Below are 115343 nucleotides of genomic sequence, written 5' to 3' on the forward strand. Positions count from 1 at the left end.
GACCGTATTGCTTGTGATAAGCAGCTTTCGTATAAGCCATCTCTGTATTATGACGTTCGTGCTGTACTCGAAGGAGCATGACGACATCACTCGTTTCAATTACTTCATCCCAGTTGTCGACACTGTCAAATTCTCCTGCCCATTCAGGTGGGCAAAGGAACGTGACCTCAGCTCCCAGCTTCCGCAAAGCTTCTGCATTTGAGCGAGCGACCCGACTGTGGGCGATATCTCCCGCAATCAATACTTTCAGTCCTTCAAATTGACCAAATTCCTCTTGAATCGTGAAGATATCGAGCAAGGATTGTGTCGGATGCTGACCCGATCCATCTCCTGCATTAATGATTGCCACATTTGTTCGTTTTACTAATTCCTCATAGAATCCATCAGCTGGATGGCGGATGATTAGGGCATCCAAACCTATTGCTTCCAACGTCCTAATCGTATCATACAAAGATTCTCCTTTTAAGGTACTCGAGAAACTCGTCTCAAAGGGGATAATTTGCGCGCCTACTTTACGTTCTGCCATCTCAAAACTTGTTTTCGTTCTCGTACTAGGTTCAAAAAACAAGTTGCTGACGGTATATGTTCCAGGCAGTTCTCTGAAGCCCAGTCGCTTAAAAATCGCTGCCCGATCGAGTATGAGCATGATTTCATCCACTGTCAGGTCTTTCATTGAAACTAAATGTTCCATCAGATATTCCTCCTTCACGAAATGCAAGTACGTCATGCACGAAATGCTTGTTGTTTTCTATTCTTCCTTATCCATCAAAGTATCATCTGTTTTACCTGGCAATACTAGGTTCAACAGAACACCGACAATTGCAGCCAGAGCCATACCACCGATTTGGAATGTTTCACTTATGTTGATCGTTGCCCCACCGATTCCGATTACTAGGATGATGGATGCGATCACTAGATTTCGTTGATTATCAAAGTCGATCTTGTGGTCGATGAGCATGCGCATTCCTGATGAAGCGATGATACCAAACAGCAGAATAGATATTCCGCCAAGTACTGCCGTAGGAATCGTAGCAATCAACGCCATAATTTTACCTATGAAGGAGAAGAATATCGCAAATACTGCAGCCCCCATGATCACATACACACTGTAGACTCGCGTAATAGCAAGTACGCCAATGTTTTCTCCGTATGTAGTTTTGGGTGGTCCTCCGACTAGTCCACTCATAAGTGTTCCCAGTCCATCACCAAGCAACGATCTGTGTAATCCAGGACTTTCAATATAATTCCTGTCTACTACTTTGCCTAGTACAAGCTGGTGTCCAATGTGCTCAGAGATAGTGACTATCGCGATTGGCACCATAATGATTAGCAGTGTCGGTGTTACGACGAATTCGTAATCAACACCCGGGATCAGCATTTCCGGTACTGCAAACCACTTGGCTTCTACTACTTTGCTGAAATCTAGAATACCGATGAAAGCAGAGTAGATATACCCAACTACGATGCCAATAAGTACCGGCATCAAGCTGATAATTCCTTTAAAGAACATTAAGCAGAATACTGCAGAAGCAAGTGTTACTAGAGCCGCGGAAAAGTGTAAGCCACTGTAAACATCCGCTCCATCCACATTAATCGTGCTCGCCATATTAATAGCTGTAGGTGCAATTGCCAATCCAATTACCATAATAACGGGTCCCACTACGATAGGTGGTAATAACTTCATAATCCAGTTATAGCCGGTTTTATAAATTAGTAACGATATGATTGCATAGACCAATGCTACGAACATACTACCTATCATTGCGCTACCGATACCGCCCGATTGTGTCGCCATCTGAATCGGTACAATAAAAGCGAATGAAGAGCCTAGATAGGCTGGAACTTGAAACTTCGTCACGATAATAAATACGATCGTTGCGATCCCACTCGTTAAGAGCGCGATAGCTGGGCTTAAGCCTACTAGTTGTGGTACTAAAATTGTTGCGCCAAACATGGCGAACATATGCTGTAAGCTTAGTGCAAGCCAGCGAATAGGTTGCGGCTTTTCATGTACATCCAATACTTTTACGCTCATCTATCATTTCTCCCAGCTGCTTATAATGTACGTGTGTGAATGGTGACTCCATCCGTTCCGTCTTTTTCAATCATACTAACTACTACTCGTTCTTCATTTGAAGTCGGGATGTTCTTTCCGACAAAGTCCGGACGAATCGGTAGTTCTCGATGACCTCGATCTACTAATACAGCCAGCTGTATAGAAGAAGGTCTTCCTAAGTCCATAATGGCATCTAATGCAGCCCGAACCGTCCTACCTGTATAAAGAACATCATCTACTAGGATGACTTTTTGATTCGCTACATCGTGTTCGATATCGACCTGTTGTACGTATGCTTCTCCTTGTTCATTCTTTAATTGAAGGTCATCTCGGTACAATGTGATATCCAATTCACCTGTTTTGATTGGCTTACCTTCAATTATTTCAATCTTATCTGCTAAGCGTTTCGCCAATATAGCACCTCTTGTCTTGATACCAACTAAGATGCATTGATCAATTCCTCGGTTCTTTTCGATAATTTCATGGGCAATACGTGTGACCGCCCGCGTGATAGCTTGTTCATCTAGTATTGCTGCTTTTTCGGCCATATCAATGGTCCCCTTTCTATTTCACCTTTTGTCTATAAAAAAAGCCCTCCAGTCAGAGAAGACTGGAGGGCAGACGTGCAGAAAAAAGCATACATCGATGCTTACCGCAGTAAGCTGTCATGTAATTCCGTGCAACCTTCCCAGCCTCACAGGACTGACGTTAAAGGTATCGCTATTCAATTTCTTAATAGAGTATACATCTCATTACAAGCATTTGTCAACGCTTATTAAGAGCGTAATTCATTTAGTAACTGTTGGAAATTTTCAGGCAACGGAGCAGTGAACTCCATATATTCATCCGTCGTCGGGTGATCAAAACCAATAGTTCCTGCATGCAGTACTTGACCGCCAAAATCGATTGTTTTTCTCTGACCGTATTTTGGGTCTCCTACAAGTGGATACCCGATGTATTTCATATGCACACGAATCTGGTGAGTTCTTCCTGTTTCCAGTCGGCATTCAACCAATGTATATGCGCCAAAACGTTCAAGAACCTTAAAGTGTGTAACAGCATTTTTCCCCTCATCCACAACCGCCATCCGTTGACGATCGCGCTTGTCACGCCCAATTGGTGCATCTATTGTGCCGTTATCATGTGGAATATGTCCGTGAACTAATGCCGTATACACACGATTAACTGACTTAGCGACGAGCTGATTAACTAATGAAACATGTGCTTTATCATTTTTGGCTACCATCAATAACCCGGAAGTATCTTTATCAATACGGTGTACGATACCAGGTCGCATAATACCATTGATGCCTGATAAATCCGTCACTTGATACATTAATCCATTGACTAAAGTTCCACTCACATGACCAGCTGATGGATGAACAACCATCCCCACTGGTTTGTTGACAACCAACACGTCTTGGTCTTCATAAACAATTTCAAGGTTTAGATTTTCAGCTTCTACATCATATTCTTCCATTGCCGGCTGCTCGACAGTGACCTGATCATCCGTCTTAACTTTATAGTTCTGCTTAACTACACTGTTATTTACTTTAATATGTTCCTCTTTTACCCATTGCTGGATTTGCGTGCGTGACCAGTCCGGTTGAAGAGTAGCCAATGCTTTGTCTATTCGACTTCCTGTAAGTTCTTCTGTTATTTCATATTCTAATCTTTCCATTACGACACCTTTTTCTTTTTCTTTTTTTCATCAAACACTACGTGTAGCAAAATCAGTATGACAGCAATTGTCAATGCGGCATCCGCCACATTAAATATCGGAAAATCATAATGTATAACAGGTATCAAGACGCTGATGAAATCGACTACTTCTCCTCTTAGTAGTCGATCGATGAAGTTCCCAATCGCACCGCCTAGCAATAGCATTAGACTCACACCTAGTAGTTGATCCTTTTTACCTTCTGTATGGAAGAAGTAAATAATAGCTACTACGACTACAATGGTCACAATAAAAAATAGCCACATCTTTCCTTCAAGCATTCCCCATGCAGCTCCACGGTTACGATGAGATAGCAATGCAATATAAGGATCCAGGATAGCAATATGTTCACCTAGCTCCATATTTTTTACGATTAGCCATTTCGTCAACTGATCCAAGCCAATGACCAGTGCAGCGATTGCATAATAAAATATCACTTCATTACCCTCCGTCCAGCTAATTTCTTCTTTAGTTTACCATAAAAACACGTCTTCTATTACGTTTGTTAGTTCCGCTATGCAAAAAAGCCATCATCATCCACGAATGAATGATGATGGCTGTGACATCAAAATTGCTTACGCATAGTTTTCTTTCACAACAGTCGCGCATCGTGTACATAGTGTCGAATGTTCTGCGTCTTCTCCAACTGTTTTGGAGATTGTCCAGCATCGTTCGCATTTTTCACCTTCAGCTGGTTCTACCAAAACCGTTGCATGATCTAATTTCAATGCATTCGATAACTTTTCATCTGTACTCTCTTCAAATTCCGAGACAATGAAGAATTGTGCAAAATCAATATCCTCTGCTTGCAAAATACCACGTTGATCTTCTGGCAACACAACAGTAACTTTTGCCTCCAAAGATTTTCCGATTACTTTCGCGTTTCTTGCTTCTTCAAGAGCTTTCAAAATATCATCGCGGATATCCATCAAGTTATCGAAGCGCTCACGAAGTTTGTCCGCTCCTTCGCCTTTATGATCTGCTTCAGGCATATCCGTCAATTGGACACTATCTTCTTCAACGTACTGAATATTTTTCCACATTTCATCTGCAGTGTGTGGCAAGATTGGCGTGATGAGCTTGACCAGTGTGATCAATGTATCATGCATCACCGACTGCATTGCACGACGATCTGGATGATTCGCAGCTTCGATATAGACTACATCTTTCGCAATATCCAAGTACAGCGAGCTCAATACACCTGTACAGAAATTATTGATTGCGTGGTAGACGGTAGGGAACGCATACTGCTCATAAGCTGTAAGGACTTCCTCAATCAAATCCTGCAACTTCACATAGACGTACTGATCAACTGCACGCATATCATCAAATGCTACACGATCTGTAGCTGGATTAAAGTCAGCTACGTTACCATGCAAGAAACGAATCGTATTACGGATCTTACGATAGACTTCCGAGACTTGCTTAAAGTTTGAATCAGATACACGAACATCGGCTGTATAATCTACAGACGATACCCATAGACGCACGATGTCTGCACCAAGTTGATTGATGACTTTCGAAGGGACGATAACATTCCCTAAAGACTTACTCATCTTACGGCCATTTTTGTCCAATGTGAAACCATGGCTCAAAATGCCTTTGTAAGGTGCAATCCCGTTGATAGCTACGCTAGTTGTCAATGAAGAGTTGAACCAACCGCGATATTGATCGGAACCTTCAAGATACAAGTCTGCCGGGTAACGAAGATCATCACGTTCTTCAAGTACACCTTGATGTGTTGTACCAGAGTCAAACCAGACATCCATAATGTCCGTTTCTTTCGTGAATTCACCATTCGGACTTCCTTCATGAGTGAAGCCCTCTGGCAATAATTCTTTCGCAGAACGTTCGAACCAGATATTTGATCCATTCTCACGGAATAAATCGGCTACATGACTGACCGTTTCATCTGTAAGAATTACTTCTCCATTTTCAGCATAGAATACCGGAATCGGAACGCCCCATACGCGCTGACGGGAAATACACCAGTCGCCACGGTCACGGACCATATTGAATAAACGTGTCTCACCCCAAGATGGCGTGAATGTAGTAGTACGGATTGCGTCGAGTAAATCATTTCTAAATGATTCAATAGAAGCAAACCATTGTGCAGTCGCACGGTAGATGACTGGCTTCTTCGTGCGCCAATCATGCGGGTACGAGTGAGTAAAGAATGACAACTTTTGAAGGGCTCCGACTTCTTTTAGCTTTTCAGTTACCGCTTTATTCGCATCTTCGTAGAACAAGCCTGAGAAAAACGGTGCTTCTTCTGTCATGACACCACGGTCATCAATTGGAGATAATGCATCGATTCCATATTGCTTACTCACATAGAAGTCATCTTCACCGTGACCTGGTGCTGTATGAACACAGCCTGTACCGGCATCTGCTGTAACATGCTCGCCTAGCATAACTAATGAATCACGATCATAAATTGGATGGCTCGCAACGATCCGATCAAGGTCTACACCTTGAATTTCTTTTTCGATTGAGTACTCTTCCCATTCCAGTTCATTCGCCAAGTACTCCACTAAGTCTTTCGCTACTACAAATTTCTCATCCTGTACTTTTACTACTGCGTACGTAAATTTAGGATGAACAGAAATCCCCAAGTTTGCTGGAATTGTCCAAGGTGTTGTTGTCCAGATCAGGAACTTCACATCATGATCCAGTACACCTTTCCCATCTTTGATAGGGAAACTTACATATATGGATGGTGATTTTTTATCTTGATACTCGATTTCCGCTTCTGCCAATGCAGTTTCACTCGAAGGAGACCAGTAGACAGGCTTCAACCCTTTATAGATATATCCTTTTTTCGCCATCTCGCCGAACACTTGAATTTGACGTGATTCGAATTCAGGCTTTAGCGTGATATATGGGTTGTCCCAATCTCCGCGAACACCGAGACGCTTGAATTGCGTACGCTGATTATCAATTTGTTGTAGTGCATACTCTTCACACATTTTACGGAATTCAGCCGTGCTCATTTTCTTGCGATCGACTTTTTTATTTACAAGTGCTTGCTCAATTGGCAAACCGTGTGTATCCCAACCCGGTACATAAGGAGCATGGAATCCAGACATCGATTTATAACGAACGATAAAGTCTTTTAGTACTTTGTTAAGTGCGTGCCCCATGTGTAAATCACCGTTCGCATAGGGTGGTCCATCATGCAATATGAACCACGGGCGATTTGCAGTACGTTCCTGAACTTGCTGATAGATATTCTTCTCATTCCACTCTTCTTGCATTTTCGGCTCATTATTTGGTAGATTACCGCGCATAGGGAAATCAGTTTTTGGCATAAGCAATGTATCTTTATATTCCATTATAATTCCTCCTTAAAATATATGTAACTCATTTTTTCTTTAGAAATGAAATCATCTAGCTTCAAGCGCTCTTTCGTTTAAGAAATCAGAAAAACCCCATCCCAAAAAGGGACGAGGCTTATTCTCGCGGTACCACCCTACTTGCAATTGCCATAGAGCAATTGCCGCTTAGACACTAATAACGGCAGTGTGAGACCGAGAACCAAAATCAACATAAAGGTTCTAGCTCAGGAGTGATTTTCGTTTCTGATTTACCACCGGGCTTACACCGCCCCCGGCTCGCTATAGGTAAAATTAGAAAGTACTCTTTCCGTCAACGCTTCTTCGTTTCATTTTACTTTTCATTATAAAAATGTGTTCGAGTGTTGTCAAGCTTCTTACGGCTTCTTAACTAGTTCTTCATCTAAACTATCTACATTTGGAATATCCAATTCCTTCTCAGCTACATTTTCTACGCTGGATGTATCCAACTCATACTTCAACAGGTCGTCCCAGTCTTCAGTATTGATCATGTCTAGCTGTGCTTCTACCATCATCTTGAAGCGGCTTTTGAATACTTTTGACTGTTTCTTCAACACTTCAACTTCTAGTGCGATCTTTCTAGCCTGCGCGAGTGCATCATTCACAAGACGGTCTGCATTCTTTTCTGCTTCGGAAATGATTAACTTAGATTCTTGAACAGCATTTTTACGAACATCTTCTGCGGCTTCTTGCGCGATTAGAATAGATTTTTGCATCGTTTCTTCTATTAAATTAAAGTGAGTAATCTTTGCTTCATTATCAGAAACCGTTTTTTCAAGCTTTTCATTTTTCTTCAGGACGTTTTCATAGTCTTTCATCAGCTGTTCTAAAAATCCATTTACTTCATCTTCATCATAGCCACGAAATTTCGTATTAAACGTTTTGTTATGTATATCCGTAGGGGTTAAAGCCATAATACGCTTTCTCCTTTCAGTATGCTTACGTAGTTTACAGTGTGATTGTGTTTACTACTTGATTAAACACTACTTTTCTTAATTTATCAAGGATTCAATTTAGACAAGTGCACCAATCATTACTCGAATCTTATCTTTCTTTGTGCGCCCTTCGATGCTCATGATTCTAAAGCGACCATAACCTCTAATTGATAGAACATCATATTCTTCTACTTCAAATGCTTGTTGATCAATCATTGCCCAGTTCACTTTTACTTTCTCCGCCTTAATAAGAGAAGAAGCTTTGGCTCTCGAACTGTGCGTTAATGCTGCAATAACTACATCCAGACGCAATGAACTAACAATATGTAATGCTTCCGTCCACTCTTCTTTCACATCGATGAAATCTTCCGTATTCAGAACTGGCTCTACAGAAACTTTCACTTTTCCGACTTGCGTAAAATGGACGTGGATATATTCAGACACTTCTTGAGCAACTGCAAATTGTACTGCTTCTTCAGTTAGTTGAATATCTCCAAATCGTGAACGCTCAATTCCAACAGACAGTAGAGACCCAAGTAATTGTGAATGTTTCATTGTAACGAATTTTTGTGGGTAGTTCACCTTATAAATCCTAATTTGAAAATCCTCTTTAGTCGGGGTGTAGTAATCAGGATAGATTAGCACACGCTGGCGTTCTGCATCGTGAAAGCCTCCTTCAGCTGTCAATGTAAGGTCTGAATTCCTCACGATGGATTCTGTTATGAAGCGCTGACGTGGATCCATAAACTCTGTTAGCTTGGGTGCATACGTATCTTCCACGTCTTTCACCCAACTATTCACTTTTTCAATAAATGGTTGTTCTTCTTTTCGAAAATGTTGAAATATCGAATCCATTCTATTCCTTCTCCTTATATAAAAAAATCCTCACCTTGTGAGGATTTCCAATTTCAGTTAAGGTTATACTTAATTTACTAATGCTTGGAAAATCATCAAATAAATCTGACCTATTCCTCTGCTGATTAATTGTAATGACAGCAATGCAACAATCGGGGAAAAATCAATCATACCAAATGGCGGTATGAACTTACGGAAAAATCCTAAATATGGCTCTGCTATTTTTGCAATAAGTTGACCAAATTTTGTTTCTCTAGTAGAAGGAACCCATGACATTAAAATATAAATGACTAACAGAATAGAATATAATTGTAAGGCTCCAGAGATCAATAAATATGAATTGTTTAATAATGCGATCATAATAACATGTACACCTCATTCAAATTGTTCGACTTTCATTAGGCGAAAGTTCTAAGTTGTGTAGCCTATCGTTCTTGTTGTTCAGATAGAAATTCCGTAATTTTACCGGCTACTTCCACGTTGTCGGGTGCACATAGAAATATATCTGCGCCAATTCGTTGAATGTCACCACCGAGGGCATAAACTGTACCACTTAGAAAATCAATAATACGAAATCCCTGATCTCGTTCTATCTGCTGTAAGTTCACTACGACAGAACGGCGATTCTTTAAATGTTCTGCAATGTCCTCTACTTCTGCATAAGAACGCGGCTCGAGTAGAATGACTTTTGACGATTTTTGAAGACTTTGTAAGCTAATCACTGGAGCTTGTGTGGAGGAAGCTTGTTGCTGAGAGGCTTGAAGACGACTATTAACAGCTCGTTTCTTACCTCCTAGCTTCTTCATCTCTTTACGGGCCATTGCTTGTTCACCTTTAGTTGGTTTACTTTGAGGTTTTGGTTGTTGAACTAAGTCTTCTTCCTGTACCCAAAACATTTTTTCCAATCGTTTTTTGAGGCTCATTCAGTTTCCTCGCTTTCTGATCCGGCCAATGCAGTGCCGATGCGTATATGAGTTGCACCTTCTTCTATTGCGATTGTAAAGTCATTAGACATACCCATGGACAGTTTTGTACACGGTGCATAGGATAATCCTTTCGCTGCGATTTTGTCCCGTAGTTTACGTAAGGAACTGAATGTGTTGCGAACTATAGATTCATCATCTGTATTTGGCGCCATCGTCATGAGTCCTATTACATGAATGTTTTCGTAAGCTGCCAATTGATCAAAAAATACATCTACTTCATCGGGAGTAATGCCCGATTTGGATTCTTCGCCTGAAACATTGACTTGTACAAAACAATCAAGCGGCTTACTTGCCCGCTTATGCACTTCTTTCGCAAGGCTCATACGGTCAAGCGAATGAAGGCAGTTAATAGTGTCGACTAATTCTTTTACTTTGCGTGTCTGCAAGTTACCAATGAAGTGCCAATTCACCGGATCTTCAATCGTTTCTTGCTTTTCTAGCAATCCTTCAAGTCGATTTTCCCCTAAGTCCTTAATCCCAACATCTAGTAAGGATTGCGCTCTAGCGGAAGACACTTGCTTCGTGACAGCTATTAACGTGATATCATCCGAGCTACGATTTACCTTTTCACATGCATCATGTATTTGTTTTTGTATAGTTACTAGTCGTTGTTCTACTTGTTCCATATTATCACTACTTTTCATCATCTTTATTTCATTGTATCAATTAGGGCACTATATATCAACGATAAGTCATTTATTGAGCCGTTTATTCTCGATCAAGATAATATCTTTTCCAATCGTCATGACGTCTTTGTACTGGATTTTTTGGACTCCTTTTGACTTGCTGTCTGAGAAGAAGGAGCGCTCAATTTCACCTATATGAAGTTGCGCAATTTCACCTTTTTCGATGTCGATTGTAGCGTCTTGAACAAAACCTATGAACGACCCTTTTTTCAGTTCAATCACTTCTTTTTTCTGCAAGCTGGAAAAACGCATAGTTTCCCCTCCTTCTTTCATACTATGCATAGTGAGTTTTAATGAGAACGTGGGAAATTGCTTTACCATTCAGGAAATATATAGAAGGAGGAAGCATTAGATAAGGTTTTTGATTTGCGTTAGGATGAAATTGCTTTTAGCTTTTATTGTAATTAACACGCTTTTTCACTTTTCTAATTTCAAATACGGTAAAGAGAAATGCTTAATGAGCGGTTATGGAGCAAGTTTGATCGCTTAATGGCTTTTATGAGCGTTCATCCACTGATTATGATCGCTTATGGAGATTAATGAGCGGTTGTGTAGAAACTATGATCACTTAGGCAAATTATTGAGCGCTTGCGTGATAGTTTTGGCATTTAGGTGCGACTAGAACTCACCACATGAATTTCCGAAACAACACAAGAGTGGAGCGCACAGATACGATTCTATCTCGTTGCCCACTCATTCGCTAAAAAAAGAAAAACCGCCCTTCACAAATTAATGTGTGAAGGACAGTCTTATATACATTCAGTCGATATCTAGTATTTCTTCTGTTCAATCCCAAGCCGAATCTGTTCCATCGCATGCTTCTCAATTCTCGATATTTGCGCCTGTGAAATCCCGAGCTCCTTAGCGATTTCGGTTTGCGTCTGCCCGAGGTAAAATCGTTTGGAGACGATGAGCTGTTGACGTTCGTCCAGTTCGCCCATCTTATCTTTAATGGACACATAGTTCATCCAGCGGTCCTCTGATACTCTTTGGTCATGTAGCTGATCCATCATATAAATCGGATCACCGCCATCGCTGTTCATTGGCTCATGCAACGACATAGGGTCCTGTATGGCATCTAAGGCGAATAGGATATCTTCTTCCGGTATGCCCGTTATCTTTTCTAGATCTGATATTTTTGGTTCGTGTTGATGTTCGTTGACATATTGTTCTTTTGCTCTGATGGCTTTATACGCGATATCACGTAACGATCGTGATACACGAACAGCATGATGATCACGAAGATGTCGCTTAATTTCTCCAATGATCATCGGCACAGCATAGGTAGAAAACCGGACATTATGTTTTAAATCGAAATTGTCTATGGCTTTCAACAGCCCAATACAACCAACTTGGAATAAATCATCAGCCTGCTCTCCACGATAGTTAAAGCGTTGAACAAGGCTAAGTACGAGACGCAAATTCGCAAATACCAATTCATCTCTGGCAAATTCGTCACCGCTTTGCAAACGGATGAATGTCTCTTTCATCACATCTGCAGTTAATAAAGGCAGCTCGGACGTATTGATCCCACAAATTTCTACTCTTGTACGTACCATTGGCTCTTCCTCCGCATTCTATAGGTGAGTGTACAGAGTAGTCTGTCCTCAACTCTTTAGAATATGCGAATTCACGAATCGCCAATTTCTGCCGATAAGTCCAGTTATGAAATGGGCTGATTTAGTCGATCACGTAGCTCAGAGATTATTTTCTTTTCCAATCTAGATATATAAGATTGTGAAATACCCAGAAGATCCGCTACTTCTTTTTGTGTCATTTCATTTGTTCCCATCAGTCCGAATCGTTGTTCCATAATATAACGTTCTCTTTCATCCAAAATGGAAATGGCATCGATCATATATTGTCGCTCCAACTTTTTCTCTACGTCGTCTGTAATAATATCTTCATCTGTACCTAGAATATCCGATAGAAGCAACTCATTACCATCGGCATCTGAATTCAACGGTTCATCGAATGAAATCTCTGAACGAATTCGATTCGTTTTACGCAAGTGCATTAAAATTTCATTTTCAATACAACGAGAAGCGTATGTCGCAAGCTTAATATTTTTATCTGCTTTAAAAGTTTCAATTGCTTTGATCAATCCAATAGTTCCAATACTAATGAGATCTTCAATATTTGTGTTCGTATTATCGAAGCGTCTTGCGATATAGACGACGAGACGTAAATTCTTTTCGATCAATGTATCACGTGCAGCAGGATCTCCCTTCATTAATGCTGCAATCATTTTGGCTTCCTGCTCCTTATCGAGAGGCTTAGGAAGAGATTCATGTCCTCCGATATAAAATATGCCGCCTTTTCGTCTGAAGAATCCTGCAATATATGAAACCCATTTTTTTACTTCTGTCAACATATAGCCGTTCTCCCTTCTTCTTTTAGTACATCCATCGCGCTCATTTGCAAAATAGCTGCTGCACCTTGAGGGTATTGACGCTGTTCTCTCGTCAAGACGATATATCCCACAGGCAATAACTCTCCTTCGAGCGACCAACAATCATACTTGATTCCGACAGCCCATGAAGCTCCCTGAACAGTCTGCAATCGTATTAACCGAAGACTTCTTTGATAAGTAGCAGGGAAACTAGCCAAGTCTGGTGATTGGTCAGGATTCCAGGACTCTAATGCTGAAGCGAAGTCGACTGGCAGCTGTTCTTTAACTGCTTGATAGCCAATAAAATGTACAGGATCTCCTGATAAAGGTTCTACACAATGATTACCCGTATCGATGAATACTTTAAGTGGTATCGATTTTCCCCATAAACTTAATTCTGAATCGAGCGTAAAACTCATTAACTTATTCATCATGCGTGTATCAATCCATTTATGTTTCACAATGTATAACGATAGATAGGTTAGACCAATCGCTACGAATAAAAAGCTCTGATTTACGCTAATACTAATCTGTGCATAGACCAAGGTCAACATTCCCCCCGCGAAGAAAGACGCGATCAGTACAGCGAGGATAGAATTCTTCCAACTACCGAACGTTTGTCCAAATGCAATATACGTCATTCCTAAGAAAGTGAATATCATCGCTGGCACAGAATACGGGAACAACGTAATAAAGAAGGCTCCGAGAAATGCTGCACTCCATAACCTCCTCCTGCTCGTTTGATGATTTCCAACTTTATTAGTGAATGATAGGATGGCGTAGTTAAAGAGCATGTTGATTCCTATCATCAGTTCTCCATACATATGCCGGCCTCCTTACAAACAGATTATCACGGCTATAATGAAAATACTGTCGGGCTTTGGATGGTTTCAGAAAAAAACTTCGACATATTTTTAAGTGCGTAGAGTAATCGCTAATATGAAAACACAAAAAAGCTTCCCGTATGAAAAACTCATCTCATGCGGGAAGCTTGTTCTATTTATTATTTACGACGCGTACGATTACGTAAGAACGTTGGGATGTCCAATTGTTCTTCGTGCTGATGCTGATTAACCTGTGGTTGTCTCGGCTCAGATTGTTGCTCGTAACGTGGTTGCTCTTCATATCTGCTTTGTGTCGGTGGTTGCTGTTGAGTAGGTCGTTGTGGACGAGCGCCACCCGTTACACCAGCACCTCTTTGTCTTGACGGAGCTAATTGTTCTTCGTTAAATCCTGTCGCGATAACTGTAACGATGATTTCATCTTTCAAGTCGTCGTTGATGACTGAACCGAAAATCATGTTGACGTTTTCGTCTGATGCAGTGGCAACAATGTCAGCTGCTTCTTGCACTTCAAACAAGCTCAAGTTCGAGCCGCCTGTAATATTCATTAGTACACCTTTTGCTCCATCGATGGATGTTTCAAGCAACGGACTGGAAATCGCTTTTTTTGCTGCTTCCGCGGCACGATTTTCACCAGTAGACATACCGATCCCCATCAACGCAGAACCTTTGTTGTACATGATTGTTTTCACGTCAGCAAAGTCGAGGTTGATTAATCCAGGCACTGCGATTAAATCAGAGATACCTTGTACACCTTGACGCAATACATTGTCAGCTTCTCTGAACGCTTCAAGCATCGGAGTGTTCTTATCTACAATTTCAAGCAATTTGTCATTAGGAATAACAATTAGCGTATCGATTGCTTCTTTCATGCTTGCGATACCGCCAGCTGCTGAAGTAGATCTCTTTCTTCCTTCAAAAGTGAACGGACGTGTAACCACACCTACAGTCAATGCCCCAATATCTTTAGCGATTTGAGCAATAACTGGTGCTGCACCCGTACCAGTTCCGCCTCCCATACCAGCTGTAACGAAGACCATATCCGCTCCACGTAGAGCTTCTTCGATCTGCTCTTTACTTTCCTCAGCTGCTTTTTTACCTACTTCAGGGTTAGCACCTGCGCCTAGTCCTCTAGTAAGCTTCTCACCGATTTGTAGTTTGATTTCAGCCGATGATAATTTCAATGCTTGAGCATCTGTGTTTACCGCGATAAACTCTACGCCTTGCACTCCATGTTCAATCATACGGTTGACCGCATTGTTTCCGCCGCCGCCTACTCCAATAACTTTAATTACCGCTAATGCATCTATGTTCGTCTCAAATTCAAGCATTGATTTTCCTCCTCTAAATTATCTGCAATTCCCCATCCAACACAATGTTTTACTCAAAGAAATTGTCGAATACTTTTTTAGCGCGTTTCATGAATCCTTGACCTTTTTCTTTTTTCGGTTTAACTGGTCTAGCTGAAGCTTCCGCGACTTCATAAATGGATTCTGTTGATTGAGGTGAACCAACCGGCTCTTCTTCATAGCCAAAGAACACATCTTCCATATACGCATAGCGAATCAAGCCAACCGCAGTAGAATACATCGGCTCACGGACACCAATATATTCTGGTGTGTATAATCTAGCTCTTGTTTTAAAGACATCACGAGCTAACTGTAATATTCCATCTAGTTTAGCTGTACCGCCTGTGATCACGATACCGCCAGGCAAGTCACGGATACCTGTTGCATACAAATCTTCGAGAATCAATTCGAACAATTCTTCAAGGCGTGAACCGATAACATCAGAGATATAACGCTGGCTGTATTGATCTTTTGCATCTGACCCTACTACCGGCACTTCAAATAATTCCTCATCTGAAGCATCATCATAATAGGCATGGCCATACTGATGTTTAATCATTCTTGCTTGTTCTGTAGGTGTCTTTAAGACGATTGATAAGTCTTTTGTAATATGATCTCCACCAACAGGTAATACAGACGTGCTGATTAAACGATTTTCGGCAAATACCGATACCGTAGTTGACCCTCCGCCAATATCGATAAAGGCAGTTCCATGATACATTTCATCTTCAGATAATGCGAAAGTACCTGCCGCTAATGGTTGCAAATAAATTTCACGAATTTGTAAACCAGCTTTTTCTACACAGCGTAAAATGTTATGTAGTTGAGTTTTGGACGTCGTAATTAACGTGGCGTCCATTTCCAATCTTACTCCCATCATACCACGGGGATCTGTGATTTCATCATAATCATCGACAATAAATTGCTTTGGCACTAAATTGACGAATTCTCTTTCGGGTGGAACATTCATTACTTGTGATGATTTCATAACTCTTTCAAGATCATCATCGGTGATTTCACGATTTTCAGAGTTCACTGCCACAACGCCTTTGACGTTTTGGAATTGGACACCATTTGCCGGGATGCCAAGAACTACTTCTTCAATTTTCAAACCTGTCATTCTTTCAGCCTGTTCAATCGCTTTACGGATTGACTGTACAGTGGCATCAATATCAATAATTGTTCCTTTGCGAATTCCAGCAGATTGTACATTTCCTACACCAATTACATGCAGGGCATTTTGATCCATCTCCCCAATTAAGACTTTAATTGTGGATGATCCTATATCAAGTGATACGTAATGATTTGATTTACTCAATTATTGACACCTCCTTAATGTAACTAGTAACTTCCATTCTATTGTATTATGACTGCTTTGTCTAAATATTTTCAACACCCTCTTCTAAAAACATTTAATATTACGCATTTGTATCGGAATTTTTGTTTCTACTCGTCCATTTTGCAAGCAGGATTCTCCTCATGACCGCGATGTTTTGGAATAATCTTACGCCAAACGCGAAAACTGCTGCCAAGTATAAATCTACACCAAGGTGTACACCGATAAACGCGAGTGCTGCTGCTAATAGTATATTGAAGAAAAATCCGCTGACGAATATTCGATCGTCATACACTTGCTGAAGATAGGCTCTGATTCCACCAAATAGTGTATCAAATGCAGCGAGAATCGCAATAGTTAAATAGTTATCATATACTTGCGGGATTTGTATATCCGAGAGCAAACCTAGTGAAACGCCAAGGAGGAGCCCAAGTAAGGGTAGCCACATATTGTCATTACTCCTTTGTTTGTTCTTTTAAAAATCGATTTTCAAAACCACCCGTCCAGCCTTGTAACGTAATACGTTCCTCTGGTTCACTAATTGTCAAAACGAAGTCGTCCAAATAAAATTCATCTTGGATGGCAGTAGTTAATAATTGATTATACAATTTTTCACTTGCTTCCTTTGAAGGAGAAACGACTTTAATATTGAACGGTGGTGTGGAAACCACTTCCCCACTGACTGTTAGATTGCCATTAATATCCCGAATCCAACTCAACGTAGTGAAGCGCTTGCCGTCAATCTCCAACTCATTTCCTTGTTGTTGATTCACCACATTAATAAACCAAGCCAGCAGTTCAGATGATACTGGCTTTATTTCATAACCGAACGCAATACTTTCTGGGGATGGAGCAACCTCTATTACAAATCCTGGACCAGTGGTCGGCATGAACCCCGCTTGTTTATACAACTTATCCAACGTATCTTGCAACACACTTGCTGCATTTGCTTCGGGTGATGCATTATACGCTACAAGTGTCTGGTCAATCTCTCTGATTTCTTCTAAGAGTTCAGAATGAATTTTCTTTTCACTCGATAATTCTTTACGAATAGCCCATAAATCCCGTGTGTCTCGTGGAGATGCTGTATTCATCGAGTTATATTGTAAAGCCAATACAAATCCCACTATACCGAGAATCAACGTGAATTTCCAGTGTGTTTTTCGCTTCACTCTACCCCCCCCACAATCCATCATACTTCGTCACGAATCGCAGGCAGTTGAACTTCCTTCATTTCTTCTAGTGTGACGACGATATTATCTCGCAACAAGCCATCTATGACACTGCCTTTTAAATGTAATGCCGGAGATAGCACTTTCGGATCTCCTACTGCTTCTATAATAAAAGGTGCTGGAAACGTTCTACCATCAACCATAATAACAGGGCCTGTACATTTTATATACGAATTTGAATTAATCCGTTGCCCGTTGATCGTCATTCCTTGCGCACCTGCGATTTTCAATTCATTGATTACACGTAAAACATGACTTTCATGGACGATATAATCATTCGGATTCTGTACTGAAGGATCATATTCCGCATCTTCCAGTGTTACTTTGACCCCCGCACCTTTTGACGGAATATCTCCAAGCAATAACCTTAAATCTCGTGCTTTTTCTACAAGAATCGCATGATTTTTTTCTTTATCGGAGAAGACTTGTTCAAACGACCGCACATCTTTTTGTTTCTCGAGTAATTCATTTGTCAACTCTTTATTTCTTTCTTGCTGATCGATTAGCTCTGCACGATACTGTTCTTCTTGCTGAAATAAATCGGATTGCTCTGGATCTAGCACTTTTTCCTTACTGCCAATTGTTCTATAGGAAAACGCAAGCATGAAGCCCAATACTAGAAATACGATGGACAGCACTAATTGCTTGCCGCGCTTTTCTCTAGTTTTATTCAGTTTCTTGCTCACTCTTTTCCTCCTTATTAATTTCTACTTCTGCCGGTTTGCCTTTTGTTACGTTTGACTCTTCAACAGGCTGCGGGATCTTCACATCTACCGGTACTGGTTCTTTGTAGAAATCTGTATATGTTTTAAAGTACACACCAATTTCGATATCCAACACACCTTTTTCTTCTTTAGGCAATTGCGCAATAATATCGGGATAGTAGGACATTTTATCAGCAAAACCTAAAATCAACGCATGTACTTCATATCCATCACTCATGAATACGTCAATTTTATCTTCTCCTTCATAACGAAGCTCGGAGAGGAGTTCAAAAACTGTACTATCCATCTTTTGTAGTTGTTTGATCATTCGTTCCGTCACATCTGGCTCGGTAAAACCAGATAAGATGGGTGCATGTGAAAGGATATCAGGATCGGTTGCTTCTAAGCGATCACCATTTTCCAACAATAGGTCATATTGAGTTTGATTCTCTATATAAGCAACCGGTTCCCATTCCGTAACATTGATGGAAACATCATTATAAAAATCACGTTTCACTTTAGCTTCTTTCACACCAGGAATTTTTTCAAGATTATTTTCTATATCTTTTGCACGGAACCCCCACAGTGATTGCCCCTTATACAATCCACTCTGACCCTTATAGTACTCACTTTCTTGTAGTACAGTCTCATTAATGGATATCTTCGAAACATCGCTTAATGACGATTGGAAATACAACAAGGCAAGAAGAACAAGGACGAATATCACGACGAGCAGAAGAAAACTCATGTTGGCCCTTCTTCTGCGTTTTTTACGCATGGATGGAATCCGATCTTCAATATCTATTACTTTTTCCACATCCTGTTCTCCCTTCAACCTGCCCTTTTATTCGCAGAGTAGTGTAGAATCGTTCCGACAGCTAGCCACGTAGTCAACAGCGAGGATCCTCCATAACTAATGAAAGGTAACGTCACCCCTGTCACAGGCAGCAAACCTGAGACGACTCCCATATTTAAAAACGTTTGGAAAGTGATCATAGACACCATACCGGTGACAATTAAAAACGAATTCCAGTTGTTCAGCCGTATCGCTATACCGAATGCAGATGCGAATAACAAGATAAACAGCAGCACGATAGATGCGGCACCTATAAACCCAATTTCTTCTGCAATGATCGAAAAGATAAAATCATTTTGAGGTTCAGGCAAGTACAAAAACTTTTGACGACTGTTCCCGAAACCATGACCAAATAATCCACCTGGGGCAATTGCGAATAAAGATTGTATACTTTGAAACCCCGTACCGAGAGGATCGTTCCACGGATCAACGTAGGATTTAATTCGATCTAAACGATACGGTGCAGCTAGAATGAGCGCAATAAAAGCACCGAGACCTGAGACGAAAAGAAAAATAAAGAATGACAATGGATAGCCTGCTAAGAAAAGAATAACAAAGGCAGACACTATCATGATGACGGCAGAGCCGAGGTCAGGTTGCAACATGATTAACGTTGCGGGTAATAAAATCCATGCGAAGTGCTGCCATTGCCAGGACTTCTCTTTATGTTTCTTCATACCGCTTGCTAATTTCCCTAGTAATGCAACCTTCACGAATTCAGCCGGTTGCAAACTGATGGGACCGAGAGCGATCCAGCTTTGAGAACCGTTTCGCACCGCTCCAACACCTGGTATCAATACCGCTACCAACATCAAAGTCGAAGCGATATAGCAGTAGGTCCAGAATTTAGGATGAGATGTTAGTGGGCTCTTAACCAGTACATACGCAACAGCTAAGGAAATAACCATGTAAATACCTTGCTTGACGATAAATGGAGAAGAATCTTGATAATGTACTTCTCCCCAATAAGATCCTGCCGATTGCACAAATACTAATCCAATCAGCGACAATAGTAAGGCGGTTGTCAAAAAGATTATTCGGTAGGTTCTTTCCAGCGTTCGCATCCTTCCTCAAGTTATTCAGTCACTTCTTCAGTTTACTTTCCAACTATTGCAATGAATTTACAACTTCATTACGGCCTCGACAAATTGGTCACCACGATTTTCAAAACTCTCATATTGATCCCAACTTGCACAGCTTGGCGACAATAAAATCACATCGTCTTCACAGCTACATGCGTATGCCTTTTCAACAGCCTCATGCATAGTAGATGCCAGGGTCGCCTCTGTCACACCACAAGACTTCGCAAATTCTGCAAAACGCTCTGCTGTCTCCCCTATCGTCACGACAGCACGGACATTTTTCATATGAGGTCGTAATTCTTCAAATGAATGACCTCTGTCAAGTCCGCCTGCAATCAAGACGATTGGCATCTTAAATGAGGAAAGTGCACTTTTTGTTGCTAATGTATTGGTCGCTTTTGAATCATTGTATATTGTACGGCTATTCGCTTCGCGAACAAATTGCATGCGGTGGCGAACACCAGTGAAAGAACTTAAGACATTTTCTATCGCCGTTTTTTCACACCCTGACAATATGGCTGCAGCTGTTGCTGATAAGATATTTTCTAAATTGTGACGGCCCGGTAATTTGATATGCTTAATTTCTATGAAAGGTTCACCTTGCCAATAAATCCATTCGCCATCCGCTGAAATACCTTCTCTAGCTTTTCCAAGTACAGAGAATGGAATTTTTTCAGATTTGAATGATTCTATTGCTTCTTTGATTAACCTTTGATCCGCATTAAAAATCAAGTACTCTTCCGAAGTTTGATTGCGAGCCACTTGCAACTTCGCATCTAAGTATTCTTGCATCGATCCATGATAATCCAAATGCGCTTCATATAAATTCGTGAAAATCGCTATACGCGGAGTAAAGCTTTCTGTTCCAGCTAACTGAAATGAAGAGGCTTCAAGTACAATCACTTCATTCGCCTGAGCTTTTTCCGCCACTGTACAAGCAACAGTTCCAATATTGCCGGCAATCAACGGATTTTTCTTTGCCATATTGAGCATATGATAAAGCAATGTGGTGGTTGTCGTTTTACCGTTCGAACCCGTAATAGCAATGATCGGTGCTTCACTTAGAATACCTGCTAATTCCACTTCGGTCCAAATCGGGATTTTTCGTTCAACAGCACTAGCAATTAACGAATTGCTATAAGGAATCCCCGGATTTTTCACAATAAAGTCAAAGTTTCGTTCTAGTAAATCACTTGGATGCCCCCCACCAATGACTTCAATTCCTTGAGTTTGTAGCTCTATTGCCTCTTCATTGCCTTCTAGCGACTTAGAGTCATTGACTAACACTTCCGCACCTAGACGATGAAGCAAACCTGCTGCTGCCACTCCACTCTTCGCAAGGCCGACTACAAGTACTTTTTTCCCTATGAATTGTTCTGTATTCTTCATCTACATGACCTCCAAGAAGACTGGAACGAGGGCAGCAAGCAATGCCACACCCCAGAACACAATCACTACTTTCCATTCAGACCAGCCTGATAATTCAAAGTGATGATGAATGGGACTCATTTTAAAGACGCGTTTTCCTGTCATTTTAAAACTAATGACTTGAATAATAACGGAAAGTGTTTCTACTACAAATACAATTCCAATGATCAACAACAATAATTCTTGTTTAATTAATACTGAAATCATAGCGAGCGCGCCGCCTAATGCCAATGAACCTGTGTCTCCCATGAATACTTTCGCTGGTTTGATATTGAATAATAAAAATCCAAGCATCGCACCCGCTACTACGAATGCGAATAACGCGATATCGTTTTGCTCATACACTAACGCCAATACACCGAATGCAGTGAATGCTATAGTCGATGTACCACCAACGAGACCATCCAATCCATCCGTTAAGTTAACTGCGTTAGAAAAACCTACGAGCCAAAAGACCAAAAAGGCCACATAAAACACACCAAGATCTATTCCAAGTTCCGTGAAAGGAATCTTTACCGCAGTTTCGAATGGTCCGAGTTTCAGTAAGAAAAAGGCAACAATCGCAATGATGATCTGTCCAATTAATTTCTGAAGTGATGTCAATCCTAAGTTGCGCTTCGCCACTATGATGATAAAGTCATCTAGGAAGCCGATGATTCCGAAACCGGTCAGCACGATCAATAACACAATCGTATGAGTAGTTAATGTGTCGTTTATGTAAGATAAAGCGAGTGTTGAAATCGATATGGAAAGAAGGAAGATGAGCCCGCCCATTGTGGGCGTGCCCGCTTTCTTCAAATGCGCTTTCGGACCCTCTTCCCGTATGCTTTGACCAAATTTCAACCTTCTAAGTAATGGGATGATGATCACCCCGATAATCGCTGATACAAAAAATGCGACAGTGATTATCGTAACTGTGGTGCCGAGTGTCATGTTAAGTTCTCCTTCTACTATCAATTGCCTGTCAGTGAAGCATTGCTTATTCCGTGTACAAATGAATCGTGTCTTCCACGGTCATCAAAGTATGGGGAGCGGGTAACTGTCGAATCACTTTCTTACCTTTTCCATGCCATTTAACTTTGAACGTGTAATTTTGAGACAGCAATTCTTTTTCATTCATTCCAAGTAAATCGGGTGAACGGAATGTGATCGCGTCTCCCCATCGGTATTCTTTCTCTAACTGCTCTTTTCTTCTTTCAATATTAGCAATCGGAGCAATTTCTTCAATGATACGTCCTACGATTGGTGCAGCGATAACTCCTCCGAATTGAATGGAGTTCTTTGGACTATCGATAGCTAGATAAACGAGTAATTCGGGGTCGTCTGCAGGCGCGAAACCAATGAAGGAGACGATATAATCGCCATCTTTATAACGACCATTCTCTACTTTCTGTGCCGTCCCCGTTTTACCACCTATTCGAAGACCATCTGCAAACGCATTACGACCCGATCCGTTAGCTACAACAGATTCAAGCGCATGCCGCACTTTAGCTGATGTTTCTTCACTGATTACTTGTCTTTTTAATTCTGGTTCAAATTCTTTTAACGTCTTACCTTCAGAGTCTTTTATTGATTTCACAATATATGGCTTATAGAGTTTGCCGCCATTAATAGCTGCAGCGACTGCTTGCACTTGTTGGATTGGGGTGACAGAGATTCCTTGCCCGAACGAAGTAGTTGCTTGTTCCACCGGTCCAAATGCTTCTTTGGAAAACAGAATACCTTTCGATTCACCAGCAATGCCTGATTCTGTTGAGCTACCGAAGCCGAATTCACGAATATAACGATCTAATCTTTCACTTCCAAGTCGCTGTCCCATCGTAATGAATCCAGGGTTACATGAATTTTCTACAACTTCCAAAAATGTTTGATCTTTATGACCTTCTCGCTTCCAGCACCGTAACCTAGCGTTTGCAACGACTTTATAACCAGGATCATAAAAATTTTCATTCTCCAAATCGATGACGTCTTCTTCCAAACTAGCTGCCAATGTAAGAATTTTGAATGTGGAACCTGGCTCGTACGTCATCCATACAGGCAAATTCCGATTATAGATAGTGGAATCGGCTGATTGATATTCTCGTGGATCAAAACCTGGTACAGAAGCCAGTGACAATAATTCTCCTGTTTTTGGATTCATGATGATAGCCAGTGCCTGTGTTGCATCATATTTTTCCATTGCTTGGATCAGTTCGCGTTCCACAATTTGATGCATTTTCAGATCGATAGTCAACTCCAAGTTCAAACCATCTTTCCCATGTTCGAAACTATCTTCTACGTGTGGCAATGCAATCCCTTTAGCATCAGTGAACAGTCGTACTTTGTCTCCTGTTCCGTTTAGAATTTCATCATATGCATACTCAATACCTGCCAACCCATCACCATCATAGCCGGTAAAGCCAATCAAACGCGCTAACAGATCATCATATGGATAATGTCGGACGAAATCTACTCCTACATACAAGCCGGCTACTTGTAGTTTAGTAATTTCATCCCCTTGCTCCTTCGTAATATTTTTTCCTTCTGGAGCTAATTTCACCATATATGTTTTTTTGTTCAGCTTTTCTTCCAAAGTTTCTGGTGGCATTTTAAGGATTTTTGCAATTGCAGGTATGTCGCTGGAAATGTCGGGATTTTGAGCCGGCATGAAATACAGTGTAGGTGCTAGTTTATTACCGACAATCAACTTACCACTTCGATCCGTAATATTTCCACGCATAGCACCAAAAGGAATTTCAATGTCCCAATTTTCTTCTGCTTTTTCTTTCAACCATTCATGCTTGATGATTTGGACATGAAATAGTTTTCCTATTACGAGTAGTAGACAGATAAGAAAGCATAAGAAGGCTGCACGTAAACGTTTTTTGGACTGCATATCAATAAATGAACGCAATGACTCACTACCTTTTTTCTATTAAGGTATGCTGGGAAATCGCGCGCTATACATTAGCCACCCATGATTTGCTCCTCTTCGTTTTCTTCTTTATCTTCATTACTCTTCTTTTTATTATACTGCTGCCTTGGCGTCCGAAGTTCAACGACAACTGGATCATTCTTGTTTACTGACGTTCCTTCCGTTACGCTTTGTCCAACAACATAACCTTCACCGTTGATTCGAATATCCAGCTTTGAAAGGTTCATAAAAGAAAGTACCATCTTTTTAGACCAACCTGTCATGTCTGGGAATGTTGTATCTCCTTTTGTTTCCAACAAAATCATTGAGTCCTCCGTTAATTTCGTGTCAGCTTTTGGTATTTGTTTAGTTACCTTGCCACCTTCTCCGATTAATACGGTTTGGAAGCCATCCTCGGCTGCCAATGAAGCTGCTGTTTCCGAATCTACCCCTTCATAATCACCAACTTTTTTCACAGGTATCAGTTGTTCATCGTCAGGAGCAATGTTCAAATATTTCAAGCTGTTTTCCATAATCGGATTAAAGACTCTTGATACAGGATCGGACCCTTGTTCTCCTGCTTTTAATTTAGGTTGCTGAACGGTTACATAGATTAGAAGCTGCGGGTCATCAATCGGCGCCATTCCAAGGAACGAGTATAGGTAGTTACCGTAGCCAGACATATACCCTTTTCCATCTGTTTTGGGAAGTTCTGCTGTACCGGTTTTACCACCTACTGCGTAATTTTCCAGATGATACTTTTGTGCAGTACCTTTTTCTGAAGTTACTGTTGTTGCAAGAATTTCACGCACTTCTTTAGCAGTTGCTGCGGAAATTGGTGTTCCGCTTTCTTCAGGTTCGTGATTCTCCAGCACTTCATTCGTATTCGGGTCTATGATTTGGTCGATTACATATGGTTTCATCATGACACCGTTATTGGCGATAGCAGAAGCAGCCTGTATCATTTGTAGTGGTGTAACTGTAGAACCTTGCCCATAAGAAGTCGTCAATCGTTCAGCAGGATAATTATCTAGTACAACGCCCGACGCTTCATTCGGCAAATCAATCCCAGTTTTTTTACCAAAGCCAAATTTGTGAACGTACTCAATGAATTTCTGATCACCGATTCTTTCCAGTAAGTATGCCATTCCCACGTTAGAGGAACGTTGTAAACCTTCCATAAAAGTAATCGTTCCCCAACCTTTCACGTTCACATCACGTATCACTCTGTCGTAGATCCGGTAAGATCCAGATCTGAAGTAATCATCTGGCTCCCATTTATCTTCTTCCACCGCCGCTGCCAATGTGAACATCTTCATTGGAGAACCTGGTTCAATAGTCTGCTCGACTGCATCATTCAACCAGTTTTCTGTTAAACCTTCTCGTGTCATCGGATTAAACGTCGGTCGCTGACTCATTGCTAGGATTTCACCCGTTTTAGGATTCGACACAAGAACAAGCATTTTCTTCGGAGAATACTCTTCTTCTACTTGATCCATCGCTTCTTCAACGAAATTACTAATCGTCTTATCCAATGTAAGTTTAATCGTCTGACCGTCCTGTGGTTCTTCAATTTGTTTGCTTGCAGTGGGCAATAAATATCCCCAACCATCAGATTGATAATTCACTTTTCCATCTACACCTGTTAGTTGCTTGTTATACGTTTTTTCAAGCCCCATTTTCCCTTTGGTGATGGTTAGATTGTTTTCCATTTCTTCTTTTTGGGCAAAGCCCACTAAGTAAGAAGCGAAGCGACCGTTAGGATAGAATCGTTTTTTACCTTCTACAAACAAAACACCCGATAATTTTTTTCTATCGAGTTCTTCCTTCATCTTCATCATCGTTTCGCGGTTCAGATCTTTTCCCGCACGACCAAACTCAATTTGCCATGTGCCTTCTCTAGCATTTTTCATTTTATCGTAAATTTCACGTTCTTTTAAAGGTAAATACTTGGCCAGTACTTTAGCCGTCCCCTTATAATCCACCACATGATATTTTCTTTTGCTGTTTTTACTAGCAGCTTCATTAAGGACAGCAACTACATTATAACTTAATGTATCCGATGCAATCGGCTCATCGTTTCGATCTACAATTGCCCCACGGTTTGCTTGTAAAACTGCATGTTTTTCATATTGGTTAGAAGCGATCTTCGCTAATTCCTTACCATCTACTTGGCCCGTCATCTGAATAAAAAGAATTCTGCCGAATAATATGAAAAAGAGCCCTCCGAATACTACAAACATTAGAAAGGCTCCCCATTGAAAGCGAAACTTCTTCATCGTCCAGGTACGACCTTTACGTTACCTTCGTTAAGGTTCAAACCATTCTCTTGTGCTTTTTTCCAAATACGTTCGTAAGTGGATTTGTCACTCACTTGAATGGACAATTCATTATTCTGTTTTGCAGTATTTTCAATTTCAGTATTCATCAACTGCACTTCTTTATTTACAGTGTTTATATCAGAATGTGTCTGTAAAAGCATGGAAGATGATCCGATTGTAAATGCTGCAAATAAAGTGAACAATATCTTTTCACCCTTAGAAAAACGCTTTTTTACACGGCGGACAACCTGCGGCTGATTTTGGTCAGTATGTTGTTCGATCTCCGGTGTATATGGCGTACTTAAGTTCCGTTGTTCTAGTCCCATGGCTCAATTCCCCTTTTCTATTTTCTCTCTATAATTCGTAATTTCGCTGATCTGGCACGTTTATTATGCTCTATTTCTTCATCTGTAGGGATGATCGGCTTTCGCGTAATAAGACGGAAATCCGGATCCATGCCCTCAGGTATAATAGGTAAGTTTGGCGGCAACTCCGGCATGGAAGAAGCCTCCTTAAAAATCGTTTTACATAAGCGGTCTTCAAGCGAATGGAAGGTAATTACGCTAATCCGACCATCCTCACGTAATAACGTAAGGGCATCGGTTATAGATTGTTCAGCTGCTCCTAGCTCATCATTTACCGCAATTCGTATAGCCTGGAAAACACGTTTCGCAGGATGGCCTCCAGTTCTTCTGGCAGCTGCTGGTATTCCTGTTTTAATAATCTCAGCTAGTTCTCCTGTTGTACGTATAGGCGCATCAGCGCGTGCTTCTTCAATTTTACGAACGATTTGCTTAGAGAACTTTTCTTCACCATAGCGGAAGAATATTCTGACCAAATCTGAATATGACCATTCATTGACTACTTCATAAGCCGTCAATGGCGCAGATGTATCCATACGCATGTCCAGTGGAGCGTCATGATGGTAACTGAAGCCACGCTCAGGTGTATCCAATTGCGGAGATGAAACTCCAAGGTCATATAAAATCCCATCTACATGAGAGATTCCCAATTTTGCTAATTCATTTTTCAAGTCTTTAAAGTTTGCATGGACAAAGTGTACTTGTGCTGTATAGTTCGATAGTTTTTTTGCGCTGCTTCAATAGCTGTCATATCTTGGTCGAAGCAGATTAGTTGTCCCTCAGATGAAAGAAGTTTAATAATTTCTGCACTGTGACCTGCACCACCAAGTGTGCAATCCACGTAAATGCCATCTTCTTTTACATTTAAGCCTTCGACGGCTTCATGAAGTAATACTGTTGTGTGGTTAAACATGGTTATTCCGCCTGCTTTCAAAATTCAAAATCAATAAGGTTTTCTGCAATGTCATTGAATGATTCCTCAGATTCCTCGTAATACGCTTCCCATAGTTCTGCAGACCAGATCTCAATACGGCTGGATACACCGATAATCATACAGTCCTTTTCAATCTTCGCGAATTGTAGTAAGTTTGCAGGTATATTTACTCTCCCCTGCTTATCTAGACTGGCTTCGCTTGCTCCTGAGAAGAAAAAACGAGTGAATGCACGAGCATCTTTTTTTGTAACCGGCAACGCTTTCAATTTTTCTTCAAGCTTTTGCCATTCATCCAGTGGATATCCAAACAAGCAATTATCCAGTCCACGGGTTAAAATAAAGCCTTCTGCTAATAGCTCCCGAAATTTCGAAGGAACGATCAGTCGACCTTTCATATCAATTGAATGCTGATACTCACCCATGAACATATAATTCACCCCACTGTATGAAATAATGTACCACATCCCCCCACTTTCCTCCACCCACTATGCTGTTTTTCTTCGCATAATTTTTAAAATGTGTCAATAGTACTTCTTTCTGATTTACATTCCTGCCCGTATCCCGAAAAAACTACTTTTTTCGCAATTTTCATTCGTTATCACCATTGAATAATGTTTAGTTTCAATTGAGACTTGTTTAGTGTGTGAGATAGGCCGGAAGCTCCAATTAGAGATGCTTAAGGTATGCAGAGAAAGCGGGGTGGGCAACAAACCACATACTAGAATTAGTATGGGACACAGTGTTGTATTTAAACTTATTTAAGTTCAAGTTTAGATTTAGTTCATCCACAAAAAGATATCAGCCATTACTTCAATTCACCACACGAAGTGACTATAATTTTTTACACAGGAACTGAAACGTAAGAAGTGCTGCTCTCAGTGGATCTACTCTCTCCGAATCCCCCGGAATATGGCTTTTCTAAATTGACAACCCCACTCCAACAAATTCACATTCTTTTACACGCATACTAAACCCGCCATTCATAGAACGAATGACGGGTTTAAGTGGTTTCTTATAAATAGACTAGTTGATGTGATCCATTAAACGTATAAGGTTGTTTCAGTAACTCATCAATCAATCCTTCACCGAACTGGTTCAAGTAAAAGTATGGCGAGTAGAGACGCTCTTGCAGGGAACCTTCCGGAAATAGCTGTTCCGAAATAACGTGATAGCGCTCGTATTGTACGTGATGCTTCAGTAAAATGGATTGCTCTTTTTTCTTCTGTAAATAATCAAACTGACTCTTATGGAATTGTAAATTTTTATCGAGAAGTTGTAGTAGTCCTGGATCTGACGTTTCGAGATGCGACTGCAACTGTTCATACTGCGTTTGTAATTGACTCTGGGTTTCCGTCAACAAACGATCGAATTGCTCATCTCGTTGTTGTTCTAGCCACTTTTCCAGAAGTTCCGGTAATTCGTGATTCATTACTTGGGTCATTGTAATTTCCGTCAGCTTTAGCGCTTCCTGGACTTGTCTGTTGACCAACGTAATAGAAAGCCTTGGTACAATTACCGGCATATTGATACCCATGAGATGAAAAGCTTCTTTCAATAAAGACCAATAGGCAATTTCACCAGGTCCGCCGACAAATGCTAATACAGGAAATACGAGATCTTGCATAATAGGTCTTGTGGCTACGTTGTTACTTAGCAACCAAGGCTCATTTTTTGCAAGTTGATGCATTTCTTGTGCTGTAAAACTGATCCCCGCTTGTTCATTGACGAATTTCCCATCTTTTCTTCGGAGTAGTACCCTCCCCGTGTCATGAACATAAAATAGATTAGCGTCTTGTTCATCCGATTCAATTGGCTTTGCATACCCATCTGCTTGAAGCTGTTGTTCTGTATAGTAAATGCTCTTCGCCATTGCTTCAGTGTTCTCAATCATCTGTGAGAAGTAAGGCGATTCCAGTTGTCGCAATGGTTTATATGCTGCATCCATAAATAACAATCCATGCGCAGTAAATAGTTCATTCATCAGTGAAGTGAAGAAATCTGTGAAATTCTGTTGCTGCTCTACAGTTTGCAGCACATCATTCAACAATTTTTGCGTATAAGATGTCTCTCCATAGCTTTTAAAAATCTTTTTAATATACGCGGTCATTTCTTTTTGATCATAACGTGTGTCTGAAGCCATCGTTTTTAAAATGGTCTGTTGTTTAAACTGCCGCTTGATCGCTTTTCCTGCCTTCGCAGTGTATGTATGATTGATTTCGTTAATATCATGATCTTCTCCAGCAACCCAAAAAACAGGAACTACAGGTTTCTCTAGTATTTCTCGTTGTTTTTGTGCCAATAAAATCACGGATATAGCTTTGTGAACAGAATATAAAGGACCTGTCAAAATCCCTGCTTGCTGCCCGCCAATAACTACTAACGCGTCTTCTGAAAGCTCTTGTATATACTGAGCAGCCAAATTGGATATTCCAAATGGCTTCATATAACTTTCTACCGCAGCAGCTAGCTGTTCTCTCTGAAAAGATCGTTGCTGTAATTCTTCCGCTCTTTCTTCATACCCTACTGGTGTCATTTCATATTCAAAATATCTATGGAAAAATTGTGGGTCATGACGATACGATTCCATCAATTTATTCTTCTTCGGTAACTCCATTGTGTCCAAGTCCATTCCACAAACCCCTTTATGTACTATACTACCGCAAGTATATCATCTGATCCAATTAGGTTGAATTCATACGCTTACGAGTACCCTTTAGTTCAAGTAGCGGATGATCTGCACCGTAATTCCAATAATGAACAGTAAAAAGTATGCTACTGTTAAGAGTAGAAAATACGCTCGCCATGTTCTGCGTAACACCCAGGATGACCGAAACTCTTTTTCCCTAGACCGTTCTATAACTGCAAATCCGATAGCAATTAAACACACTACTCCGATTAACAAAATAGGTAGCCAAACATCCCAAATCGCACGAATCAAAATCAAAACGGTCAGTACCATAAATGGTGTAGTCCAATCTACCGCCCATCCAATTCTCTTTTTTTTAGGTAACCCTATTTTCTTCGCAACAATAATTAATACTACTAAAATTATAAAAGGGAACAATAATAACGCTCCTAGTATATTCGTCAACATCCGCCACATTCACTCCTGTTTATTCCAAGCAGTGCAGTCTCAAGCATTTGTAAAAAAGGAGCTCTGCCACCTTTTTGATTAATTTCCTTCAACACCGCTGTCAAAATAGTCTCGATTTCCATATTCCGTCCTTTTATTCTATCTACAAGCATAGAAGATTGATTATAGGCTGTTTTTCGGCATACCTCTTCTATATCACTATAGCTCAATAAATCACTATACTCTTCAAAGTTACTGAGCAACTCTTCACACAACTGGCGGAATAACAAATGGAAGTAAGGGTTTTCTAACAACAGTCCATTCCTGATTTCCAACAATGCCGTTAGTGGGTTGATCGCACAATTGATCAGTACTTTACGAAACAATAACTGTTTAGCATTTTGTTGCGTAGTAATCGGAAAGTTTTGTGGGTCTATTTCTTGCATCCACTGTATGATCGGAGCAATCCGGTCATTTTCCACGATGTTAATAGGTCCCATACCGTTATGTGAAACTGTTCGGTCATCTATTCTTGCAGCACCATGCTCGACTGTCGCGAACGACACATGCCCAAGTGAATATTGCTTAATTAGCGACAGATGTCCAATTCCATTTTGAATGAACAATAAATCCGGTTGTACCGGTAGAGCGCTGATTTCAGACAATACAACGGGTAACGCATCATACTTCACAGCAATAATCCATAACGCATCTGTTGGCAACTCTTCAATATGTATGGTTGAATCTACTTCATATGTAAAGTTTTCTGGCCTTCTCACCAGACCACTACGTAAATGCTCTGCTTGTTCCTCTCGTCTTACCCAAAAGGTTACATTTGCCTGATGTTGAGCTAAATAGGACCCAATTAATAATCCTATAGATCCCGCTCCTACCACTACAAATCGCATAGCTTTCCTCCTTAAAAAAGAGACCCAGTGAAGGCGTCTCTGTTGATATGTTTTATTATACAGGATAGACAGGATGTTTTCTCGAAGAATTCATAATTTTTTTCGTTTCATAGTATCCAAATCTCTCAGCTAGCACTGACCGTAGATTATGAGGCGCAACCACTTCATCAATGATAAGATCTGAGGCCATCTTATAGATATCGATTTCCTCTTTATATTCTTGCTGCTTATCTTTAATAAATGCAATTCTCTCTTTTGGATCCGCAATGGCTTCAATTTTATTCGAGTATACCGCATTGACAGCTGCTTCAGGACCCATTACAGCGATTTGTGCAGTCGGCAACGCAATACAGACATCTGGCTCAAAAGCAGGACCTGCCATCGCGTACAAACCTGCCCCGTAAGCTTTACGAACAACGACTGAAATTTTCGGTACGGTGGCGGAACTCATCGCCATAATTAACTTAGCACCATGCCGAATAATTCCTTGCCGCTCCACTTTCGTCCCAATCATGAACCCTGGCACATCTGCCAGAAACAGCAACGGAATGGAGAAAGCATCACATAATGTAATGAACTTCGTTACCTTGTCCGCTGAATCCACAAATAGCACGCCACCTTTTACTTTGGGCTGATTCGCTATAACCCCTACAGGCCGTCCGTCAATGCGTGCAAGAGTAGTAATAACCTCCGGTGCAAATAACTTCTTAATTTCGAATAGACTATTGTCATCTACTAATTGATCGATAGCCTCATACATATTGAATGGCGCATTTTGGTTCTCGGGAATAATTTCCTCCAATGAACGTCCTTCCTTCACCGCACGAGGTTCTGCAAATTTCGCAGGCCCTTCAAAATTTCCAGGGAAGTAAGAGAGATATTTGCGAGCTTCTACAATCGCTTGCTCCTCAGTATCTACTAGCACGTCACCACAACCACTTACAGTACAATGCATGCGGGCGCCACCCATTTCTTCTAGCGTTACCTTCTCACCTATGACTTTTTCAGCCATCCGTGGTGAACCTAAGTACATCGAGGCATTGCCTTCCACCATAATGACAATGTCACAGAAGGCTGGGATATAGGCACCGCCTGCTGCAGATGGCCCAAATAGAAGGCACAGTTGTGGGATGACACCCGATAAACGCACTTGATTATGGAATATACGACCGGCCCCACGACGATTCGGGAACATGTCTAGCTGATCTGTAATACGCGCTCCAGCGGAATCCACTAAATAAAGTAATGGTACACGAAGCTTTTCAGCAGTTTCTTGAATACGGATAATCTTTTCTACTGTTCTTGCACCCCAGGAACCCGCCTTAACTGTAGAATCGTTAGCCATGACACAAACTGTTTGACCATCAATTTTCCCGGTAGCTGTAACGACGCCATCTGCAGGTAGATCTTTCGTTTCACAGTTTGCAAATTTTCCATCTTCTACATAGTTACCCTCATCAAATAAAAGGCGTAACCGCTCTCTAACGAATAACTTAGCTTGTTGTTCTAATTTCTTATGATATTTTTCTGCACCACCCTTGATAACACGAGCGGTGATTTCTTGAAGTTTTTCATTATACGCAGTCTTTGTCGATTCGTTTGTCAAGGAACTCCCCACCTTTCGTTACGATTGAATGGTAACTAACACTTCATCTTCATCTACAAAATCGCCTTCAGCACCGTGGATCTTATTCACCGTTCCATCCACTTCAGCTTCTAGCGGAATCTCCATCTTCATGGATTCCAAAATGACGACAACTTGTCCCTTCGTCACTGCGTCTCCTTCTTTCACTTCAATCTGGAGGATTGTACCTGCCATAGTTGCTTTTACTTCTTGCATATCATCACTCCTCATTTTCTAAGTACTAGCAATTATTGAAAATAACTTCTTTATAGATAGTGTATCTTAATCATGAAACCGTTTACAAGTGAATTCTAAACAGTCCCGACAATGTATGCTTGTCGGGACTGGAACTTTACTTACTTTTTGTTAAAAACCTTTGAACTGCTTCATGATGTGCATCACTTTCCCAAAGAACGGAACAGACGCGAGCTTCTTCTTGCATAGCGTGCTCAAGCCCGTTTGTTTTCCATTTCCTAGTGGCGATGGATTTATACGCACGATGTACATTTCTATGTACGTTAAGCTTTGGAGCTAGAAACTGATCAAGCGCTACTTCGGTATCCCCCTCATATACTTCAGTTGCCCAGCCAAGCTCTAATAATTGTTCAGGTGAATGAATGCTCGCTCTACTCGTAAACTGCAGCAAACGATCATGTGGACCATTTTTCTCGAATAATAATGTAGCTCCTCCCCACCCAGCCGTTATGGCCAGTGTACCTTGAATGAATCCGGCTCTTGCATGTGATGCAACCAAACGGTAATCACAAGCTGTTGCCAATTCACAGCCCCCGCCAACTGCTGCTCCATTTACTAGCGCTATTGTAGGCATCGGTAGTGTAGCGATCCGATATAAAATACTAGCCCCCCTGCTGAGCATTGGAAAAGCATCCTCTGCTGTGTGAAAGCCGTGAAAATCACTTAGATCTCCGCCTGAACAAAATGCCAGGTCACCTTCTCCTGTAATAACAGCAAAAGAAATTTCAGGATCATCCTCAATTTGATCTAGAAAGGATTCAAGCCCTTCCATGACGTCATAATTTACCGCGTTTCGCATTGCAGGACGATTAATTGTAAAATAAGCTATGGATTGATCGATCTTTATAGAATAAGACAAAGAAATTCCCCCTTTTCCATTTAGCATACCATTTTTGCACAAAACAAAAAAGACTACCTTGAGCCATGGTCTCAAGGTAGTCTTTATTTCGTTGTGTAGAATCTAAATTATTCGCCTACAACGTCTTTTCCTTTGTAGTGTCCGCATGATTTGCAAACGTGGTGTGCCAATTTCATTTCGCCACAGTTGTCGCAAGTAGTCATACCTGGCGCTTCAATTTTGAAATGAGTTCGACGCATATTTTTCTTCGTTTTAGAAGTTCTTCTCTTTGGTACTGCCATTGGGGGGCACCTCCTTATAAGGGTTTACTCTTTATCGGTTTCAAAAAAATTAGCCAATCCCGCTAAGCGAGGATCCACTTTTTCTCCTGCTTCTTGTCGTTGCGCTTCCAATTCCTCATCGGTTGTATAGGACCAACCTTTGCCTTCCACCTGTTGCATCTCATCTGCATTTTCACAGAGTACTTGCATCGGGATTTCAAGCAAAATCAGTTCTTCCAATACAGGAGTAAAATCAATTATTTCCCCATCAACCGGATGAATTTCATCATCCGTCTGAAGTGTTCCCTCGTCCCAGCTGAATTGCTCAACTGTTTCAATGGAGAATGGATAATCGACGTCTTCCCACGTACGTGCACAAGGCAAAGTCATTGAACCTTCTAGCCGAAGCTGGCATGTTAACTTTTTCTCACCAATTGTACATGTTCCACTTACTCGAACAGGCTGAATTGCCCTAATTTCTTCATTCCGATTTTTCACGGAATCCAAATTCACTGCTTCGTCAAACAGTAGCGGGCCTTGCCTATGTTTCCGTAATTGATGAATGGACCATTTCATGTCTATCACCTCAAGACAACAATGTTGATTATAGTATTTAAAATAAGGGATGTCAAGATATTTTCTTGTCACCCTAATAAGTTTAACGTTATAATTCATTATACGCAAGTACAGAGGAGGATTCCATTGTTAGCTACTGGTATTGTCGTCGAATATAATCCTTTCCATAATGGCCATTTGTTCCATCTCAATGAAGCTAAAAGACTTACAGACGCAGATGTCATCATCGCGGTAATGAGTGGACATTTTCTTCAGCGCGGTGAACCTGCAATTGTTGATAAATGGACGCGGGCCCACATGGCTCTGGCTGGTGGTGCAGATCTCGTCATCGAGTTACCCTATGCTTTTGCCACCGCCCATGCACCTCAATTCGCGAGAGGAGCTGTTCAAATCTTAGACGCCCTTCAATGCGAGTATATTTGCTTCGGCAGTGAAGAAGGTCACATCGCACCATTTGTGCATAGTTTGGACACAATGAACACACATAAGAAACTTTACGAAGAAAAAATTAAGTGTTCGATGCAAGAAGGTCTAAGTTACCCGAATGCATTGCGGATTGCTTATGATGAAATTTCACGCACTACTGATGAACCACTCGCTGATTTATCAGAACCGAATAACATTCTAGGTTTTCATTATATGCAAGCCATAAAAGAAATTCGGTCGAACATGATGCCTGTCACGCTCGAGCGAAAAGGCACACATTATCATGATGAGGCATTACCTGAGGATTCTATTGCTAGCGCTACAGGAATACGAAAAGAACTGTTTGCAACCGATGTCGCGCACGTTCAATCTTTCATGCCTTCATCTTCCTATGAGCTACTTCATCAACAGCCTCATCAAAGCTGGGATCATCTCTACCCATTTCTTCGGTACATGATTCTTCGTGAAGGACCTGAACAATTGGCATCCATTGCAGATATCACGGAAGGAATTGAATTTTCTTTATGGCGCGCTGCAAAAGAACACGCCACTTTCCAAGAATTCATGAAAGCTGTGAAATCCAAACGTTACACATGGACACGAATACAACGAATGTTAGTACATGTATTGACCGGTTATCAAAAATCAACCCGTGCACAAATTACCAGTCCGTCTTATTTACGGTTACTTGGAATGTCTAAAAATGGAAGGAACTATTTACGCTCAGTGAAAAAAGAAGTGACTTTGCCAGTTGTAAGTCGTGCAGGTTCACACAAGGACCCTTCACTACTGATGGATATTAAAAGTACAGACATTTATATGTGTGGTATGCAAAGAGAGCCAGGTCTAGATTTTAAAACACCACCCATTTTGTTGTGACACTTTACTTTTCTTTTAGCTTTTCCAAGTAACTTAATGCATCATCAATCGTTTTCACCGGGACAACTTTCATTTTTGTACCGATTTTATCCGCAGTTGCTTTCGCTTCATCATAATTTGAGAGAAGCTGCGGATTCTTCTTTTTCACTTCTTCCGGTAATTCATCGTCCGGCGCGAAGAAGATTTCGATACCTTCACGATCAGCTGCCATGATTTTGAAATCAATTCCACCGATCCGTCCCACTGAGCCATCTTCAAGCATCTCGCCAGTTCCTGCAATATTATAGCCTTTTGTTAAATCGACATCCACCAGGCGGTTCATCAATTCCAGCGTGAACATCAAGCCTGCTGAAGGCCCACCGATTTCTTCTGTACGGATATCTACCTTTGGTTCTGTCTCCAATTTGACCTGCTCTTCAAACTCTATTCCAAGACCTACTCGACCATCCGTCTCCGGAAGTTCTTTTAATTCTACTGGAACATCCAACTTCCGTTCTCCACGTTCCACTTGTAAATGTACATTCTGACCTTTTGACATACCACTAATCTCTTGCATAAATGCATCTGTTGAAGCGAGCTTTTGTTGATCGATCGATTGAATGACATCCCCTACTTTAAGCTTGCCTGCTGACGCTCCTGCCGGTAATACACCCGCCACAAAGACGCCCGTGAACTTTCTATTGATTGGCAACCCTGCCTTATCAAACGCTACTGATATGGCATGTGTTTTAGAATCAGCCATTAGTTTTATCTGACGCACTCCATACTCTTCATCACTTTCACCATGCCTTCTCACTTGGGTAGCCGGCATTAGCTTCATTTTATCTGAGAACTTTGACCAAGCATACGTTACAGGTGTTGCCTTGCCAATTGCAATGGTCATCAAACTAAATGTTCCTACGTCGTCCGTATCCCCGCCAACTACTTCTACGAGTGGTGCCAAATCGTAAGCTCCGCCTGGTCGAGAAATATACATATCTAACGGATAAAGTGCTAAAACAACTACTACTAGCAGGATTACCGCGGCTATCGCCCATTTACGCATTTTCATAAAAGCTCACCTCCATTAATAGCCTGTACGAATACTACATATATATTACGGTAGATGTTCATGTATTTCAAAAATTAGGAAGGAGTGCGACAGATGCCTTTTATTTACAATCCTGCCGTATCGAACAATGAGTAACGTACTCTTCATCTGGGCGCTAATTTTTTTATTTATTTTGCAGCCAGATGTCGCACATGAAGGAGCCGTTTCGGGTGCCCAATTATTCACTCATGCGTTACTTCCCTATTTGCTACCATATATTATATTAACGCAGTGGTTATTGAAAATGCCTAGCAAGCAAGGCACTAGTCAATGGAGTCGTTACATAAAAGCTTATGTGCTCGGTTCGTTTGGAGGCTTTCCGGTAGGTGCCGTGACCGTTAGTGAAATGAAAAAAAATGGAGAGATTTCTGCAGCTGAAAGTAGTTTGCTTGTTGCTTCTTGTCATGCACCAGGACCTATGTTCATTATTGGCTTTGTTGGGAACGAATTATTCGGTAGTACTACAAGTGGTTGGAAATTATTGATTGCCATTCATCTAGCTAATATCGTATTTTTCGTATTGGCTATGTCGCTTCTAGGTAGCCGATATCAACAGACAGCTATACCCACCATCCCTCAACAAGATCATAAAACATCTCCTTTGCTGCGCTCGATCAAGGATAGTTCATCCGTTATATTGTTAGTGGCCACCACGGTCATCTTCTTCTCGTCTCTCGGTAATGTGCTTTCGCATTCCATATCTTCCGTCATCACTGTGGATATGGGAGTGACAAAAACTTTATTGCTTGCTGTCTTCGAGATGACTTCGGGCGTCCAGTCTGCTACCGAGCATTTTGCCGGAGATGCGATGTATCCAATGCTCATCGCGGCCATTCTATCAATTAACGGTATGAGCATCCACATGCAAGTCATGACGATCGCCAAGAGCGCTGGCATACGAATACTCCCCTATGTAATTGCAAGGGTCTGGAACACGTTACTCGTCCCTGTATTGTTCATTTGGATTTATTGAGCAAGTATCAAAAAAGGATGCCCTTCAAGGACATCCTTTTGCATATTTACATTACCATCCTTGCTATTCAAACTTTCTCTTCAGTGCTACATTGACATGTGGTGGTACGAGCGTGGAGACATCTCCGCCATAACGTGCCACTTCTTTAACGATACTTGAGCTGAGGAATGAATATTGACTTTTTGTCATCACAAAGAACGTTTCAATACTTTCGTCCAGTACCCGGTTCATCGATGTGATTTGCATTTCATACTCAAAATCTGAAATAGCGCGTAAGCCACGAACAATAACGGATGCGTTAATTTCTTGTGCGTAATCAATCAACAGTCCTGAAGACGTATCAATCTTGACATTGTCATACTTTGATGTAGCTTCATGAATAAGTGCAACACGCTCCTCCACTGTAAACAATGGTTTTTTGGAAGAATTATTCATTACGGCAACATGCACTTCCTGGAATGTTTTTGCTGCTCTTCCTATAATGTCTAAATGTCCATTCGTCACCGGATCGAAACTTCCCGGTACGATTGCGATTTGTGTCATCCTGTTAGCCTCTTTTCTTGTAAATCGTAATAGCAGTACTTCCATAAATAGCAGAACTGATTTGACTATATGTATCGTAATGTTCGGGCAAGTCTATATGTTTATCATGTTCACAAATGATGGTTGCATTTTCTGCTACTACCCCTTGTGCTATTACGTCTTTAATTACATCATAGTATTCGACCGTTGCATAGGGAGGATCTACAAATAGCAGATCAATAGAAACTTCTTTAGACTTAAGAACTGCAGCAGCCTGGCGTGCATCTCTCTTTTCAACCTGCAGACATTCTTCCATGCGGCATTTTTCTGCATTTGCTTTAATAATAGCGCACGCTTTAGGATTTTTTTCAAATACAATCGCCTGTTCCATTCCTCTTGATAACGCCTCAATCGCAATGGAGCCACTGCCGCCAAATAACTCGACCACAGTTCCTCCATCGAAATAAGGACCGATTTTGTTGAAAACAGACTCTTTTACTTTGTCTGATGTCGGACGCGTAGACGTGCCTGGCAAGGATTTCAAAGACGTACCTTTTCTCGAACCGGAAATGACTCTCACTCTTTTCCCATCTCCTTTATCATCTTTTCAATTTGTTCGATAGAAATGGTTTCATCCGACTTATCTATTAATACAAAGAAGATTCGGCGCAACCAATTTTCATCAAAATACAACTTTTTATTAATTGAGGTATAAGGCTTTTCTGTATAATCAAATTTGCTACCATTCATCACGTAGAAAGGCTCTAATTTAGAAAAACGATAGGTGCGATTTGGACCGTCGAAATAAATTGACTGCTCGTTTGAGCGCATTGAATAGCCCATCTTCGACAATAACTCTTCTGCTGGATAAAAACTTGTATCTTCCTTTACAATTACCTTCACTTCTGGAACTTCTTCTCCATCAAGCAATACAGTCCGTGGATCAAGTAGCAGAAATGGATAGTTATATCGCTGTTCCTTCATTGTCATATGAAAATACTGCGTGTCGAATGCAAGTATTTTTGACAACGACTGATCCAAATCGGATGACGAAAGTTTTTTACCTATTTTCTCTTGGACGTTTTGGCGAAATGTTTGATATTGCTCTGCCGAGATCGATTTTTTCAAACGAGTAAACGCTGCTTGTTCCGCTTTCGTTCCTACTGGAGCATCTCCAAGTATAGATGCAATCATACTGCTCATAGATGGTTCGTCCGCTTGTAAAATGAAACGTGAATGGACACTCATCCTGGCTACTTGTTTTATTACTTTCGATATATTGCCCGTTTTCTCCACAATAAAGCGCTCTGCATACAGCGGCCGATTACCTGAAGCTAGCACTACGCTCACATGATTTCCACCGATGGCTTCCAGCATTTTAACTAGCCGGTCATTATACTTTTTATCGATACCTTCACCGAAAATTGTCAGCTTGTTTGAAGAGTATGCAAGCGGCACATCCTCTGGTTGCCAATACAGTTCATTAACAAATCCTACGCCACGGTATAAACGGTAGGTAATACGCTCCTTGTTTTCCTTTCCTACACGTTCTAACCCCGTTACCCACATGCCACCAACACTTTGCTCATCAGTCACATGGAGGACAGTAGTCAAGGGTTTTGCACCCTGAAGAACCACAAACGGCTTCTTAAATAGTTTACGTCCGGTAAGGGGTGTTTTCTTCGGCAATTTATAGACAACAGATTGTTGATCAAGTTCTCCTTCTTCGAATGCCACATTAGAATCATTTAGTCGAGCACATGAAGAGGAATCCTCTGCTTCGCATCCACGCTCTACGCTTTCTTCTGGCCAAATAATCTCGTGTCTACCTTCCGACAAGTTATAAAAGTGGTGACGAATGTACAATCCATCTGCCCGATTGATGACTTCAATTTCCTGACGAAACGTACCTGAATCCGCGTCTTCTCCATTTGCATTGACCGATTGGCTGTAATGCAAATAAACGAGTCCACCGTTTACTGCCGCCAAAAGAAATACAAGCCTTATAATAACTTTCAACGTACAACACCTCATCGCATGGTATGATGGACACGAACCATTACTAATTGCCTGAAAGGAAGCGCTTGATTATGATCCAACAACGTTTTATCGAACTAGGGGAAGGCTATAGCGACATCTACGAATTACTCGAGTTAATGTCTACGAACTCCCATCGAATTTACAGAGCCTATATTTTTTCATCTAAACATGATTCTAAAGAACAATTGTCATTGGCAGTTTCTTTTTCTCCTGCAACTGAAAACAATCATTTCATGCCGATCTATATTTGCAGAGAAGGTATTCGCTATTCTGCAGACAAACCATCGAAACGTTATGACTTGTTTGTTAAGCATGCAGAGTCGCTGAATAAAAAGCCTGTCAGAGTGGAAATAAAACATTCATCCGAATTTGCTGAGAATGAGCTATTTTACCAATATATTACTGGGATCTTACGCTTAAATCACTTGTTGCCGCCGCTAAATTAATAAGCGGCAGCAAATTACAAGCCTGTTTTATAATCATATTCTTTTGCTTTATCGGGCTTTGCATTTTCATATATCGTGCTGACGAAGGGCCGCTGTGAAGGCAATACTTTCCGTACAGCCGACAAACGCTCCAACTTAGTGATCGTTGTTTCCACGTCTTCCATATCACAGTAAAGCACAACGTATTTCATTCGCTTTGAAATATAATGAACATGCCCAAATTTGCGCAGTGATTTTGCTTGTTTTAAATGATGGAGATAGACAATTATGCCTTGTCGATCAATCATGATTCTCCCCCTCTTTCTTACTCCATACAATACCATAGGTGAGAAAAGTCCTGCAACCTTGCACAGAAATTGTTTGCATAGACATAAGTGAAATTAAGCTGATCTTTCATCTTTGTTTGTACACCTTCTCTGGAATAGGTTACACTTAAGAAGACATTTATCTGAATTCAATCGGTCTATTCTTTTATAAGACGACTGGATACAAGTATTTTCTGTTCAATTGAAGTATAAACATTGGCTAAACAAAAAAGTGAGGACTTACTATAATTATTGAGGAGGTTTTAGATTGGGAAGGAAAACAAATGTTGCATTAACTGTAGGCGCTGCAAGTGTGGCTGCATGGGCGGCTTCAAAAGTGATAGCAAAACCAGAACCTCGCACCGAAAAGAAAGCGCTTCGTTTTTCGGAAATAGCTGTTTTAACTGACGCACAACGATGCCAAGATACAGCAATGAATTCACTTACCGCTTATACGAAAATAGCTGATTTAGGTGTCCACGGCTTCACGGTCGATGTACGACTTACGAAAGATGAAGAAATTCTTTTAGTGCCAACCCAAGAACTTGTGCTTCCCGATGAAATTGCCGACTATACATTAGATGAAATCCATATCGAATCTAGATACGATCATGATCTTGATACACTGAACGGAGATCTATCTGTCGTGTCATTACGTGAACTGTTGCACAAGTTCCCGCAACTATTACTTGTAGTCTCTATGAGTGATTGCCCTACAACATATGAAGGAAGTTTAATCCCTTCCAAATTGTGGCGATTACTAAAAGAGACGGATGCTATAGAACGCGTTGTAGTAACGAGCCAATATGATGAACAAATTGATCGTTTTAATCTATATGCGCAGAATTCTATTGCTTTAGGTGCCGGTAGTGAGGAAATTAAAAAAGCATACGTCGCTTACACGAGTAAATTCGGTCACCTGTACCGCCCCAACGCAGATCTATTCTGCCTGTCCGAAAAACTCGGTGTGTTTCCGCTTGCTTCAGAAGGCTTCGTTCGCTTCTTACACGATCTCAATATAACTGTATTTTATGAGATGGATGAGACGGACGAGCTTCCAAAACATGCTAAATTAGACGTTGACGGTTTTATAACAAATCACCCAAAACAATTATTGACGTTCTTCAATGAAAACTAAAGATACAAAGAGTCTAGTTGGTTTATCGAGGGTCCACTAGACACGCGCACAACTGGTACTTCGATTCAGGTGATCTTCTCCTTTGCGCCACTACCTTTATTTAAAAAATAACCCCCTGCAGAATTATATCTGCAGGGGGTTATTTGTAATTATGAAATACTTTATGCTGAACAAGAACAGCTGCCACCTGAGCCGCAACCTCCGCCGCAAGAACTGTTAGAGAAAGTCCCATCGCCAGCTGGCACTTTCACAGCCTCTGAAACGGACTGGCCAATTAGGATACCTATTTCGTCCAACAAATCCTGCACGTCGTTTTCCGCCAGGCGCAAGGCAGCCACTTCATCTTGTAAATCCAGTTCACGCTTTTGAAGACGAATTTCCTTCATGATTACTCTATAATCTGGATGATAGCGACCAAAGCGCTGCACGTCCTCGTATTGTTCTTTCATTTTAGTGAAATCTATGATCTTTTTTCGTAGCTCAGTGTTTGAATATACACGGTCACGTGCGTCTTGATAGGTTTTCACCACTTCAGAACACAGCAGCATCTCGGAAAGTTCTTCCGCCATATCGATGACTCGCATCCACTCATCTGTCATCATCACCATTTGCCGCACCTCCTATCACAACTATCATAACAAAAAACTGGCGTCTCGACTATTCATTAAGATTTTTACTTTTTGGCATTTCTATAACTAAACGATTTTTTCACTTCTTCCATATCACAAAAATGCATCTTCTGATTCTCTATTTGCTGTATTTGTTCGTGTCCTTTACCTGCAATGAGTATAATCTCACCTGGTTGTGCTTGTGTGACAGCGTAGCGGATTGCTTGGTGACGATCGATGAAGACTTCGACAGGTGTTGCAAATCCTACCATGCCCGACAAAATATCCACAATTATTTGAGACGGCTCTTCTGTTCTCGGATTATCTGAAGTCAAAATTACATGTGAACTGTAGTGAGCAGCTACTGCACCCATTTGCGGCCGTTTCTCACGGTCTCTTTCCCCACCACATCCAAATACAGTAATCAGCCGTTTTGTGGACTCTGACAATGCCTCCAACACCGCTTGCAAGGCATCGGGTGTGTGTGCATAATCTACATATACTTCAACCCCTGCCTCTTCGTACTTCTCTAGGCGTCCAGTCGGAAGTCGCAGAGCATGCAAATGAGGTTTTATCGCTCGTAATGAATAACCGAGCGCCATTAGAGCCCCTATAGCTGCTCTTGCATTCATTTCATTATGGTGACCTAGATTAGGGAGTAGTACCTTTGGTTGCTGCTTGCCATTAATATGTCGTCTGCTGAAATAAATGGGTGGTTCAGACAACCCCTCTCCTATAACACGACAAGTTTCGTCATCTTCATTGATCACTAGCTGATCAGCCAATGGAATTAGTAGCTTTTTTGCATCGATGTATCGCTGTCTACCTCCATGTTCAGCGTAGTGATCCATTCCAATATTTAAAAAAACACCTACAGTTAACGGACAGTGCGCTAAACGATTAGTGGATAACCCAATCGAAGATGCTTCGAGAACAATATGGGTCACCTGTTGCTCCATGCATCTGCGTAAAATAGGATGAAATTGTTCAGCTGGTATCGTCGTCATGGAATTTTGAATCGTCTCCGTCAGCTTCCCGTCAATATAAAGACCTGTCGTTCCTATAACGGCTGTTTTATGCCCGAGCTCTTTTAATAACTGTCCGATAAAGTGACTCACTGTTGTTTTACCGTTTGTTCCCGTAACGCCGATGATGAGTAATTCCTCAGCTGGATTATCTGAAAACTTCGCGCTTCCATATGAAATAAATAATGAACTATCGGGAATTAGAACTACCGTAACTTCCACCGGTATGCTTGTTAGGTCTATGTTATCCCGATCGATCACTAGTGTTTTGGCTCCGTTGGATATCGCCTCTTCAATAAATGTCGTTCCATCAGACACAACTCCTTTCTTTGCTACAAATACATAATCTTTCTTGACCCTCTTAGAAGATTCCGTAATTCCATCAATTGTTCGTCGAATTGAGCCTTGTAATATAGTGCATGGCCAATCCTTAAGTAATTCAGATAATAGCAAGGTTTCTCGCCCCTTCCCGAACATTTTATTCTTCAGAGAATATAATGAAACGAAGCATAAAGTATTCTATGAAAGGCATAAGAAGAATGTCACGAAGAAAGTTGGGATTCTATGATTATCCAGAAATTTGGAGGAATTGCCATGCAGAATCAACAACAACGAGCAAAGTGTATTCAGCATATTCGACAGGCCTTGTCGAAACACCGCGCCGTCATCGTTGTAGTCTCTGCAATGGGTAGAGAAGGCGACGCCTATTCCACAGACGATTTGCTTACCCTTACGGACTCCTTCTCGAAATCCAGCGAAGCGAGAGATTTGGCTGCTTCATGCGGTGAATTAATCGCTGCAGCCGTAATATCTGCAGAATTATCTACGGAAGGGATAGACAACACGATTATCTATGGACAAAATACAGGCATTCGGACATCGGGAGAATTCTGCAATGCAACGATTGATAAAATCAATAGTACACATATCGTCAATACACTTCAAACTCACTCATGTATCATCGTCCCTGGATTTCAAGGGATGAATATACAAGGAAAGTTTATGACTCTTGGTAGAGGTGGCAGTGATTTGACAGCAATCGCATTAGCTTCTGCATTGCACGCCCGCCATGTAGAGTTTTTCAAAGATGTACCCGGTGTCATGTCTGCAGATCCTCATACTACATCTAACTATAAGCGATTTGACAAGCTCTCATTTGATGAATTCCTCCCATTACTAAAATGTAATCGGCCCGTTATTCAGGAAAAAGCAGCGGTTTATGCAAAGCAAAAAGCGATGCCCCTTCATATACGAGGCATCGCATCAAACGAGGAAGGTACATGGATTCTTCCTTAGTCGTCATGTATGGAATTTTCTGATTCAGTCTGCGCTATAAAAGACTGGGTGTAGTATTTATTATAAACACCAATGCCGGTATGCGTGAAGTTCGGATTCAGTAAGACATCCCGGTGTTTTGGAGAATTTAACCAGCCATGCACAGTTTCAATTGCATCGATATAATTAAATGCAATGTTTTCACCTGCCTTGCCTGGAGTTAGTCCAACATCTTTTAAACGCTCGGCAAACACTTCTACAGGTCCTTCCTCATGAGAACTATATTTACGGAATATCATTTCCTGGCTATGCTTTCTTGAAAGTGTGGCCAGCTTATCACTATATGATAAAAGAGGTAGTTGATGTTCTTCACGCACTTGGTTAGTCAATTCAAACGTCTGTCGCTCCATCGCACGATCTACTTCAGTCTGAACTGTTGATGTTGGTTTTGGCGCTTCGATCATTTCCCCAAGATAGGTCATATCATAAGGTTGGTGTTTCACTAAAGTACTCGGGTTAATGAACCGCACACCTTCAATCCCGCCATCTACTTGATCTATATATAATTGCACAAATAAATTCTCATATGGTATCAGGATACGGTTTTTAATATCGTCGCTATTTAATGAAAATGTATAAATATTTTCTTGAATCGTTACATCAATCTCTGATTCAATCGGTGTAAAGCGGTGAATCTCCTGTACATTTTGTCCGATTTTAAACGGTGCTACATCTGATGCGCCATCAGCAGTATATATTTGATTCACTTTCCCATTCAAAACCCCCGCCATAAAACGTGGTTCTTCCGTATATACCCACCATTCATACTGAAAACTCGATGGCTCAATCCTAGAAGGTTTGCCAAATTGCTCTTCAATCTTATCGACTTTCTGTCCGACTAGTACTGACATGCCTTCTTCAGGTCTCGGCATACCTTCCCCACCGATCGACGGACCTTTTTCAGGCACTGCAATTGGCGAGCCATGTTGTACTGGTGACTCCAGCGGTAGATTTTCACTTACTTTATCAGTCATGAAATAATAAACTCCCATTACAATCAAAAGCAAAACAAGAATCTTCCATCCTACTCTCCACATGTTATCTCCCTTTCCACTTTATATGCTACTCCTATAATAGTATGACGTATCGGTAGAAATCATCTCGACTGAATATTTAGTCAAGATGAACATCTAGTCAAAAATGGTAACTTTCTTATATTGTACAGAAGACACACACTATAGTCATCTATATAAGCCCGCAAAGAAAGCGTTGACACAATGTTGTCATTGCAAGTAAAATCGATTTGTTTTATGATATAATAGTATACGTATTCGTCAGGACGAACATAGAGGGGGATATACAGATGTATGTTGAAAATATTGGTCTTAAAGGCCTTGTAGCAGATTTACGAGTAATGGAAGAAATTATGAATAAGAACAATCTTGAAATTGACGGTCAATGGGATTATGAGCGTGTAACTTTCGACAAGAAGTATATTGTTAAAGAAGGTACATACTATTTGCGCGTTTTCGGTGAACTCGTTGAAGGCGACATCGATGGTAGAAAAGCTACAGTTCGTCTAAAGCAACCAGTTCTAGGAAAGCACTACTACCCACACGGTGTGGAGTATGGCGAAGAAGAAAACTTCCCTGCTAGCTTAGTTAAGGACTGTGAACTAACGTTAAAGAAAGTATATGATGAGTTAAAGCAATATAGTTTGTAATGATATGAAAAAGCCGAAGAGCTAAATGTTCTTCGGCTTTTCTACTATTACTCCACTAATTTGGTTATAATAAAAACAGTATCTACGTGGAGGACGATGACTTTTGAAATTTCTTACAAAACGAAATATCATGATTGCATTCAGTATCATCATACTATTGGTCATTATATTCTTTATTTTACCCGTTTCCATTCCCATTATTTTGGCGTTGCTAACGGCACTTTTTTTAGATCCACTTGTAAAATGGGTAGAGATACGATTTAAATGGAAACGTAAAGTTTCGGTCATTGTGAATTTTATTGTCTTTGTTGGAATCAGTGTGCTATTACTTTTCTATACCGTCACCACACTCATCGGTAAAATAGTTCATTTCACAAAAGAAATTCCGAACTACTTAAATTCCCTCTCAAGTGTATGGATTAACACACAAAGCAAACTATTTCAGTACACGGTAGGCATGCCTGAAGATATTTTGGCTATGCTCGAGAACGAATTCAATGAAATTATCGAATCCATTCGTATTTCGATTATCACACTTTTGAGTTACGATCGAATTTTGGCTTTGATTTCGGATATTCCAAATTTCCTTGTCAGCTTTATTGTGTTCATGATCGCACTATTTTTGTTCATGTTGGAATTGCCCAACTTGAAAAAGACTTTTTATTTTCATTTAACAGAAGCCACTGCAGAAAAAGTACACTATATGATGAGCAGATTACGGTTTGTCATATTAGGATTCGTCAAAGCCCAAATGCTTGTCAGTTTAATCATTCTAGCCGTTTCCTTTATCGGCTTATTAATGATTATCCCTAAATATGCTGTAGTTATGGCTTTGGTGATCTGGATTATTGATATCATTCCGATACTCGGTTCCATCATTATTTTGGCACCTTGGTCGATCTATCAGTATATTTCAGGCGATATCGCAATGGGTACAAAATTAGCAATATTAGCCGTAATACTATTAGTTATCAGAAGAACTATCGAGCCAAAAGTAATGGGCTCCCAAATCGGCTTGTCTCCATTGCCTACTTTGATTGCGATGTTCATCGGTTTGAAACTATTTGGCATCCTCGGTTTCTTCATTGGACCAATGCTCGTCATACTCTTTAATACTGCAAGAGAAGCAGGCATCATTAAACTGAATTTCAAAATTTAATACTAAAAGGGATTCCTCAATGAAGGAATCCCTTTTAGTATGCATAGCGTACAACGATACGAATTGGCTAGATAAAAAACTGAAGCCACTCCCTTTAGGGTGTGACTTCAGTTTTTACGCAAAATATTAAATACCAAGAATCGCTTTAAATACAGAAGTAGTTTCTCCACCTTTATAAAAGACATACAGCAACAAGTATACAGCGACTCCTGTAATGGCTGTGAAGAACCAGATGATACTTGTCACAGGACCGATTTTACGATGCCGTGCGAGATTGTTCTTCAAGCCTGCATGAATCGTAATAACTCCAAAGAAGGCCCCTGTCGTTGCTAATATGATGTGGAAAACTAAAAATACTGTGTAATAATTTTTCAAGTCATCAGGTCCACCAAAAGCTGTATTGCCTATAAATACCGTTCTAGAGATATAAATGATAAAGAACAGTACTACAGACACTGCTGCTGCAATCATCGTTTTTTGGTGCGCTTCTATTTTTCTTTGTCGTATCAAATTCCGACCTACCGCAACCAAAATAGCAGATAAGATGATGAAAAACGTACTGATAGTCGGTAATAGTGGTAGTCACATCCGACACTAACTCCTCTTAGATCAATCAGCCATGCATAGTTAAGTTCTGGCGTTTGAGTAAATCTTGTCTAGTAATTTCGTCCGCATTATCTTTTTCATACTGTGACCAGCTTAAGAAAATACGTCCAATAATAACTACATAAACGAGTTCTTGGATGACTTTCATCAATATACCGCCTAATTGCTGATCATAGAGCGTAGGCATATTTGTAAATAGCTCAGGTCCAGAGATGCCAAGGCCTGACAGTCCAGCTAGAGTTCCGCTTGGCACACAGAGCGCCATCGCTTGCAGCCACGCTTCACCACTGCTATATGTTTCGTACACAGGTACGTCCACGAAGATGATTAACGAACAAGCGGGTGTAATGAGCAAAGCGCTCAATATTACATAACCGATTTTTTTCAAACCATGTAATTGTGGTTGTCCTTTTACTGTATTCACTACAGGCCACCAGAGAAAAATAGCGGAGAAGAAAAGTGTGATGGTGAAAATAGTGTGTAATGGCAAACTTAACTTCACCTGATCTAATATGAGTGGATAGTGATACATCGAGAACATGAATGTAAATACTAACAAACTAATGAGCGGCTTAGTCAAAACCATGAATATTTTTTTGAAAATCGTCCGTGATAATAGCTTTTCCCATACCCAGTTCGGTATCCCGATGATGAAAAATGGTGCTACAATTAAAAGCAATATAGCCATTTGAGCCATATGGACGGAAAATAAAATATGACCTATTAAATCCATTGGTGAACCTTTGACAATATACAGCAACACCATGGATGATAAAAAGTAAACAGCTTGTTGTTTAGTCAACGGTCGTGACCCTTCGAAACGATCTCGCCATTTAACTGTTATGAGATAATATAGAACGATTCCAAGTGCTATCGCTATTAAAAAATAAGGACTCCATAAAGCCCTAAACCCAAATATACTTAACGGCAAAACAACCACTCTCCTTTAATAATCCATTCGCTGAATCTATTCTGTGTATAGTGCCGAAGTATTCACTATATATTCCACCACAGCACAAAGTTAACGAAAGTCTTTCCTACTGCCTATTATACGAGCTTACAATGCATAACTCAATGTACGAACTTTGACAATTTTACCTAAAAGTGAATAGAAAAAGAGCTTATGGAAGAATCCATAAGCTCTTTTGTTGCTTACCACCAAACGATTGTTACAAATGTAAGTGGGAGCAAGAATCCTAACATTGCACCTGTAAACATAAACATTTGTGGAATACCGTGTCCTTTTTCATTCATATGCATGAAGTAGTATAGTTGAAGTCCAACTTGTACAGCTGCAAAGAGGAATAATGTAGGAATGATAAAGAATTTTGAGAAACCAGGAACGTCATTGAGATGAGCAAACACCATAGAAAACGATACAAGTGTTAAGAAAATCATCAAAGAAAACATCGCTACTTGGCTGCGCATTGATTCTTTTGCTCGACGTTGAGACAGTGACTGTTCAGCAGGTGATCTTTTAATCATTTGAACTTCTGACATCAACCAATCACTCCCATCAAGTAAACTACAGTAAAGATGAATACCCATACTACGTCAATAAAGTGCCAGTATAGAGAAAATGTATAATACTTAGTTGCGTTATACAAGTTCAATCCACGCTTAGAGTTACGGAAGATCAACAAAGTGATCCATACTAAACCAACCGCAACGTGGAATCCGTGAGTTCCTACTAAAGTATAGAACGCGGAACTGAATGCACTATTACTGAACGTAAATCCTAATTGAACGTAATGAGAGAACTCATACACTTCTAACATCAAGAATCCAAGTCCTAATAAAGCGGTAATCCCTAACCAAAGTTGCATTTTTTTGAAATTAAAACTCTTCAAATGATACATCGCGTATACACTTGTTAGTGAAGATGTTAAAAGAAGCATTGTCATAACAAATACTAACGGTAATGTGTATAGTTCTTGCGTTGTGAAACCAAAGCCACTTGGACCTTTGTTTTTCAAAGCCATATACGTTGCGAACAACGTAGCGAAGAGAATTGTCTCTCCACCAAGGAATAGCCAGAAACCAACGAATTTATTCTTTGCTTCCAAAGTAGCTCTCTCAGGATGAGCAGGCCATGTTTCAGGGGTGAATTTTGTATTCAAATCCATTAGTTACGCCCCCTTTTAATATTTTCTTGATCCTGCAAGATTTGCTCTTTTGTTACATAATAACCTAGATCATCTTTCAATGAACGAATTGCCATTGTAACGAATGTGAAAGCAAGACCAAAGATCAATACTCCTAATCCCCATGAAGTTTCTTGATGGAACATTGCACCGAATCCAGCAATGAATAATCCAAGAGTCATCAACATTGGGATGATTGAACCGTGCGGCATATGAATGTCCGTAATTGGTTCAGCTGGTGTAATCATTTCCTTACTACCTTCCATCTTCTCAATCCACAAAGTGTCTAAACCACGAACTAATGGAGTTGCTGGGAAGTTATAGAAAGGTGGTGGAGATGGAATCGCCCACTCAAGTGTACGTCCGTCGCCCCAAGGATCGTTTCCAACACGCTCATTTTTAATAGTTGTCATAATGATGTTGATCACCATTACTGTAAAACCAATTGCCATTGATAGCGCACCGATTGTACTTACGAAGTTCGCAAGGTTCCAACCTTGTCCATCCATAAATGTCCAAACACGACGTGGCATTCCCCAGAAACCTAACCAGTGCTGAATTAGGAATGTCAAGTGGAAACCGACAAAGAAGAATACGAAAGTAATTTTACCTAATAATTCATTCAACATAGTACCGAACATTTTTGGCCACCAGTAGTGAAGGCCTGCAAAAATAGCTAGTACTACCCCACCTACAATTACGTAGTGGAAGTGAGCTACGATGAAATAAGAATCGTGTAGCTGATAATCAAGTGGTGCTGCCCCTTGCATTACACCTGTTACTCCACCCATTACGAATGAAGGAATAAAACCTAAAGCATAGAGCATTGGAGTCGTAACTTTAATACTACCGCCCCAAATTGTCAGCAACCAGTTAAAGATTTTAACACCTGTAGGTACAGCAATCGCCATAGTAGCTACCGCAAATATTGCGTTCGCTGTCGGTCCAAGTCCAACTGTAAACATATGGTGAGCCCATACCATGAATCCTAGGAAACCGATTAGCACTGTGGCAAATACCATCGCTGTGTAACCGAACAGACGCTTCCGAGCAAATACAGAGAATACTTCAGAGAAAATACCGAATGCAGGTAAAATTAAGATATATACTTCAGGGTGTCCGAAGATCCAGAAAATATGCTCCCAGATAATCGTGTTTCCACCCATCGTATGATCAAAGAAGTTACCACCAAACATACGGTCAAATGTCAGGAAGAACAATCCAATTGTCAACGGAGGGAATGCGAATAGAATCATCGCTGACGCAACAAACGTAGTCCATGTAAATAAAGGCATACGCATATACGTCATCCCCGGAGCGCGCATGTTAATGATTGTTACTAGGAAGTTAATCCCCGCCATTAACGTACCGCCACCCGCGATTTGTAAACCAATTGCATAGAAATCAATACCATGTCCTGGGGAATGAAGTGATAATGACGCATAAGACGTCCATCCAGCATCTGGAACCTCTCCAAATAACCACGAAATGTTAAGGAATAATCCACCAAATGCGAACATCCAAAAACCTAATGAGTTGATGAATGGGAACGCAACGTCACGTGCTCCAATTTGTAGAGGCATGATCGCGTTCATAAAACCAAAGAGCATAGGCATTGCTGCCAAGAAAATCATGGTTGTTCCGTGCATTGTAATTAAGTCATTAAAAAGCCCTGCGCTTACGAGATCGTTGTTTGGTGTAATCAATTGAAGACGAATGATCATCGCTTCAATACCACCTAGAACGAAGAAGAATAATCCCCCGAGGAGATACAGAATTCCGATCTTCTTATGGTCGACTGTTGTCAGCCAATCCCATAGCGTTGCGCCAAAGCCACTTTTTTGAGCAACTGAACTCACTGTGTTACCTCCTATTCAATTTCCGCTTGAAAATTATTTTGCAACTTTTAAGCCCATCAAGTATTCAGCCAATGCATCCAAGTCTTCATCAGAAATTTGATCTTTACTGAATGAAGGCATCGTATTGCCAGGTTTATGTTTCTGTGTATCACGAATCCAGTCTTTCAGATTCTCTTCATCGTGCTCAAGGAAACCTGCTACACGATTACGATCACCGAATGAAGCCAAGTTGGGTCCTTGTGCACCAGACTCACCTACACCCGAAACTGCGTGACAACCGATACAGCTTTGAGAGAAGACTTCTTCGCCGTCAGCATTAGCAACAACAGGTTCTTCTGCTGTTTCTTGCATACCTGCTACCCAGCTGTCAAATTGATCTCTCGGTAATGTTTTTACTTTAAAGTCCATCAATGCGTGAGAAGGTCCACATAGCTCAGCACATTTTCCGTAGAAAACGCCGTCTTTCAAGCCTTCAGATTCTTTCTCAAATGACAGATAAAATTTATTCACGTTTTCAACGTTCGTATCTAGCTTACCGCCAACTGACGGAATCCAGAATGAGTGCTTTACGTCCGCTGCAATCAAGTTGAAATAAACTTTTTCATCAGTAGGTACTACTAGTTCCTGAGCAGTCACAATACCTAGATCAGGATACTCGAACTCCCACCAATATAACTTTGCAGTAACGTCTACTACTAAGTTCTCAGCGTTACCATCATCATCTACTGCTTCCATTGCTTTCACATCACCTAATTTATACGTGTAGTGAACGGTAGGAATAGCAAGAATCAAAAGTAATACTATTGGAATGAATGTCCAAAGCAGCTCAAGTGTGTGACTTCCTTCCACTTGCTCTGGTATGTGATCTTCACCCAACTTCGAACGTCTGAAGCGGAATAATGCAACAGTGTAAATAATTACTACTACAATGATAACCAGTAACATAATTCCGGATGCTAATAGCAACAACTTGAACTGGTCATTAGCGACTTGTCCTGCTGGTTGGAAGGTTGAAATTTCTTCATTACCACAACCTGCCATGAACAAAGCGAAAACCGCTAGTAAAGAAAAGAGACGCCACTTTTTGAGTCCTTTAATCATCGCTAACTAATACCTCTCTTTCTAAAAAAATGTTTTTCTACTATGGAGAACTGAGTGCCCCTTTATGATGAATTCCTGTTTTAAAGAAAGAATTCCGATACGTTAGATGAATATAGAGAAAATAATCATGGATACAAACAAGATTGTCATATAATTTAAAGAATATACAAACATCCCCGTTGCCCACTTCAAATCTTCTTTGGCTTTAAATCCTTTAATAGCTAAATAAAGCCACCCAACATTCAACAGTGTTGCAAATACTATAAATCCGGTACCGAGCTGTGGTAACAAGAAAGGTAATGGAAATAGTAACAATACCCACATGAGCATCGACTTTTTCGTCCGCTCAAATCCTTTTACTACTGGTAACATCGGAATGTTCGCCGCCCGATACTCTTCTGTTCTACGCATAGCCAACGCATAGAAATGCGGTGGTTGCCATATGAACATGATGAAAAACAATGCCCATGCTCCCATTGGCAGTGTAGGATCAACAGCTGCCCATCCTATTAGGGGTGGAATTGCTCCTGAAAGACTTCCTACTACGGTATTGCTTACGTTTAGACCACATGGAATACAAAACAACATAAGCGAATACACCCAAGATGCCAAGCCAACCTGCCATAGGTGAAGCAGAGAATAATAATACTTCTCCAGCCACTAGGAATGTAACGGCTAACGTCATCACAGCGGGAGCTTTAAATCTACCTGTTACTGTCGGTCTCGATTTCGTTCTCGACATGACGGGATCAATATCGCGATCAATCAAGTTATTCATAGCACCTGAAGATGCAATGATCAATCCAGTACCCAGAATCGCAAATACCAGTAGATCAAAGTTATGGAGAAAACTTATACCAGTGAATTGAAATGCCAAAAAAAGACCGGTGAACGTAGTGATCAAATTCGAGTTGACAATTCCTATTTTGATCAGCGCCAAAAAGTCTTTCCACAAGGTAATTGTCTCTACTTTTGGATCTGCAACTGTCGAAAGCGTTCGACCGTTTGACATAATAACCCTCCTTTCATAGTTTTCAGCAAAGACCCTATCACCTACTATATCTAAAATCGTCCGAAATTTCCAGACCATTTCTCAATTTATAGCGGTTTGTGCACCCTTTGTGTCTTTATCCTTCACCTTCTATATAGTAATGCATTTCTGACTCTCATTTGTGAAGTTAAAGAGACTATTTTATGAACAATTTGTGAAAAGCCTTATACATCAGTGGTTTATTACCTTCATGCATTGTGTTTCCTTCAGTTTTTCGTTATCATAAAGTTTGCAATAGATGCTTGGATTCTACAGAAACCCTTGAAATTCAACTATATATCTCTATATAAGTATTTCTGGAATTCGGGCAAAACTTTACGTAAATCGACCTTTTAATGGTCAATTCAATAGAAGAAGGTGTTTCGTACTTGCGATACAACAGATATTTAAAATGGTTTGGTGTAGCTTCCACGATCGGAATGCTCGCGATCTTACTTGGTGGAGCGCTAGTTACCAAAACCGACAGCGGTATGGGGTGTGGGAGACATTGGCCTGGGTGTAATGGACAACTCATTCCAGACGTCATCACAGCAGAAGTATTAATTGAATTCTCCCACCGGTTAGTTACAGGTTCGGTAGGTATTTTCATCGTCATATTGGCTGTATGGTCATGGAAAGCACTTGGTCATGTCCGCGAAACAAAGTTTTTAGCTTTTATGGCAGTATTTTTCTTAATTCTACAAGCTTTGATTGGAGCAGCGCAAGTATTATGGGGACAAGGTGATTTTATACTGGCCTTGCACTTTGGGATTTCACTTATATCCTTTGCGTCCGTCTTCCTACTGACTTTATTGGTTTTTGAAGTAGACCAGAAGTTTGACGCAGATAAAATACGTATAGAGAAATCATTACGTTTCCATACCATTGGCGTAACCATTTACTCATACGTTGTGATCTATACCGGTGCTCTTGTTCGGCATACTAACTCAGGTCTTGTATGTTCTGACTGGCCTTTGTGCCGTAACAACGAATTCAGTTTACCGAACAATATGTATGAGTGGATCCAGATGGGTCACCGTTTAGCTGCAGCATTGATTGTCGTATGGATTGGTTTCATCGCTATCAAAGCCATTAAACAGTATAGTGATCAACGTGTGATTTACTGGGGTTGGATTACAGCATTTGGTCTAGTACTTGCACAAGCAACAACAGGGATGATTGTTGTACTGACTAAATTAAATCTCTACTTTGCATTGTTGCATTCATTATTCATCACTTTACTATTTGGTTTGTTAACATATCTAGTTCTTCTAGTATCTCGCAGCCGACTGAAGAAGTAACACAAGAGCGCGTAGTAGCTATTTACAGGCTGTTGTTCATTTTTGTATACAAATGTACCAAAAAACAGCTTCCACTGTCCTAACGACATGTGGAAGCTGTTTTTTTAATGTTCTAATTCAATTAATAAGTCTCCTGACGAGATAGAATCTCCAGGACCTACATAGATCGCTTTCACAACTCCTGCAAAAGGAGCTTGAATCGTTGTTTCCATTTTCATAGCCTCTGTAATCAACAAGTGTTCGCCGCGTTTCACTTTCGCGCCAACAGATACCGCAACTTGTAAAACAGTTCCGGGCATAGTGGCTGCAATATGCGTTTCATTTGAAAGGTCAGCTTTTTGCTTTGCATCATCTTTTGTTTCCACTTGTAAATCTTGGATAATGATCTCACGTGACTGTCCGTTTAACTCGAAGTACAGCGTGCGTGTTCCGTCCGGATTTGGTTCACCGATCGACACCAATTTGACGATAAGTGTTTTTCCGAACTCAATCTCTATCTCGATTTCTTCACCTAAACGTAAGCCATACAAGAACTCTGGCGTATTGATGACAGAAACATCATCAAACTGTTTTCTCGTTTCGATGTATTCTTCGAAGACTTTCGGATATAGAACGTAAGCGAGCGCATCGTGCATAGTAGCAGGCTTTTCCATTTTTTCCGTCAACTTCTTAAGGACCTCTGAGAAGTTAACTGGTGCCAATAACTCACCAGGACGTACAGTGATTGCTTTGCGGCCTTTTAATATTACCTCTTGTAATTCTTTCGGGAAACCGCCATAAGGCTGGCCGATTGAACCTTCGAAAAACTCAATAACAGATTCTGGGAAATCAATAGATTGTCCTTTTTCAATAACCGTATGCTCGTCCAATTCGTTTTGTACCATGAACAACGCCATATCCCCTACTACTTTTGAAGAAGGTGTCACTTTAACAATATCTCCAAATAGGAAATTCACGCGAGAGTACATTTTCTTCACTTCTTCCCAGCGCTCTCCAAGCCCGACAGCTTTCGACTGCTGTTGCAAGTTAGAATATTGACCACCCGGCATCTCATGTACATAGATTTCCGAATGAGGACTGTTCATACCACTCTCAAATGGTTTGTAGTATTTTCGCACGTCTTCCCAGTAATGCGATAATTTTTCTAATGACTCTGTATTTGCACGTACATGACGTTCATTATTTTGCATTGCATACGCAAGTGAATTGGCAGAAGGCTGTGAAGTCATACCCGCCATGGAACCAATTGCTGTATCGACAATGTCTACTCCGGCTTCTATCGCTTTGGCATACATATAAATACCATTACCGCTCGTATCATGTGTATGCAAATGAATTGGCAGACTTGTTGACGCTTTCAATTCTGAAACTAAACGATAAGCTGCTTCAGGCTTTAGCAATCCTGCCATATCTTTGATTGCCAGCATATGAGCTCCAACTGATTCGAGCTCTTTAGCCATCTCTTTGTAGTAATTGACAGTATATTTTGCACGATTGTCGTCCAGAATATCTCCGGTATAACAAATCGTCGCTTCTGCAATCTTTCCTGTTGAACGTGTTTCATCAATTGCTACTTCCATACCTTTGATCCAGTTCAAGCTGTCGAAAATACGGAAAACATCAATACCTGACGCAGCCGACTCTTTAATGAATTCACGGATGACATTATCAGGGTAGTTTGTATAACCAACCGCATTAGCACCTCTAAAGAGCATTTGGAACAAGACATTAGGTACTTGCTTGCGTAATTTCTCTAATCGGTCCCACGGGCTTTCTTTCAAGAAACGGTACGCTACATCGAATGTCGCGCCTCCCCACATCTCGAATGAGAAGAGATCTGGTAATAGATGCGCACTTTCTGTTGCAATCTGCGTTAACTCTTTTGTTCTCATACGCGTAGCCAGTAAAGACTGATGTGCATCCCGGAACGTAGTATCTGTCAACAGTACATCGTCTTGCTTTAACACCCACTCGACTAAGCCATCTGCACCTTGCTCATCCAGAATCTGTTTCGTACCTTTTGGTATCGGCGCATTATAATCAATTTTCGGAATACGTACCGGGTGCAAAACTGGACGAGTTGGGTCATCAATGCCAGGGAATCCGTTTATCGTAACATTTCCAAGATACGATAAAGCTTTCGTTCCTCTATCTTGCTTTTTGGCAAATGTAAATAATTCTGGCGTTTCATCGATAAAGCTCGTATTGTAATTGCCCGATAAAAAGTTTTCATGGCATACGACATTTTCAAGGAAAGGTATATTCGTTTTAATTCCCCGAATTCTGAATTCCTTCAAATTTCTGTGCATTTTGCTTGCAGCATCCCTAAAAGTTGGAGCCCATGTTGAAACTTTCACTAGTAATGAATCATAGTAAGGACTAATAACAGACCCTTGATACGCATTGCCGGTATCCAAGCGAACACCAAACCCGCCACTAGAACGATAGACCATTACTTTGCCTGTATCAGGCATGAAGTCATTCAACGGATCTTCTGTTGTAACACGTGATTGAATAGCATAACCAAATAACGGAATATCTTGTTGCTTTGGTATGTTTACCTGTTCAGAATGAAGAGTTTCACCTGCTGCGATTAGTACTTGTGACTGAACGATATCAATTCCTGTAATCATTTCAGTGATTGTGTGTTCCACTTGAATACGCGGATTGACTTCGATGAAATAGAAGGAGTCGTCAGCTACTAAAAACTCTACTGTACCCGCATTGATATATGATACATTTTTTGATAGTTTAACAGCAGCATTGCAAATCTCATGGCGTAACTCTTCTGTCAATGATATAGAAGGAGCAATCTCCACTACCTTTTGATGGCGACGCTGAATAGAACAATCACGTTCGTACAGATGGACTATTTCTCCATATGTATCACCTAATATTTGCACTTCTATGTGTTTTGGGTTCGTAATGTATTTTTCGACATAGACTTCATCAGAGCCAAATGCAGATTTCGCTTCAGATTTCGCCCGGTTATAAGCCTCTTGCACTTCTTCCGGTGATTCGACGATTCGCATACCTCGTCCTCCGCCACCTAATGAAGCTTTAATAATGATCGGATAGCTATGCTGTTCACCAAATGCTGCAACTTGTTCTACGGAGGTAACCGGCCCATCACTACCTGGTATCACCGGGATATCAGCCAGTATTGCTTGTTCTCTAGCCTTTACTTTATCGCCAAACATTTCTAAATGGCTTGAAGTTGGACCAATAAAGATAATCCCCTCTTCTTCCAGACGTGCAGCAAACTGAGCATTTTCCGCTAAAAATCCGTAGCCTGGATGGATCGCATCGACATCCGCTTTTTTGGCGATGTCGATAATTCCTTCAATATCCAAGTATGCATCGATAGGTTTCTTGCCTTCACCCACAATAAATGACTGATCTGCTTTGTAGCGATGTAGTGATGCACGATCTTCAGCTGAATAAATACCAACTGTCGCTATGCCTAATTCTGTACACGCTCTAAATACACGAATTGCAATCTCGCCGCGGTTCGCGACTAGCACTTTCCTAATCTCTCTTCTCTCCACCAACATATCAATCCCCTCTACTTGTTCTCTCATACTTCACAAACATTGAAACGTTCATCAGTATGCCTAGCGCAATCGACAAGAACACAACAGATGTACCACCATAACTAATAAATGGCAACGTAACTCCTGTTAACGGTATCAATCCTGTCAATCCCCCTAAGTTTACCAATGTTTGAATAGCAATCAAGCTACCTACGCCAGCTGCGAGCATTCTTGCATGAGCGTCTTTTGTACGCAATGCAACAGTAAACGCTCTCATCACGATGAAAAAGAGACCTCCAAGAACAAGTGTTGTTCCGAGCAATCCAGTTTCTTCAGAGATTACTGCCATAATAACATCAGTATGGGGCTCAGGTAAATAGCCAAGTTTCTGAATACTGTTTCCTAAGCCTACTCCTTTGAGCCCTCCAGCACCAATTGCAATGTATCCATTGACTATTTGTAGACCTGAACCTTGTATGTATTCAAAGGGATCTGTAAAGGCGAGAAAGCGCCCCATACGTGAAGCAGTCATGACTGTATCCCACTTAATCCACAGTACAATACCGATCAATACGCCAAGTAAAGCAAAGAAACGGCTGATAATCAAATAGTTTTTCACTTTCATCCCGCTTGCCATGATGACCGATATAGCAACAAGAAATAAAATCATCGTCGCTCCAAAATCCGGTTCCAACAGAACTAATAAAAGAGATGCTGTTAAAACAGAAAATGTCGGAAAAATAGTAGTTTTAATCTCGTCCAATGTTCCTCCGTAGTATTTATTCGCAAATACACCCGAGAAATATACGATAAAGGCAATTTTCGCTACTTCTGTTGGTTGCAAATTCCCTATTCCAAACGGTAAGGAAAGCCAACTTTTAGCTCCTACAGCGTCACCAAATCCGATGAACTTGACAAGGATTAATAAAGTAAACATCATAATTAGCGTGCCATATAAGAATTTTTTATTTCGATAGTGTCGGTAAGGAATTATGGACACCATTAGAAATGCCGGAATAGCAATAGCTAAGTTCATTAATTGTTTTTTAAAGAAATGGGATGGTTCAAAATTATAAATATTCATGGCCCATACCATGCTTGCACTGTAAATCATAATCAATCCAAATAAACAAAGCAGTAAATATACGATAAATAATGGATAGTCGAAATTGCGTAAAATTCGATTCATATAAGTCTTCATTTTCTTTAAACCTCATCGTCCTAAATAAAAAACTCAAACCGTTGGAGTAGTTTGAGTCTTCCATTTATTTATTTGTATACAGTTCGTGTAAAACATTTAACTCTTTTTCCAAAACAGAGATTATTTCACGGCCCTTGTCATGCTCCACTAGACCAAGCTTAACAGCAAAATCAATCTCACGAGATAGTCCGTACATTTGCGTATCAAGTACTTCCTCATATAGTGGACATTGCGGCATCGTTAAATTATCCATTTGAACTTTAATCAACTTTGCAATTTTCTCCGCATCGATTTGCAGTTGTTTCATGGCTTGTTCTTTGTACGTATCTTGAACTTCTATATCCATGGAGACGCCCCCATTATTCATTATTCCCGCAAGGTGTTAATGTCTAAATTGTATCTTTTGCTCTTACAAAATGCAAGTGTTACCCAATGAAAAAATTGAACTGAAATGAATTCCTTTTCACTTCTTCTATGAAAAGGTATACTAAAACTAGTGACTATTGATTGAGGAGGATATATTTTGGAACTTATTATACCAATTACGGGAAATGTGAAACATGCAATAACTTTAGATCCTACTGTTTGGATATTTGATGATCGACGTATCGATCTGGATGAATTCTTCTCAGAGGGTTTTGTCGAAAAGGATGAAATGGAAGAGTATAAAGAAAAAATGGGTAAGCACTGGTCCAGAGAAATTATGGAAGGCGCTACTTATCCACCCACTTTAAAAAGTGAAAAAAGATTTGAAAAAGATAAAATGTTATCAAGCAGCTTCGGTATTGTATTAAAACCATTCATACACAATGCTGTACCATCAGCAAACGCAACCACGTTTACACTCATTACTAAAGATGAAAAATACACCTATCCACTTGAGGAAGCAAGCAACATTATTTTCAAATTCAGTCATAAGGGTAAGCCTCTTCGTGAAGACGGCCCTGTACATGTTCTGTTTAAAGACGGATCGAATCAAGATTCACCGATTCGTTATGTTCTGGCTATCCAAGTAGATTGAAGGAGAAATTCCAATGCGCGTAAAATGTGTCATATGTGACCAAAACGATCAATTAGAAGATAACAATCCACTAGCCAAAAAATTACGAAACCGCCCCATACATACGTATATGTGTCCAACATGTAAAGAGCGGATCAGTAACTTGACAGAAAAACGAATTGCGACTGGTAACTTTGTTTTCTACCGTAGTTCAGATCTTACCGAAAAGGATTTTTAATCTATTAAAAAGACTCCGTTACTGAGTAACGGAGTCTTTTTTATGTTCATTCATTCGTCGAACACGATAGATAATGAGAATGGCAGCAGCCACGAACAGTCCTTCTACGATTGGAAGGAAGAAAGCTAAGAATGTTAGTATTATACATCCAATAAATAAGAATGTATAAATGATCACATTTCGACCAAAACTGATCTTTCTCGCAAATCCAAGCTTATACACAATAGCAGACATGATGAAAACGAGTGCAAACAGAATATAGCCGGCTGTCGTGAAATTGGGTGAATACTCATAAATTATGCGAGCGGTTCCCGACAACCGATTGTAGACCATTTCTGAATCCTCTACTCTCATTCCATACATTCCCTTCTATTTCTATTATTCGCCAAGTTTCTTCTTTTTATTTATACGTTCGCGTTCACTCTTGTCTAGAACTTTTTTACGCAAACGAATAGTTTGTGGTGTAACTTCACAGTACTCGTCATCGCCAATATATTGCAATGCTTCTTCAAGCGACAAAATACGTGGTTTCTTTGTTGTGACTGTTTGATCTTTCGTAGCTGAACGAACGTTAGTAGCATGCTTGATTTTCGTCAAGTTGATCGTCAAGTCGCTATCACGGTTACTTTCCCCTACTACCATACCTGCGTAAATCTCCGCGCCCGTTTCTACAAACATTGTTCCACGGTCTTCTAGCTGCATTACTCCGTAACCAGTAACTGTACCGTTCTCCATGGAAACAAGTACACCGTGACGTCTGCCACCAATCTTACCTGTAGTGATCGGCTTATAGCTGTCAAACGTATGGTTCAGAATACCGTATCCGCGTGTTAACGTAAGGAATTCTGTTGTATATCCAATCAATCCACGAGCAGGAACAAGGAAGATCAAACGTACTTGTCCATTTCCGTTATTGATCATATCCAACATTTCACCTTTACGTTCACCAATAGATTCAATAATAGAACCCGTGTGTTCTTCTGGCACATCAATCTGTACGCGTTCAAAAGGCTCGCAGCGCTTGCCATCGATTTCGCGGATGATTACTTGCGGCTTAGAAACTTGAAGCTCGAAACCTTCACGACGCATGTTTTCGATAAGAATCGACAAGTGAAGCTCACCACGACCGGATACAATCCACTCGTCTGGAGAATCTGTTTGTTCTACACGCAATGAAACATCAGTCTCAAGCTGTTGATCCAAACGTTCTTGTATCTTGCGCGCAGTTACCCATTTCCCTTCACGACCTGCAAAAGGACTGTTATTCACTAGGAAACGCATTTGTAACGTAGGCTCATCGATATGAAGTTCAGGAAGAGCTTCCTGGTGATCAGTCGGACAAACTGTTTCGCCGACATCAATGTCACCCATTCCCGAAACGGCTACTAGGTCACCTGCGTATGCTTCTTCAACTTCAACTCTCTTCAAGCCTAGGAAACCGTATAATTTGGTTACACGTAAAGTCTTTACAGATCCATCACGCTTAAGAACTGCGACTTGTTCTCCAACTTTCATCGTTCCACGGAAAATACGTCCAATTCCGATACGACCAACGTAATCGTTATAGTCAAGTAGTGATACTTGGAACTGAAGCGGCTCATCACGATTATCGATCGGTGATGGAATGTTTTCAAGAATTGATTCATATAGAACACGTAAAGTGTCTTCTTGTGTTTCAGGATCAGGAGAAAGACTTGCTGTACCATTGAATCCGGAAGCAAATACAACCGGGAACTCCAATTGCTCATCGTTTGCATCCAGCTCGATGAATAATTCAAGTACTTCGTCTACTACTTCTTCTGGTCTTGCGAATTCACGGTCAATTTTATTTACAACAACAATTGGCTTCAGGTTTGTTTCTAAAGCCTTTTTCAATACAAATCGAGTTTGTGGCATACATCCTTCAAACGCGTCAACAACTAAAATTACGCCGTCCACCATTCGCAAGATTCTTTCTACTTCGCCACCAAAGTCAGCGTGTCCTGGTGTATCCAAGATATTGATTTTTGTGTCATTATATTCAATAGCTGTGTTTTTAGCTAGAATCGTAATTCCTCGTTCACGCTCTAGTTCGTTTGAATCCATTGCGCGGTCATCTACGTGCTCATTCGACCGGAAAATACCGGATTGTTTAAGTAATTGGTCGACCAATGTCGTTTTACCATGGTCTACGTGGGCAATAATTGCAATATTTCTAAGATCAGTACGTTCGTTTGTCATTTTTTCACTCCGTTTATCTTTATTTCAGATGTTCAACTGTGTTATTATAGCACAAGATAGTCAAATTAAATAATATTTTAATTTACATGGAGGGATTTTTTTGAAAGACATTAAGTGGATTTTCGTAATGTATTCACTCGGCGCCGTACTTTCCATGTCCGCAATTGGTATTGGAGTAGGTATGCGTAGCATATTAGTTGTCGTTCTCGCAATTGTCGCTCTACTTTTAATAATGGGTAATGGATTTAAAACAAAAGCACGTATGCGTAGAGAAGGCACGCTATAAATAACTCAAAGGGACTGTACATTAAACCGTGTAGGTTTAACAAACAGCCCCTTTTTTATTTTAGTCGGATATATTTTGATAATATTTCTTCATGTAGTCCTGGACGTGTGACAATAAATGTGTCAGATCCAAGAAGGTGCGGTGTCACACCTTCTAAATTTGTTGCTACAGCTCCTACTTCTTGCGCAATGACGATTCCACCAGCTATATCCCAAGGTGCTAGCCGCATAGAAATATACGCGTCAATCCTTCCAGACGATACATACGCTAGTTCAATTGCTGCCGAACCATATGAACGCGTCCCGCGGCAACGTGTGACGAGCTCAATAATTTTTTCATTTTCTACTCGATGATTGGGAGCAACCCAACTAGCATTGATACCAATAATCGCATCTTCAAGTGGTGTGATTTCCAACTGCGGGAGACGCTCATCATTGAAATAAGCACCTTCATCCTTCGCAGCATGGTATAACTCATCCCGCATTACATCATATATGTAGCCCAGCATCCCCACGCCGTCTACATAAATCCCCAATGAAATCGCAAAGTTTCTTCTTTGATGGATAAAATTCATCGTTCCATCAATTGGATCCAGGAACCAAACTACTCCGTCAAGCGAAGTGATCTTATCTCCATATCCCTCTTCTGAAACCATTTTATGCTCTGGAAAATCTTGTTTTACCCGTTCAACAAAAAAGCTTTCGACTTCTCTATCGATATTGGTAACTAAATCATTAGCGTCTGCCTTTGAATCGATGTCAATTGTACTAAAAAAAGACACGCGTATTTTGTGGCCAGCCTCTTTGATTAACGATTTCGCATATCGATCTATCGCATTAAGATTCATTCTGCCACCTCTTCCCATTCCGACTATCGCTAGTATAACACAGAGGCAACGGAACAAAAGAGATAACAGTTACAGCATATTAAGTAAAAAGACACCCCGTCACATTTTCTTCAATTCTGAAGTAAATGGGGATGTCTTTTATTAAGCCATGCTTACATCGAGAAAACATTAAGTGTCTCCAATTCATTGTGAATTTCCATCAAACGCATTTTACTTTTATCTACTTGAACTGTGTCTTCGTCTTGTAGTGCATCGTATAGAGTAGCTAATTCATAATCCAATTCCAATTGTAAAGTCCTCACATATTCTCTCTCAACATCTTCTTTTCGGATAAAATGAACGACCTGTTTCATAAGTAGCACCCCTTTTAGGTAATATTTGACCCTAACCGCCTTAATAGTAAGATATGCAAAAATTCCGACTTTTAGTGGTTAGAAGCCTTGTTATTTTAAATTATTCCCCGTTTACTGATAAGATAAACGTAGTCACTAGAAACTGGAGGAGATTTCCTTGATTCAGCCTTATTGGTCATCAATTGATTTTGATGTTTTTAGCATTGATGGCTTAGATCATCGCATGAAAGCTTTGCAGGAAAAGATACAGCCGAAGTTCATAGAATTAGGTAATCATTTTGCACACCGCCTTTCCGCACACGGTACGGGTGAGTTTTTTCCTCATGTCGCAAAACACGCAAGAAGAACTGTAAATCCGCCACGAGATAGCTGGGTGGCATTCGCTCCTGCTAAGCGAGGCTATAAAGCGTTACCTCACTTTCAGATTGGCTTATGGGGCACTCATTTATTCATCGTACTTGCAATTATTTATGAAAATCCCGATAAAAAAGGGATTGCTGAACGATTGGAGAAAGATATGAACGTAATGTCTTCGTTACCGAGCGATTTTGTGGTGTCCGGAGATCATATGAAACCTGAAGCTGAGCGTATAAGTGAAGTGGGTACAGAAGGACTTGAGAAGTTACTGGATCGTCTACAAACTGTGAAAAAAGCAGAGTTTTTAGTCGGCCGTCACCTGTCAAGAGATGAGGCATCCAAAATGAGTGAAGAGCAATTTTATGAGTATGCAGAGGATACGTTCACGAAGTTATTGCCTGTTTATGATGTAGTTATTCATTCCTTTGACTGAAAATCAACATGGTAAATAAGACCACACCGTTGATTAACGTTCTAGGCGAATGTTTCCTTTTACGATCAACTAATATGGAATTCTGGAGAAAAGAGTCCATGTAAAAGTGAGATTAAGAAGAGGCTGGGACATAACTATCTCACCCCGTTTCCCTGCACTCCGAAAGGCACGCTTTCCGAGGGGCGTGGCTTGAGCCGCTTCCTTCGCTTCGCTCCGTCCAGGGTCTCAAGACGCACGCTGATCCCTCAGGAGTCGGCCTTTCTCCGTTCCGGTACACTCTGATACTCTAAAAAATTTTTACTGATAAGAACAGAAAAAAAGCGTAAAGGACTCATACCCCTTACGTTTTTTTCTGTTCTGTCCCAACCTCTTTGCTTTACTTATTTTTTCACCTTTAACAGTTCCCCTGGTTGACTTTCTTTTGCAGCTTTCACTACACGAAATGCTACATAGTCACTACTTTCCTCGAATTCCTTGCACAGCGTTTTTTCTTCAGCCATGGATGGTACTACACTTTTGAAAGCTCGATAATACTTCATGAATTCGTCTCGTTCAATATTCGATTCATATGCTTGCTCTACTTTTGTAAAAAAGTCGACTACTTTAACAATTTCTTCTGTTGACCAATCCGCACGTAGCGGATATTGATAACCTGCCATCTTCTTCTCTCCTTATCTGACACTCCATTTTTCTCGTATAGTGATTGCTTCATTTTTCATTCGTTCAAACAATTCAGCAACGCTTGGAACATCTTCAATCATACCCGCTACTTGACCACCCCAACCAAAGCCCTGATCTTCCATACCATCATGAATGAACTTACGATTTGCATCCCCACTAATAAATGTTTTCAGTCCTTCGTAACCAGCATCTTCTGATTCTAACTTCAGAATTTTCTCTGTCCATTCATTCGATAATGCACGTGCAGGTGCACCGATTGTTCGTTTAATAATCGTTGTATCTTGTTCACTGCTTGACAAAAGAGTTTCAAGATAAGCAGGTGATGCATCGACACATTCTTTCGTCGCTATGAAACGAGTACCCATTTCGATTCCTTCTGCCCCGAGTGCTTGCGCCGCCATCCAACCTCGTCCATCACCAATACCACCCGATCCAATGACCGGTATACTAACTGAATCTACAATTCTTGGAATCAATATCATCGTACCTATATCATCACGTCCTAAATGTCCGCCACCTTCTTGTCCAACTGCTATGACAGCATCTGCACCAATGTCTTCAGCTTTTTGCGCTTGTCTTCTAGCAGCTACTAACACCATTTTCTTCACATCAGTACCTTTAAGCATATCAAAAAGTGGCGCAGGGTTCCCCCCAGTAACAGAGATAATAGTAATCTTTTCTTCGAGTGCAGCTTCCACCATTGCATCATATGATCTACCATGATTACCAATTGCAAAATTTACACTAAAAGGTTTATCTGTTTTTTCGCGAACTTTGCGGATTTCTTCTTTCAATGCTTCAGGTGAAGGTAAACTCATTGCTGTGATTTGACCAAGTCCACCGGCTTCTGAAACGGCAGCTGCTAGATCAGAATAAGCTAGATACGCGAGTCCACCTTGCACAATTGGGTATTCAATTCCAAAAAGTTCTGTCACTCTAGTTTTCCACATAAAAATCCCCCCTTTTTCAAAATCTAAAAAAGCCCATGAGAAAACTATTCCCATGGGTTGTTCAATTCTAGCTGTTTTATTTCGTCATCATGTGAATCGGCTTACCAAGAGCAACTTCTGCTGCTTCCATAGAAATCTCGCCTAGTGTAGGGTGAGCATGGATTGTCATAGATATATCTTCTAGAGTCATACCTGCTTCAATCGCTAGACCAAGTTCTGCAATCATGTCAGAAGCATTCTCCCCAACGATTTGTGCGCCTAGCAACAACCCGTCTTCTTTGCGACCCACAAGCTTCACGAAACCTTCTGTAGCATCCAATGAAAGCGCACGGCCGTTTGCTGCAAACGGGAATTTACCGCTTACTACGTCATACCCTTCATCTTTTGCTTGTTTTTCATTTAAGCCAACAGTTGCCAATTCGGGATCTGTGAAGCATACAGCTGGAATAGCCATATAATCTACTTCAGATTTTTCTCCAGAAATAGCTTCTGCTGCAACTTTCGCCTCGTAAGAAGCTTTGTGTGCAAGCTGAGGACCCTCTACAATATCACCGATTGCATATACATTCGGTACATTCGTACGGCACTGCTTGTCCACTTCGATCAAACCACGGTCAGTCATGTTTAAGCCTAGACCTTCCAAACCGATTTCATCCGTATTTGGACGACGGCCCACTGTTACAAGAACGTAGTCCGCTTCGATTTTCACTTCTTCACCTTTAGCTTCGTATGTGACTACGACGCCGTCTTTTGTTTCTTCAACGCCTTTAGCAGATGCTTTTACAACTACTTCAACGCCTTTTTTCTTCAAGCCTTTTTTAACGATTTGTGTCATTTGTTTTTCGAAACCAGCAAGGATATCATCCGCGCCTTCAAGAATTGTTACTTCAGATCCAAGGTTAGCATAAGCTGAACCGAGTTCTGTACCGATATAGCCGCCACCAACAACGACAAGCTTTTTCGGCAATTCTTTCAAGTTTAGAGCGCCAGTAGAATTAATTACACGGTCAGTAAATTTGAATGAAGGAATTTCAACCGGGCGCGCACCTGTTGCGATAATAACGTTGTTAAATTTATATGTTTGAGCAGAGTCTTCTGTCATCACGCGTACAGTGTTCGCGTCCACGAAATACGCTTCGCCTGCAACTGTCTCTACTTTATTTCCTTTAAGCAAACCTGATACGCCACCAGTTAACTTAGAAACAACGCTTTCCTTAAACTTCATAGCTTTAGAAAAGTCGAGTTCGACAGATTTCGCAGTAATTCCCATCGCGTCCGCATTCTGAGCATCTACAAAGCGATGTCCAACAGAAATCATTGCTTTAGAAGGAATACATCCAACGTTCAAACAAACTCCGCCGATTGTATCTTTTTCTACGATTGTAACTTTTTGACCAAGCTGAGCTGCGCGTATTGCTGCAACATATCCTCCTGGACCTGAACCTACTACGAGTGTATCAACTTCGATTGGAAAATCTCCTACTACCATGTGATTTACGCCTCCATTAATAAAAGTGATGGATTACTAATTAATTCCTTAAGATAGTTTAACGCTAATTGTCCCGTTACGCCATCAATCACTCTGTGATCAAATACTAAAGATAATGCTAACATAGGTGCCGCTACAATTTCACCATTTTTTACTACAGGTTTTTCAGAAATTCTTCCGATACCTAAAATAGCTACTTCTGGATGATTAATTATCGGCGTGAACCATTGTCCACCTGCCGAACCAATATTCGTGATTGTACAGGATGCACCCTTCATTTCTGCAGCTTGAAGTTTCCCGTCTCGCGCTTTTCCGGCGAGTTCATTCACTTCACTTGAAATAGCAAACATTGACTTACGATCAGCATTTTTCACGACTGGTACCATTAGCCCGCGATCTGTATCTGCTGCAATTCCAATATTATAATAATGTTTTTGAATTAATTCTTCTGTCTCATCGTCCAATGACGTATTAAGTTGAGGGAACTCGCGCAGTGTCGCTACGAGCGCTTTTACTACATACGGAAGATATGTTAACTTCACATCTTTCTCCGCGGCAATTGCTTTGAATTCTTTGCGATGTGCAACTAGTGCAGTCACATCGACTTCATCCAGCAATGTAACATGTGCAGCCGTGTGCTTGGAATTCGACATGGCTTTTGAGATAGCTTTTCGCATAGGAGATAATTTCTCACGAGTCTCTGGGAATTCACCTTCAAAGATAGGAGCTTGTTTCTCTGAAATTGAAGATGATTCCGTGTTTTGCTGTGAATCAGTCGTTTCTTTAACAGGTTGCTGTTGATCTCCCGCTTTAAATGAATCTATGTCTTCTTTTAACACGCGACCGTTTTTCCCACTACCTGCAACTTGTGCTATCGTCACATCTTGTTCACGTGCATATTTACGAACAGACGGCATCGCGATGACTCGGCGATTTTCGTCCACTTCACTAATAGATGGTTTGACTGGTTGTTCTTTTTGCGTTTCTGCCGGTAGTTGTTCTTCAGATGCTTGTTCAGGTTTCTTGGAATCTACGCTACCAAGCGCTTCTCCTACTTGTTCATGAGATTTTTCTGCACTCGCTTCTTCTTTAGAAGAGTCCGCACTTTCTTCATCCTCTTCATGATCTGGAATACCGTGATCCGGTGCATCAAAGCGCACTAATTTATCTCCAACCACTGCTACAGTACCTTCAGTAACATAAATTTCTTCTACTGTACCTGATACTGGTGATGGAATTTCTACTACAGCTTTATCGTTTTGTACTTCTAGTAATGTATCATCTTCCTGGATTTCATCGCCTGGTTTTACGAACCACTTGACGATCTCCCCTTCGTGTATACCTTCACCAATGTCTGGTAATCGAAATTCATAAGTCACGTAATTCACCCTTCCTGGTTTGTCCAATATGTTTTTAAAATGTCAGAACTTCTCTTGCTTTCGCTGCAATGTCTTTCGCATTAGGCAACCATGTATTTTCGCCCGCTGCAAATGGATATACCGTGTCAGGTGCTGTCACACGTAGCACAGGAGCTTCTAGGCTCAAGATCGCACGTTCAGTAATCTCAGCTACTACGTTAGCTGCAATTCCTGCTTGTCGCTGTGCTTCTTGTACTACGATTGCACGATTCGTTTTTTCAACAGATTGAATGATTGTTTCTATATCAAGAGGCTGAATCGTACGTAAATCAATTACTTCCACTGAGTAATTTTCTTTTTCAAGTGCTTCGGCCGCCTTTAGGCTTTCTTGCACCATTGCGCCGTAAGTGACAATCGTCAAATCTTTACCTTCACGTTTCACATCAGCTTTTCCTAAAGGTATAGAATATTCTTCTTCAGGAACTTCTTGTCTAAATGAACGATATAGTTTCATATGTTCCAAGAAAATTACAGGATCGTCACTCTTGATCGCAGATATGAGTAATCCTTTTGCGTCATACGGAGTCGACGGAATGACTACTGTTAAACCAGGTTGTGAGGCTACAAGACCTTCCAAGCTATCCGCGTGCATTTCAGGAGTCGCTACACCTCCACCAAATGGCGCACGAATCGTAATTGGCGCATTAAAATGTCCACCTGTTCTAAAGTTCATTCTCGCAATTTGTCCGCTCACGGAATCCATTACTTCAAATAGAAAACCAAAGAATTGAATTTCCATAATAGGACGGAAACCAGTAAGTGCTAGTCCGATCGCCAATCCACCAATACCAGATTCAGCTAATGGTGTATCAAACACCCGCTCTTCTCCGAATTCTTTGTGAAGGCCTTCCGTCGCACGGAAGACACCTCCATTTGCGCCTACGTCTTCACCGAACAGCAATACGTTTTCGTCTGTTTTCAGCTCCGTACGAAGTGCATCTGTAATCGCTTGAATCATTGTTAATTCTGCCATGGGTTATTTCGACTCCTTTTCAATATACGCATCCAATTGTTCTTGTAAGTTAAACGGCATTTCGCCCTTATACATAATTTTCATAAAGTCTGTTGCTTTTTGTTTAGGCTGTCCATCTGCTTTTTTAATCGCTTCTTTAATTTCTTCTTTCGCACGTTCAATTACTTTTTCCTCTTGTTCTTTAGACCATATACCTTTAGCTTCCAAATATGTTCTGAAACGAACGATCGGGTCACGTTTTTCCCATTCATCATCAATATCGGATGTACGGTAGCGTGTTGGATCATCACCAGCCATAGTATGAGGACCGTAACGGTAACACATCGTTTCAATTAATGTTGGCCCATCTCCATTTACTGCACGTTCTCTTGCGTCACGTGTCGCAACATATACTGCCAATGGATCCATCCCATCTACAAGTACACTTGGCATGCCTGCCGCTACACCCTTTTGAGCGAGTGTTTTAGCCGCCGTCTGTACATCACGATGTGTGGAGATTGCATATTGGTTATTCTGAATGACGAAGATAGCAGGTACTTTATATGCGCCGGCAAAGTTCAATCCTTCATAGAAATCACCTTGCGATGTTCCGCCATCACCTGTGTACGTAATGACAACTGATTTCTCCCCTTTTTTCTTAAAGCCTAATCCTACACCAGCTGCCTGTACATATTGTGCACCAATGATGATTTGTGGCGGGAAGATATTGAGTCCATCAGGAATAACGCTTCCTGCATAATGCCCTCTTGACCAAAGGAATGCCATGTGCAAAGGCCAACCATGGAATAATAACTGGGGTACGTCACGATATCCCGGGAGAATAAAATCATCTTTTTCCAACACATATTGAGAAGCTAACTGGGAAGCTTCTTGTCCTGCTGTCGGAGCATAAAATCCAAGACGTCCTTGTCTGTTTAATGAAATAGATCGTTGGTCAAGAATACGTGTATAAACCATTCGATTCATTAATTCCACTAATTCTTCATCTGGAAGTTTCGGATCTAAGTCCTTATCCACGATTTTTCCTTCTTCGTTCAATATTTGCACCATATCAAATTGGCTCTCGATCAGTTGAAGCGCTTTCACTGGATCATACTGATTACCTTTTTTAGCTACCATATCTTGATCTCTCCTTCATATCTGTATTATATATTTTTCAAATAAAGTTAATACAACTTCTTATATTTTTTAGTATACGCAAAACTGAGCGCTTGGTCAACCATTGTAATCAAAGACTTTCTCTCTTTTATTACATTTTTCAAATAACATACTGTACTAACACAATATCGTTTCTGTATTGGTACAACAATGTTTTTTAGGGACACACACTACGCAATCAGCATTCATAGAAGTCTTCATTTGGCATCCGGATAGCAATTTTAAATTACAAGTCCCTCTACATTCCTGAAGACTTTTTTCCGAAGTTACCGTATACGTTTCACTTATTTTTACAGTTTTGACTCTAAACTTTACATTTCCTCTTTACTGCTGTTTTAAACTTTTTAAAGCGCGGGCTGTTATTCTGTTTACTTCCTTAGTCGCTTCATTCAATTCCGAAAGTAACTGTTGACTGGAAGTAATTAAATCATTTACTTCATTGACATGCTTTTGCAGTTCATGCTCACGGATAGATCGATCTTCAATTTGTGTGTATAATTGCGCCTGACTGTCTATGAGCTTTTTATACTGCATTATGAATGTTTCATGTATTTCAGAACGTTCATAATACAGTTCCACCACTTCATCTAATTGATTAGTTAAATCTACTCGCTCGATCCATGCTGACATTTGGTCTACCACTTTCTTCGATTCACGTAAAGCACTTTCCTCTTTTTCTAACAATAAAGCTCGTTCATGTGCAGACTTTTTCAACGCGCCTACTCGCTGTTTCACTTCCTGATATTGCTGTTGAGTCAGTCCCATTGTCTCAATGAACAACACTTGTTCTTTCTGCTCTTTCTCAAATAACTTCCTTCCAAAGTTGTTCCCTTGTTTTTCTTTTTCATTCACTGCAACAAGTAAATCGGTAAATTGTTGAGTTACTTCCGATTCTCGAGAACAACCATTTAGTAGAAGGAATATAAACAAAACACACATTATTTTCTTCATTAAATGCCCTCCTGACGCTTTATATACTTTTCTCTTTCACCATTTTTCTCATTCGTTTATACTGTATAATAGGAAGTTGGTTCTTATGATTATATACCCTTAATACACATCAGCTACCCATTTACGAAAGACTATACAATATCTAATATATCCGAGAGGAAGAGTAGAAATGATTTTAATGAATGATATTATCCGAGAGGGTCACCCGACATTGCGTTTAAAAGCAAAAGAGGTGAGCTTTCCTCTAAGCAATGAAGACCGTCAACTATGCGATGATCTACTGGAGTATGTCGTCAATAGCCAAGATGACAAGTTGGGTGAAAAATACGGTTTACGTTCAGGTATCGGATTGGCCGCCCCACAAGTGAATGCATCCAAAAGAATTTTTGCTCTGCATATACCTGACGGTGAAAATCTATTGGAAAACTTTATAGCTATTAATCCGAAGATCATTAGCCATTCCGTTGAAAAAACCTATATAGAGACCGGTGAAGGCTGTTTATCAGTAGATCGTGAAGTGCCCGGTTACGTTCCCCGTTATGCAAGAATTACCGTGAAAGCACTTGATAAGGAAGGAAACGTTATCAAGAAACGCTTAAAGGGATTGCCCGCAATTGCTTTCCAACACGAATTGGATCATTTGAACGGCATTATGTTCTATGATCATATTGACGAAAACGCTCCATACAAAGATATCCCTGGTGCCACAGCATTTGACAGAGAGTAAAGCACTTAAACTTGACAGACCGAAGTTTTTCTGTTACAGTCTTGTCAAGGAGTGATGATGCCATGTATAAACGTCTAAAACGCAAATTGCTAAGACGACTTAATGGCCTGCTCGGTAAAAAGACGATTGCTTAGACTTTTACGCCCGCCAACTAAATTGGTGGGCTTTTCTTTATTTTAGGGAAATTGCATGCTATTATTGATGATATGTATTATTAGGAACGTAAAAAGGAGAGTTAAACATGATTTTCAAAGTATATTACCATTTAAACGTACATGAAGTCCCAGTCCGCGAGAACACACTCAGCTTGTATGTAGAAGCTGAAACAGAAAAAGAAGTCCGTGATCAACTGAAAGATCGCGATCTTATGATTGAATACGTACAAAAGCTGGAAGGCGAGCATTTAACATATGAACAAGCCTCCCCAGACTTTCACGTTGAGCAGGTCTAATCAATGAAATCTATTAAAAACAATGAAACAGCCGTTTTCGCCCTAGGCGGACTAGGTGAAATCGGTAAAAATACGTATTGTGTACAATTCCAAGATGAAATCATCATTATTGATGCCGGAATCAAATTTCCTGAAGATGAATTGCTAGGTATTGACTATGTAATTCCAGATTACACGTACCTTGAACGCAATATCGATAAGATTAAAGGACTTTTCATTACACATGGACACGAAGACCATATCGGGGGAATTCCCTACCTGTTACGCAAAGTGAATGTTCCCGTCTATGGCGGAAAACTAGCAATTGGATTACTTCGCAATAAGTTGGAAGAACACGGATTGTTGCGAACTACGGAAATTCATGAAATTGAAGAAGATGATTTTATCAAATTCCGTAAAACAGCAGTATCATTCTTCAGAACTACGCACAGTATTCCTGACGCATTCGGTGTGGTGGTTAAAACTCCATCCGGTAACATCGTCCATACAGGAGACTTTAAGTTCGACTTTACACCTGTCGGCGAACCTGCTAACTTGCATAAGATGGCCAAAATCGGTAGTGAAGGTGTACTTTGTTTGCTATCAGACAGTACAAATGCAGAAGTACCTAACTTCACAATGTCTGAACGCAAAGTCGGAGAAAGCCTAAATGATATTTTCCGTACAGTAGATGGCCGGATTATTTTCGCTACATTTGCCTCCAATATCCATAGATTGCAACAGGTGATTGAATCAGCGCAGATCTTCGGCCGTAAAATCGCTGTCTTCGGTCGTAGTATGGATAACGCAATTACCATCGGCCGTGAACTCGGATATATTGATGCACCGAAAGATTTATTCGTCGATGCTCAATCACTCAACCGACTTCCCGCGAATAAAGTTATGATTTTATGTACGGGTAGTCAAGGTGAACCGATGGCTGCACTATCACGGATCGCAAACGGTACACATAGACAAGTTCAAATACAACCTGGAGATACTGTTATTTTCTCTTCTTCACCAATTCCAGGTAATACACTTAGCGTGAACAAAGCGATTAACTCACTATTCCGTGCTGGTGCAGAAGTTATTCATGGTCCACTGAACAACATTCACACATCTGGTCACGGGTCACAGGAAGAGCAAAAGCTCATGTTGCGTTTAATCAAACCGAAATACTTCATGCCAATTCACGGTGAATACCGTATGATGAATATGCACTCTCAACTCGCAATAGACTGCGATGTTGAGCCAGATAATATTTTCATCATGGGTAACGGTGACGTACTCGCACTTACCGACTCAACAGCAAGGCTTGCTGGACGTGTACCGTCGGGTGATGTTTACATCGACGGAAGCGGCATCGGCGATATTGGTAACGTCGTACTACGCGACAGACGAATTCTCTCAGAAGATGGTCTGGTCATCGTGGTAGCTACAATTGACACGAAAAAGAATCGCTTAGTATCCGGTCCCGACCTTATCTCACGCGGATTCGTCTATATGCGTGAATCAGGCGCAATGATTAATGAAGCTCAATATATGTTGTCCAAAACATTACAGCGCAAACTGGCTGCTAAACCTGATTCCATCAATAACCTGAAGGGCGACATCATCGATACACTTGTTCCGTATTTATACGAGAAAACGAAGCGTAAACCTATGATCCTTCCCGTCATCATGGAACTCTAAAAATTCCATACAAAAAAGCAAGTGCACGTTAGCACTTGCTCCAGACTGAAGGCAACTCCTGCAAACTAGGAGCATGTCTTCAGTTTTTTATTTAGTTTATTTTCATATACAATAAGTGTTTCACGACAAATCAACAGCGCTCTCCCACAATCCACGCTTAATGCAATGCCCTCCGTTCAAACCGATGAATATCCAGGTCAGAACCAATCACAATCAACACGTCATTAACCTCTATCTGTTCAATCGCCTGTGGAGAAACTAGTATATGCGTTCCACGCTTGATCGCCACAATATTCACACCGTACTTGGCACGAATGTCCAAATCGATCAGCGAAGAGCCTGCGATGTGATTATTAGCCTGAATCTCCACGATGGAGTATTCATCGGACAACTCTAGATAATCTAGTATATTATTCGAAACTAAGTTATTCGCAATTCGCTTCCCCATATCCCGCTCGGGGTGAACGACTTGATCTGCTCCGATTTTACGCAATACTTTTTCATGATAGTCATTTTGCGCTTTCACTGTAATTCGCTGTACACCGATTTCCTTTAAAATCAGTGTAGTCAAAATACTCGCTTGAATATTTTCTCCGATTGCGATCACCACATGTTCGAAATTCCGAATTCCTAAAGAACGTAATGCAGCTTCATCTGTAGTATCGACAGCTACAGCCTGCGTGGCAATATTCGCGTATTCTTCTACGCGTTCTTCTGACTTATCAATCGCCATAACATCTGCTTCTAGTTCAATCAGTTCCTTAACAATACTACCTCCGAAACGTCCTAAGCCAATTACTACAAATTCCTTTTTCATCTACTTACTCCTCGCTATTGCGAATAGTTATACGTCTTATCGCAATCCCATTTTAAATTTTAGGAATAACTCATTATACACGCCAAGTGTTTCTAAGCCTAAATTTTCATACACCTCTAGGTTTTTTCTTGCTTCTTCGTCAGGATAAAAACGTTCATCACCCGTTGTTTCTTCATCCATAAACGACAAAGCTGAACTATTCGGTGTGGAATAACCTACGTAGTCTGCATTTTGTGCTGCCACTTCAGGATCAAGCATGAAATTAATGAATTTATACGCTCCTTCAACATTCGTAGATGTTCTCGGGATGACAATATTATCAAACCATAAATTTGAGCCTTCCTTCGGCACGATATAGTCAATGTCGTCGTTCTCATAGATCATGTCTGCCGCTTGGCCAGACCATGTCAGTGCAACGGACGCTTCATTATTAACCATTAATTGCGTGACTTCATCACCTATTACGGCTTTGACGTTGGGCCCCATCGTTTCCAGCTTGTCTGTCGCCTCTTTTAGTTCCTGTAAACTTGTTGAATTCAAAGAGTAGCCAAGTGAATTTAATGATACGCCAATCACTTCACGTGCACTATCTACTAAAATAAGCCTTTGACGCAATGAAGCATCCCATAAACTTTCCCAACTCTCAAACGTCTGACCTTCTAATAAGGAGGCATTATACGCGATGCCCACAGTTCCCCAGAAGTATGGAATCGAATATTGATTGTCTGGATCAAACGGCAAATTCATAAAGTATGGATCGATATGTTTAATGTTCGGGATTTTCGAGAAATCCAGTGGCAGTAATAGATCCTTCTCTTCCATCATCTGCACAGCGTATTCAGAAGGGACTGTCACATCGTAAGCAGTTCCTCCTTGTTCGATTTTCCCCATCATTCCTTCATTCGAATCAAATGTTTCATAAATTACTTTAATACCCTCTTCCTCTTCGAATTGCTTCAGAAGATCTGGGTCAATATATTCGCCCCAGTTGTACACAGTAATCGTATCTTTGCCTGCTCGCCCCGCCTTATGCTCGAGCTGATAATTAGTGAATAACAAGAGACCAGAAACGAGTATGATCACAAACGCACTGCTAATTAGTCCTTTCATTTCTTCACCCCCTGAGGTGATTTCGCTTTATTTCCAATTATATAATAACCTAGCACTAGGACCATCGTGAGTAAGAAGATCAAGCCGGACAGTGCATTGATTGTCAAAGTGATTCCTGTACGGGCCATGGAGTAAATTTCCACGGATAATGTCGAGAATCCATTTCCAGTTACGAAAAAAGTAACGGCAAAGTCATCCAATGAATAGGTTAACGCGAGGAAAAATCCTGCGAAAATACCCGGCTTAATATAAGGCAGTATGACACGTGTCAGTATATCTTTACGTGAAGCTCCTAAATCCAGTGCTGCATCTATTAATGTAGTACTCATTTCTAGCAATTTTGGCAATACCATGATGACGACTATCGGTATACTAAAAGCGATATGAGAAATTAACACCGAAGCAAAACCCAATTTCACCCCGATCAGTGTGAATAATATTAAGAATGACGCACCGATAATTACATCTGGACTAACAATCAATATATTATTCAGTGACAATACCGTCTGACGTGCAGATTTATTTTTCATGAAATAAATGGCAAGCGCACCAATCACACCAATCGTGGTAGATAGTAGTGCAGATAATAATGCGATAATGATCGTATTTAAGACAATGATTAGAAGTCGCGTATCCTGAAATACCGCTTTATAATGTTCTAAAGTGAAGGATTCGAAATTCGACATCCCGCCTCCTGAATTAAAAGAGTAATATATGAGATAAAAAATCGGAGCATATAAAATTACAAAGACTGCTGCCAAATAAATTCTCGGCAAGATTCCCAGTTTCCTCATTTAATGATGCCCCCTTTTTTGCCCGATGTCAGTACCATAATTAAGAACATGAAAATGATTAAAAACACAGCAATCGTTGAACCCATTCCCCAGTTTTGTGTAACGAGGAATTGTTGTTCAATCGCAGTACCGAGTGTAATTACTTTATTACCAGCGATTAAGCGCGTAATCATAAACAGAGATAGTGCCGGAATGAACACAACTTGTATACCCGATTTCACACCATCAGTAGTCATAGGCCAAATCACTCGTTTAAACGTTACCCATGCATTTGCTCCTAAATCTTTCGAGGCATCAAGTAAAGTAGGATTGATTTTATCCAAGGAATTAAAGATTGGCAATATCATAAACGGAATAAATATATACACAGAAACAAACACGAAACTAAAATCAGTGAATAATATTTGCTGACCACCTATACCAACTGCTTCTAAAAAGGCATTAATCGGTCCATACTTCCCCATCAACCCGATAAATGCATACGTCTTTAACAACAGATTAATCCATGATGGTATGATAATGAGTAACAACCATAATTGCTTATGTTTCGTCTTTGTCAAGAAGTAGGCGGTCGGATACGAGATCAATAGAGCAAAAAACGTTATGAGAAACGCATACCAAAACGAACTCATCGTTAATTTGAAATAGATCGATGTAAAGAAGTTTCGATAGTTAGCCAAAGTTAACTGACCCGAAAGATCGAAAAACGAATAATACACAATGACAACAATCGGTGCTAGTACAAATAATAATAACCATGCTGCATACGGTGTGGCATATATAAAGCGTAACGGGTTTTTATTCCTCATCTTCCGCCACTCCAAACGATTCCAGACGTGCATCAAAGTCAGCTTCAGATTCATTCAGACGCATAACATGAATGTCTGCCGGTTCAAAATCCAAACCGATTAACGTCCCCACATCCGCTGGTTTCGTTGAATGGACTAACCACTCATTACCATCAGAGTCATACGTTGAAAGCTCATAGTGTACTCCTCGGAATAATTGTGTATCTACGGTGACGCCTAATTTCCCTTCTTCGAAGGTTGTCATTTCCAAATCTTCAGGACGAATGACAATATCGACCTTTTCATTGGGGTAGAACCCGCCGTCTACGCAGGCAAACTGTTTCCCAGTGAATTCCACTAGATAATCTTCAATAATTCTTCCTGACACCATATTTGATTCACCAATAAAGTCTGCCACAAAACGGTTAATCGGTTCATCGTAAATATCGATCGGTGTCCCTGACTGTTGAATTTCACCATTATTCATGACGAAAATTTCATCGGACATCGCAAGTGCCTCTTCCTGGTCATGTGTGACAAAAACAAATGTTTTACCAAGACGCTGCTGGAGCTCGCGCAATTCATATTGCATTTCAGAACGCAATTTCAAATCTAGCGCAGACAATGGTTCGTCTAGTAAAATCACTTCAGGGTCGTTAATAATTGCTCTAGCAATCGCAACGCGCTGACGCTGCCCACCTGACATTTCAGTGATTTCTCGTGATTCGTATCCTTCCAGATTGACGAACTTCAACGCTTCTTTAACACGACGGTCCACTTCATTCTTTTTCACTTTTTTTATGCGTAAACCAAATGCAACATTCTCATAAACATTCAAATGAGGAAATAATGCGTAGTCTTGAAATACCGTGTTCACTTGGCGTTCGTTTGCGGGTACAGAGTTAATTTTCTTTCCATTAAAGAAAATCGATCCATCTGTCGCCTCTGTAAAACCTGCGATCAAACGTAAAATCGTCGTTTTCCCACAGCCTGAAGGTCCAAGTAATGTATAAAACTTACCGCGTTCCATTTCAAATGAAACACGATCAAGAACAGTTGTCGATTCATTGTAGCGTTTTGTGACATTCTCAAAGCGAATAATCGGTTCGGTAGTCAATAGATTTCCTCCTTATGTAACGTATTATTTCCTATCATAACTGAACAGTTGTAAACTTACTTATTATACACAAAATGATAGTGAAATCAACTATCTATAAAATGTCGAATAACAAAACAGCCTGCAGGAAAATGGTCATGAAAATTGTCTTTTCGCAGATGACATAGTAGAATGAAACGATATGTTAAGGAGGGATTCAGTTGGAAGACCATTTATTTTTTTATCTGGACTCTGATGCCAAGCGGAATCGAAAAGCCGAGCCCGCAACAAGAGAAAATTATCTAGAAGGAATTTTTCTAGTAAACAATAAGAAAATCCGAACGTGGAAAGAGATGGCTTCTCATTGCGTAGAGTGCATGGAACCATTACATTATAGCGATGAATTTGACGCACGTTACTGCAAAGATTGCGATGAATGGCGAGAAATGATTTGCGATCCGAATTGCAAGACGTGTCAAACACGCCCAGTAAAACCTTCTGACTGCAAACAAGACTTTGAGTAAACAGATACTCAGATCCTAAATATATAAGGTTTACCGCTCTTTATAATAATTGTTATTATCTTCAAGTCATTCGCATTGAATTTAAATTGGAACTTTGTTATTCTAGATAAGACTTGTGCAACACAGTCATGTCGTTGTACGAAAGACTAATTGGAGGTTTTATATAATGGCTGAACGCATGGTAGGTAAACAAGCTCCAGATTTCACAATGGAGGCAGTACTAGCTGACAAATCTTTTGGTAAAGTTAGTTTACAAGAAAACATGAAAAACGACAAATGGACAGTTCTTTTCTTCTATCCAATGGATTTCACTTTTGTATGCCCAACTGAAATCACTGCAATGTCGGATCGTTACGATGAGTTCGAAGACTTGGATGCAGAAGTAATCGGTGTTTCTACTGATACTATCCACACTCACCTTGCTTGGATTAACACGGATCGTAAAGACAATGGTCTTGAACAACTAAAATACCCACTAGCAGCAGATACTAACCATTCCGTTTCACGTGAGTACGGTGTATTGATCGAAGAAGAAGGTATTGCATTGCGCGGCCTTTACATCATCAATCCTGAAGGCGAACTTCAGTACCAGACAGTATTCCACAACAATATTGGTCGTGATGTAGACGAGACTCTTCGTGTACTACAAGCACTACAAACTGGCGGTCTTTGCCCAGCAAACTGGCGTCCAGGTCAAAAAACTCTTTAATTTTTGGACAACCATCCCCACGCGTTACACTAATCGTGGGGATTTTTTTATCACATAATATATACCCACTTAGCTAGGAGGAATTCTTGATGAAATTACGTGAACAAATGCCTGAACTTCAAGGTGCTACTACTTGGTTGAATGGTGAAACTTCTAAATCGGAACTCGTTGGAGAAAAACCGACACTTATCCACTTCTGGTCTGTAAGTTGTCACATGTGCAAAGAAGCGATGCCGGATGTAAACAATTTCAGAGATCAGTACAAAGATGAACTGAATGTTGTAGCTGTACACATGCCTCGTTCAGAAGATGACGTTGATCTAGAACAAATCAAGAACGTAGCAGCTGAGCACGATATTACACAACCAATTTTCGTTGATAGTGAATTAAAGTTAAATGATGCATTTGAAAACCAATATGTTCCTGCGTATTATGTCTTTGACAAAGATGGTCAGTTACGCCACTTCCAAGCGGGCGGCAGTGGTATGAAAATGCTTGAAAAACGTGTGAATCGTGTACTAGATGAAATGAAAAAAGAAGATTAATCTTACGAACGACTCCTTAGCTAAAGGAGTCGTTTTTTCACATCTACTTTCCTCTTAATATGGCATACCAAGCACGATGCAGACATTGCCAATTTATTTATGATACGATTAGTAAAAAGTTTTTGGAAAGTGAGCTACCGAATGAATAAAATCCCTACAAGCATTGCACTTTACATTCTCATGTTTAATATGTTCATCGCCATGGCTGGTGTCGGCTTAATTATCCCCATTATGCCTGAATTTTTAGCTACTTTCGGAGTGGCAGGACGTGCACTTGGACTATTAATTGCGATGTTCTCTTTTGCACAATTTATCTTCTCACCTATTTCAGGAAACCTTTCAGATAAATACGGCAGAAAAAATATTATTATTTTCGGATTGCTTATCTATGGTTTTTCTCAACTAGCTTTCAGTTTATCAACTGAACTATGGATGCTCTACGTTGCACGATTCTTTTCAGGCTTCGGTGCCGCCTTTATCGTACCGCCTACAATGGCATTTGTGGCAGATATCACATCAACTAAAAACCGTGGTCGAGGAATGGGATTACTTGGCGCTTCGATGTCTTTAGGCTTTATGATAGGTCCTGGAATCGGCGGTTTTTTATCTAAAATCAGCTTATACTTCCCATTTTATTTCGCCGCATCGGCATCTATAGTAGCAGCGATCGTGTCTTTATTGCTTCTACCAAATCCTAAGCCTGTGATGCAAGGAATCACAATGAACGAAAACATCTTTCAGCAAATGCGTAGATCCACACAAACTCCTTATTTCGTTATGCTGATTGTCATGTTTGTATTTTCATTCGGATTAGCTAATTTTCAATCAACCATCTCGTTATACGTAGATCAAAAATACAATTACACACCTTCTCAAATCGCAATCATTATTACGGTTGGCGGATTTGTCGGTGTTATTATCCAGACATTTGTCATCGATCGTTTGTTCAAACGTTTTGGAGAAATGCGTATCATACTAATCAATTTAGTCATAGCAGCTGTCGCTATGTTAGGTATTTTATTCGTCAACACATTCTTCACTATTCTCTTGGTCGCAACGATTTTCTCTACTACCACTGCGTTATTACGGCCGGCAGTCAACACGTTAGTCTCGAAACTTGCCGGTAAAGAACAAGGCTACGCGGCAGGTATGATGAATGCCTATATGAGTTTAGGAAATATGATTGGTCCTGCTACAGCTGGATACATATTTGACATAAATATGGAATCACCCTATATAGTCGGCACAATCATTCTACTACTTTGCTTTATTCTTGCGTTGACCTGGGCAAGGAATAATAAGTCACTTATAGAGTCTGCAAGAACACCATAAACAGTATCATGATAGAAGCCCGTAGCAATATTCTAGATGGACGCTTTCCACTAGTTACAAACTATGCATAATACAAAAAAGCGAAGACAAACTCTATTACTACTAGAGTTCGTCTTCACTCGAGGAGGCTGGGACATAACTATCTCACCCCGTTTCCCTGCACTCCGAAAGGCACGCTTTCCGAGGGGCGTGGCTTGAGCCAAGCGAACAACGAAGGGTTCGCTTGGCCGTATTTCTGTGTACTTTGCAGAAATTAAGGCACCTGTCCAGGGTCTCAAGACGCACGCTGATCCCTCAGGAGTCGGCCTTTCTCCGTTCCGGTACACTCTGATACTCTAAAAAAACATTTACTGATAAGAACAGAAAAAAGCGTAAAGGACTCATTCCCCTTACGTTTTTATGTTCTGTCTCAACCTCTTTATTGACCTTTCCTTAATAACTCCGCATATTCCTGCACGATTTCCACAAACGCCTTTACTTGCTTCAATTCAAATGTAGAACCATATCCGATTAGCCATGTATCGCGTGTCAGCTCAAACTCTTCCTCGCTATTCAACAACGGGATTAGATTAACTTTCTCATCACCTGACAATGTGATGGAAGGCAGTATAGCATAGCCGATACCTTTTAACGCGAGCTGCTTACACATTTCGATTTGATCGACTATGATTTGGCGACTTGGATTTTGATTGAAATGCTTATTCCACCAGCGCTGGATTTCCATATAATAGTTTGAATCACTTTTGTATTGAATAAAGTGGCGATTGGTGTCTTTTAATTCATCAATGGTCGAGATTTCAGAATCCACTAGATACAACTGATCTCGAAATAAGTAGACACGATTACTTTTCCAATCTGTTTGCCCTCTAACAATACCAATATGCGCTTCCCCTTCATACAAAGCTTTGGAGATTTCTGAACTCCATCCCGTCATTAAAGAAATCTTGGCATCTGGATAAAGTGCTACATAGTCTTTCAATACTTGAGGCAACCAGGTCTGACCGATTATAGAGGCACAAGCAATCTTCAATGTTCCATGTACTTTATCTTCAAGTGAGGCGATCAATTCCATCGTCTCGTCCTTCTTTGCCAATGATTCCCTCGCGTAGCTGATGACGTGTTCACCTGCTGGCGTCGGTTCCAGGCCTTTTTGTGAACGGATGAACAACTGCATACCCCACTCTTTTTCAATCGTCTGGAGGCGTTGTGACAAAGCAGGCTGGGACAAATGAAGGCGCTCTGATGCTTTACGCATGTTGCCTTCTTCAGCCAATGCTTTGATAATATCCAGTTCAATGGTTGACATGATCTGTCACCTTCCCTCGTGGAATTCGTAAAATCAATAATAAGCTAATGACTGCAAATAAAGCAATCGTTATGTACACCCAGTGCAATGAGCTGTCTAAACCGCTTTGTAAACTGACTAACTCCTGTGATGTAATCATCGAGCGACCGTCTTTCGTTAACAATGTATTTACGTGATCAATCGTGTATGGCAATTTTTCTTTCGTAAAATAGGTAATGAGGGCACCGTTTAAAATTGCTCCAAACACAGAAGCACCAACTGTATTGCCAAAATTCTTCATAAACATATTCGCTGCAGTAGCTGAGCCTCTTTGTACGCGCGGTACAGCCCCTTGAATCGTAACAATGAAAGATGTATTGGTCAGCCCCATTCCAACGCCTATGAAGAAGCTAGAAAACCCCGCCCATACTGGTCCTAGTGTTGAGGTCATGAAGACAAACATCGTCGTGCCGATTACAAGAGACACACCGCCAGCAAACGATACGAGAAATGGGCCGAAACGTATGAGTAAATGCCCCGCCAATGAGGAAGCTAGAGGCCAGCCAATCGACATGGCAGTTAATGTGAAACCTGCTATGATGGCTGGTTGTTCCATCACTCCGGATACGTAAGTAGGTAAATAAGAGGAAACTCCTATTAATATTACTCCTGTTGTCAACGATACGAGATTCGCATATAAAATAACGGGGTTTTTCCAGATACTAAATGAGATCAGTGGATCTTTTGCCAGTTTCTCTTGTCTGAAAAATAGCCAAAATGAAATGCCAGAAAGTATAATCAATGCTATACCGAAAGTTGAAAATCGTCCGAACCCTTGACCTCCCTCTACGAGCCAGATTAAGAGAGTGGATAATGCAGACGTCAGTAGAAAAGCACCTTTGTAATCGACAGAAGCCTTTTGAGTTTCTTTTGGTTCATGTAAAAAGAAATATATAACACCCATTGACAGTAGTCCGAGCGGCACGTTTACCCAAAATATGTATTGCCAGCTCACATACTGTACAATCAATCCACCGATTACAGGACCTGAAACTGCCGATACGCCCCACACACTCGACAAATACCCTTGTATCTTCGCACGTTCTTCCGTTGAATAAATATCACCGATAATCGTCGTCGCAATTGGCATAACAGCTCCTGCTCCCAAGCCTTGTATGAGGCGATAGACTATCAACTGCTCCATTGAGACAGCGAATCCACAAAGTATGGAACCGATCAAAAAAATCGTCACGCCCATAAAAAAAATTGGCTTTCGTCCAAATAAATCCGCTAGCTTTCCATAAATTAATACCGTCACGGTACTCATTAATAAATAAGATGAGAATATCCAACTATACCGAGAAAACCCACCTAATTCAGAAGCGATCGTCGGCATTGCAGTAGTAACAATTGTCGCTTCCACTGCCCCTACAAACATAGCGAGCATAACAGCAGCAAGAACAAAGGGCCGATTAGTTTCTTTGGGCACAGCTATTTCAACTCCTTCTATTAGAAAAAGACTCCTATATCGGAGCCCTTTACTATTTTACTATAGCACTTGCTTCACTGCTCTATTACAGTAAGTTTATTAAACGTTATAAATATACTTTTTAAATTCTTTCATAATCACACGTCGCGTAATAATACCGGCAAATGTTCCATCTTCTTCAGTGACGCATAAAAACGGATGATTAATCAAAAGATCTACTGCGCGTTGAAAACGGTCCTTCACACGAATCGTCGGTAGATTCGTATCCATAATTTCATCTACTTTTATATCTTCTAATCTCTCATATTCAATGCGTTCCATACCTAAAATAGAATCTGTAATCATTCCAATCCCGAGGAGCCCTTTCAAATGATACTGATTATCCAGTACAGGGATTGCAGAATAGCCAGTCTTGGTCAAAACAAGCAGTGCATGCTCTGCGTTATTTCCGATTTGCACGTGGGCAACCTTTTCCGAAGAAATAATTTGATCTATGATGGGCGCAGTAAGAAAATCTTTATTGTTTATAGAAACCATTGGTGATCGCTCCTTCTATTCTTCATCTAAATATATTTACCTAAAAGTCCGTTCACTGTTTCAAATCCATCATACCACAAAAAGCCAATTTCCACCTTAAAAGAAAGCGGATTCACAAAACAAAAAACCTCTTTCTTTAATAGAAAGAGGCCCAATAATAAAAAATGATGAAAATGATAAAAACTGAAGCGACAATGATGATCCACAGTAATGGGTTCATTGCATATGGGTGCTCAGCTGCAATATCGGGTATTTTGTTCTTTTCGTTTAACTGAAATGAACGACTCGTTTTCCTAACTCCAGCTAGTCCGATCCAAAGCATTATAGCTGATACAAACACCATAGGCCACAACCAAATATCCCACATCATAACTCCCTCCTTTTCGCTCATACTATATTAAAGAGCATGTGCAATTAGTGAGTAAGTATGCGTATTTTACACTCAGTGGATTATTCGCAAATAGATGCTTTTAAATTTACTGTACAACAGATTTGCCATTGTGGATTTTTTACACGACAAACATAAAGAAAATTACATAATTTCTTACATTTTACTTTATATACTTTTTAATCAGGACTTGTGTTCCTTTTTCCCCATAACCCTTTGAGAGTAAATCTGCATACATGTCATAAGCAAGATGTAAGCCTGGCAATTTTAGATTCAGTCTTTCTGCTTCCTGTAATGCAATATGTAAATCTTTCACAAAATGTTTTACATAAAATCCTGGTTCATAATTCTCGGTAATAATTCGTGGTCCAAGATCAGATAAACTAAAAGAATTTGCTGCACCCGAAGTGACGGATCGTAACATCGTATCCGGATCAAGACCCGATTCCATAGCGTACGCGATCGCTTCGCATGCCCCTATCATATTTCCAGCGACCGTAATTTGATTGCACATTTTAGCGTGTTGCCCAGCTCCCGCTGTTCCTTGATAAACAATTTGTTTACCAAAAACAGATAAAATCGGTAATAACTTTTCAAATACTTCTTTTTTACCTCCACACATAATAGATAGCGTGCCATTTCGAGCTCCAATATCTCCGCCTGATACAGGCGCATCCAGTGAATCCATTTGTAAAGAAGCTGCTTTTTCTGCAATGGCAATAGCTAGTTCAGGACTAGAAGTAGTCATATCCACTAGGATTTGAGAAGGATGACCGTTTGCCAATATACCTTGATCTGACAAATAAACTTCTTCCACATCGGTTGGCATACCGATCATCGTGAAAATAATGTCAGCATGTTCAATAGCTTCAGCTACATTGTTTGCCCATCTTGCTCCTTGTCCTACTAGTGGTTCAGCTTTTGATTTCGTTCTAGTGAATACTGTTACCTCATAAGATGCGTTAATCAAATGCTTGACAATACTCGAACCCATGACACCTGTTCCAATAAATGCAATCTTTTCTTTTTGCATATTTTCACTCCTCAATATGTAAGATTAATCCTATCGTACAGAAGTTCAAATATTTTTACAATAAAACAAAAAAAGAGGACCAATACAAGATTGGTCCACAAAAGGGGGAAATGAGAATGTTGCTGTGTTCTTTTATAGTGTTCCCACATTTATTATGAGTTAAACATTCATTTTTGCGTAAATTCAAGGCAGTTGTATTTCTTTTTCATCATTGAATTCATTAATTAATACATCCAATTTACGACTAAGTTCAATGGTATTTTCGGCGTCCATACCATATTTTTCTGCAGCCTGAATTAATTGTTCTCTAACTCGTTCTATTTCAAGTTTACAATTATGCACTACTTGCACACCTTTCATCTGTAAATACTCTACTCTTTAATATACCAACAACTCAATATTATTAAACCGAAATAATATCGATAATTTTCGACAAAATATATGGATGTATGGATTTATATATTTCTATGTTTTTTTAAGATAAGACTTTACGTTTTGGAGAATATAAGGCAAACTATAAAGGAATTCCCAATAGTACAGTTTCATTTCTTTGCTTAGCATAATAATGATTGAAGAAAGGGTGGTTAGAATGATGATTGCAGAAATTGGTGATATTATTGAATTCAAAGAAGGCTTACAAGGAATTGTAGAAAAAGTGAACGAAAACTCTGTAATTGTAGACTTAACGTATATGGAAGACTTCGATGAATCGGTCATGCAGGAAAAAACAGTAATCAACCATAAACGTTATATTATCTTAAACAACAGTAAACAAGATTGAAACCTTCTTCGCTGTGATCCGTCCAATAAATTAGAATAGTATATGAAGGAGTGGTACCAAATGAACAACAAATGGCGTATTATTTTCACTTCACTAACCGCCTCTATCATGCTTGCAGCGTGCGGAACATCTGATGCGGACCCAGAAAAAGATACAACAGGTAATGCTATAGAAGAACCTGCTGCTCCTGAAACAGATGCAGAAGAAAACACTTCTTCCGAAAATGAAACAGAAATCGAAACAGACACTGAAGTAGAAGCAAGCGAAGATGTAATGAAAGATGCTGTAGAAACAACAAGTGATGAACAGGATTACTCCATGATGGTGCTCCCTGGGTATACACTTACAAGTGAAGAACCGGGCAGAGACAGTCTATACCTAGAAGAAGATAGTGAAATGTTCATGCGAATCGAAACTATGCCTAAAGATGAAGAATCGTATACTTTCGATGAACTCTATGAAAATATGGGAGAGTTATTGACGGCTTCCAGTGACGGTGAAACACCTATCGAGATTACAGATGAAACAGATCTTCCACAAGCTGATGATATCAAGTCTGTTAAAGGTGCAGTAGTAGATTCTACAGAAGGTTATTTCACAGGCTATGTCATTGAACGGGAAGACAAGTTAATTCGCGTAACCATTTACGCTAAAGAAAATAACGAACATATGGAAGAATTCAAAGACATGGCAGCTACCATCAAGTAATGTTGCCAATGTGAAAAAGGCCGATCCTTTGGATCGGCCTTTTTCTATTTGAACCTTTGGTCATTTCTATAACATTACAGGAATTAGAGGAAATGATAAATGAAAAACCGTTCCTTTACCAATTTCACTAGTAACGGATATGGATCCTCCATGTTCTTGAACGGTTTTCTTAACAAATGGAAGTCCTAAACCAGTACCTCCTGGTTTATCTGTCACAAATGGCAAGAAAATAGTTTCAAGCATTTCTTCCCCCATTCCAGCTCCTGTATCGGATATAAAAATATCCACATTTTGCTGATTCCCTTCACTTATCATGATAGACAATGTATCATTTGCTTTCATAGCTTCCATTGCATTCTTAAGAAGATTTATAAATACTTGTTTAATACGGTTCGGATTTGCTTGAATTAGTAAAGATCCCTTAGCATTGAATTCATTCACTAAGTGAATTTGATCCAACAATGCTTTAGGTCGAAGCAATATAAGTACTTCTTCTACTAAAACGGATAACGAAAATATAGTAATTTCATCTACAGCCGGTTTTAATAGAACTAACATTTCATTCAATATCTCGTTCATGCGTTTGACTTCGTCTTGAATAACTTTTACATACATTTGTGCGTTACCCGTTACTTCGTGTTCCAATAGTTGGAGAAACCCTTGTAATGTCGTCATCGGATTACGTACTTCATGTGCAATGCTTGCGGCAATTTCCCCAGTCGTGCATAATTGGTCGGAGTGCGCTAGTTGCTCAAATAGACGTTCCTGTTCAGTAATATCTACAATTCGTAAGATAAACATTTGTGTTTTACAGTCCAATGTCAAACTAACATCTTGATAACGTTGTATTCCTTTAGATGTGTAAGACATTTTCACTGTCGAAGATTCTTGTGTTAGTGCTTTTAAGATATATTCTTCAAAAGTAAATGGAGAGGTTGGGACCATTAAATAAAAAAGGTCTTGTAGATGTATAAGTTCACTGGAAGTTTGGTCAGGAAATATTTCCAAGAATAAATCATTCGTCGAAATAATATAACCCGATTCATTCACTAGCGCCATTGGCATAGTCGCCTTTAAATAAGCACTTTCATATAATTGATTCAATTTATAGCTTTGTTCACCAATTTTTATTGTTAAAATCGCCCTACCGCTATATTGCTGGTATATAATATAACAAGGTTCACTTTTTTTATTCGGCACTTCTAGATGACCAATCAATACATTTTGATCGGCTATCGTTTCTGTTTTCAACAGAAGCAACCGTTTCTTTATTTGTTCCAACAAACTTTGATCAAATATTTCAGATATATGATGTGGGATAAAGTCTTTAGGCATTAGTAATTTAACAGCTTCTGTCATATCAAGTATATCGCCATCTTCATCTAAAACGATTTTAAAAAGTGAACTTTCTAGATAACGATTGATATTTAATGTTTTCAACACTGTAGCAGTACCCCCTTAACTCAATTGCACCTATCCATTATGGACCTGTAACACATTTTCAATTTTGGAAATAAATTCTGAATGCTTCTTATTATGCCATACTGACGCTCCTGTTCACATAGGACTATAGTCTATTTTGTCTTTTCAAATACTTATTTTAACTTAAGATTAGGAGTTTTACTATGAATATTGTCTTATCTACATTAAATGCTAAATATATACACACGAATATCGCAATACGTTATTTAAAGGCTTTTGCAGCACCAGAATTTCATTGTGAGCTGGCCGAATTCACTATTCATGACCCTACACTTTCTATCGTCTCAGAGCTGTATCAACATTCGCCAGACGTCGTTGGCTTTAGCGTATATATTTGGAATATAGAAGAAACTATAAAGGTAATTCGTCTACTAAAGCTAACAAGTCCTAAAACCGTTATAGTCTGTGGTGGGCCTGAAGTGACATATGACTATGACCAATGGTTAAAAAGAGTACCGGAAATCGATATTATTGCGATAGGTGAAGGCGAAAAAACCTTTAAAGATATACTCCAAGCAGTAGATGGACAAGCAGATCTTTCTTCCGTACAAGGCATTGCATATCGTTCAGATGGAAAGTTGAAGATCACAGCTCCAGGTCCTAAATTGGATCTTCGTGAACTACCTTCCCCTTTTCGTTTTCCAGAGGATATTACGCATCTCTCAAATCGTGTCATGTATATTGAGACAAGCCGCGGCTGTCCCTTCTCTTGTCAATTCTGCCTTTCTTCAATCGAAGTCGGCGTTCGATACTTCAATCGAGAAGCAATAAAAGAAGACATTCGCTACTTGATGCAGCATGGTGCTAAAACTATTAAATTTGTCGATCGTACCTTCAATATTAGCAGAAGTTATGCAATGGAAATGTTCCAGTTTCTTATAGATGAACATCTGCCTGGCACCGTATTTCAATTTGAGATCACTGGCGATATCATGCGACCAGAAGTGATTCAGTTTTTAAACGATAACGCGCCAAAAGGACTGTTTAGATTTGAAATTGGAGTTCAATCTACTAACGATCTAACAAATGAGCTAGTAAAGAGAAGACAGAATTTCACTAAATTATCTCGCACAGTCACGATGGTGAAAGAAGGTGGGAAAATTGATCAACATCTTGATTTAATTGCCGGACTACCTGAAGAAGATTACGCATCTTTCCGTGACACATTTAACGAAGTGTTTGCTTTACGACCTGAAGAATTACAACTAGGTTTTTTGAAACTACTGCGCGGAACTGGTTTACGTATCCAAGCAGAGCAATATGGGTATCGTTACATCGACACCGCTCCTTATGAAATTGTATCAAACAACGTCCTGTCCTTTGATGATATGCTGAAGATCAAACAAACAGAAGACATTCTCGAGAAATATTGGAATTCGGGTCGATTTATACACTCTATGGAGTATATCGTAACGGAATTAGTCGATACACCATTTGACTTTTTCCAATTATTCGGAGCGTTTTGGGAAAAACAAGGCTGGTCACGAATCGGTCATCAGTTCGAAGACTTGTTCACCCGCTTGGAATGCTTCCTAGAAGACATATTAAAAATCGATACGTCTATAGCAGTAAGTCTATTGAAGATGGACTATTTACTTCACCAAAAGTTTTTACCTAGAAAGATATGGTGGAATACTGTAGTACCAGAAGAAGAGCTAAAAGAAGTTTATCAGACACTTTTACGTTCTCCACATTTGCTTGGAGATACGTTTGAGTCGATTGGTTATACGGAACGAACTATTCGGAAGCAAGTTTTCGTTACAAAGACCTCAGCTCAATTGAAAGAAAATCTTTCTGTAACAAAAGACCCTGGGTATCTTATTGTACAATACATACCAGGTGAAATAGCACAGCACTATCATTTGTCCGAACAAGCATTGAAAACCGTCTCTCCATAATAAAACCGCAGCACGCGAAAATTCGCTTGCTGCGGTTTTTATTTTAAATTAACCAATAATGACACGCTCTTTTGGATAATGATACGGTGTTTTATTCGATTTGCCACCGATCGTATAAATAAACGATATCAACCCAACTCGTCCGATGAACATTAGTGCCATAATAATCAACTTACCGAACACCGATAAATCGCTTGTAATACCGAGTGACATACCACACGTTCCGAAGGCTGATGTGATTTCAAATAGCAATGGAATAACAGGTATACCTGGCTCGGTAAGTAACAGTAACAGTAATGCCGCCAACACCATAAAACACGCGACGAGAATAACTGCATACGAACGGAATACGTCGATCAACTTAATTTGGCGTTTAAAAATGTGTATGACGTCATTCCCTCTTGCAAAGTTAATGAGAAATAATAACGCAATGGCAAAGGTCGTCGTACGGATCCCCCCGCCTACAGAACTTGGCGAAGCACCAATGAACATAAGCGCACTAACAAAAATATCTGTCGCTTCACTAAATTGCGTCACGTCATACGTCACAAGACCTGCAGAGCGTGCAGAAACTGAATGGAATAATGCCGTAAAAAACTGCTGATGCCAGCTCATCCCTTTAAATGAATTGAATGATTCTAACAACCAAATCGTTAATGTACCTACAAGTAGCAGAATACCGAATGTCGCCGTCGTAATCTTAGTAAAAAGCGAAAAGCGAAAATGCGGTACTTTTTTTGAAAAAAAGCTCTTCACTTCAATTAGTACTGGAAATCCAATAGCACCTAAAATAATTAATATCATCAATAGAAGCTGCACGATATAATCATCATGATAAGGCATCATCGATGAACCGGTAATGTCAAAACCCGCATTCGTAGTGGCAGACACCGCCATGAACATACCGTTCAACAACGCTTCACTAAATGAATTATAAAAACGATAAATATATAATGTTAAAATACCGCCACCAATAATCTCAATGGCAACGATCAGTTGAATGATTTGACGAATTAATTGAACGACACCTTGTAATGTGTACTGATTCGTGTCAATCATTATCAGTTGCCGCTCTCTCATGCCGATTTTCTTCTTTACAAGTAGCCAGAAAAAAGTACCTAATGACATGATGCCGATACCACCGAGCTGAAGCACGAGCATGATCATGCAAATGCCGAATACAGAGTACGTTTCGCCGATACTAATAGGTGACAACCCCGTAACGCTCACGGCGCTCACAGCGGTAAACAAACTATCTATAAAGGCTACTTTTACACCCGGTTTATATACACCCGGCAAGTTCAATAAGAGAAAAGAGGATGCAATCGCCAAAAAGTAGTAGAAGGCAATTATCTGTGCTGGAGTAAACTTATGAAAAACTTCCCTGGAAAGCCTCATCTTTTTCAAATTCCTTTCATAACGGAAACTTCATTTTCTTACTTTATCAAATCCCTTGATGAAAAGATAGCTATATACAGAACTTTACACTCTTTACACTATTTTAAACTAGAGATAAAAAAGCAGTCTCTCCAACTTACTTGGAAGAGACTGTTTTCGTATTATCTATTAGCTTTCACTTTAGTTTTTGCGACAGCCAGTAGATATCCGCCTACTGCCAAGATTAATAACACAACCCAGAACGTCATTTTCCACAGTGTAGAGTGTGGGAAAGCTTCTGGAATGATGAGCAGTTCAGGATGTGCAAGAGTTAACACAACTAGCTTGACACCTACCCACCCTACAATTAAGAATGCTGCCGTTTCCAATGTAGGATACTTTTCAAGCATAACCACGAATTGTTTCGCTGCAAAACGGATCATGACTAAACCAATCATACCACCTAATAACATAACAGTGAATTGTCCGCCGTTAATGCCACCGACGTGGAAGTTACCTAACTCAGGCAATGTTACCGCAAGCGCAACAGCCGCAAGCATGGAGTCCAATGCGAACGCAATATCTGCAAGTTCCACTTTCAACACGGTCATCCAGAAACCAGATTGTTTTTTAGGCTTTTGATTTGGATGACCTTCCGGCTTATGGGTAATTTTATCGTATATATTTTTACCCGATATGAACAATAAGTAAATGGCACCGATGGCTTGTATCTCCCAGAACTTTACTAAAAACGTAATCATAAATAGTGCAGTGAATCTGAAGACGAATGCCCCTAGTAAACCATAAAATAAGGCTCTCTTTTGTTGGAGTTTCGGTAAGTGTTTTACCATTACTGCCATTACTACGGCGTTGTCTGTTGCTAATAGGCCTTCGAGTACGATTAGTACTAAGAGTACCCATGCATATTCTAATAAAATCGGATCCAACATAATTCCTCCTTGTTTTTTACAAAATAAAAAGACCCTCACCTAATAATTAGGCAAAGGTCTCGCTAAGTCGGAATTTCACGTTCAAAATCCAGCTATCATAACCGATGACCGTTGAGGCAGTCACGTATTGACGATTATGAAATAGGTTTCCCTATAGCTACTCCCCTTTGACATTGCGTCAAAAGTTATTAAGATATCGGATACTTTTAAAGTATTATAACATGATAACTTTGATTTGCAAATGATTTAGGTGATGCTTATAGTGCTATTAAATTAAAAGGACAGTGTTTGACGATATAAAAGCAAGCGCATTAGTATTCGACTCACTGTCGTATACATTACTAGTCCTACTATATTATTCTTTTGTATAAATTATTCAACACTATGTAAAAAAGCCGGCAAATGAAAAATTCCATTTGCCGGTAGTATGAATTACTTGGACTCTCTCACAGTGACGGTTTCCGTTACTGTCTCAGTCACGGTGACCGTTTCAGTTACCGTGACGGGTTGATGTTGATCTTCCGTTATCGGTTGCGCTTTTTTTGGCGTCTTCATACCTCTACGTGTCTCTCGATCCAACAAACTGTAAATGATCGGAACAATATACAACGTCAAGAATGTAGAACTGATTAATCCACCAATTACCGCAATCCCCATCGGCTGGTTCAACTCAGAACCTTCACCAAGGCCTAGCGCTAACGGTAGTAAGCCCAAAATAGTTGTGAGGGCTGTCATTAAGATGGGACGGACACGGTCGCGTACAGATGATAGAATCGCATCGTACGAGCTGTACCCTGCTTCTTTACGTTGATTAATATAATCGACCAATACAATCCCATTGTTGACGACAATTCCCACTAATATGAGAAGACCGATGACCGCCGTTACACTGACCGGTGTGTTGGTAAAGAATAATCCCAGTGATACACCAATTAGCATCAGTGGCACAGAGAACATGATAACGAACGGATATTTGAACGATTCGAACTGTGCAGCCATTACGATATATACTAACACCACCGCCAGTACAATAGCCAATAGCATATCGTTGATCGCACTTTCAAATAACTCCCGATCTCCACCGTATGATAGTTCTACTTCACTAGGTAGATCTAGATCATCCACAATATCATTTACCTTTTTCGTCATATCGCCTAATGATTCACTAGATAGATATTTCACCGTAAATGCTATGGAATGCGCTTGATCCACACGCACAATCGCTACAGGACCTTCTGCGATTTCCACATCCGCTATATCCTTCAACTTAACAAAGGTATCAAGCGGTGTTTTTAATTCCAATTCTTTTAATTTATCTATACTATTGCGGAAACGCTCATCGTATCCAACGTTTACTCCCACTACTTCGCCAGTTTTCTCAAAGACGATTTGTGAAGCAAAGACACCTCGCGTAACGTCACTAACCGTTTGCGCTATTTGATAAGGTGCCAATCCGACATCTGAAGCTTTTTCACGATCCACTTCAATTTTTATTTCTTCAACTGTATCTACTAAATCATTTTCAACGTCCGTCACGGTATCCAGCTCACGTAATTTCTTATCTAACTTAGATACTGCATCTCCTAAACGCTCTTCATTTGTATCGTTTAGCGAGAAGGATAATGTATTTGGACTGGAACCGGCAGCGGTCTGCAAGTTGAAACTGACTTCTGCATCATCGCCGATTTCTTGCTCCACGACTGGTTGTACTTTGTCTACAAATTCAAAGACAGAGCGATCGCGTTCGTCGAGTGGAATTAGCTTCACATACACTTCGGCCATATTACTTTCTGATCCGCCTTGTGCCATGCTTTGCTGTGTGCCACCGACTAAACTGACGTACACTTCTACGTCATCTTGCTTCTTCATTTCTTCTTCTATTCGTTCCACTACGTCGTCTGTCGCATCAAGTGATGCACCATTTGGTAACTGCACATTAATACTGAAAGCACCTTCATCCGTAGCAGGCAAGAATTCCGTACCCACTTTTAAAATTCCGAATGCGCTTCCAGCTAATAAAGCAGTTGTTACTAGTAACACGAGTAAACGATGCCCTAATGCCCATTTAACAGATTTTTCGAATCTCTGATTTTTCTTCACATGACTCTTTTTCTCGAGAGTTTCTTCAGTAGGCGTCTTCAACAAACGACTTGCCAGCATTGGCACAACAGTCAATGCAACGACTAACGATGCAAATAAACTGAATGAAATCGTTAACGCGAACTCTGTGAAGATTTGACCAATAATACCCGTAATGAAAATTACTGGTACAAATACAGCTAGAGTAGTTAACGTAGACGCGGTTATAGCTCCGCCTACTTCCTTCGAACCATCTTTCGCTGCTTCTGTCGGTGTTTTCCCCATTGCTAAATGTCGCTCGATATTTTCTATAACAACAATTGCATTATCGACTAACATACCAATACCCAGAGCAAGTGCACCGAGTGTCATGATATTTAATGAGAAGTCTGCGAAATACATAAGAACAAATGTCACAATAACCGAATACGGAATCGCTACTCCAATGATGATTGGACTTTTAATTCCACGTAAGAAGACAAATAATACGAGCATCGCGAACAAGCCACCGAGAATTAATGATTGACCGATATTCCCGATTGCCAGCTGTACATAGTCCCCTTGGTCAAAAATAACATCCGATTCAACATCTTTGTATGCATCTTTCTCCAATAACTTATCCAATGACTTTTTAAACTCTTTAGAGACTGTTGCAGTATTTGCTCCTGACTCTTGAAGTACGGACAATAATACGGCCTGTTCATCATTGGCTCGTGTTTCTGTTTGTAGTTTCGGCTCCAACAATGCTACATCCGCCACATCAGAGACTTTGATTTTGTCACCTGTCTGCGGATTGGCACCTATTTGAATACTTCGTACATCTGAGATATTTTGAACTGTACTTAAGATTCTTGTAGTTAACTTTCTTCCATCACTCGTGTCAATCGGATCACCTGGCATAGATACGTTACTAGCTTGGATTGCCTGGACGACATCTGATTGCGCTAAACCAAATTCTTTTAATTTATCAGGATCTAAAATAACCTGGACGTCTTCAATGATTTTACCTGACACGTTCACACTAGCTACACCGTCAATACGGCGTAATTCTTTCTCCAACTCTTCTGCAATCTTCCGTATATTTGTATCTTCATCGACGGAGCGTAAAGATAGTTGGATGACCGGGAATTGAGATGGATCAAACTTCATGAAACGCGGTTTATTAGCACCATCGGGCACTTCTACTTGATCGATCCGTTGGAGGATATCCATTTGGACATCATCAATCGAAGAATCCCAATCAAACTGCAGGAATACTAAGTTAGCTCCTTCTTGAGAAGAAGACTGCATCGACTTCAAGCCAGGAGCTGTCGATAAACTTTCTTCCAACGGTTTGGTAATTTTCTCGCTCACTTCTGTTGGTGAAGCACCCGGATAATTCGTGACAACTACCGCTACAGGTGGATTTAAGTCCGGAATCAATGTAACCGGAATTTTAAAGAAGGATACTGCACCTAAAATAATGACGAGAAACATAGTGACTAACGTAAAAACAGGTCGTTTGACCGAAAAGCTACTAATCTTCATTTATCTATTCCTCTCTTTTCTCAGCACTCCAGCTGGGGAAGACTTTTCATCTTTCCACCATACCACCCGAATAGAGTATTTTCACCATGATTTGCTCGAATAATAATGAATCAGCACAGAGTTCATTCACATTTTGAACAAATAACCCGGACGGATTACTAGTAATCCGACCGGGTCGTATGTTATATGATTTATAATTGATTATACAACTTGATATCCGGGAATTTATCCTGGAACCAGCGCATCGCAAAATTATTTTCAAACAAGAAAACTTTGCGCTCATATCGATCTTTTACGAGTAATGCACGTTGTCCTGCCATGGACTCTTTTACATCCTCTTCGTTTTCAATCCAACGTGCTACTTTCGATCCCATTGTTTCCATCTGGACTTCTACATGGTATTCCGCTCTCATACGGTGTTCGAAAACTTCGAATTGAAGCTGCCCCACTGCCCCGAGAATGACTTCTTCCGTATGCAATGTTTTGTAATATTGAATAGCACCTTCTTGCACAAGCTGTAAGATCCCTTTGTGGAACTGTTTAGATTTCATTACGTTTTTGGCATTTACTCTAACGAATAGCTCTGGAGTAAATTGTGGAAGTGCTTCAAATTGGAAGTTTGCCTTGCCACTGATGACCGTATCACCAATTTGATAGTTACCCGTGTCATATAACCCAATGATATCGCCAGCTACTGCCTGATTGACAGTTTCACGATCATCCGCCAGGAATTGTGTAGTTTGAGTTAACTTAAAGTTCTTCGAAAGCCGTGGAACCGTTACAGTCATACCACGTTCGAACTCACCTGAGACAATTCGGACAAATGCAATACGATCACGATGTGCAGGATTCATGTTAGCTTGAATTTTGAAGATGAAGCCTGAAAAAACGTCAGACTCTGGATCTACATATTCTGCATCTTTCGTTAACCTAGGTTGGGGTTCAGGTGCGAACTGTAAAAACGTTTCTAGAAATGTCTGAACGCCAAAATTAGTTAGTGCACTACCGAAGAATACAGGTGTTAACTCACCTTTTGCGATACGATCTTCATCGAAGTCGTTTCCAGCTTCATTCAATAGCATGACATCTTCTAGCGCTTGCTTATAATAAGATGTCTCTTTCATGGAGTGTTCTACTGCAAGCTCTCCCTCACCGTCGATTGGAAGGAAACGATCCTCATCTGCATTCGGACGCGCTAACTCTATACGCTTATTGAAACGATCATAAATACCTAGGAATTCTTTTCCCATACCGATCGGCCAATTCATTGCGTACGATTGGATTTCTAACACTTCTTCCAATTCTTCCATTAGCTCTAATGGTTCTTTACCTTGTCGGTCCATTTTATTGATGAATGTAAAGATCGGAATTCCTCGCATTTTACATACTTTAAACAATTTAATCGTCTGTGGCTCGATTCCTTTTGCCGAATCGACCATCATGACCGCTGCATCTACTGCCATCAATGTTCTATACGTATCTTCACTGAAGTCTTCGTGTCCTGGTGTATCCAAAATATTGACACGTTTGCCTGCATAGTCAAATTGTAAAACTGAGGAAGTTACCGATATTCCACGTTGTTTTTCAATTTCCATCCAGTCAGACGTAGCGAATTTCCCTGATTTCTTTCCTTTAACTGTTCCAGCATCGCGAATCGCTCCGCCAAAATATAGTAACTTTTCAGTAATTGTCGTTTTACCGGCATCCGGGTGAGAAATTATCGCAAACGTTCGTCGCGATGTAATTTCATCATGTTTATTCTTTTGCATCAATCGTACTCTCCTTTTGCTTACGTTTTCTATCATAGAGAGAATAGGGATGCATTTCAATGATTTTCATTGAATTGACTAAAAAACTATAGACTCTCAAATCCAAACTTTACTTCATTTATTGATCGTTGTATCGCCAAACTTTTTAGCCGCTTCCTCAAGTGCAATGTTTGCATCTGAATGCGCATATTTCGTATTGCCGATAATTTGAAAATCTTCATGGCCTTTTCCGGCAAATATAATGATATCTCCTGCATTCGCTTGCTCAATAGTATGACGTACTGCCTCTTCTCTATCTCCTATACATGCATACTGATCATGCGGCATCGTGGCACTAAGTTCCGATATGATCGACTCATACGGCTCATCCCGTGGGTCATCTGTCGTAAAGACGACATAATCTGCTGCTGCTGCTTTTTCTCCCATGATTGGACGCTTCAGACGATCACGATTGCCACCCGTTCCAATTAGGAATAGTAGGCGGTTGCCTTCCTTTTTTAAAGGTTGTACTGTGGCAATGGCTTTTTCAATTGCATCCGGTGAATGTGCATAGTCAATAAAAATCGTCAGTGGTAATGATGTTTCCACTTTTTCAAGACGGCCTTTCACTGTCGATACATTCGCTATCAGCGGTAAAATTTCTTCTGTCGCCATTCCTTTGGCATATAACGCCGCAATTGCTGCCAATGCATTATAGACGTTAAACTCACCGATCAACGGCATCGTGACGGTGAATGTTCCATCCGGTGCCTGCAATTGAAATCTCGTGTAGTTCGACTGCATTTCGATCGCTGTTGCTTGGAATGAAGACTTTACATGGATTCCGTATGTAAATATGGGGAACGAAGTCATTTCGATCATTTTACTGCTCCACGGATCATCCGCATTAATGATCGCAAACTTTTTCTGATCAAGCTGCTGACCCAATTGTGCAAACAATAAACCTTTCGCTGCACTGTAATTCTCCATTGTTTTATGGTAATCCAAATGATCATGCGTTAAGTTAGTGAAAATCGCAATATCAAATTCTGTTCCTGCCAGTCGGCCTTCAACTAAACCGTGTGAAGAAACTTCCATGATCATCGATTCGCAGCCTTCATTTGCAGCTTGCGCAATCATTTGCTGGGTAGTCAAAACATCAGTCGTTGTATTTTCCGTTTCATACAGAATATCATTTAATTTAAAACCAATCGTGCCTGAAACAGCTGCCTTTTCTTCAGTCTGGCGTAGCATGTCGTGAATGATATTGCCGACACTCGTTTTTCCATTCGTTCCGGTTACACCGATCATCTTCATACGCTTTGAAGGATACTGATAGTACTTAGACGCCAGTAACTCTATCGCTTTTGAAGTGTTTTCAACATAGACCACCGCTGTGCGCTCTTCATCTATCATGATCGGCTCTGATGCGATTATGACACGTGCACCACTCAACAATGCACTCTTGACAAATTGATGGCCGTTCACTGTATAACCTTTTAGGCAGACAAATACTCCACCATCTTGAACAGCTCGTGAATCTACTGCCACGTCTGTCACATGTTCTGGCAATGTTCCTTTTATACTTTTTACAGGTAGTACAGATAATAATTCTTTCGTATTCATGTGATTTCCTCCAATAGGTTGGTGAATAACTCTACTCATTATAACAAATAAAAGTCTTTCTTTAAAAAAGACTCTTAATTCCTTTAAATGATGTATTATATAATGAATCAATTACCCATATCATACGCGTCTTTTCTTATCACATCCACCCTGGATTATAGAATGGAGTATCTAGTAAAATGTCAAAAGAATTTATTCCTACAGTACGTTACTTGAATTATCTTGACTTGTCTTTCGAGCAGTCACAGGATGCGATCTCCGTATTTGATTTGGATGACAATATAATTACTTGTAACCGTGCATTCGAACAGTTATATGGTTGGACTTTGGAGGAGTGCTCAGAAAAACCCATTTCGTTTTATCCTGAAACTGAATACGAAAAAGTACATGCACGTTGTGAGTTATTGTATAAAGGTCAATCGTTAGCTAATGAAAGAGTCACTGAGATGCGTAAAGATGGCACACTGTTTCAAGCAGAAATTAGTATGACACCCATTTTTAACGAGTTCAATGAAGTGGTTGCTATTTCTCATATTGCACGAGACATCACTAGTCGCTTGCAAATGGAGCAGAAGACACTTGAGTTTGAACGTCTGCAGACGATGAGTATGATTGCAGCGAAAGTAGCGCACGAAGTACGAAATCCTATGACCGCAATTACGGGGTTTATTCAGTTAATGAATCAAGACCCTGCGAATCCTTACTCGTATTTCACAGAAATTATGGGGAAAGAAATTAGCCGTGTCAACCAAATTGTTACGGATTTCTTAGCATTAGCAAAACCAACTTTACAAGATACTGCGCCAGTTTCTATTCTAGAAGTCATCGAAGAAATGCTCATTGAATTTGATGAGCAATTTAATGAATGTGCGATTTCATGTCAACTGAATGCTGAGGAATTAGAACTTTTCATTATAGGCGACAAGTCCTCACTGCATCAAGTGTTTTACAATATCTTGTCAAATTGTTGCGATGCAATTGAGCACACTGGAAACATTATAATTTCACTGACAAACCAAGAAGGTACTCTCCACATTTGCATTGAGGATGACGGTTGCGGAATGGATCAGTTGACCTTAGCATCCATTGATCAGCCTTTCTTTTCTACAAAAGAAAATGGCACAGGACTCGGTATGTTCATTACTAAAAAGATTATTGTGGACCACAAAGGCACTTTGCTGGTCGAAAGCCAGCAAAGCGCGTGGACAAAAGTTTGGATTTCGCTACCGTTAGCGAATGAAACGCTTCACTAATGGAAGTTTTCCTCTGTATGGAGGAAATGCAATAGGTACCGAGACTGCCGTACTCTTTTTCATCATCGATTTCGAATGAGTGAATGTTTCAAAACTTGCTTTTCCATGGTATTGATTCATTCCGGAAGGTCCTACCCCGCCAAACGGTAGATGAATATTCGCGACATGTGATATCGTGTCATTTATGCAACCACCACCAAATGGCAATGCTTCGATGAAATGATTAGCTGCCTCATCGTTCTCAGTGAAAAAGTATGCAGCTAGTGGCTTAGGTAACGTGCTAATTTGCTGAATTGCGACACCTAAATTATCATACGGCAGGACAGGTAAGATCGGACCAAATAACTCATCTTGCATACTAGCGCTATTCCAGTCTGATAGCGCTAAAATCGTCGGCTCAATATATTTATCCGCGGCATCTGTCTTGCCTCCTTCTACGATATATGCTTGATCTTGATCTAATATGTTCGCTAATCGATCGAAATGACGATCCGCGATGATGCGTCCGTAGTCAGCACTCTTCTGTGCGTCACCCCCGTAAAAACGTTGGATAGCGCCCTTCATTTCATGGATTAATTCATCGTAAATTGAAGCGTCAGCCAATACATAGTCAGGTGCTATACACGTTTGGCCTGCATTCATGTACTTACCCCAAACAATCTTCTCCGCTGCCTTTTTGATATCAGCAGTATGATCGACAACGGCTGGACTCTTTCCGCCTAATTCCAACGTCAATGGAGTCAATCTCTCCGCACAAGCTTTCATGACAATTTTTCCCACTTTCGCACTTCCAGTAAAGAATACATAATCAAAGGGTGCGTCAAGTAACAGTTTCGTTTCTTCTTTTTCACCATGCACTACGGATACATACTCCGGTGGAAATACACTTGAAATGATTTTATCTACGACGCTAGCCGTATGCAATGCATCTTCTGAAGGTTTCAACACCGTACAGTTCCCTGTAGCTATCGAACCGACTAGCGGATCAAATACTAGTTGGAACGGATAGTTGAACGGTCCAATGATCAATACAGTGCCATATGGTTCCTTCACGATAAAGCTCGTTGCCGGTTGTAAATGGATCGGAGTCTTCACTTTTTCAGGTGCTGCCCATTCATCCAAGTGGTCTATCATATGGGTAATGCTGGATAAGACGAATCCTATTTCTGCTACATACGCTTCAAACGGATGTTTGTGTAGATCTTTATGCAATGCATCTAAAATTTCTTTTTCATGCTTTTGAATTGCTTTATACAGTTTTTCCAACATCATTTTTCGGAATGAAATACTGCGTGTCACTCCTGATGTATAATATTGTTTCTGTTTGTTCATAATCACTTCAAGTTCCAGACGGGTCATTGCCAAACTATCCACACTCCTCATGATTGTTCTTATTATGAGTCTACCATTTTCTTCAACAGAAAAAACTTCAGACGATTTATTCGACTGAAGTTTCTCCTACATTATATTTTATTTTTCATGAGCCGCAATGAATTTAATACTACAATGACGGTAGCACCCATATCCGCCATGACGGCCATCCATAATGTTAGCCAGCCTGGAATAATGAGTAACAGCGCAATGACTTTTAATCCAAGTGAGATCGAAATATTTTGAAGAATGATTTGTTTAGTGCGGGAGCTTAATTTGATAGTATATGGAAGTTTCTCCAAATCATCTGCCATCAATGCAATATCTGCTGTTTCAAGTGCAGTATCTGTTCCTGCACCACCCATCGCAATACCGATATTTGCTGTAGCTAATGCCGGTGCGTCGTTCACTCCGTCACCCACCATTGCCACTTTACCGTATTGAGTCAACGATTTAATCATTTCGACTTTTTGATCAGGTAGTAATTCTGCTTTGACTTCCGATAAGCCGAGTTGCTCTCCAATTGCTAGAGCGGTTGATTGATTATCACCCGTTAGCATGACCGTCTTTTTACCCATCTCACGAAGTTTCTCGATAACCTTCAAGCTACTTTTACGGACTTGATCAGCTACTGCTATGATTCCTTCTAGACCTGCTTCAGACCAGACGAGCATAACGGTTTTACCTTGCTTCTGCAACGCGAGAATCTGCTGTTCAATTGATTGTTCCACTGTGTTCGTTTCTCTGAATAAATTTGGACTTCCTACATACACTAGATGCTCTCCAATCACAGCTTTTGCACCTTTGCCTGTAATGGATTGGAATTGATTGACTGCCAGTAATTCAAGCGATAATTTCTCTGCCGCCCGCATAATGGAAGAGGCTAATGGATGTTGGGAGAACTTCTCGATTGACGCTGCCTGTTGCAATACTTGATCTTCAGTTAATGACGAAACCGTCAAGACATCTGTTACTTCCGGACGCCCTTCAGTCAACGTACCTGTTTTATCGAACGCCACGACTTTGATCTGTCCCGTTTCTTCTAAATGAATGCCACCTTTTATCAACACTCCATTACGTGCAGCGTTACCGATCGCTGTAACGATCGCAATAGGTGTTGAAATGACTAACGCACAAGGACAGCCAACTACTAACACGACAAGACCTTTATAGAACCATTCGCCCCATACTCCCCCCATGAAAAGTGGCGGAATAATCATGATCAGTAACGAAGTAACTAAAATAGCTGGTGTATAGTATCTCGCAAAGCGATCAATAAATTGTTGTGTCGGTGCTTTTTCTGCCTGTGCTTCTTCGACTAAGTGAATGATTTTGGCAATTGTAGTATCTTCAGCAAGCTTTGTTACACGAACTTGCATTGCACCTTCTTCATTCAATGTACCTGCAAATACTTCGTCTCCAAGTGCTTTATGAACAGGCACAGACTCACCTGTAATTGCGGCCTGGTTCACGGATGAGTCACCTTGAATGACTTCACCATCCATTGCAATTTTTTGTCCCGGTTTAATTAAAATGACATCATTGATACGTAAATCTTCCACGCCTACTTCATATTCATTAGTACCACGAAGTACAGTCGCAGTCGTGGGAGCAATTTCAATTAATGATGTAATAGAATTTCTAGCTTTATCGATTGAGTAACTTTCTAATGCTTCACTGACAGAGAAGAGGAAGACGACCACTGCACCTTCTGCCCAGTCACCAATGAGCGCGGCACCGATGACTGCGATTGTCATCAATGTAGACATATCAAATTCAAGTTTGGAAAGATTCGTTAATCCTTCTTTTATCAAACTGAATCCGCCGATTATAATAGCAGAGAGAAACAGAGCAATCGACAGCCAGTTATGATCACCATTTGCGGTAGATACGGCATACCCTGCTAGTAGTAAAACTAACGAAGCTATAGTCGTTTGATTTTCACGTTTTTTCCAAAACGGCGTATGCTGTTTAATAATCCGCTGTTTTTCAGGGAATACTTTAATGCCGTCAAATGCACCTGCTTCTTCTAATTGCAAAATAGAGGCATCTCCCGCAACTGTTAACTTGGATGCTCCAAAGTTCAGCTGCACATCTTCCACAGAATCAATCTGGCGGATGTTCTTCTCGAATTTCGCAGCACAACTTGTGCATGATAAATTCTGCAGGCGATAGACATTTTTCTCAGAAGTCATGTAACCAGTCCTCTCAACATTTCGTTCATTATAACGTCTTCATCATTCAACTGTCCATTTGATTGATTAGCTTTAGTATATGCAATTCCATATATTTTGTCAATTTATTCATTCAAACATTAATTTGAATGATTTGACGTTAAAAAGCAGTTCCTTAGAAATACCAAGGAACTGCAAATTGCACGGTTTATTATTTAGAGCGCGTAATGAAGATCTGAGGCACTTCTGCTTCAAATCGTACTACCTCTCCTGTACGTGGATGTAAAAAAGACAATGCTGTAGCATGAAGTCCCACCCTGCGCAATGGGTTACCTGTAGCGCCATACTTTTTGTCACCTATAACAGGATGCCCCAATTCTTCCATATGCACACGAATTTGATTTTTTCGGCCCGTTTCTAAAAGTACTTCCAACAATGAACAATCTTTGTTTGCTTGTACTCTTCTATAATGTGTAATAGCATGCTGACCACCATTGTCAGTTGGGTTTGAATAAACTCTGAACGCACTATTTTCCGTTAACCAAGAAGAAATAGTTCCTGATTCTGTTCGTACTTTTCCTTCGACAAGTGCAGTATACAAACGTTCCTTTACGGATTCATTCCATGTACTTTGCAAAGCTTGCTGCGTCTCTTCATTTTTGGCAAACATCATCACGCCTGATGTATCTCGATCAAGACGGTGCACGACAAAGATTCGATTTTCAGGGTGGCTTCTCTTAACGTACTTCGTAATTTCTCTATAGGCTGTCTGATCTTTTTCTTTTTCCGAAGCTACGGAGAGAACGCCTGCATCTTTATTGATCACGATGAGATCATCATCTTCATGAAGTATAGAGACACCGACTAATTTCGAGACATTTATAGCCGCTTTGTTACTTTGTATTTCAACCTTTTGCCCAGGAGCTAATGGCTGATTATGTTTTGTTGTCATTTGACCATCCACCATAACTTGGCCACGTGTAAGAATGGATTTCACCGAATTCCGACTGCTCTTTGACATGATCTTCAATAAATACGGTAATAGTTCGATTTGTTCTTCCACTGTATATTCTTTTACATTAGATGTTACTTGTTTTCTTTTCATCGTATTTTAGCCCTCCTGCTTATCTAAATAGGTGCTCGCACTATAAGTATACACCGCATGACTGATCAGTGTATTTGAATATGATTTGACAGTAATGTAAACTTTATTTGAAATTTAGACATAAAAAAACAGCCCCTAGACATTCGGTCTAATAGGACTGCTTATTGTTATAAACCGTGTTCCGACGGTAAATAACTTAGGTTTGGCACCTATGACTCCGACTGGGCTCGAACCAGCGACCTCCACCCTGTCAAGGTGGCGCTCTCCCAGCTGAGCTACGGAATCGATCATACTAGGATGTGCTTTTAAAGTGAGCTAGTTAGGCTCTCAAGCACAAATACTATAATAGCATTATCTATCCTGGTTGTAAACAAGGAAATTAAAAATCGATAATTTTTCTTTGCTACCAGAAAAATTACCGATTTTTATGGAAGTTCGTTGCATTATTCAGGGACGCTTCTCCTTTCGTTTACTGCATTGGATTTACTTGTTCTTCTATAGGTTCATTCTCAAAATATAAAAACTCTTCATGATCCAGCTCACTCATACGTTCTTTATTAAAGCCATGTGCCAAGTGCCCTTCAAACACGTTTTCCCACCATGTTTCTTGTGTATTCATAGTATTTTCTCTCCTTTTTTATTTGATTGGTTTCTGTACCGACCTATATATTTTATTCGTCATGACTGATTCGCTTATTTGTAGTATATACATAACTCGCGTTGGTAAAACTGCGTAATTAGTCCAAAATAGTTTCACCAATTTCTAGTCCTTCGGCTTCTTGACATTTATTTTATCATGTGTTTCAGAAATCACATTTCAGTGAAAATCCTTATTCTATTAGACTCGTCCTCTATTAGAATCTCACTTTAATCTAGTACTTTTTACGTAATCAGACTAGTATAGTTTCGAAAATAAGTGTAGGGACTTTTCGAAATACTTTTATTTTATCAAAAAAAGACTTGTCAACTCAATTACGAGCTGACAAGTCTTTAGGAGTTATTTAATTTGAAGCTAATTTAGGTGTATTGTTTTTCTTATTACCCATCCACTGGAAAGCCAACAAGATGATGAATAATACTAAACCGACGATATCCGTCATGGTTTCTGGATAGATCAACAACATACCTGTGCCTATCGTAATAATTCGCATAATCCAGTTCAATTTACTATACCAGAAGCCAATTATGCCTGCACCGATGGCAACCATACCGACAATGGCGGTCAACGTCACCCATACAATCTCCGTTACACTCGAGTCGAGCATTAGCATCGCCGGATTAAAGACGAACATATACGGAATGATGAAGGCGGCAATCGCCAGTTTTGCAGAAGTGACACCCGTCTTGATCGGATCTCCACCCGAAATACCAGAAGCTGCAAAGGCAGCCAATGCGACTGGCGGTGTGATATCGGCAATGATACCAAAGTAAAATACGAATAAGTGTGCAGATACTGCTACTACAATCGGCACAGCTGCACCTGCAGGCTCACCCAGCATCAATAATGTAATGATGGCGGGCGCTGCGATTGTAGACGTAATAACATAGTTTGCTGTCGTTGGAGAACCCATGCCTAAAATGATAGCCGCGAACATTGTGAAAATCAATGTAAGCAAGACGTTACCGCCAGCAGCTGAAATCAAGCCGGTTGCCAAGCTAAGCCCGAGACCTGTCTTGACAACAACCCCCACAATAATACCAGCACAAGCAGTCGCAGCTGCTACAGCCAATGCTGTACGAGCACCGTCTACTAACGCGTCAATCATATCTTTCAATCCAATTCTTGTTTCTTTGCTGATTGCACTCACAGCGATAGTCAGTACGATACCGAGTAATGCTGCTTTCATTGTTGGGATCCCTATTAACAAGAAGACGATAATACCTAAAATAGGTAGTAATAAATATATCTTTTTTAGTGTTTCTTTACGGTTCGGAATCTGTGATGCGTCCATTCCTTTCAAACCAACACGCTTTGCTTCGAAATGTGTCATAATCCAAATTCCAGTGAAATACAGCAACGCAGGGATAGCTGCCGCTTTGGCAATTTCCCAATACGTCACACCGCCGATGAATTCAACCATCAGGAATGCGGCGGCTCCCATAATCGGTGGCATAATCTGCCCACCTGTAGATGCTGCTGCCTCTACGCCACCTGCAAATTCTTTACGATAACCTAGCTTCTTCATCATTGGAATCGTGTATGAACCGGATCCAACAACGTTTGCTACGGAACTACCTGAAATGGTACCTTGCAACGCACTTGAGAATATTGCGACTTTTGCAGGCCCACCAGTCAAACGACCTGCTAATACGACTGCTAAATCATTGAAGTAGTTACCCACACCAGTCTTTACTAGAAACGCTCCGAACAACAGGAACACGAAGATGAAGGTGGCGGATACACTAATCGGTGTACCGAGGATCCCATCCGTTGTAAAGAACATTAATTGAACGAGATTGTCCACGCTTTGTCCCCTATGCGCAAGGAACCCTGGGAAATAAGGTCCGAAGAATGCATATGCCAGAAACACGACGGAGATGATCGTGATCGGTAATCCTACCGCACGTCTCGCTGCTTCTAGTGTTAGTAGAACCGCTAAAATACCAATAATTAAATCGAGATCGGATACTCGCCCTACACGAAATACTAGCTCATCGATAAATAGCGGCCAGTATAAACCAACGGCTATAGCCAATAAAGAAAGAATAATATCGTAGAATGGTACTTTGTCACGGCGGACACCGATCTTTTTTCTAGCAGGGAACAAGAGAAAAATAAGAGATAAAGCAAACCCTAAGTGAATAGATCGCTGGATTTGAGCTGTAAATGGTTTACCGATCGCCGTATACAACTGGAAAATCGAGAATGCCAACAAGCCGAAAAATACAATCTTACCTAATAAGCCTTTCAAATTTCTCGTATTGGATTCCGGGTCGTATTTTTGAAGAATTTCGAGTTGCTCTTGTTCAGAAAGCGTACTCATTTCTTCATCGGAGATGGTGGGAATATCTTTCTCCCGGTCTTTATTATTTTCCATTTAATCTGACTCCTTTTAACAACTTATAATTTGATACCTTCGCCACATGAAATTCATAAGAATGACCCTTTTGAAGAAATTCTTTTAGATGATAATCTTGTTGCTCATATCGCAAAGACAGATCTGCACTCACCCTACCAATATAGAGAACAAATGAATCTATCACGCGGTTTTCGAATGTAAGCGTATAAACACCATCTTCTACTTGTAGTGCTTCGCCTTCTTCAGCATAACCTGGTAATCCGATGGCTACGTCTTCATACTGCATAAATTCGAAACGGAGCTTTCCATTGTCGGTAATGCGATATTGCTCTTTCACATTGGACAAATGGATCGAGTGAATATACTGAACTTGGAAATTTCGATTCTCGTGTAATGGAAGATAATACGCTTTTGGCTGTTCGCTCCGAACCTCTTCAAGTATGATCATTTGTCTGTATGGATAAAACCATATGATCAGCATTACAATTGCTATCAGAAACGTCAGCAGAAGAACTATTCTTCGTAATTTCATCCGCCTAATCCTTTCTGCTACATTACATGCAATAGACATAATAATGTATGAATTCTGCTAATAACTTTTAAACATTAAGAATGGGACGGACAAAGCTTTCGCTTTACCGTCCCTCGTGATCCTATCAGATAACTGACACAGTTTATTAGTTCACTTCATCAAAGTACTTCTGTGCACCTGGGTGTACAGGAATACCAATTCCATTCAAACCATTTTCTGCTTTAATCAAAGCACCTTTGGCATGTTGGATTTTTGAAGCGTTTTCATAAATCGCCTTTGTGATCTGGTAACCAAGTTCTTCAGAAATATCGTTCTGCATAACAAGCATTGCACCTACTGATACTGCAGGCGTCTCTACTTCAGAACCATACGTTCCAGCAGGGATCATTTCTTTAGCGTAGTATGGATATTTCTCGATTAATTCATCAGCCTTAGCGTCTTCTACTGGAATAATGAAAACTTCAGAAGTAGCGTTTAGACCTTCAACAGCACCTGTTGGAGTTCCAGCTGTAATGAATGCCGCATCGATTTGTCCAGCTTGTAGACTCTCTTGTGACTCACCGAAGTCCAAGTTTTGTGCTTTGATATCACTTAAAGCTAAACCATGAATTTCAAGCAATTGCTCAGCGTTTGCAGCTGTTCCTGAACCTGGTGCTCCTATTGAAATACTTTTGCCTTTTAAGTCTTCAAACGTCTTAATGTTGCTTTTCTTCAACGTAACCAATTGAACTGTTTCAGGGTAAAGTGAACCAACCGCAGATACTCCGTCGATTACATCTCCGTCAAACATCATTTCGC

General features: G+C 40.4%; 111 protein-coding genes, 1 tRNA gene, 2 pseudogenes and 1 other annotated feature (2 of these 115 cut by a window edge). Of the genes and pseudogenes, 23 read left to right on the forward strand and 91 right to left on the reverse strand.

Annotation, left to right across the window (positions count from 1 at the left end):
- The 37 genes and pseudogenes from H605_RS0100280 to H605_RS0100465 all read right to left on the reverse strand — a co-directional run.
- Positions 1 to 691: the 5' portion of an aspartate carbamoyltransferase catalytic subunit gene (locus tag H605_RS0100280; RefSeq protein ID WP_029052355.1), read on the reverse strand. The gene continues 188 nt to the left of window position 1, outside the view; only the first 691 of its 879 coding nucleotides appear in the window; it begins with the start codon at positions 689 to 691; the stop codon falls past the left edge of the window.
- Between the two features lie 57 nt (positions 692 to 748).
- A complete protein-coding gene (locus H605_RS0100285) occupies positions 749 to 2035 on the reverse strand; it encodes a uracil-xanthine permease family protein (RefSeq protein ID WP_029052356.1) in 1287 nt (428 codons plus the stop codon).
- Positions 2036 to 2055: 20 nt separating this feature from the next.
- Complete coding sequence (pyrR, locus tag H605_RS0100290) at positions 2056 to 2604, reverse strand: bifunctional pyr operon transcriptional regulator/uracil phosphoribosyltransferase PyrR (protein ID WP_029052357.1); 549 nt, start codon at positions 2602 to 2604, stop codon at positions 2056 to 2058.
- Positions 2605 to 2831: 227 nt separating this feature from the next.
- Positions 2832 to 3737 carry an RluA family pseudouridine synthase gene (locus tag H605_RS0100300; protein WP_029052358.1) on the reverse strand — a complete coding sequence of 302 codons (906 nt, stop codon included), beginning with the start codon at positions 3735 to 3737 and terminating at the stop codon, positions 2832 to 2834.
- Positions 3737 to 4213 (reverse strand): signal peptidase II, encoded by a 477-nt coding sequence (gene lspA, locus H605_RS0100305; RefSeq protein WP_029052359.1) that lies wholly within the window; start codon positions 4211 to 4213, stop codon positions 3737 to 3739. Before lspA ends, H605_RS0100300 begins: the two co-directional genes overlap by 1 nt.
- Positions 4214 to 4351: 138 nt before the next feature.
- Positions 4352 to 7111 (reverse strand): isoleucine--tRNA ligase, encoded by a 2760-nt coding sequence (gene ileS / locus H605_RS0100310; protein WP_029052360.1) that lies wholly within the window; start codon positions 7109 to 7111, stop codon positions 4352 to 4354.
- A gap of 104 nt (positions 7112 to 7215) precedes the next feature.
- Positions 7216 to 7437 (reverse strand) — a binding site (T-box leader).
- 51 nt (positions 7438 to 7488) lie between these two features.
- A complete protein-coding gene (locus tag H605_RS17095) occupies positions 7489 to 8046 on the reverse strand; it encodes a DivIVA domain-containing protein (RefSeq protein WP_051210409.1) in 558 nt (185 codons plus the stop codon).
- Between the two features lie 99 nt (positions 8047 to 8145).
- Positions 8146 to 8922 (reverse strand): YlmH family RNA-binding protein, encoded by a 777-nt coding sequence (locus tag H605_RS0100320; protein WP_029052361.1) that lies wholly within the window; start codon positions 8920 to 8922, stop codon positions 8146 to 8148.
- Between the two features lie 69 nt (positions 8923 to 8991).
- The gene (locus H605_RS0100325; RefSeq protein WP_029052362.1) at positions 8992 to 9282 is read right to left on the reverse strand and encodes a YggT family protein; all 291 of its coding nucleotides are present in this window, start codon (positions 9280 to 9282) and stop codon (positions 8992 to 8994) included.
- Positions 9283 to 9347: 65 nt separating this feature from the next.
- On the reverse strand, positions 9348 to 9845 hold the full coding sequence (locus tag H605_RS0100330) for a cell division protein SepF (protein ID WP_029052363.1): 498 nt from the start codon (positions 9843 to 9845) through the stop codon (positions 9348 to 9350).
- Entirely contained in the window at positions 9842 to 10534 is a 693-nt protein-coding gene (locus H605_RS0100335; RefSeq protein ID WP_029052364.1) for a YggS family pyridoxal phosphate-dependent enzyme, read from the reverse strand. Before H605_RS0100335 ends, H605_RS0100330 begins: the two co-directional genes overlap by 4 nt.
- Positions 10535 to 10600: 66 nt before the next feature.
- Positions 10601 to 10846: a PRC-barrel domain-containing protein gene (locus tag H605_RS0100340; protein WP_029052365.1), complete on the reverse strand. Its 246-nt coding sequence runs from the start codon at positions 10844 to 10846 to the stop codon at positions 10601 to 10603.
- A gap of 518 nt (positions 10847 to 11364) precedes the next feature.
- A complete protein-coding gene (gene sigG, locus H605_RS0100345; protein WP_029052366.1) occupies positions 11365 to 12153 on the reverse strand; it encodes an RNA polymerase sporulation sigma factor SigG in 789 nt (262 codons plus the stop codon).
- A 104-nt stretch (positions 12154 to 12257) separates the two neighbouring features.
- Positions 12258 to 12968, reverse strand: a complete 711-nt coding sequence (gene sigE / locus H605_RS0100350) for an RNA polymerase sporulation sigma factor SigE (RefSeq protein ID WP_081657792.1) — start codon at positions 12966 to 12968, stop codon at positions 12258 to 12260.
- Complete coding sequence (locus tag H605_RS0100355) at positions 12962 to 13810, reverse strand: sigma-E processing peptidase SpoIIGA (RefSeq protein ID WP_029052368.1); 849 nt, start codon at positions 13808 to 13810, stop codon at positions 12962 to 12964. Before H605_RS0100355 ends, sigE begins: the two co-directional genes overlap by 7 nt.
- A 179-nt stretch (positions 13811 to 13989) precedes the next feature.
- Positions 13990 to 15159: a cell division protein FtsZ gene (ftsZ, locus tag H605_RS0100360; protein WP_029052369.1), complete on the reverse strand. Its 1170-nt coding sequence runs from the start codon at positions 15157 to 15159 to the stop codon at positions 13990 to 13992.
- Positions 15160 to 15208: 49 nt separating this feature from the next.
- Positions 15209 to 16495 (reverse strand): cell division protein FtsA, encoded by a 1287-nt coding sequence (gene ftsA / locus H605_RS0100365; protein WP_029052370.1) that lies wholly within the window; start codon positions 16493 to 16495, stop codon positions 15209 to 15211.
- A gap of 100 nt (positions 16496 to 16595) precedes the next feature.
- Positions 16596 to 16961, reverse strand: a complete 366-nt coding sequence (locus H605_RS0100370; RefSeq protein WP_029052371.1) for a small basic family protein — start codon at positions 16959 to 16961, stop codon at positions 16596 to 16598.
- A gap of 7 nt (positions 16962 to 16968) precedes the next feature.
- Complete coding sequence (locus H605_RS0100375; RefSeq protein WP_029052372.1) at positions 16969 to 17685, reverse strand: DUF881 domain-containing protein; 717 nt, start codon at positions 17683 to 17685, stop codon at positions 16969 to 16971.
- Between the two features lie 20 nt (positions 17686 to 17705).
- The gene (locus H605_RS0100380) at positions 17706 to 18431 is read right to left on the reverse strand and encodes a DUF881 domain-containing protein (RefSeq protein ID WP_051210410.1); all 726 of its coding nucleotides are present in this window, start codon (positions 18429 to 18431) and stop codon (positions 17706 to 17708) included.
- Entirely contained in the window at positions 18412 to 19266 is an 855-nt protein-coding gene (locus H605_RS17100; RefSeq protein WP_051210411.1) for a cell division protein FtsQ/DivIB, read from the reverse strand. Before H605_RS17100 ends, H605_RS0100380 begins: the two co-directional genes overlap by 20 nt.
- Positions 19267 to 19280: 14 nt before the next feature.
- Positions 19281 to 20369, reverse strand: coding sequence for a putative lipid II flippase FtsW (ftsW, locus tag H605_RS0100390; protein ID WP_029052374.1), 1089 nt, complete (start codon positions 20367 to 20369; stop codon positions 19281 to 19283).
- Positions 20370 to 20426: 57 nt separating this feature from the next.
- Positions 20427 to 21776 carry a UDP-N-acetylmuramoyl-L-alanine--D-glutamate ligase gene (gene murD / locus H605_RS0100395; RefSeq protein ID WP_029052375.1) on the reverse strand — a complete coding sequence of 450 codons (1350 nt, stop codon included), beginning with the start codon at positions 21774 to 21776 and terminating at the stop codon, positions 20427 to 20429.
- A complete protein-coding gene (mraY, locus tag H605_RS0100400) occupies positions 21777 to 22748 on the reverse strand; it encodes a phospho-N-acetylmuramoyl-pentapeptide-transferase (RefSeq protein WP_029052376.1) in 972 nt (323 codons plus the stop codon).
- Between the two features lie 46 nt (positions 22749 to 22794).
- Positions 22795 to 24690, reverse strand: a complete 1896-nt coding sequence (locus tag H605_RS0100405) for a penicillin-binding transpeptidase domain-containing protein (protein WP_037561388.1) — start codon at positions 24688 to 24690, stop codon at positions 22795 to 22797.
- Positions 24691 to 24761: 71 nt separating this feature from the next.
- Complete coding sequence (locus H605_RS0100410; RefSeq protein WP_232321214.1) at positions 24762 to 26951, reverse strand: penicillin-binding protein; 2190 nt, start codon at positions 26949 to 26951, stop codon at positions 24762 to 24764.
- A 32-nt stretch (positions 26952 to 26983) separates the two neighbouring features.
- Positions 26984 to 27355, reverse strand: coding sequence for a cell division protein FtsL (ftsL, locus tag H605_RS0100415; RefSeq protein WP_029052379.1), 372 nt, complete (start codon positions 27353 to 27355; stop codon positions 26984 to 26986).
- Between the two features lie 17 nt (positions 27356 to 27372).
- A pseudogene (gene rsmH, locus H605_RS17105) lies at positions 27373 to 28304 on the reverse strand (16S rRNA (cytosine(1402)-N(4))-methyltransferase RsmH).
- A 17-nt stretch (positions 28305 to 28321) separates the two neighbouring features.
- Entirely contained in the window at positions 28322 to 28753 is a 432-nt protein-coding gene (gene mraZ / locus H605_RS0100425) for a division/cell wall cluster transcriptional repressor MraZ (protein ID WP_029052380.1), read from the reverse strand.
- A 584-nt stretch (positions 28754 to 29337) separates the two neighbouring features.
- Positions 29338 to 30954 (reverse strand): bacillithiol biosynthesis cysteine-adding enzyme BshC, encoded by a 1617-nt coding sequence (bshC, locus tag H605_RS0100430; RefSeq protein ID WP_029052381.1) that lies wholly within the window; start codon positions 30952 to 30954, stop codon positions 29338 to 29340.
- Positions 30955 to 31038: 84 nt separating this feature from the next.
- Positions 31039 to 31419, reverse strand: coding sequence for a DUF3397 family protein (locus tag H605_RS0100435; protein WP_029052382.1), 381 nt, complete (start codon positions 31417 to 31419; stop codon positions 31039 to 31041).
- Positions 31413 to 32306, reverse strand: coding sequence for a ketopantoate reductase family protein (locus tag H605_RS17110; protein WP_051210412.1), 894 nt, complete (start codon positions 32304 to 32306; stop codon positions 31413 to 31415). Before H605_RS17110 ends, H605_RS0100435 begins: the two co-directional genes overlap by 7 nt.
- A 55-nt stretch (positions 32307 to 32361) precedes the next feature.
- The gene (locus H605_RS0100445; protein ID WP_232321295.1) at positions 32362 to 33864 is read right to left on the reverse strand and encodes an acyl-CoA carboxylase subunit beta; all 1503 of its coding nucleotides are present in this window, start codon (positions 33862 to 33864) and stop codon (positions 32362 to 32364) included.
- Positions 33865 to 33930: 66 nt separating this feature from the next.
- On the reverse strand, positions 33931 to 34146 hold the full coding sequence (locus H605_RS0100450; protein ID WP_029052384.1) for an acyl-CoA carboxylase biotin carboxyl carrier protein subunit: 216 nt from the start codon (positions 34144 to 34146) through the stop codon (positions 33931 to 33933).
- 136 nt (positions 34147 to 34282) lie between these two features.
- A complete protein-coding gene (locus tag H605_RS0100455) occupies positions 34283 to 35044 on the reverse strand; it encodes an enoyl-CoA hydratase/isomerase family protein (RefSeq protein ID WP_029052385.1) in 762 nt (253 codons plus the stop codon).
- A 107-nt stretch (positions 35045 to 35151) separates the two neighbouring features.
- Complete coding sequence (rpmF, locus tag H605_RS0100460; protein WP_029052386.1) at positions 35152 to 35325, reverse strand: 50S ribosomal protein L32; 174 nt, start codon at positions 35323 to 35325, stop codon at positions 35152 to 35154.
- A gap of 24 nt (positions 35326 to 35349) precedes the next feature.
- Positions 35350 to 35880 carry a YceD family protein gene (locus tag H605_RS0100465; RefSeq protein ID WP_029052387.1) on the reverse strand — a complete coding sequence of 177 codons (531 nt, stop codon included), beginning with the start codon at positions 35878 to 35880 and terminating at the stop codon, positions 35350 to 35352.
- A 126-nt stretch (positions 35881 to 36006) separates the two neighbouring features.
- On the opposite strand from H605_RS0100465, the gene H605_RS17115 reads away from it, so the two are divergent.
- Positions 36007 to 37185, forward strand: a complete 1179-nt coding sequence (locus H605_RS17115) for a nucleotidyltransferase (RefSeq protein ID WP_037561315.1) — start codon at positions 36007 to 36009, stop codon at positions 37183 to 37185.
- 4 nt (positions 37186 to 37189) lie between these two features.
- Here H605_RS17115 and H605_RS0100480 read toward each other — a convergent pair whose 3' ends face one another.
- Complete coding sequence (locus H605_RS0100480) at positions 37190 to 38236, reverse strand: SepM family pheromone-processing serine protease (protein ID WP_029052389.1); 1047 nt, start codon at positions 38234 to 38236, stop codon at positions 37190 to 37192.
- 127 nt (positions 38237 to 38363) lie between these two features.
- On the opposite strand from H605_RS0100480, the gene H605_RS0100485 reads away from it, so the two are divergent.
- Positions 38364 to 39248: a hypothetical protein gene (locus H605_RS0100485; RefSeq protein ID WP_029052390.1), complete on the forward strand. Its 885-nt coding sequence runs from the start codon at positions 38364 to 38366 to the stop codon at positions 39246 to 39248.
- A 63-nt stretch (positions 39249 to 39311) separates the two neighbouring features.
- Here H605_RS0100485 and coaD read toward each other — a convergent pair whose 3' ends face one another.
- The 3 genes from coaD to H605_RS0100500 are packed head-to-tail and all read right to left on the reverse strand — an operon-like array spanning position 39312 to position 41789.
- A complete protein-coding gene (coaD, locus tag H605_RS0100490; protein ID WP_029052391.1) occupies positions 39312 to 39791 on the reverse strand; it encodes a pantetheine-phosphate adenylyltransferase in 480 nt (159 codons plus the stop codon).
- 4 nt (positions 39792 to 39795) lie between these two features.
- Positions 39796 to 40350 carry a 16S rRNA (guanine(966)-N(2))-methyltransferase RsmD gene (rsmD, locus tag H605_RS0100495; RefSeq protein ID WP_029052392.1) on the reverse strand — a complete coding sequence of 185 codons (555 nt, stop codon included), beginning with the start codon at positions 40348 to 40350 and terminating at the stop codon, positions 39796 to 39798.
- The gene (locus H605_RS0100500) at positions 40347 to 41789 is read right to left on the reverse strand and encodes a hypothetical protein (RefSeq protein WP_029052393.1); all 1443 of its coding nucleotides are present in this window, start codon (positions 41787 to 41789) and stop codon (positions 40347 to 40349) included. Before H605_RS0100500 ends, rsmD begins: the two co-directional genes overlap by 4 nt.
- A gap of 71 nt (positions 41790 to 41860) precedes the next feature.
- Between H605_RS0100500 and H605_RS0100505 the strand changes: the two genes are divergently transcribed.
- Entirely contained in the window at positions 41861 to 42256 is a 396-nt protein-coding gene (locus H605_RS0100505; RefSeq protein ID WP_037561317.1) for a DUF7147 family protein, read from the forward strand.
- Between the two features lie 14 nt (positions 42257 to 42270).
- Here the strand turns inward: H605_RS0100505 and H605_RS0100510 are convergent, their stop codons facing one another.
- Complete coding sequence (locus H605_RS0100510; RefSeq protein ID WP_029052395.1) at positions 42271 to 42543, reverse strand: YlbG family protein; 273 nt, start codon at positions 42541 to 42543, stop codon at positions 42271 to 42273.
- Positions 42544 to 42829: 286 nt separating this feature from the next.
- Between H605_RS0100510 and H605_RS0100515 the strand changes: the two genes are divergently transcribed.
- On the forward strand, positions 42830 to 43699 hold the full coding sequence (locus H605_RS0100515; protein ID WP_029052396.1) for a PI-PLC domain-containing protein: 870 nt from the start codon (positions 42830 to 42832) through the stop codon (positions 43697 to 43699).
- A 161-nt stretch (positions 43700 to 43860) separates the two neighbouring features.
- Here the strand turns inward: H605_RS0100515 and H605_RS0100520 are convergent, their stop codons facing one another.
- The gene (locus H605_RS0100520) at positions 43861 to 44304 is read right to left on the reverse strand and encodes a YlbF/YmcA family competence regulator (protein WP_029052397.1); all 444 of its coding nucleotides are present in this window, start codon (positions 44302 to 44304) and stop codon (positions 43861 to 43863) included.
- A gap of 68 nt (positions 44305 to 44372) precedes the next feature.
- Positions 44373 to 45785 carry a Mur ligase family protein gene (locus H605_RS0100525; RefSeq protein WP_029052398.1) on the reverse strand — a complete coding sequence of 471 codons (1413 nt, stop codon included), beginning with the start codon at positions 45783 to 45785 and terminating at the stop codon, positions 44373 to 44375.
- A 111-nt stretch (positions 45786 to 45896) separates the two neighbouring features.
- Here H605_RS0100525 and H605_RS0100530 point away from each other — a divergent pair, with 111 nt between their 5' ends.
- The gene (locus tag H605_RS0100530) at positions 45897 to 46628 is read left to right on the forward strand and encodes an amino acid kinase family protein (RefSeq protein WP_029052399.1); all 732 of its coding nucleotides are present in this window, start codon (positions 45897 to 45899) and stop codon (positions 46626 to 46628) included.
- On the opposite strand, the gene H605_RS0100535 is transcribed toward H605_RS0100530, so the two are convergent.
- Positions 46625 to 47641: a CAP domain-containing protein gene (locus tag H605_RS0100535; RefSeq protein ID WP_158231723.1), complete on the reverse strand. Its 1017-nt coding sequence runs from the start codon at positions 47639 to 47641 to the stop codon at positions 46625 to 46627. The genes H605_RS0100530 and H605_RS0100535 overlap by 4 nt on opposite strands.
- A gap of 329 nt (positions 47642 to 47970) precedes the next feature.
- On the opposite strand from H605_RS0100535, the gene H605_RS0100540 reads away from it, so the two are divergent.
- Both H605_RS0100540 and ytvI read left to right on the forward strand, forming a co-directional pair.
- On the forward strand, positions 47971 to 48330 hold the full coding sequence (locus H605_RS0100540; RefSeq protein ID WP_029052401.1) for a YugN family protein: 360 nt from the start codon (positions 47971 to 47973) through the stop codon (positions 48328 to 48330).
- A gap of 103 nt (positions 48331 to 48433) precedes the next feature.
- A complete protein-coding gene (gene ytvI, locus H605_RS0100545) occupies positions 48434 to 49489 on the forward strand; it encodes a sporulation integral membrane protein YtvI (RefSeq protein WP_029052402.1) in 1056 nt (351 codons plus the stop codon).
- Positions 49490 to 49615: 126 nt separating this feature from the next.
- Here ytvI and H605_RS0100550 read toward each other — a convergent pair whose 3' ends face one another.
- The 7 genes and pseudogenes from H605_RS0100550 to cyoE form a co-directional block, all read right to left on the reverse strand.
- Positions 49616 to 50053, reverse strand: a complete 438-nt coding sequence (locus H605_RS0100550) for a DUF420 domain-containing protein (protein WP_029052403.1) — start codon at positions 50051 to 50053, stop codon at positions 49616 to 49618.
- A 49-nt stretch (positions 50054 to 50102) separates the two neighbouring features.
- Positions 50103 to 51026 (reverse strand): cytochrome c oxidase assembly factor CtaG, encoded by a 924-nt coding sequence (gene ctaG, locus H605_RS0100555; protein ID WP_029052404.1) that lies wholly within the window; start codon positions 51024 to 51026, stop codon positions 50103 to 50105.
- 221 nt (positions 51027 to 51247) lie between these two features.
- Entirely contained in the window at positions 51248 to 51595 is a 348-nt protein-coding gene (locus tag H605_RS0100560; RefSeq protein ID WP_037561321.1) for a cytochrome C oxidase subunit IV family protein, read from the reverse strand.
- Complete coding sequence (locus tag H605_RS0100565; RefSeq protein WP_029052406.1) at positions 51595 to 52221, reverse strand: cytochrome (ubi)quinol oxidase subunit III; 627 nt, start codon at positions 52219 to 52221, stop codon at positions 51595 to 51597. The genes H605_RS0100560 and H605_RS0100565 overlap by 1 nt, the downstream gene beginning before the upstream one ends.
- Positions 52221 to 54098 carry a cytochrome c oxidase subunit I gene (locus H605_RS0100570; RefSeq protein WP_029052407.1) on the reverse strand — a complete coding sequence of 626 codons (1878 nt, stop codon included), beginning with the start codon at positions 54096 to 54098 and terminating at the stop codon, positions 52221 to 52223. Before H605_RS0100570 ends, H605_RS0100565 begins: the two co-directional genes overlap by 1 nt.
- A 33-nt stretch (positions 54099 to 54131) precedes the next feature.
- Entirely contained in the window at positions 54132 to 55199 is a 1068-nt protein-coding gene (gene coxB / locus H605_RS0100575; RefSeq protein WP_029052408.1) for a cytochrome c oxidase subunit II, read from the reverse strand.
- 102 nt (positions 55200 to 55301) lie between these two features.
- Positions 55302 to 56211: pseudogene (cyoE, locus tag H605_RS19520) on the reverse strand (heme o synthase).
- Positions 56212 to 56585: 374 nt separating this feature from the next.
- On the opposite strand from cyoE, the gene H605_RS0100585 reads away from it, so the two are divergent.
- Complete coding sequence (locus H605_RS0100585) at positions 56586 to 57530, forward strand: COX15/CtaA family protein (RefSeq protein WP_037561324.1); 945 nt, start codon at positions 56586 to 56588, stop codon at positions 57528 to 57530.
- A gap of 104 nt (positions 57531 to 57634) precedes the next feature.
- On the opposite strand, the gene H605_RS0100590 is transcribed toward H605_RS0100585, so the two are convergent.
- The 3 genes from H605_RS0100590 to H605_RS0100600 form a co-directional block, all read right to left on the reverse strand.
- Positions 57635 to 61111 carry a pyruvate carboxylase gene (locus H605_RS0100590; RefSeq protein WP_232321213.1) on the reverse strand — a complete coding sequence of 1159 codons (3477 nt, stop codon included), beginning with the start codon at positions 61109 to 61111 and terminating at the stop codon, positions 57635 to 57637.
- Entirely contained in the window at positions 61086 to 62264 is a 1179-nt protein-coding gene (locus H605_RS0100595) for an FtsW/RodA/SpoVE family cell cycle protein (protein WP_029052411.1), read from the reverse strand. Before H605_RS0100595 ends, H605_RS0100590 begins: the two co-directional genes overlap by 26 nt.
- A 64-nt stretch (positions 62265 to 62328) precedes the next feature.
- Positions 62329 to 62610, reverse strand: coding sequence for an Fpa/YlaN family protein (locus H605_RS0100600; RefSeq protein WP_029052412.1), 282 nt, complete (start codon positions 62608 to 62610; stop codon positions 62329 to 62331).
- A gap of 177 nt (positions 62611 to 62787) precedes the next feature.
- Here H605_RS0100600 and H605_RS0100605 point away from each other — a divergent pair, with 177 nt between their 5' ends.
- Together H605_RS0100605 and H605_RS0100610 are read left to right on the forward strand one after the other, a co-directional pair.
- Positions 62788 to 63285: a hypothetical protein gene (locus H605_RS0100605; protein WP_029052413.1), complete on the forward strand. Its 498-nt coding sequence runs from the start codon at positions 62788 to 62790 to the stop codon at positions 63283 to 63285.
- A gap of 13 nt (positions 63286 to 63298) precedes the next feature.
- A complete protein-coding gene (locus tag H605_RS0100610) occupies positions 63299 to 63502 on the forward strand; it encodes a YlaI family protein (RefSeq protein ID WP_029052414.1) in 204 nt (67 codons plus the stop codon).
- Positions 63503 to 63520: 18 nt separating this feature from the next.
- Here H605_RS0100610 and H605_RS0100615 read toward each other — a convergent pair whose 3' ends face one another.
- Positions 63521 to 63856: a YlaH-like family protein gene (locus H605_RS0100615; protein WP_313234312.1), complete on the reverse strand. Its 336-nt coding sequence runs from the start codon at positions 63854 to 63856 to the stop codon at positions 63521 to 63523.
- A gap of 24 nt (positions 63857 to 63880) precedes the next feature.
- Positions 63881 to 65722, reverse strand: coding sequence for a translational GTPase TypA (gene typA / locus H605_RS0100620; RefSeq protein ID WP_029052416.1), 1842 nt, complete (start codon positions 65720 to 65722; stop codon positions 63881 to 63883).
- Positions 65723 to 65822: 100 nt separating this feature from the next.
- On the opposite strand from typA, the gene H605_RS0100625 reads away from it, so the two are divergent.
- Complete coding sequence (locus H605_RS0100625; RefSeq protein WP_029052417.1) at positions 65823 to 66008, forward strand: YlaF family protein; 186 nt, start codon at positions 65823 to 65825, stop codon at positions 66006 to 66008.
- Between the two features lie 55 nt (positions 66009 to 66063).
- On the opposite strand, the gene H605_RS0100630 is transcribed toward H605_RS0100625, so the two are convergent.
- The gene (locus H605_RS0100630; RefSeq protein WP_029052418.1) at positions 66064 to 66855 is read right to left on the reverse strand and encodes an inositol monophosphatase family protein; all 792 of its coding nucleotides are present in this window, start codon (positions 66853 to 66855) and stop codon (positions 66064 to 66066) included.
- A gap of 152 nt (positions 66856 to 67007) precedes the next feature.
- Positions 67008 to 67208 carry a hypothetical protein gene (locus H605_RS0100635; protein ID WP_029052419.1) on the reverse strand — a complete coding sequence of 67 codons (201 nt, stop codon included), beginning with the start codon at positions 67206 to 67208 and terminating at the stop codon, positions 67008 to 67010.
- Between the two features lie 160 nt (positions 67209 to 67368).
- On the opposite strand from H605_RS0100635, the gene H605_RS0100640 reads away from it, so the two are divergent.
- The gene (locus tag H605_RS0100640) at positions 67369 to 67998 is read left to right on the forward strand and encodes a YktB family protein (RefSeq protein ID WP_418347015.1); all 630 of its coding nucleotides are present in this window, start codon (positions 67369 to 67371) and stop codon (positions 67996 to 67998) included.
- A gap of 380 nt (positions 67999 to 68378) precedes the next feature.
- On the opposite strand, the gene H605_RS0100645 is transcribed toward H605_RS0100640, so the two are convergent.
- From H605_RS0100645 to H605_RS0100675, 7 genes are all read right to left on the reverse strand, one after another.
- Positions 68379 to 68657, reverse strand: a complete 279-nt coding sequence (locus tag H605_RS0100645; RefSeq protein WP_029052421.1) for a UPF0223 family protein — start codon at positions 68655 to 68657, stop codon at positions 68379 to 68381.
- Between the two features lie 12 nt (positions 68658 to 68669).
- Positions 68670 to 69629, reverse strand: a complete 960-nt coding sequence (locus tag H605_RS0100650; RefSeq protein WP_037561329.1) for an NAD(P)H-dependent flavin oxidoreductase — start codon at positions 69627 to 69629, stop codon at positions 68670 to 68672.
- A 76-nt stretch (positions 69630 to 69705) separates the two neighbouring features.
- Positions 69706 to 71118, reverse strand: coding sequence for a dihydrolipoyl dehydrogenase (gene lpdA / locus H605_RS0100655; protein WP_029052423.1), 1413 nt, complete (start codon positions 71116 to 71118; stop codon positions 69706 to 69708).
- 5 nt (positions 71119 to 71123) lie between these two features.
- Positions 71124 to 72497 carry a dihydrolipoamide acetyltransferase family protein gene (locus tag H605_RS0100660; protein WP_029052424.1) on the reverse strand — a complete coding sequence of 458 codons (1374 nt, stop codon included), beginning with the start codon at positions 72495 to 72497 and terminating at the stop codon, positions 71124 to 71126.
- A 34-nt stretch (positions 72498 to 72531) separates the two neighbouring features.
- Positions 72532 to 73509: an alpha-ketoacid dehydrogenase subunit beta gene (locus tag H605_RS0100665; protein WP_029052425.1), complete on the reverse strand. Its 978-nt coding sequence runs from the start codon at positions 73507 to 73509 to the stop codon at positions 72532 to 72534.
- Between the two features lie 3 nt (positions 73510 to 73512).
- Entirely contained in the window at positions 73513 to 74628 is a 1116-nt protein-coding gene (gene pdhA / locus H605_RS0100670; protein WP_029052426.1) for a pyruvate dehydrogenase (acetyl-transferring) E1 component subunit alpha, read from the reverse strand.
- A 363-nt stretch (positions 74629 to 74991) separates the two neighbouring features.
- A complete protein-coding gene (locus H605_RS0100675) occupies positions 74992 to 75618 on the reverse strand; it encodes a YkyA family protein (RefSeq protein ID WP_029052427.1) in 627 nt (208 codons plus the stop codon).
- Between the two features lie 169 nt (positions 75619 to 75787).
- Between H605_RS0100675 and def the strand changes: the two genes are divergently transcribed.
- From def to rnjA, 3 genes are all read left to right on the forward strand, one after another.
- Entirely contained in the window at positions 75788 to 76345 is a 558-nt protein-coding gene (gene def, locus H605_RS0100680) for a peptide deformylase (RefSeq protein ID WP_029052428.1), read from the forward strand.
- 241 nt (positions 76346 to 76586) lie between these two features.
- Positions 76587 to 76796, forward strand: a complete 210-nt coding sequence (locus H605_RS0100685; RefSeq protein ID WP_029052429.1) for a DNA-dependent RNA polymerase subunit epsilon — start codon at positions 76587 to 76589, stop codon at positions 76794 to 76796.
- A 3-nt stretch (positions 76797 to 76799) separates the two neighbouring features.
- Positions 76800 to 78467, forward strand: a complete 1668-nt coding sequence (gene rnjA / locus H605_RS0100690) for a ribonuclease J1 (protein WP_029052430.1) — start codon at positions 76800 to 76802, stop codon at positions 78465 to 78467.
- Positions 78468 to 78624: 157 nt separating this feature from the next.
- On the opposite strand, the gene H605_RS0100695 is transcribed toward rnjA, so the two are convergent.
- Genes H605_RS0100695 through H605_RS0100715 form a run of 5 tightly spaced genes read right to left on the reverse strand, consistent with a single transcriptional unit; the run spans position 78625 to position 83093 of the window.
- Positions 78625 to 79284 carry a potassium channel family protein gene (locus H605_RS0100695; RefSeq protein ID WP_029052431.1) on the reverse strand — a complete coding sequence of 220 codons (660 nt, stop codon included), beginning with the start codon at positions 79282 to 79284 and terminating at the stop codon, positions 78625 to 78627.
- Positions 79285 to 79320: 36 nt separating this feature from the next.
- On the reverse strand, positions 79321 to 80394 hold the full coding sequence (locus H605_RS0100700; RefSeq protein ID WP_029052432.1) for an ABC transporter substrate-binding protein: 1074 nt from the start codon (positions 80392 to 80394) through the stop codon (positions 79321 to 79323).
- A complete protein-coding gene (locus H605_RS0100705; protein ID WP_029052433.1) occupies positions 80391 to 81188 on the reverse strand; it encodes an ABC transporter permease in 798 nt (265 codons plus the stop codon). The genes H605_RS0100700 and H605_RS0100705 overlap by 4 nt, the downstream gene beginning before the upstream one ends.
- Positions 81185 to 81997 carry an ABC transporter permease gene (locus tag H605_RS0100710; protein WP_029052434.1) on the reverse strand — a complete coding sequence of 271 codons (813 nt, stop codon included), beginning with the start codon at positions 81995 to 81997 and terminating at the stop codon, positions 81185 to 81187. Before H605_RS0100710 ends, H605_RS0100705 begins: the two co-directional genes overlap by 4 nt.
- Positions 81987 to 83093: an ABC transporter ATP-binding protein gene (locus H605_RS0100715; RefSeq protein ID WP_029052435.1), complete on the reverse strand. Its 1107-nt coding sequence runs from the start codon at positions 83091 to 83093 to the stop codon at positions 81987 to 81989. Before H605_RS0100715 ends, H605_RS0100710 begins: the two co-directional genes overlap by 11 nt.
- Positions 83094 to 83293: 200 nt before the next feature.
- Between H605_RS0100715 and H605_RS17125 the strand changes: the two genes are divergently transcribed.
- The 4 genes from H605_RS17125 (at position 83294) to H605_RS0100735 (ending at position 86182) form a co-directional block, all read left to right on the forward strand.
- A complete protein-coding gene (locus tag H605_RS17125) occupies positions 83294 to 83596 on the forward strand; it encodes a hypothetical protein (protein WP_051210413.1) in 303 nt (100 codons plus the stop codon).
- Positions 83597 to 83762: 166 nt separating this feature from the next.
- Positions 83763 to 84305: a peroxiredoxin gene (locus H605_RS0100725; RefSeq protein ID WP_029052436.1), complete on the forward strand. Its 543-nt coding sequence runs from the start codon at positions 83763 to 83765 to the stop codon at positions 84303 to 84305.
- An 89-nt stretch (positions 84306 to 84394) separates the two neighbouring features.
- Positions 84395 to 84850, forward strand: coding sequence for a TlpA family protein disulfide reductase (locus H605_RS0100730; protein WP_029052437.1), 456 nt, complete (start codon positions 84395 to 84397; stop codon positions 84848 to 84850).
- Positions 84851 to 84991: 141 nt separating this feature from the next.
- Positions 84992 to 86182, forward strand: coding sequence for an MFS transporter (locus H605_RS0100735; RefSeq protein ID WP_037561331.1), 1191 nt, complete (start codon positions 84992 to 84994; stop codon positions 86180 to 86182).
- A gap of 418 nt (positions 86183 to 86600) precedes the next feature.
- Here H605_RS0100735 and H605_RS0100740 read toward each other — a convergent pair whose 3' ends face one another.
- The 6 genes from H605_RS0100740 to H605_RS18525 form a co-directional block, all read right to left on the reverse strand.
- The gene (locus tag H605_RS0100740) at positions 86601 to 87488 is read right to left on the reverse strand and encodes a LysR family transcriptional regulator (protein ID WP_029052439.1); all 888 of its coding nucleotides are present in this window, start codon (positions 87486 to 87488) and stop codon (positions 86601 to 86603) included.
- A complete protein-coding gene (locus tag H605_RS0100745; RefSeq protein WP_169535186.1) occupies positions 87475 to 88914 on the reverse strand; it encodes an MDR family MFS transporter in 1440 nt (479 codons plus the stop codon). The genes H605_RS0100740 and H605_RS0100745 overlap by 14 nt, the downstream gene beginning before the upstream one ends.
- 141 nt (positions 88915 to 89055) lie before the next feature.
- On the reverse strand, positions 89056 to 89493 hold the full coding sequence (gene cbpB, locus H605_RS0100750; RefSeq protein WP_029052441.1) for a cyclic-di-AMP-binding protein CbpB: 438 nt from the start codon (positions 89491 to 89493) through the stop codon (positions 89056 to 89058).
- 136 nt (positions 89494 to 89629) lie between these two features.
- Complete coding sequence (locus tag H605_RS0100760; RefSeq protein ID WP_029052442.1) at positions 89630 to 89860, reverse strand: hypothetical protein; 231 nt, start codon at positions 89858 to 89860, stop codon at positions 89630 to 89632.
- Between the two features lie 184 nt (positions 89861 to 90044).
- Positions 90045 to 90914 carry an NAD(P)-dependent oxidoreductase gene (locus tag H605_RS0100765; RefSeq protein ID WP_029052443.1) on the reverse strand — a complete coding sequence of 290 codons (870 nt, stop codon included), beginning with the start codon at positions 90912 to 90914 and terminating at the stop codon, positions 90045 to 90047.
- Positions 90915 to 91097: 183 nt separating this feature from the next.
- On the reverse strand, positions 91098 to 91256 hold the full coding sequence (locus H605_RS18525; protein WP_232321212.1) for an aspartyl-phosphate phosphatase Spo0E family protein: 159 nt from the start codon (positions 91254 to 91256) through the stop codon (positions 91098 to 91100).
- Between the two features lie 250 nt (positions 91257 to 91506).
- On the opposite strand from H605_RS18525, the gene H605_RS0100775 reads away from it, so the two are divergent.
- Positions 91507 to 91695 carry a YkvS family protein gene (locus tag H605_RS0100775; protein WP_248681189.1) on the forward strand — a complete coding sequence of 63 codons (189 nt, stop codon included), beginning with the start codon at positions 91507 to 91509 and terminating at the stop codon, positions 91693 to 91695.
- Between the two features lie 60 nt (positions 91696 to 91755).
- Positions 91756 to 92403 (forward strand): hypothetical protein, encoded by a 648-nt coding sequence (locus H605_RS18290; protein ID WP_051210414.1) that lies wholly within the window; start codon positions 91756 to 91758, stop codon positions 92401 to 92403.
- Positions 92404 to 92469: 66 nt separating this feature from the next.
- Here the strand turns inward: H605_RS18290 and H605_RS0100785 are convergent, their stop codons facing one another.
- A complete protein-coding gene (locus tag H605_RS0100785; RefSeq protein WP_029052445.1) occupies positions 92470 to 93846 on the reverse strand; it encodes a two-component system sensor histidine kinase NtrB in 1377 nt (458 codons plus the stop codon).
- Positions 93847 to 94028: 182 nt separating this feature from the next.
- Between H605_RS0100785 and H605_RS0100790 the strand changes: the two genes are divergently transcribed.
- Complete coding sequence (locus H605_RS0100790; protein ID WP_029052446.1) at positions 94029 to 95783, forward strand: B12-binding domain-containing radical SAM protein; 1755 nt, start codon at positions 94029 to 94031, stop codon at positions 95781 to 95783.
- 48 nt (positions 95784 to 95831) lie between these two features.
- Here H605_RS0100790 and H605_RS0100795 read toward each other — a convergent pair whose 3' ends face one another.
- The 5 genes from H605_RS0100795 to H605_RS0100815 form a co-directional block, all read right to left on the reverse strand.
- Positions 95832 to 97181, reverse strand: a complete 1350-nt coding sequence (locus tag H605_RS0100795) for a TrkH family potassium uptake protein (protein WP_029052447.1) — start codon at positions 97179 to 97181, stop codon at positions 95832 to 95834.
- A 161-nt stretch (positions 97182 to 97342) separates the two neighbouring features.
- Positions 97343 to 98107 carry a TerC family protein gene (locus H605_RS0100800; RefSeq protein WP_029052448.1) on the reverse strand — a complete coding sequence of 255 codons (765 nt, stop codon included), beginning with the start codon at positions 98105 to 98107 and terminating at the stop codon, positions 97343 to 97345.
- Positions 98108 to 98542: 435 nt separating this feature from the next.
- Positions 98543 to 101716, reverse strand: a complete 3174-nt coding sequence (locus tag H605_RS17135; protein ID WP_081657797.1) for an efflux RND transporter permease subunit — start codon at positions 101714 to 101716, stop codon at positions 98543 to 98545.
- Positions 101717 to 101907: 191 nt separating this feature from the next.
- A complete protein-coding gene (locus H605_RS0100810; protein ID WP_029052449.1) occupies positions 101908 to 103485 on the reverse strand; it encodes a peptide chain release factor 3 in 1578 nt (525 codons plus the stop codon).
- 114 nt (positions 103486 to 103599) lie between these two features.
- On the reverse strand, positions 103600 to 105090 hold the full coding sequence (locus tag H605_RS0100815; RefSeq protein WP_029052450.1) for a UDP-N-acetylmuramoyl-L-alanyl-D-glutamate--2,6-diaminopimelate ligase: 1491 nt from the start codon (positions 105088 to 105090) through the stop codon (positions 103600 to 103602).
- Between the two features lie 179 nt (positions 105091 to 105269).
- Between H605_RS0100815 and H605_RS17140 the strand changes: the two genes are divergently transcribed.
- Positions 105270 to 106343 (forward strand): two-component system sensor histidine kinase NtrB, encoded by a 1074-nt coding sequence (locus H605_RS17140; RefSeq protein WP_051210415.1) that lies wholly within the window; start codon positions 105270 to 105272, stop codon positions 106341 to 106343.
- Here the strand turns inward: H605_RS17140 and H605_RS0100825 are convergent.
- The 8 genes from H605_RS0100825 to H605_RS0100860 form a co-directional block, all read right to left on the reverse strand.
- Positions 106320 to 107708, reverse strand: coding sequence for an aldehyde dehydrogenase (locus H605_RS0100825; protein WP_418346817.1), 1389 nt, complete (start codon positions 107706 to 107708; stop codon positions 106320 to 106322). The two genes, H605_RS17140 and H605_RS0100825, sit on opposite strands and share 24 nt — an antisense overlap.
- Before the next feature lie 98 nt (positions 107709 to 107806).
- Complete coding sequence (locus H605_RS0100830; protein ID WP_029052452.1) at positions 107807 to 109909, reverse strand: heavy metal translocating P-type ATPase; 2103 nt, start codon at positions 109907 to 109909, stop codon at positions 107807 to 107809.
- A 190-nt stretch (positions 109910 to 110099) separates the two neighbouring features.
- A complete protein-coding gene (locus H605_RS0100835; RefSeq protein ID WP_029052453.1) occupies positions 110100 to 110993 on the reverse strand; it encodes an RluA family pseudouridine synthase in 894 nt (297 codons plus the stop codon).
- A 212-nt stretch (positions 110994 to 111205) separates the two neighbouring features.
- Positions 111206 to 111278, reverse strand: a tRNA-Val gene (locus H605_RS0100840).
- A 184-nt stretch (positions 111279 to 111462) separates the two neighbouring features.
- Positions 111463 to 111612, reverse strand: coding sequence for a hypothetical protein (locus H605_RS19105; RefSeq protein WP_169535185.1), 150 nt, complete (start codon positions 111610 to 111612; stop codon positions 111463 to 111465).
- 382 nt (positions 111613 to 111994) lie between these two features.
- A complete protein-coding gene (locus H605_RS0100850) occupies positions 111995 to 114031 on the reverse strand; it encodes a TRAP transporter permease (RefSeq protein ID WP_037561335.1) in 2037 nt (678 codons plus the stop codon).
- Positions 114021 to 114545 (reverse strand): DUF1850 domain-containing protein, encoded by a 525-nt coding sequence (locus tag H605_RS0100855; RefSeq protein WP_051210416.1) that lies wholly within the window; start codon positions 114543 to 114545, stop codon positions 114021 to 114023. The genes H605_RS0100850 and H605_RS0100855 overlap by 11 nt, the downstream gene beginning before the upstream one ends.
- 145 nt (positions 114546 to 114690) lie before the next feature.
- Positions 114691 to 115343, reverse strand: the 3' portion of a protein-coding gene (locus H605_RS0100860) for a TAXI family TRAP transporter solute-binding subunit (protein WP_029052456.1). The gene runs 349 nt beyond the window's last position; only the last 653 of its 1002 coding nucleotides appear in the window; its start codon lies beyond the right edge, outside the window; the stop codon is at positions 114691 to 114693.

The organism is Sporosarcina ureae DSM 2281 (assembly GCF_000425545.1).
Classification (GTDB): Bacteria; Bacillota; Bacilli; order Bacillales_A; family Planococcaceae; genus Sporosarcina; species Sporosarcina ureae.

Bases quoted from the DNA above. Each gene is read 5' to 3' on its own strand.
- H605_RS0100285 (WP_029052356.1), bottom strand. From the start codon at position 2,035: ATGAGCGTAAAAGTATTGGATGTACATGAAAAGCCGCAACCTATTCGC.
- pyrR (WP_029052357.1), bottom strand. From the start codon at position 2,604: ATGGCCGAAAAAGCAGCAATACTAGATGAACAAGCTATCACGCGGGCG.
- H605_RS0100300 (WP_029052358.1), bottom strand. From the start codon at position 3,737: ATGGAAAGATTAGAATATGAAATAACAGAAGAACTTACAGGAAGTCGA.
- ileS (WP_029052360.1), bottom strand. From the start codon at position 7,111: ATGGAATATAAAGATACATTGCTTATGCCAAAAACTGATTTCCCTATG.
- H605_RS17095 (WP_051210409.1), bottom strand. From the start codon at position 8,046: ATGGCTTTAACCCCTACGGATATACATAACAAAACGTTTAATACGAAA.
- H605_RS0100320 (WP_029052361.1), bottom strand. From the start codon at position 8,922: ATGGATTCGATATTTCAACATTTTCGAAAAGAAGAACAACCATTTATT.
- H605_RS0100325 (WP_029052362.1), bottom strand. From the start codon at position 9,282: ATGATCGCATTATTAAACAATTCATATTTATTGATCTCTGGAGCCTTA.
- H605_RS0100330 (WP_029052363.1), bottom strand. From the start codon at position 9,845: ATGAGCCTCAAAAAACGATTGGAAAAAATGTTTTGGGTACAGGAAGAA.
- H605_RS0100335 (WP_029052364.1), bottom strand. From the start codon at position 10,534: ATGGAACAAGTAGAACAACGACTAGTAACTATACAAAAACAAATACAT.
- H605_RS0100340 (WP_029052365.1), bottom strand. From the start codon at position 10,846: ATGCGTTTTTCCAGCTTGCAGAAAAAAGAAGTGATTGAACTGAAAAAA.
- sigG (WP_029052366.1), bottom strand. From the start codon at position 12,153: ATGGTACGTACAAGAGTAGAAATTTGTGGGATCAATACGTCCGAGCTG.
- sigE (WP_081657792.1), bottom strand. From the start codon at position 12,968: ATGTTGACAGAAGTAAAAAAATGGGTTTCATATATTGCAGGATTCTTC.
- H605_RS0100355 (WP_029052368.1), bottom strand. From the start codon at position 13,810: ATGTATGGAGAACTGATGATAGGAATCAACATGCTCTTTAACTACGCC.
- ftsZ (WP_029052369.1), bottom strand. From the start codon at position 15,159: ATGCTTGAATTTGAGACGAACATAGATGCATTAGCGGTAATTAAAGTT.
- H605_RS0100370 (WP_029052371.1), bottom strand. From the start codon at position 16,961: ATGTGGCTACCCTTACTTGGGCTCCTCCTTGGCGTTTCACTAGGTTTG.
- ftsW (WP_029052374.1), bottom strand. From the start codon at position 20,369: ATGCGAACGCTGGAAAGAACCTACCGAATAATCTTTTTGACAACCGCC.
- murD (WP_029052375.1), bottom strand. From the start codon at position 21,776: ATGAAGAATACAGAACAATTCATAGGGAAAAAAGTACTTGTAGTCGGC.
- mraY (WP_029052376.1), bottom strand. From the start codon at position 22,748: ATGACACTCGGCACCACAGTTACGATAATCACTGTCGCATTTTTTGTA.
- H605_RS0100405 (WP_037561388.1), bottom strand. From the start codon at position 24,690: ATGCAGTCCAAAAAACGTTTACGTGCAGCCTTCTTATGCTTTCTTATC.
- H605_RS0100410 (WP_232321214.1), bottom strand. From the start codon at position 26,951: ATGTTTGTAGTATTCGGAGGGCTCTTTTTCATATTATTCGGCAGAATT.
- ftsL (WP_029052379.1), bottom strand. From the start codon at position 27,355: ATGGGACTAGAACAACGGAACTTAAGTACGCCATATACACCGGAGATC.
- mraZ (WP_029052380.1), bottom strand. From the start codon at position 28,753: ATGTTCATGGGTGAGTATCAGCATTCAATTGATATGAAAGGTCGACTG.
- bshC (WP_029052381.1), bottom strand. From the start codon at position 30,954: ATGGACTTGGACACAATGGAGTTACCGAAGAAGAATAAATTGATGGAA.
- H605_RS0100435 (WP_029052382.1), bottom strand. From the start codon at position 31,419: ATGTTGACGAATATACTAGGAGCGTTATTATTGTTCCCTTTTATAATT.
- H605_RS17110 (WP_051210412.1), bottom strand. From the start codon at position 32,306: ATGCGATTTGTAGTGGTAGGAGCGGGATCTATAGGATTATTAATTGGG.
- H605_RS0100450 (WP_029052384.1), bottom strand. From the start codon at position 34,146: ATGCAAGAAGTAAAAGCAACTATGGCAGGTACAATCCTCCAGATTGAA.
- rpmF (WP_029052386.1), bottom strand. From the start codon at position 35,325: ATGGCAGTACCAAAGAGAAGAACTTCTAAAACGAAGAAAAATATGCGT.
- H605_RS0100465 (WP_029052387.1), bottom strand. From the start codon at position 35,880: ATGAAATGGTCCATTCATCAATTACGGAAACATAGGCAAGGCCCGCTA.
- H605_RS0100480 (WP_029052389.1), bottom strand. From the start codon at position 38,236: ATGAAAATGCGTAAATGGGCGATAGCCGCGGTAATCCTGCTAGTAGTA.
- H605_RS0100485 (WP_029052390.1), top strand. From the start codon at position 38,364: ATGAGTAACGTACTCTTCATCTGGGCGCTAATTTTTTTATTTATTTTG.
- coaD (WP_029052391.1), bottom strand. From the start codon at position 39,791: ATGACACAAATCGCAATCGTACCGGGAAGTTTCGATCCGGTGACGAAT.
- H605_RS0100505 (WP_037561317.1), top strand. From the start codon at position 41,861: ATGATCCAACAACGTTTTATCGAACTAGGGGAAGGCTATAGCGACATC.
- H605_RS0100510 (WP_029052395.1), bottom strand. From the start codon at position 42,543: ATGATTGATCGACAAGGCATAATTGTCTATCTCCATCATTTAAAACAA.
- H605_RS0100530 (WP_029052399.1), top strand. From the start codon at position 45,897: ATGATTATCCAGAAATTTGGAGGAATTGCCATGCAGAATCAACAACAA.
- H605_RS0100535 (WP_158231723.1), bottom strand. From the start codon at position 47,641: ATGACTGATAAAGTAAGTGAAAATCTACCGCTGGAGTCACCAGTACAA.
- H605_RS0100540 (WP_029052401.1), top strand. From the start codon at position 47,971: ATGTATGTTGAAAATATTGGTCTTAAAGGCCTTGTAGCAGATTTACGA.
- H605_RS0100560 (WP_037561321.1), bottom strand. From the start codon at position 51,595: ATGTCAGAAGTTCAAATGATTAAAAGATCACCTGCTGAACAGTCACTG.
- H605_RS0100565 (WP_029052406.1), bottom strand. From the start codon at position 52,221: ATGGATTTGAATACAAAATTCACCCCTGAAACATGGCCTGCTCATCCT.
- coxB (WP_029052408.1), bottom strand. From the start codon at position 55,199: ATGATTAAAGGACTCAAAAAGTGGCGTCTCTTTTCTTTACTAGCGGTT.
- H605_RS0100585 (WP_037561324.1), top strand. From the start codon at position 56,586: ATGGTCAATTCAATAGAAGAAGGTGTTTCGTACTTGCGATACAACAGA.
- H605_RS0100590 (WP_232321213.1), bottom strand. From the start codon at position 61,111: ATGAGAGAACAAGTAGAGGGGATTGATATGTTGGTGGAGAGAAGAGAG.
- H605_RS0100595 (WP_029052411.1), bottom strand. From the start codon at position 62,264: ATGAAGACTTATATGAATCGAATTTTACGCAATTTCGACTATCCATTA.
- H605_RS0100600 (WP_029052412.1), bottom strand. From the start codon at position 62,610: ATGGATATAGAAGTTCAAGATACGTACAAAGAACAAGCCATGAAACAA.
- H605_RS0100610 (WP_029052414.1), top strand. From the start codon at position 63,299: ATGCGCGTAAAATGTGTCATATGTGACCAAAACGATCAATTAGAAGAT.
- H605_RS0100615 (WP_313234312.1), bottom strand. From the start codon at position 63,856: ATGAGAGTAGAGGATTCAGAAATGGTCTACAATCGGTTGTCGGGAACC.
- typA (WP_029052416.1), bottom strand. From the start codon at position 65,722: ATGACAAACGAACGTACTGATCTTAGAAATATTGCAATTATTGCCCAC.
- H605_RS0100630 (WP_029052418.1), bottom strand. From the start codon at position 66,855: ATGAATCTTAATGCGATAGATCGATATGCGAAATCGTTAATCAAAGAG.
- H605_RS0100635 (WP_029052419.1), bottom strand. From the start codon at position 67,208: ATGAAACAGGTCGTTCATTTTATCCGAAAAGAAGATGTTGAGAGAGAA.
- H605_RS0100645 (WP_029052421.1), bottom strand. From the start codon at position 68,657: ATGGCAGGTTATCAATATCCGCTACGTGCGGATTGGTCAACAGAAGAA.
- H605_RS0100650 (WP_037561329.1), bottom strand. From the start codon at position 69,629: ATGTGGAAAACTAGAGTGACAGAACTTTTTGGAATTGAATACCCAATT.
- lpdA (WP_029052423.1), bottom strand. From the start codon at position 71,118: ATGGTAGTAGGAGATTTTCCAATCGAAGTTGATACACTCGTAGTAGGT.
- H605_RS0100665 (WP_029052425.1), bottom strand. From the start codon at position 73,509: ATGGCAGAATTAACAATGATTCAAGCGATTACAGATGCACTTCGTACG.
- pdhA (WP_029052426.1), bottom strand. From the start codon at position 74,628: ATGGTAGCTAAAAAAGGTAATCAGTATGATCCAGTGAAAGCGCTTCAA.
- H605_RS0100675 (WP_029052427.1), bottom strand. From the start codon at position 75,618: ATGAAGAAAATAATGTGTGTTTTGTTTATATTCCTTCTACTAAATGGT.
- def (WP_029052428.1), top strand. From the start codon at position 75,788: ATGATTTTAATGAATGATATTATCCGAGAGGGTCACCCGACATTGCGT.
- H605_RS0100685 (WP_029052429.1), top strand. From the start codon at position 76,587: ATGATTTTCAAAGTATATTACCATTTAAACGTACATGAAGTCCCAGTC.
- rnjA (WP_029052430.1), top strand. From the start codon at position 76,800: ATGAAATCTATTAAAAACAATGAAACAGCCGTTTTCGCCCTAGGCGGA.
- H605_RS0100695 (WP_029052431.1), bottom strand. From the start codon at position 79,284: ATGAAAAAGGAATTTGTAGTAATTGGCTTAGGACGTTTCGGAGGTAGT.
- H605_RS0100700 (WP_029052432.1), bottom strand. From the start codon at position 80,394: ATGAAAGGACTAATTAGCAGTGCGTTTGTGATCATACTCGTTTCTGGT.
- H605_RS0100705 (WP_029052433.1), bottom strand. From the start codon at position 81,188: ATGAGGAAACTGGGAATCTTGCCGAGAATTTATTTGGCAGCAGTCTTT.
- H605_RS0100710 (WP_029052434.1), bottom strand. From the start codon at position 81,997: ATGAGGAATAAAAACCCGTTACGCTTTATATATGCCACACCGTATGCA.
- H605_RS0100725 (WP_029052436.1), top strand. From the start codon at position 83,763: ATGGCTGAACGCATGGTAGGTAAACAAGCTCCAGATTTCACAATGGAG.
- H605_RS0100730 (WP_029052437.1), top strand. From the start codon at position 84,395: ATGAAATTACGTGAACAAATGCCTGAACTTCAAGGTGCTACTACTTGG.
- H605_RS0100735 (WP_037561331.1), top strand. From the start codon at position 84,992: ATGAATAAAATCCCTACAAGCATTGCACTTTACATTCTCATGTTTAAT.
- H605_RS0100740 (WP_029052439.1), bottom strand. From the start codon at position 87,488: ATGTCAACCATTGAACTGGATATTATCAAAGCATTGGCTGAAGAAGGC.
- H605_RS0100745 (WP_169535186.1), bottom strand. From the start codon at position 88,914: ATGCTCGCTATGTTTGTAGGGGCAGTGGAAGCGACAATTGTTACTACT.
- cbpB (WP_029052441.1), bottom strand. From the start codon at position 89,493: ATGGTTTCTATAAACAATAAAGATTTTCTTACTGCGCCCATCATAGAT.
- H605_RS0100760 (WP_029052442.1), bottom strand. From the start codon at position 89,860: ATGTGGGATATTTGGTTGTGGCCTATGGTGTTTGTATCAGCTATAATG.
- H605_RS0100765 (WP_029052443.1), bottom strand. From the start codon at position 90,914: ATGCAAAAAGAAAAGATTGCATTTATTGGAACAGGTGTCATGGGTTCG.
- H605_RS0100775 (WP_248681189.1), top strand. From the start codon at position 91,507: ATGATTGCAGAAATTGGTGATATTATTGAATTCAAAGAAGGCTTACAA.
- H605_RS18290 (WP_051210414.1), top strand. From the start codon at position 91,756: ATGAACAACAAATGGCGTATTATTTTCACTTCACTAACCGCCTCTATC.
- H605_RS0100790 (WP_029052446.1), top strand. From the start codon at position 94,029: ATGAATATTGTCTTATCTACATTAAATGCTAAATATATACACACGAAT.
- H605_RS0100795 (WP_029052447.1), bottom strand. From the start codon at position 97,181: ATGAGGCTTTCCAGGGAAGTTTTTCATAAGTTTACTCCAGCACAGATA.
- H605_RS17135 (WP_081657797.1), bottom strand. From the start codon at position 101,716: ATGAAGATTAGTAGCTTTTCGGTCAAACGACCTGTTTTTACGTTAGTC.
- H605_RS0100810 (WP_029052449.1), bottom strand. From the start codon at position 103,485: ATGCAAAAGAATAAACATGATGAAATTACATCGCGACGAACGTTTGCG.
- H605_RS0100815 (WP_029052450.1), bottom strand. From the start codon at position 105,090: ATGAATACGAAAGAATTATTATCTGTACTACCTGTAAAAAGTATAAAA.
- H605_RS17140 (WP_051210415.1), top strand. From the start codon at position 105,270: ATGTCAAAAGAATTTATTCCTACAGTACGTTACTTGAATTATCTTGAC.
- H605_RS0100830 (WP_029052452.1), bottom strand. From the start codon at position 109,909: ATGACTTCTGAGAAAAATGTCTATCGCCTGCAGAATTTATCATGCACA.
- H605_RS0100835 (WP_029052453.1), bottom strand. From the start codon at position 110,993: ATGAAAAGAAAACAAGTAACATCTAATGTAAAAGAATATACAGTGGAA.
- H605_RS19105 (WP_169535185.1), bottom strand. From the start codon at position 111,612: ATGAATACACAAGAAACATGGTGGGAAAACGTGTTTGAAGGGCACTTG.
- H605_RS0100850 (WP_037561335.1), bottom strand. From the start codon at position 114,031: ATGGAAAATAATAAAGACCGGGAGAAAGATATTCCCACCATCTCCGAT.
- H605_RS0100855 (WP_051210416.1), bottom strand. From the start codon at position 114,545: ATGAAATTACGAAGAATAGTTCTTCTGCTGACGTTTCTGATAGCAATT.